This is a genomic window from Pseudomonas sp. PS01298 (genome assembly GCF_029959745.1).
Lineage (GTDB): Bacteria > Pseudomonadota > Gammaproteobacteria > Pseudomonadales > Pseudomonadaceae > Aquipseudomonas > Aquipseudomonas aylmerensis.
In genome coordinates this window covers 57,672-154,123 of record NZ_JASCPP010000004.1, presented here as the reverse complement: position 1 = coordinate 154,123, position 96,452 = coordinate 57,672, and the positions used below count along the sequence as shown (strand labels likewise).

Sequence of the window (96,452 nt, the reverse complement as noted above, 5' to 3'; positions counted from 1 at the left end):
GGCTTGCCTGCGATACAGGCACCTCGGTACATCCGGTAAACCCGGTGGATGCCATCGCAGGCAAGCCAGCTCCCACACTGGGACTCGGTTCGGTCTGGAGATCAGCGGATGAAATGGATCTTGCCGCTGTCGTCATTGCCGATGTAGATGCCATACACCCCGGCCTGGCGCTCTTCGATGTAACGCTCGAGGATCTGCCGGATGGCCGGGTAGTAGATGCTGTCCCAGGGGATGTCCTCGGGCGCGAAGAACTTGTAGTCGAGGGTCTCCGGCCCGAACTGGCCGGTGATCTCCAGCGCGATGGCGCGGAAGATGATGTACACCTCGCTGATCTTCGGCACGCTGAAGATCGAGTAGGGCGAGAGGATCTCCGCGCGTACGCCGCTTTCTTCCCAGACTTCACGCAGCGCGGCCTGTTCGGTGGTCTCGCCACCTTCCATGAAACCGGCGGGCAGCGTCCAGGTGCCGGGGCGCGGCGGGATTGCGCGTTGGCACAGCAGGTATTTGCCGTCCTGCTCGATGATGCAGCCGGCGATGATCTTCGGATTGATGTAGTGGATATAGCCGCAGCCACGGCACATCAGGCGCTCATGCGTATCGCCCGGTGGCCGCTGGTGACCGAGGTCACTGCCGCCACATTTCGGGCAAAAGCTTGGGCTGAACACGCTCAGTGACCTATGCGGGGTTCTTTGAGGGCGATGGGCAGGGTGATCTCGGGGACTTTGCCGGTCTCTTCCTGTTTGCGCTTGAGGTAATCCAGGGCCACAGCAGCCGCGGCGCGTACGTGGTCGACGCAGGCCTGGTGGGCAGCGAGCGGGTCGCCGCTCTTGATCGCCTGGACCATGCGTTCCATTTCCTGGTTGCTGGTGCCGCGACGGTTTTCCTGGGACACCGAGGTCGCGCGCAAGTAGCTGATGCGCGCCTGCAACTGGCGCAACTGCGTGGCGGCCACGTGGTTGCCAGAGCCTTCGAGCAACACGTCGTAGAAGCCCTGCACCGAATCGATCACCTGTTGCAGCTCGCCGTCCTTGAGGGCCTTGCGGTTTTCCTCGAGGGCTTTTTCCAGGGCCTTGATGTCCTTGGCCTTGGCGCGCAGGGTGAACAGCTGCACGATCAAGCCTTCGAGCACGCAGCGCAGTTCATAGATATCGACGGCATCCGCCAAGGTAATGATTGCAACCTGCGGGCCCTTGGCATCGGCGAATTCCACCAGGCCTTCGGACTCTAGATGACGCAAGGCTTCGCGCACCGAAGTGCGGCTGACGCCGAGGCGGTCGCACAGGTCGCGCTCTACCAGGCGGTCACCCGGCAACAGCTGGAAGTTCATGATGGCGCTGCGCAGTTTCTCCAACACGATTTCGCGCAGGGTGACCGGGTTGTGATTGACCTTGAAGCTGTCGTCGAGTGGCAGGCGTTTCATGGGGTCTGCTCTGAATGTAGCGGTTAACTGGAGGCCTCGGCATCGGCGTCGGCGAACGCTTCCCGGGCCAGTCGGAAACTGTCCACGGCGGCGGGAACCCCGCAATAAATACCGACCTGAAGCAGAATTTCGCGTATTTGTTCACGACTCAGCCCGTTACGCAAGGCGCCGCGCACATGCAGCTTGAGTTCGTGGGGCCGATTGAGGGCCGAAATCATTGCCAAGTTTATCATGCTGCGTTCTTTAAGCGACAAACCCTCACGGCCCCACACGTGGCCCCAGCAGTACTCGGTGACCATCTCCTGCAGCGGCCGGGTGAAATCATCGGCGTTGTCGATCGAACGCTGCACGTAGGCCTCGCCCAGCACTTGGGTGCGGATCTTCAGGCCCTGCTGGTATTTTTCAGTGCTCATCAATCAGCTCCTCAGGCCAGGGTGGGCAGCGGGCCCAGCTTGCCTTTGTGATAGATCATCGGCGTGACCGGCTGCGCGGGCAGGATCAGGTTCTTCACCGCGCCGACAATGATTGCGTGGTCACCGCCGTCGTATTCGCGCCACAACTCGCATTCGATGATTGCCGTGGCCTTGGCCAGCAGCGGGTTGCCCAGCTCGCTGAGGTGCCACTCGATGCCCTTGGCCTTCTCCTTGCCTTTGCCGGCGAAGGCATAGGCCTCGGCGGTCTGGTCGGCGGACAGCAGATGAATCGCGAAACGCTTGCTGTCGCGCAGGATCGGGTAGGTGTCCGACGCATAGTTGGGGCAGAACAGCACCAGGGCCGGGTCGATCGACAGCGCGCTGAACGCGCTGGCGGTGATGCCGACGATGCCGCCGTCCGGGTCGAGGGTGGTGACCACCGTGACGCCGGAAGGGAAGGAGCTCATGACGTCTTTGTAAATGCCGGGTTCGATCATGGTCGGGGTCTCTTAACGCATCACAAAAGGATCAGGCATCGGCGCCTGGGAGAGGTTGATCCACACCGTTTTCAGCTCGGTGTAGGCCAGCACCGAATCGATGCCGCTTTCGCGTCCGTAGCCGCTGTTCTTGAAACCGCCGATGGGCGCCATGGCCGAGACCGCGCGGTAGGTGTTGACCCAGATGATCCCCGAGCGCACATCCCGCGCCAGGCGATGGGCGCGGCCGAGGTCGCGGGTCCAGATGCCAGCGGCGAGGCCGAACTGCGAGTCGTTGGCGATCGCCAATGCCTCGGCTTCGTCCTTGAACCGGATGACCGAGGCCACCGGGCCGAAGACTTCTTCCTGCATGATCTTCATCGAGTTGCGGTCGCATTCGAACAGCGTCGGCTCATAGAACCAGCCTTCACCCAGATTCTGCGGACGCTTGCCACCGGTGCGCAGGCGCGCGCCCTCGGCGATGGCATCGGCCACCAGGCCTTCGACCACGGCCAGTTGCTGCGCGGTGGCCATGGGCCCCATTTCGCTGGCGTCGTCCTGCGGGTTACCGATGCGGATGCGTTGGGCGCGCGCCACCAGACGCTCGACGAACTCATCGTAGATTTCATCCTGCACCAGCAGGCGCGAACCCGACACGCAACTCTGCCCGGACGCCGCGTAGATGCCGGCAATCGCGCCATTGATGGCGCTGTCGAGGTCGGCGTCGGCAAAGATGATATTCGGTGACTTGCCGCCCAGTTCCAAAGACAGCTTGGCGAAGTTCTCCGCGCTGCTGCGCACCACATGCCGTGCCGTGGCCGCGCCGCCGGTAAAGGCAATCTTGCGCACCAGCGGGTGGCGGGTGAGGGCAGCGCCGGTGCTGGGGCCGTAGCCGGTGACCACGTTGACCACGCCCGGCGGAATCCCGGCTTCGAGGGCCAGGCGCGCGAGTTCGAGGATGGTCGCCGAGGCGTGCTCCGACGGCTTGATCACGATGGTATTGCCCGCCGCCAGGGCCGGTGCGAGCTTGATCGCGGTCAGGTACAGCGGGCTGTTCCAGGGGATGATTGCTGCGACCACGCCCATGGCTTCGTGCACGGTGTAGGCGAACAGGTCGGGCTTGTCGAGGGGCAGCGTGCCGCCCTCGAGTTTGTCGGCCAGGCCGGCGGTGTAGTGGAAGAACTCCGGCAGGTAGCTGACCTGGCCGCGCGTCTCGCGGATCAGCTTGCCGTTGTCGCGGCTTTCCAGCTGGGCCAGTTGCTCTTTGTTCTCGGCAATCAAATCGCCCAGGCGACGCAGCAACTTGCCGCGCGCGGTGGCGGTGAGGCCACGCCAGGCCGGGCTGTCGAAGGCAGTCTGCGCCGCTTGCACGGCGCGCTCTACATCCGCTTCGTCGGCGTCGGGCAGTTGCGCCCAAGGCTCGGCCAGGGCCGGGTTGAGGCTGTCGAAAGTCTTGCCGGACAGGGCATCGACCCATTCACCGCCGATGCACATCTGGAAGCGTGCGAGTGTCATGCAACGATCCCCTTGATTGGATTGTTTTGGGCGTACACCGTGTCGAGGAAGCCCAGCAGCAGCTGGTTGACCAGGCGTGGCGATTCTACCGGCATCATATGCCGTTGTTCGGCCAGCACCGCAACGGTGGCGCCGGGAATACGATCGGCCAGTTGCCGGGCCATTTCCGGGGTCGAGCCCGGGTCGAGTTCGCCGGTGGCGACCAGGGTCGGCACGCGCAACCCCTTGAGGTCGTCGGCGCGGTACATGTCCTGGGTCGCGAACAGTTCGTAGGTGGTCAGGTAGCCCTGGGGGTCGTTGCCCGCCAGGGTTTCACGCAGCGCGGCGATCTGCGCCGGGTTGGCCGCCTGGTATTCGCGGCTGAACCAGCGCGACAGCGCGGCCTCGGCATTGGCGTCCGGGCCATGCTCGGCGGCCTGGGCAGTGCGTGCGATCACGCCGGCGCGCTGTTCCGGGCTGCGGTTGAACACACTGTTGAGCACCACCAGGCCTTGCAGGCGCTGCGGGTAATGCAGGGCAAACGCCCGGGCGACCAGGCCGCCCATGGAAAAACCGATCACCGTGGCCTGAGGCAATTGCAGGTGGTCGAGCAGTTCCAGCAACTGGTCGGCATAACCCAGCAGCGGCGTGCCGGCGGCCGGGCGCGGGCTGGCGCCATGGCCGAGCATGTCATAGGTGATCACGCGGTAATTCGTGGCCAGGCCAACGACTTGCCCGCCCCACATTTCTTTGTTCAGGCCCACGCCGTGGATCAAAACCACAGGCTGGCCTTGGCCGGTCGCCAGATAACTGGTGCCAGCCGGGGTGCGTTCAGCGGTGAGCCGAATCATGGAGCGCTCCTGCATACCTTTTTATTAGGGTGTTAGCCGCCGGGATTACTGGGCCTTTTCGGCGGCCAGTTCTTCCAGGTCGATATAACGGTTGCCGATCCGTGGGTGCAGGCGGCCGCCATCGGCGCAGCCCAGCACCACGACGATTTCGTCGGCACGCGGGGCGTCTTCGATCTGCATTTCCAGGGTGATGTAGTGCGAGCGCAGGCCTTCGTCGTCCTTGTGCATCATCGGGATCTGGATCGAGGTGCCAGGGCCGCCGCGCTTGTTGGTGAAGCTCAGGTAGCTCTTGGCCTTGACCGCTTCACGGTAGTGATTGCCGAAGCGCAGGGTATGGATGATTGCGCTCGCGTGTTCGATCTCGCCATCGGCGCCCACGACGGCGGCCTTGCCGTACGCTTCGATCTTCTCGGCGCCGCCGATGATGCCCACCAGGCGCTCGACCATCAGTGCACCGAGGTCGGAGCAATTGGCGCGGATCTCCGGCTTGAGGTCTTCGACGAAACCGCGACCCAGCCACGGGTTTTTCAACACGACGGCCAGACCGACCATGGTCACCGGCGTGTCCGAGGCCTTGCCGCCTTCAATGAAGGTTTCTTCTACGTAACTGACGATCTTGCGGATTTCGAAACTCATGGGCTGCTCCGTCTGATGTGAGTGGATTTCGTATGATGGTATACCATAATACGTAAAGCACAAGTGCAAGCGATGAGTTCGTGTGGGGCGAGGCGATGGGGGGTGCGTCAGCACTTGCGATGTTAATAAATGTTAAATCGAAAAATAACTTCACATAATCCGTTCATTGGTGGATGATCGACTGCAATTCCAATGCGGCTCGCCGGTGTAGCGCGAGCCGCCGTTTACCCCTGGAGTACCCCATGAATAATAAGAATGTCGGTGTGATCGGTCTGGGCGCGATGGGGCTGGGCATTGCCCGTTCGCTGTTGCGCGCAGGCTTTAATGTGCATGCCTGTGATGTGCGCGACGCGGTGACCCAGCAGTTCGCCAGCGAAGGCGGGGTGGCGTGCGCGTCGCCGGCGCTGATGGCGGATGCCTGTGATGTGATCATCACCGTGGTGGTCAACGCCGAGCAGACCGAAACCGTCCTGTTCGGTGAAGGCGGCGCGGTGGCGGCGTTGCGCCCGGCGAGCCTGGTGATCGGCTGCGCCACCGTGGCCCCGACCTATGCCGTCGAGCTTGGCCAGCGCCTGGCGGACCAGGGCCTGCTGTACCTGGACGCGCCGATCTCCGGTGGCGCGGCCAAGGCGGCGGCCGGCGAAATGACCATGATGACCTCCGGCCCGCAAGCGGCCTACGCCAAGGCCGAAGCCGTGCTGGCTGGCATGGCGGGCAAGGTCTACCGCTTGGGCGATGTGCATGGCCTGGGCTCCAAGGTGAAAATCATCAACCAGTTGCTCGCCGGGGTGCACATTGCCGCCTCTGCCGAAGCCATGGCCCTGGGCCTGCGCGAAGGGGTGGATGCGGACGCCTTGTACGAGGTGATCACCCACAGCGCCGGCAATTCCTGGATGTTCGAAAACCGCGTGCCGCACATTCTCAAGGCCGATTACACGCCGCTGTCGGCGGTGGATATTTTCGTCAAGGACCTCGGCCTGGTGCTGGATACTGCCCGCGCGAGCAAATTCCCGCTGCCGCTCTCGGCGACCGCGCACCAGATGTTCATGCAGGCCTCCAGTGCCGGTTTTGGCCGTGAGGACGACTCGGCGGTGATCAAGATTTTCCCCGGCATCGATCTGCCGACTGCCAAGCCTGAGCCTGTGTGAGGAACGCCGCATGACTAACCCAACGGCACGCCCCTTGCTGGGCTGCATCGCTGACGACTTCACCGGCGCCACCGACCTCGCCAACATGCTCGTGCGTGGCGGCATGCGCACAGTGCAAAGCATCGGCATCCCCAGCCGCGAAGTCGCGGCCGGGCTGGATGCGGACGCGATTGTGATCGCGCTCAAGTCGCGCACGACACCGGTCGCCGAGGCGGTCGAGGAGTCCCTGGCCGCACTGGCCTGGCTGCGCGAGCAGGGGTGCGAGCAGATTTTCTTCAAGTACTGCTCGACCTTCGACTCTACCGCCGCCGGCAATATCGGCCAGGTCAGCGAAGCTTTGCTCAAGGCGCTGGGCAGTGATTTCACCTTGGCTTGCCCGGCGTTCCCGGAAAACGGCCGCACGATTTTTCGCGGGCATCTGTTTGTGCAGGACCAACTGCTCAACGAGTCGGGCATGCAGCATCACCCGCTGACGCCGATGGGCGACGCGAATCTGGTGCGCGTGCTGCAAAGCCAGACCCAACTGCCGGTCGGGCTGCTGCGTTATGACAGCATCGCTGCCGGCGTCGAGGCCACGCGCAACAAGATTGCCGAACTGCGCGCGCAAGGCGTGGGCATTGCCATCGCCGACGCGCTGTCGGACCAGGATCTCTACACCCTCGGCAGTGCCTGCGCCGACTTGCCATTGCTCACCGGCGGCTCGGGCCTGGCTTTGGGCTTGCCGGGCAATTTCCGTCGCGCCGGCAAACTGCGTGATCTCGACGCGGCGGCGTTGCCGAGCATCAGCGGCGGCGAGGTTGTGCTGGCTGGCAGTGCATCGTCGGCGACCCTCGGCCAGGTCGCCGCCTGGTGCGAAGCGGGGCGCCCGGCGCTGCGCATCGACCCGCTGGCCCTGGCCGCCGGTGAGCCGGTGGTGGCCCAGGCGCTGGCGTTTGCCCAGGGCAGTGCACACACCGTATTGATCTACGCCACCAGCACCCCGGACGAGGTCAAGGCGGTGCAACAGCAGCTCGGCGTCGAACGCGCCGGCGCGCTGGTGGAGAATGCCTTGGGGGCGATTGCGGCGGGATTGCGCGAGCAAGGCGTGCGACGCTTTGTGATTGCCGGCGGCGAAACCTCCGGCGCGGTGGTCAAGGCGCTCGGGGTCAACCTGTTGCAGATCGGGGCGCAGATTGATCCGGGCGTGCCGGCCACCGTCAGCAGTTCTGCCGAGCCGCTGGCACTCGCGCTGAAATCCGGCAACTTCGGTGGCCGCGACTTCTTCACCAAAGCCCTCGCGCAATTGGCCGGAGGTGCGCAATGAGCGGCACCGACGAGCAGGCCCTGCGCGAAGAAATCTGCGACGTCGGCCATAGCCTGTACCAGCGCGGCTACACCGTGGGCAGTGCCGGCAATATCAGCGCGCGCCTCGACGATGGCTGGCTGATCACGCCGACGGATGTGTGCCTCGGTCGCCTGGCGCCTGGCGCCATTGCCAAGGTCAACCTGAAGGGCGAGTGGGTGTCCGGGGACAAGCCGTCCAAGACCCTGGCCCTGCATCGCCAGGTCTACGACCGCAACCCGAGTGTCGGCGGCGTGGTGCATACCCACTCCACCCACCTGGTGGCGTTGACCCTGGCCGGGGTGTGGCGCGCGGACGATATCTTGCCGCCGCTCACGCCTTATCAAGTGATGAAAGTCGGGCACATTCCACTGATCGGCTACCAGCGCCCGGGTTCGCCCAAGGTCGCCGAGCAAGTCGCGCAACTGGCCAACCGCGTGCGCGGGGTGATGCTTGAACGCCTCGGTCCGGTGGTCTGGGAAAGCTCGGTGGCCAAGGCCAGCTACGCGCTGGAAGAGTTGGAAGAAACCGCACGGCTGTGGTTGATGAGCAACCCTCGGCCGGCGCCGCTGGATCAGGCGGCACTGGATGAATTGCGCGAGACGTTCGGCGCGCACTGGTAACCCGCAAGACACACCGCAAGTGCTGCCCGAGCGCCTGGTTTGACGCTCGACGGACCCGGCTTGCTTAAAAAAACAATAACAACAGGACTTACCCGCATGAGCCCATTGATTCTGATGTTAACCGCCGGCGCGGGCATCGCGCTGCTGCTGTTTTTGGTACTCAAATACAAATTCCAGCCGTTTGTGGCGCTGATGCTGGTCAGTATCGTGGTCGCGCTGGTGGCCGGGGTGAAGCCGGCTGACCTGGTCGCGACCATCGAAGGCGGCATGGGCAAGACCCTGGGGCATATCGCGATCATCATTGCCCTGGGCGCGATGATCGGGCGGATTATCGAGCTGTCCGGCGGTGCCGAGGCCCTGGCGAAGTCGCTGATCGAGCGTTTCGGCAATAGCCGCACGCCGCTGGCCTTGACCATCGCCGGGTTCATTATTGGGGTGCCGGTGTTCTTCGAGGTCGGGGTGATTATCCTGATGCCGCTGGCCTATGGCGTGGCCCGCCGCGCGCGCAAGCCGCTGCTGGTGTTCGCCCTGCCGATGTGTGCGGCGCTGCTGACCGTGCATGCCTTCCTGCCGCCCCATCCCGGTGCCGTGGCTGCCGCCAGCCAACTGGGTGCCGACCTGGGCCGCGTGCTGATGTTCGGCCTGCCGATCACCGCATTGCTGTGCTACATCGGCTACCGCGTGGCGGGGCGCATGACCCGCCGTTTCTACCCGATGACCGACGATATCCGCGCCGAAGTGTACGGCCCGCACGTGACCAATGAAGACTTGCGCGCCTGGACCAACGGCAACCCACAGGCGGTGCAACAGAGTGCCGTGGCCGAGTCGCACATGGGCCTGGAGGAATCCACCAGCGCCATCGCCGCCAAGCTGCCGGCGGCGCCTGCACCGGGTTTCGGCTTGATTGTCGGCCTGATTTTGCTGCCGATCGTGCTGATTCTGCTGGGTACCCTGGCGACCTCGTTGCTGCCGATCGAGTCGACCCTGCGTGGGGTCATGACCGTACTCGGCGCGCCGCTGGTGGCGCTGCTGATCGATACGTTGCTGTGCGCCTGGCTGCTCGGTTCGCGCCGGGGCTGGAGCCGCAGCCAGGTGTCCGACGTGATCGGCTCGGCCTTGCCGGGTGTGGCCATGGTGATCCTGATTGCCGGTGCCGGCGGCGTGTTCGGCAAGGTGCTGGTGGACACCGGCATCGGCGCGGTAGTCTCCGACATGCTGCGCACCACTGGCCTGCCGGTGCTGGCGCTGGGCTTCTTGTTGACCATGTTGCTGCGCGCGGTGCAGGGTTCGACCACCGTGGCCCTGGTGACCACGGCGGGGATCATCAGCCCGCTGATCGTGACGCTCAACCTCACCCCCAACCACATGGCGCTGCTGTGCCTGGCCATGGGCGGTGGCGGGCTGGCGATGTCGCATATCAACGACGCCGGCTACTGGATCTTCACCAAGCTTGCCGGGCTCAACGTCGCGGACGGTTTGCGCACGTGGACGGTGATCACCACGTTGCTCGGTACTTTGGGTTTCCTGATAACCCTGCTGATCTGGCCTTTTGTCTGAATCCTGGGAGCTTTTATGCCTCGTTTTGCTGCCAACCTGAGCATGCTGTATCCGCAACATGATTTCCTCGAGCGCTTCGCTGCGGCGAAGGCCGATGGTTTTGACGCGGTGGAGTATCTGTTTCCCTACGACTACAGCGCCGAGGCACTCAAGCAGCGCCTGAGCGACAACGGCCTGGAGCAGGCGCTGTTCAACGCGCCGCCAGGCGACTGGGCCGCCGGGGAGCGCGGTATCGCCACGCTGCCGGGGCGTGAGGCCGAGTTTCGCAGCGGCTTCGACCGGGCGCTGGACTATGCCGCGGTGCTGGGCAATTCCCGTGTGCATGTGATGGCCGGGCTGTTGCCGTCGGAGTCCTTGCGCGAGCGTCATCACGCCGTGTACCTGGAGAACCTGGCCTACGCCAGCGCGGCGGCGGCCAAGGTCGGCGTCACGGTGCTGCTGGAGCCGATCAACACCCGCGACATGCCGGGGTTTTTCCTCAATCGCCAGGACCAGGCGCACGCCATCTGCCGTGAAGTTGGCGCGAACAACCTCAAGGTGCAGTTCGACTGCTATCACTGCCAGATTGTCGAGGGTGATCTGGCCACCAAGTTGCGCCGCGACTTCGACGGCATCGGCCACATCCAGATTGCCGGCGTGCCGGACCGCCATGAGCCGGACCTGGGTGAGGTGAACTACGCGTATCTGTTCGAGCTGATGGATCAACTGGGGTATGACGGTTGGGTCGGCTGTGAGTACCGGCCACGGGGCGATACGTCGGCGGGGCTGCAGTGGTTGCGGGACTGGAAGGTGCGTTGAGCTGGGGGGCGGCAGGCGAGGGGTGTGGGGGAGGTAGATCTCTAGCGCCTATGCTGCCGTCTTCGCGGCCTCGCTGGGGCTCGACGGCTCCCACAAGGGGGGCGGCGGGGGCTTTGGGGGTTTTTGCTTGGTGATAGAGATCACTAGGTGGGCGCTGGGTTGCTGGCGAGGGGGGGCAGGTAGATCTCTGGTGCCCATGCTGCCGTCTTCGCGGCCTCGCTGGGGCTCGACGGCTCCCACACGGGGGGAGGGGTGGCCGTGGGGATTTTTGGTTGGCAATAGAGATCAACAGGTAGGCGCTGGGTTGCCGGCGAGGGGGTGGGTCAGGCGGGCGGCGGGTCGCTGGGTAGCATCAGTTCGATGCCACGCTTGCGGATGCCATCGGCGGCAGCCGGGGCGAGGGCGTCGTCGCTGATGATGATGTCGAACGGTTCCAGCCCGGTGATGCGGTACATGCTGAAGGTGCCGTATTTGGAACTGCTCGCCACCAGCACGACCTGGGACGCAGATTGCATCGCCACTTGCTTGACCTCGACCTTCAACGCCGAGGGCGTGGTGATGCCGCGGTGCAGGTCCCACGAGCTGGTCGACACAAACGCGATGTCCGTGACCACCTGGCGCAGGGTGGCCACCGCCAGGCCGCCGACCGAAGAATGGTTGTCATGGTCGAGTTGCCCGCCGGTGTGGATCACCGTCACCTGCGGCGCGTCCATCAAGGCCTGCACGATCCCGAAATCGTTGGTCACCACGGTCATCCCCGACAGCGCCTTGATGTAGGGCACGATCTCCAGCGTGCTGGTGCCGGCATCCAGGTACACCGTCATGTCCGCGTGCAGCAGCCGCGCGGCCAATCGCGCCATCGCCTGCTTCTGCGGCAATTCGACGACGGCCTTGGATTGATGGCTGGGCTCGCTGTGCAGCTGGCTGGCAATACGCACCCCACCGGTCACCGAATACGCGCGGCCGTCCTGTTCCAACAGGGCGATGTCGCGGCGCACGGTCATGTGCGAGCAGTCGAACATCTCCATCAACTGATGCACGCTGAGCACTTGATGCTTGCGCAACTGGCGCAGGATCAACTCACGCCGCTGCTCGGGAATCATCGGGGCGCTGCTGTCGGGGGCAGTGTCCTTGGGGTTGGGCATTGAGGCTCCGGATCGATCTGACTATGGGCGGGCAACTGCTGCACATAGTAGCGAATACGCGCGGCGTTCGCCTGCTCCCTGCAGGCGATTGCCGCGCATGGCCGGTCAGAACTTGAAGCGTCCCACCAGGCCCTTGAGCTGGCCGGAAATATCGGTCAGGCGACCCGAACCGGTCTGCGCCGAATGCGCAAAGCCTTCGACCAACTGCGCATCGGCGTGGATCTGCGCGATGTGCCGGTTGATCTCCTCCGCGACCTGGTGCTGTTCCTCGGCGGCGGTGGCGATCTGGGTGTTCTGGTCGCGGATCGAATCCACAGAGCCACGGATCTTGTCGAAGCTGTCGCGCGCCTGCTGGATGCGCTCCACGCTGGTGTGCGACACCAGCAGGCTGCCTTGCATCTGCTGGGTGACTTCCTGGGTGCGGCGGGCGAGGTTGCCCAACAGGCTGTCGATCTCGCCGGTGGAGTCGGCGGTGCGCCGTGCCAGGGCCCGCACTTCGTCGGCAACCACCGCGAAACCACGGCCCTGGTCACCGGCGCGCGCGGCTTCAATCGCGGCGTTGAGCGCCAGCAGGTTGGTCTGTTCGGCAATCGAGCGAATGGTGTCGAGGATGGTGTTGATGTTTTTGCTGTCCTGCTCCAGCTGCTGCATGGTCTGGGTCGAGCGCTGCAGGTCTTCGCTGAGCTTGAGCACGCTGCCGGTCGCTTCGCCGATATGCTGCTGGCCGTCGTGCACGTCGCGATAGCCTTCATCGGCGCTGGTGGCGGCGGCGCTGCAGGAGCGGGCGACTTCGTTGGCGGTGGCCACCATCTCGTTGAAGGCGGTGCTGACCAGTTCCACCGCTTCGCGTTGACGGCCGGCGGCCTGGTTCATGTTGTGCGCGACTTCGCTGGTGTCGGCGGCGGCGGTCTGCAGGTCGGAGGAGGCATTGCCGATACGCTGCACCAACTGCGCGATCATGCCCAGGAACTGGTTGAACCAGCCCGCCAGGGTGGCGGTTTCGTCCTTGCCCTGCACCGTGAGCTGGCGTGTCAGGTCGCCTTCGCCTTCGGCGATCTCCTGCAGGCCGTTGGCGACCCCGCGAATCGGGCGCACGATCACGCTGGCAAAGCTGGCGCCGACAATCGCGAAGACCACGGCGAGTGCTGCCGCAATCGCAGCGATCAACCACGTGAGGCTCGTCGCACCGGCCATCACTTCGTCGCGCTTGATCAGGCCAATGAAGCGCCAGCCCAGGTCCTTGGAGCTGACCACGTTGGCCATGTAGGCCACGCCATCGATGTCGACCTGGGTCACGCCGTCGCCGCGCTTGGCCAGTTCGGCGTAGTTGGCGCCGAGATCGGCGAGGGGCTTGAAGTTATGCTTGGCGTCGCTGGGGTCCACCAGCACGTTGCCGTTGGCTTCCACCAGCATCAGATAGCCGCTGTCGCCCAGCTTGATGTTGCGCACCAGTTCGGTGAGCTGCTTGAGCGACACGTCCAGGCCGACCACGCCGAGGATGTTGCCGGTGGCGTCGGCCACGGTGTGCACGGTGCCGATCAATACCACGTCGTCCGGCGCCCAGTAATACGCACCGGTGCGCACGGTTTTGCCCGGCGCGGCGATGGCCGCCTTGTACCAGGGGCGCACGCGCGGGTCGTAGTTGTTCAGTTTGGTGTCGTCCGGCCAGCTGGCGTAGCCGCCGTCGCTCAGGCCCAGGGACAGGTAGGCGGTGCTGGGATGGCTTTTGGCGAACTGGTCGAAAATATCCAGCAGGTCTTTGTTCGTGGGGGTGAGGGGGATTTGCGCGGCGTCGGCGCCGGCGTAGTTCTTGAGGTCCTTGGCCGCGACAACGCGCGGGTCCTTGGCCACATAATCGACGTTCTGGCTGATGCCATCGAAGAACTGCTGCATGCCATTGTCGATCTGGCGGATCTCGCGGCCGCTGCTGTCGAGGAAATTGGCCAGGGCCCCCTCGCGCACATTCAGCACCACCAGGACGGCCACCAGGATGACCGGCAGGCACGCGATGGCCGCAAAGGCCCAGGTCAGCTTCTGCTTGATATTCATGACTTCACCCGCGGGTATTTATAGTTTTGGCAAGGGGAAAACAGTAGCGTCGAGCGTCGCATGTGTTGTTATCGGGGAGGTGCTGCCCATGCGTACCCCCTGTATATCGACTGCGCGGGCACGCACTTGAGGCCGAAGTGGGCGGTCAACCGATCCGGTCGCCACCCAGCGCATCACGCTGCATGGACTGCAGGTTTTTCTCGATGGTTTCGCAGATGGTTTCCATCTGGATCTGGTGCTCGCTGGAGTTGAACGGGCTTTGCAGGTCGGTGCCGATGCGCTCGATGGCCAGCAGCATGAAGCCCACCACCGTGGAGGCCAGCGGCGTGAACCAGCCCAGGGATTCGACCAGGCCCACCGGCACGATCAGGCAGAACAGCGAGATAAACAGGCGCGGAAAATACACGTAGGGGTAGGGCAGGGGCGTGTTGGCGATCCGTTCCATGCCGCCCTGGGCGTTGGACAAGTCCACCAGGGTCGATTCCAGCCGCGCCAGGCGGATGCTGTCCAGGTGCCCGGTCTTGTATTCCCTGGCCAGCAGCGCCGCCGAGCCGGTCAGGATGTCATTGGCAAAATTGTTGGTGGCGCCGTTGCGCGCGAACTCTTCGGACGGGATAAACGCGCGCACTTCTTCAGGGCACGGCTCGCCCTTGAGGTGCGCGGCCAGGCAGTTCACGTAAGCCACATGGCGACGCAACAGCGTGGCCTTGACCGGGTTCACTTCGCCGTCGGGGTCATCGAGCAGGGTCAGCACCTGGCGGGCGAAACTGCGCGAATTGTTGACCATCGCCCCCCACAACGTGCGGGCTTCCCACCAGCGGTTGTAGGCGCTGCTGTTACGAAAACTGATCAGCACCACCAGCGCCGAACCCAGCAACGTCAGCGGCATCAGCGGCAGGTTGATCTTGGTGGTCAGGAACAGCATGAAGTCCACGGTGACGGCAACGTCCCACAGCAACAGCCAGAACAGGGCCCAGCCCACGTAGCCCATGGTCTTGATGATCAGGCGGTACTTTTTGATGATGGCGGCTTTCAAACGGGAACCTCGCGGCGGCGGTCGGCAACAGTGCCTTAGCTCGGACGCCGGCAGGGGGGTAAGGTTCGCGCGGGGACTGAAACGTTTAAGTCGGCTTGGGCTGATTCGGCCTGCCTGGCCGTGGTTTTCGAGCGTGCTATCGCCTTTTGGGTAAATGTCACAAGAGTTGTCCACCCCCTCCAGCGGTTGGAACAATTTTGGTAGGAACGCGGTCCGGTACTTCATTCAGGATAAATTGCGACCAAGGCAAAACGCCATTACTGGTATCTATTCTGTCGTGAGTTGTTGTGAGACCTGGTTGCAGAAAGTCTGCAATTGAAATCAGTGAATTCAGGTTGTTTGATCAGGGCTCTTTCTCATGTGCAGTCGTTCGTTGAAGTTGGCGCTGGATGATTCGGCGCGCGTGGTTGAAAGTCATGTCGAGTTTGAGGTGTGCATTCGCACGCATTACGCCTTGTTGCTCGAACCCTATTCAAAGCGACCGTTTTTTTACAAGACGGCGTTGAAGTTCAACCGCTTGATGGTGTCTTTTGCGCTACTGAGCGCCTATTTTTCGCAGGCGGTGCCGTTACTCTCCAAAGTCAAGGCGCTGTGCGTGGCGCGCGGGTTTTGTTCGCGCAATGGCTTGGAATCAATATTCCTGCTGTTCAGGGCGCTGGGGTTCATGAAGGTAGCGGGTCATCCGGACGACAGCCGTCTGCGGGTCTTCAGCCCGTCGTCCCAGGCATGCCGGGAGGTCAGGTCGATGCTCGCGTGCGTCGTTGAGCCATTGGCCATGCTGTACCCGCAAAACAGCCTGATTCAACAACTGGGCGAGTTGGATGACCGCGCGTTCCTGGCGGTTTATTTCAAGGGATTTGCGAGAATGTTCGAGGCTAACGTGACCCTCGATCAACTCCTGCCTGAATGTTATTGGCTGGTTAATCGGGATGCCGGGCACCTGTTGATGTTGGCTATCTATAACGACGCGTGTGCGCTGGACAAGACCGGGGCCGGTTTTCGCTCTTCTTCCTATCTTTCATTGGCCGAGCAATTGTCGGTGTCCAAGACGCATGTCATTCGTTTGGTTCGTGAAGGGGCGGACAGGGGCTACTTTAAGATTCATTCCAAGACCCAGCTTGAAGTGCTGCCGCCGTTTGTCGTGTTGGTCCGACGTTTTATGGCTTATTCATTCGCGATCAGCCTGCACAGCCTGCAATCGGACCAGGCTGCTGGCCTATAGGCAATTCATGCACAGGGAATGAAAGGATGCCGGCTAATTTGAAGCTGCGGCCACGGATGCAAAGGCTACTGTCACCGGCGATCTCACAGGCCGAAGTCATCGGCGTTATCGCCTGGCTGGGCGTGTTGATGGCTGACCCACTGGTGACGTTCGGCCTGGATAAACTGCTGATCACGCTGTGCCTGCTGGTGGTCTGCAGGCTTCACAGCGTGGTGTCCAATTTTTACTTGTGGCGACTGCTCGGCGTTGCCTACATGGTGTTGCTGAGCGTTGGCTTTGCCTATGTGATGCGCGCCAACCTTGAGCTGCAAGTATTTGCCTTGCCGCTGGCACTGACCCTGGTGCTCAGCAGCGCCATACTGTTTATCACGGCCCAGGACTTTCTGACGTGCGCAGCCTTGGTCTGGATCGTGATCTGGCCCACTGTGCCCGTGGGGTTGTACGCGGGCATCGAGATTTACCTGTTGATTTTTTGCCTGTCATCCGTGTCTGTTGGCTTCATCCTGAGCTACTCATACTTGAATAATCTGCGTTCGGTGCTGCTGGTCGAGAGTGAGTTTCGCGAACTCGCACACACCGATTACCTGACGTCTCTGTTGAACCGACGCGCCTTTATGGAGAGTTTCGCCAAAGTGCTGGCAGCCGGTGAGACCGGTTACTTCATGATGTTGGATATCGACAGTTTCAAGTTGAAGAATGACCAGTTCGGCCATGACGTGGGCGACCGGATCCTCTGCGCGATGGCCACCTGCCTGAAATCCACCCGTGGCAGCCACAGTTTTGGCAGGATTGGCGGCGAGGAGTTTGGCGTCTTGCTGGTCGGCGATGATCCTTATATCGCCACCGAATATGCCCTGCGCCTGCTGCAGGCCATTCGCGAAAGTGTCGCGCCGCCCCATGACTACACGTGCAGTGCGGGCATGACGCGCTTTACCGCCGGCGCCGATCTGTCGGCGGTGCTCAAGTGCGCCGACCACAATCTGTATGCCTCCAAACGCAATGGCAAAGACTGCGTGCACCTGGATGGCATGCCTGTTTGCCGCGCATCATGGCTGTCCAACCCCCAGGAGGTTCCATGAAAGTTGGCGTGATTTCCGATACCCACGGCCTGTTGCGCCCTGAAGCCGTGGCGGCGTTGCAGGGATGCGGGCAGATCATCCATGCCGGTGATATCGGCAGCCCCGAAATTCTCGCGCAACTGGCGCGCATCGCGCCGGTTCATGGGGTGCGCGGCAACAATGACCAGGACGCAGCGTGGGCGGCGCAGGTGCCCGACCATCTGGTTATCGACTTGCTGGGCTGGCAGACGCTGGTGGTGCATGACATCGCCGACGTCCCCGCGTTGCTCGAGGCCCACACGCGGCTGGTGATCACCGGCCACTCGCACAAGCCGTTGATCGAATGGCGTGACACAACGCTGTATGTGAATCCGGGCAGTGCCGGGCGACGGCGGTTCAAGTTGCCGGTGACGGTGGCGGTGCTGGAGATCGGGGCGGCGGCCATCGAGCCGCGGTTGATTGCCTTGCTGGAGTGACCGGTGCTTAACGCTGCGCGAGGATGCACTCAAGCAGGCCGGGGAAGCGGCTTTCCAGCACATCCCCGCGCAGTGAGTTCATGTGGGTGGTGCCGACGCTGCGGGTCTGCACCAGGCCTGCGTCGCGCAACACGCGAAAGTGATGGGACATGCTCGACTTCGGCCGCCCGCCGTCCAATTCACCGCAGGTAGCCTCCGGCACACTGGCCAGGCACCGCACGATTTCCAGGCGCACCGGATCACTCAGCGCGTAGAGCAGGCGCTCGAGTGTCAGGTCTTCAAGGGTGGGGTGTTTAAAGGCTCGCATGAAACGAAGCATAACAGGGGGGTATCATCGAATACCATAGTTCGATTACCATCGAACTATCGAATCACTCACTCGCTCCTGGAGTCCCCCATGTCCGCCTTGTTCGAACCCTACACCCTCAAAGACGTCACCCTGCGCAATCGCATCGCCATTCCGCCGATGTGCCAGTACATGGCCGAAGACGGCATCGTCAATGACTGGCACCACGTGCACCTGGCCAGCATGGCCCGTGGCGGTGCCGGCCTACTGGTAGTCGAAGCCACGGCAGTCGCGCCGGAAGGCCGCATCACCCCCGGCTGCGCCGGCCTGTGGAGCGACGCCCACGCCGAGGCTTTCGTGCCGATGGTCAAGGCCATCAAGGCCGCCGGTTCCGTGCCGGGCATCCAGATCGGCCACGCCGGCCGCAAGGCCAGCGCCAACCGCCCATGGGAAGGCGATGACCACATCCCGGCTTCCGATGCCCGCAGCTGGGAAACCATCGCGCCGTCGGCCATCGCGTTCGGTGCCAACCTGCCCCAAGTCCCACGCGCCATGACCCTGGACGACATCGCCCGGGTGCGCCAGGACTTCGTCGACGCCGCGCGCCGTGCCCGTGACGCCGGCTTTGAATGGATCGAACTGCACTTCGCCCACGGCTACCTGGGCCAGAGCTTCTTCTCCGAGCACTCCAACCAGCGTACCGACGCCTACGGTGGCAGCTTCGACAACCGCAGCCGTTTCCTCCTGGAAACCCTCGCGGCGGTGCGTGAAGTCTGGCCGGAAAACCTGCCGCTGACCGCGCGTTTCGGCGTGATCGAATACGACGGCCGTGACGAACAGACCCTCACCGAGTCCATCGAACTGGCCCGTCGTTTCAAGGCCGGTGGCCTGGACCTGCTGAGCGTCAGCGTGGGCTTCTCGACCCCTGACGCCAACATCCCGTGGGGGCCTGCGTTCATGGGCCCGATTGCCGAGCGCGTCCGCCGCGAAGCCGGTATCCCGGTGACCTCGGCCTGGGGCTTTGGCACCCCGCAACTGGCAGACGGCGCATTGCAGGCCGGCCAACTGGACCTGGTGTCGGTCGGCCGAGCACACCTGGCTGATCCCCATTGGGCCTACTTTGCCGCCAAGGAACTGGGCGTAGAGAAGTCGTCCTGGACCTTGCCTGCGCCTTACGCGCATTGGCTGGAACGCTATCGCTGAGGCGAACCGCCTAGCTGGCGACGGGCTCAATCAAGCCGGGCCCGTCGTTGCGTGTATTGCCCACCGCAGTGCCGACCTTGAACCATTCAAACACTTCGCTGGGTTCGCCCTGGAACAACAGCAACTGCTCGGCACGCGCTAGCGGCGTTGCCGGGTCGAGCCATTCACGCGCCAGTGCCGGATTGAGCACCACCGGCCGCCGGTCGTGAATATCGACCATGCCGCCGGCGCTGTCGGCGGTGATGATCACAAACCCGTCGTGCTCGCCCGCGCCTTCATCGGCGTCGGGCAGTTGGCCGATGGCGGCGCACAACACCGGCGCGCCGTCCCGGCGACGGATCAGGTAGGGCTGCTTTTTCGGGCCGCCTTCGTCCACCCATTCAAACCAGTTGTCTACCGGCACAATGGCGCGGTGCGGCCAGATCGCGCGGAAGAAAGCCCCCTGGGCGACTTTTTCCACGCGGGCATTGATGGGCGCCGCACGGTCCCTGGCCCAATGCGGGCGCCAGCCCCAGCGCACCCGATCGGCGTGCAGCACATCCTGCTCCAGGTGCAACAGCGCAACCGGCGTCGACGGCGCGACGTTGTAGCGCGCCTGGTCGCCTGCGTTATCGACCCAGGCATTGGGCATGCTCAAGGCCGCGACAAAGTCATGAATGCCCCGGTACTGCGTCAATCGTCCGCACATGGCTGAACCCTCCGGCTAAGCCTTGAGCGTAGACGCTGACGGTGTAACGGCCCAACGGGTGTCAGCCCTCGAACACCGGCCGCGAGGAGCGCTCGATTGCGGCCATGGCCTCGGCCTGGCTCATCAGCCCGGACGCTTCCAGGATCGACAGCAGTGAACGCCCCTGTGCCACCGATTGGCGTGCCAGCTGGCTGACACGGGCGTAGCCCAGCTGCGGCACCAAGGCGGTGGCGACGGCCATCGACGCGGTCAGGTGCTGCTCGTTGCGCGACGTATCGGCGGTGATCCCGTTGATGCACTTTTCGCGAAACCGCTGGATGCCCTGGGTCAGCAGCGCAATGCTGTCGAACACGCGGGACGCCACCAGCGGCTCATAGTGGTTGATCTCCAACTGGCCCGCCTGCACCGCCTGCGCCACCGCCGCATCGTTGCCGATCACTGCAAAGCTCAGTTGGATCATTGCCATCGGCAGTACCGGGTTGACCTTGCCGGGCATGATCGAGGAACCGGCCTGGGCTTCGGGCAGCTTCAATTCGCCGATCCCGCCCACCGGCCCGGACGACAGCAGAGTCAGGTCCGAAGCGATCTTGGCCAGGGATGCCGAGCACGTGCGCAGTTCGGCGGAGACTCGCGAAAACACATCCATGTTCTGCATGGCATCGAAGGTATTCTCCGGGGCCTGGTACTCAATGCCCGTGATCTGCACCAGATGCTGATAGACCGATGCGCGATACGCCGCCGGCGCGCCGAACCCGGTGCCAATGGCGGTGCCGCCCAGAGGCAGGGTCCGCAGTTTTTCGCGCACGCCCGCCAGCTCCGCACCGAGGCGATGGGTGAGGGCGGCATACCCGGAAAACAGCTGGCCCAGGCGCATCGGCTGGGCGTCCTGCAGGCAGGTGCGGCCCAGGTGCAGGACATCGGCAAATTGCTCGGCTTTCTGGTCGAAGCGGGCGGCCAACTGGGCCACTTCATCGATCAGCGGCCCGAGCATCGCGTGGGTGGCGATCTTCAGGGCCGCCGGGTAGACATCATTGGTCGATTGCGAGGCATTGACGTGGTCGTTGGGGTGCACCACCTCGTAAGAGCCCGCCGCGTGCCCCAGCAACTGCTGCGCGCGATTGGCGATGACTTCGTTGAAGTTCATGTTGGTGGAGGTGCCGCCGGAGCCTTCCAGCAGATCGACGATCAGCGAGTCATCGCAGCGGCCGGCGATCACTTCGCCACAGGCCTGCACAATCGCCTCGCACTGCGGCTGGGCGATAACGCCGCAGCCGCGATTGGCCAGGGCGGCTGCCCACTTGCACTGAGCGAAGGCGTCGCGAAACGCCGTGTAGTGGGCGATGGTCAACGGTGACACGCTGAGGTTATCGAACCCGCGTACCGAGTTGACCCCATACAACTTGCCGGCGGGAATGTGCACCTCACCGACGTAATCGGTTTCCAGTCGTGCAGCGGCAGCATCAAAAGTACTCACGAGCATCACCCTCTTCTATTTGAATTAACGCCTCCACCCCTGTGCCCAGGGCCTTGAGCCTGGGCAGGAAGGAATGGAGGATCACATTGCGCGCCGTTTCGCAGGCATCGGCGAAAAAGGCGCTGTATTCATCACGTCGCGCCACCAGGTACAGCGAGCGCTCCAGGTGCAGGTCCGGGGTGAGGTGCGCGGTCACTTTGTCCACCCACGAAGCGGCCTGCAGAAAACACATCGGGCTGGTGACCGCCCAGCCGATGCCCTCGGCGACCATCGAGGTCAACGCATCGGCGTTATCCAGTTCCAGGCGGTTGGGTACCCGCACATTCAGGCTGCGCAGGTGCCGCTCGATCTGCAGGCCCACCTGGGACATGCGGTTGAAGCGCACCACCGGCAGTACGTTGGCCAGCGCGCGCACATCCTCGATCGAGTTGATCTCGCTGCGCAGCTGGTTGGGCGTGATCACAAAGTACTTCTCTGAAAACAGCCGGTAGCGAATCACGTCGTTGGCGTCCATCAGCGGGTCGCTGGTGACGATCAGGTCGAGGTCGCGGCGCAGCAGGGACTCGCCTTGCTGCGGGCTGAGCCCGGTGCGAATCGACAGCTGCGCCACCTTGCCCAGCAATTGCCGGGTGAACACCGAACCGCAGGTGGCGGCGAAGGAGTCCACCAGGCCGATGCGCAGGTCCGGATTGACGCCGCGCCCGGCGTCGATCACCTGGGCCTTGAGGTGGGACAACTCCTCGCTCAACACCGAACCGCGATTGCGCAAGGCCACGCCGAACGCAGTCAGGGCCAGCGGGCGGGTGGTGCGGTCGACCAGCACCACGCCCAGTTCGTCTTCCAGCTGGCGCACCATCTGCGACACCCCGGACTGGGAAATGCCCATGCGCGTTGCAGCGCCCGACATGCTGCCTTCCTCGGCCACCGCGATGAACACCTGGACCGCATACATGTCGATAAGCCTGTTCGCTGACATCTTCATCCTCGCTCGCTGACGCGCTTCAACGGTTACTTCGGCGTACGCCCCACGGGTGTGGACAGCGCCGGCGATAACCCTGGGTCGGTATCGGGCGTGACGCCCGACAAGTCTTCCTTGCTGGTTTCCGGTGCAAACAAATGGCAGAACACGCCGCCGACGACCAGCACGCCGACGCACACTCCCAGCGCCGCGTGCACCCCGACTTGCTGCACCGCGACGGGCAGCAGGAAGGTCGCCACCGCCGAGCCGAAGCGGCTGGCGGCCACGGCCAGGCCGATCCCCGAGGCGCGCAGGTGGGTGGGGAACAATTCCGGCGGGTAGACAAATTCCAGGTTCACCGCGGCCGCCATCACGCAGGCAAAAAAGCCGAAGGCGAGGATGGTGCCCAGTGGGCCGAAGCCGGCGTAGGCAAGTACCGCCAGGCCGGCTGCGCTGAGGTAGAAAGTCCCGACCAGGAAGACCCGGCGCGACAGGCGGTCGATCACCAGCAGGCCGAGCAGGGCACCGACCAGCAACAGCACGTTGTAGACCAGGCCGCCGGCAAATTTGTCCTGCACATTCAGTGCTTCCAGCACCTTGGGGGCGAAGGTGCCCAGGGCGAAGAACGGAATCACCTGGCAGGTGTAGAACACGCAACCGACCAGGGTGTTCTTGCGCCAGCGTCGGCTGAACAACTCGCCCCAGCGGCTCTGTTGTCCGCGCGTGTTGGCCTGGGCAGCCGGAGCGGGCAGGTAGACGTGTGGCCCGAACTTGCTGCGCACAATCGCCAGGGCTTCCTCGCTGCGCCCACGCGCCATCAGCCAGATGGGCGATTCCGGCACGCCCAGGCGCAGCGGCAGGATCAGCAAGGCGGGGACACCACTGAGGGCAAGCATCAGGCGCCAGGCATCCGGGCCGATATCGCGGATCGCAAACCCGACCAGGTAGGCCGCCACATAACCCGCCGCCCAGGCCGCCGCCAGGACGCTGAGCAAGCGTCCACGGTAGCGGCGGGGGGCGAACTCGGTGACCAGGGACTTGCTCACGACATAGTCGAACCCCAGCACCAGGCCGAGCAACAGGCGCAGCGCGAGCAATTGCTCGGGAGACGTGACGAAGAACTGCGAAGCAGAAATCACCGCGAACAGCAGCATGTCCCAGGCGAAAATCGTGCGTCGGCCAAACCTGTCGGCGATCGGCCCGGCGCACAGGCTGCCCAGGAACAGCCCCGCCAGCGAGGCGGCGCCGAGCAAGCCCATCCAGAGCGCCGTCAACTGCAGCGGCCCCGCCGCCATGCTCACGGCGATGCCGATGATACCCAGCACGAACCCGTCACTGAACTGACCGCCTGTGCCGCTGAACACCGTTCGGATATGGAAGCGGCTCAGCGGAAGGTCTTCGAACGCTACTTGACCACTCATTCGTCTCTCCCCTTGCATTTTTATAGGTGTGGGATCCGGTGCCTGGGCATCGGTTGAGCAGGAGTCTAGGGCGGTCACTTCACGAAATCAGCAGACGCTTGATGAGTATCAAGATAGCTGATACTGGGCGCCGGGATTCTTGAAACTCTGGCCTGCGCGGCGTTGGCGGCGCGGTCGAGCGGGGAGCTTTTGGCCAGGTAAAAAGGGCGCAGATCGCTCGCGCCCTCGTTGGGGCGCGCGCGGTATCCGGAGAGGGGGGTTAAAGCGGGGTCAGCACATTCATGACCGTGTCCAGCGCCACACGGGTGTCATCCAGTTGCACCAGCGAGGCATGCCGCGCGCCAAGTGCGTCGCGGTTCTGGATCGCGGTGAGAATCGCCTTGTGCCGAGGCAGGCTCAGGCCCTGGATATCCGGGCGACGGTTGGTGATGTTGATCGACTCGCGCAGCGGCAGCGAGAGCATGTTGCACATGTAGGCAAGCAGGTCGTTGCGGGTGGCGTCGGCGATGGCGCGGTGGAAGTCCAGGTCAGCCTGCAGCAGCTGTTCGTGGGTCTGCGCGGTTTCCATGCCCCGGTAGGCTTTTTCGATGGTGGCGATGTCTTCAGCGGTGGCGGTGGTCGCGGCCATGGCGGCGATTTCCGGTTCGAGAATGCGCCGCACGCCCGCCAGGGTGTTGAAGAACTCACTGTGCGGCGTGGTCTGCATCAGCCAGGACAGCACGTCCGGGTCGAGCAGGTGCCATTTCAGCCGCGGCCGCACCACTGCGCCGACCCGTGGCTTGGAGTACACCAGGCCCTTGGCGCTGAGCACGCGGGTCGCCTCACGCAAGACCGACCGGCTGACCTTGTATTCCTCGCAAAGCGTGGCTTCCATGGGCAGCCGTTCTTCGGGCTTGAAGCGACCGGAAACGATGTGCATGCCCAAGTCCTGGACGATCTGGGCATGCATGCTCTTGCGCGGCTTGGACGGCTGGTGATCCATAACTGGGAAGATGCTCTGGCTAAATAGGCGGCATCATAGCATCCCAATTAGTGGGAATGCCGGGGGACTTCCGCACCTCGGCAGCCCACCAGGAAGTCAAAGTCGCAACCCTGGTCAGCCTGCAGCACATGGTCGATGTACAGCTGGCGATAGCCGCCGACGATGAGATTCTGCGGCGGCGCCAGGTCCGCCATGCGCGCCGCCAGCTCGGCATCGGGGATGTCCAGGTGCAGGCGGCCGTTGGCGCAGTCGAGTTCGATCCAGTCGCCTTCCTGCACCGTGGCCAGCGGCCCGCCGGCAGCGGCTTCCGGCGCAACGTGCAACACCACCGTGCCGTAGGCGGTGCCGCTCATGCGCGCATCGGAAATCCGCACCATGTCGGTCACGCCCTGGGCCAGCAGCTTGGCCGGCAGGCCCATGTTGCCGACCTCGGCCATGCCCGGATAACCCTTGGGCCCGCAGTTTTTCATGACCAGGATCGAGTTGGCATCCACCTCCAGCTCCGGGTCGTTGATGCGCGCCTTGTACATGTCGAAGTTCTCGAACACCACCGCGCGCCCCCTGTGCTGCATCAGCTTGAGGCTTGCCGCCGACGGCTTGAGCACTGCACCGAGGGGCGCCAGGTTGCCGCGCAGCACGCAGATGCCACCGTCCGCGCGGATCGGGTTGTCGAGGGTGCGGATCACTTCGTCCTGGCCGTAGATCGGCGAGTCCTTGGTGTTCTCACCGAGGGACTTGCCGTTGACGGTCAGCGCGTTCGGGTGCGGGATCAGGTTGGCTTCGCCCAGGCGGCGCAGCACCGCGGGCAGGCCGCCGGCGTAGTAGAACTCCTCCATCAGGAACCGCCCGGACGGCTGCAGGTCGACGATGGTCGGCACGCCCCGGCCCATGCGGGTCCAGTCATCCAGGTCAAGCTCGACGCCGATGCGCCCGGCGATGGCCTTGAGGTGGATCACCGCGTTGGTCGAGCCGCCGATGGCCGCGTTGACGCGAATGGCGTTTTCAAACGCTGCCTTGGTGAGGATCTTCGACAGCTTCAAGTCTTCGCGCACCATCTCCACCGCGCGCATGCCGGACATATGCGCCAGCACATAGCGGCGCGCATCCACCGCCGGAATCGCCGCGTTGTGCGGCAGCGACGTGCCCAGCGCCTCGGCCATGCAGGCCATGGTCGACGCGGTGCCCATGGTGTTGCAGGTGCCCGCCGACCGCGACATGCCGCCCTCGGCTGCGAGGAAATCATCCAGGGTAATGGTGCCGGCCTTGACCTGTTCGCTGAGCTGCCACACCACCGTGCCCGAGCCGATGTCCTGGCCCTTGTGCTTGCCGTTGAGCATCGGCCCGCCGGTGACCACGATGGCCGGCACGTCGCAGCTGGCGGCGCCCATCAGCAGGGCGGGGGTGGTCTTGTCGCAGCCGGTCAGCAGCACCACGCCGTCGATGGGGTTGCCGCGAATCGCCTCCTCCACGTCCATGCTCGCCAGGTTGCGGGTGAGCATGGCCGTGGGGCGCAGGTTCGATTCGCCGTTGGAGAACACCGGGAATTCCACCGGGAAGCCACCGGCCTCGATCACGCCGCGTTTGACGTGCTCGGCGATCTGGCGGAAGTGCGCGTTGCACGGCGTCAGCTCCGACCAGGTGTTGCAGATGCCAATGATCGGCTTGCCATGGAACTGATGGTCGGCGATGCCTTGGTTCTTCATCCAGCTGCGGTACATGAAGCCGTTTTTGTCGGCGGTACCAAACCACTGGGCAGAGCGTAGGCCGGGCTTTTTGTCAGGCATGATCGATTCTCTTATTGTATGACTATATGTTCTAAGCTGGCTTAAACATAAGCGCAAAGACTCGGCTTTGGAAGTGTTGTTTTGCAAATAGTCATACTATATAGTCGGTCCAACTGAGGTATGGCCCTGGCGGATTTTCGCGAGAGGCGTCCCCCGAGCTTCTATAAAAACAACAATCGGAGATCGACCCCCATGAGCCAGGAGCTGCGGCTTATTCGGCGCATCACGCTGAAACTGATTCCCTTCCTGATCCTGCTGTACCTGATCGCCTATGTGGACCGTTCCGCCGTGGGCTTCGCCAAGTTGCACATGGGCGCCGACGTCGGCATCGGTGACGCCGCCTATGGCCTGGGCGCGGGGTTGTTCTTCATTGGCTACTTCCTGTTCGAGATTCCCAGCAACCTGATGCTCGACCGCTTCGGTGCGCGGCGCTGGTTCGCACGGATCATGATCACCTGGGGCGCAATCACCATCGGCATGGCGTTCGTGCAAGGCCCGCACAGTTTCTATGTGATGCGTTTCCTGCTCGGCGCGGCGGAGGCGGGGTTCTTTCCGGGCGTGCTGTACTACATCACCCAGTGGTTCCCGGTGCGCCATCGCGGCAAGATCCTCGGGCTGTTCATCCTGTCCCAGCCGATTGCGATGATGATCACCGGCCCGGTGTCCGGCGGCCTGCTGGGCATGGACGGCATCCTCGGCCTGCACGGCTGGCAGTGGCTGTTCATAGTGATCGGCACCCCGGCGATCCTGCTCACCTGGCCGGTGTTGCGCTACTTGCCGGACGGCCCCCAGCAGGTCAAGTGGATGAGCGAGGACGAAAAAACCTGGCTCACCGGTGAACTGGCCAAGGACCTGCAAGCCTATGGCCAGACCCGCCATGGCAACCCGCTGCACGCGCTCAAGGACAAACGCGTGTTGCTGCTGGCGCTGTTCTACCTGCCGGTGACCCTGAGCATCTATGGCCTGGGCCTGTGGCTGCCGACCCTGATCAAGCAGTTCGGCGGCAGCGACCTGGTCACCGGTTTCATCTCGGCGGTGCCGTACATTTTCGGGATCATCGGCCTGCTGATCATCCCGCGCAGTTCCGACCGCCTGAACGACCGCTACGGCCACCTGGCGGTGCTCTACGTGCTCGGTGCCATCGGTTTGTTCTGCAGCGCCTGGCTGAGTGCGCCGGTGCTGCAAATGGCGGCGCTGAGCCTGGCGGCATTCGCGCTGTTTTCCTGCACGGCGGTGTTCTGGACCTTGCCGGGGCGCTTCTTCGCCGGCGCGAGTGCAGCGGCGGGGATCGCCTTGATCAACTCCGTGGGCAACCTCGGCGGCTACATCGGCCCATTCGTGATCGGCGCGCTCAAGGAGTACACCGGCAACCTGGCGTCGGGCCTGTATTTCTTGTCTGCGGTGATGGTGTTCGGGCTGGTCTTGACCGGCGTGGTCTACCGCGTGCTGGAGCGCAAGCATGCGCTGCCCGCCGACCAGTTTGCCGCCAGTGCGCGTGGCGCCACACGTACTTAATCGAGGAGAAGCTTCATGCGTTTAGTCCAGTTCGAGTTGCACAACGGTGAGCGCCGGGTCGGCGTGGTGGAAGGCGCCAACGTGCGCGAAGTGAATACCGCACGCAGCGTGCGTGAGGTGGCGCTGGCGGCCATCGACGCTGGCGTGGACCTCGCGCAACAGGTGGATAGCCTGGGCCTGGGTGAGCGTTACGACTACGCCACACTGCTGGCCGAGCTGAAGATTTTGCCGCCACTGGATCATCCCGATCCCGCGCACATGCTGATCAGCGGCACCGGCCTGACTCACCTGGGCAGCGCCGCCGCGCGCGACAAGATGCACCAGGCCGGCGACGAGAGCACCTTGACCGACACCATGCGCATCTTCAAATGGGGCGTGGAGGGCGGCAAGCCAGCGGCCGGCGAGGTGGGCGTGCAGCCGGAGTGGTTCTACAAGGGCGACGGCAGCATTGTCGTGCGCCCCGGCCAGGCGTTCCCGGTGCCGCCGTTTGCCGACGACGCCGGCGAAGAGCCGGAAATCGGCGGCCTCTACGTGATCGGCCCGGACCGCAAGCCTTATCGCCTGGGGTTTGCGGTGGGCAACGAGTTCTCCGACCACGTGATGGAGCGCAAGAACTACCTGTACCTGGCCCATTCCAAACTGCGCAGTTGCAGCTTCGGCCCCGAGCTGCGCGTGGGCGAGTTGCCCCAGCACCTGGCGGGCACCAGTCGCCTGCTGCGCGACGGCGAGGTGATCTGGCAGAACGAATTCCTCAGTGGCGAAGCGAATATGTGCCACAGCCTCGACAATCTTGAGTATCACCACTTCAAATACCGTCAATTCCTCACGCCAGGCGATGTGCACATTCATTTCTTCGGCACCGCCACGCTGTCATTCGCCGACGGTATACGTACCCAACCGGGCGATGTGTTCGAGATCAGCCAGGCCGAGTTCGGCGCGCCGCTGGTCAACAGTGTCGGCAGCGCCGACGCGGCATTCGAACCCGGCCACGTCATCAGTCTTTAAGGAGAATTTCATGACCCTGTTCCTCGGCCACAACTACATCGGCGGCCAGCGCAGCGCCCTCGGCAGCATCACGCTGCAAAGCCTGGATGCAACCACCGGCGAAGCCTTGCCGCAGGATTTCTACCAGGCCACGCCGCAGGAAGTCGACGCCGCCGCCAAGGCTGCAGCCGCCGCTTACCCGGCGTACCGTGGGTTGAGTGCCGCGCGCCGCGCGCAGTTCCTGGAAGCGGTGGCCGACGAGCTGGACGCGTTGGGCGATGACTTTGTGGCGCTGGTGTGCCGTGAAACGGCATTGCCCGCTGCGCGGATCAACGGCGAACGCGGGCGGACCAGCGGGCAGATGCGCCTGTTCGCCACCGTGCTGCGTCGCGGCGATTTCTACGGCGCGCGTATCGACAAGGCCTTGCCGCAGCGCCAGCCTTTGCCGCGCCCGGATTTGCGCCAGTACCGCATCGGCCTGGGCCCGGTGGCAGTGTTTGGCGCGAGCAATTTCCCCCTGGCGTTTTCCACCGCAGGCGGTGACACCGCCGCGGCTTTGGCGGCGGGATGCCCGGTGGTGTTCAAGGCCCACAGCGGGCATATGGCGACGGCCGAGCGCGTCGCCGATGCCATCCTCCGCGCGGCCGAGGCCACCGGGATGCCGGCGGGGGTGTTCAATATGATCTTCGGCGGCGGTGTCGGTGAAGCGCTGGTCAAGCACCCGGCAATCCAGGCGGTGGGCTTTACCGGCTCGCTCAAGGGCGGGCGCGCCTTGTGCGATATGGCGGCGGCGCGCCCGCAGCCGATCCCGGTGTTTGCCGAGATGTCGAGCATCAACCCGGTAATCGTGCTGCCGCAAGCGTTGCACGCCAGGGCAGACAGCATCGCCCGCGACCTGACCGCCTCGGTGGTGCAAGGCTGCGGCCAGTTCTGCACCAATCCGGGCCTGGTGATTGGCATTGCTTCGCCCGCGTTCACCGCGTTCACCCAGCAGGTCGCGCAGTTGATCGACGCTCAGCCAGCGCAAACCATGCTCAACGCCGGCACCTTGAGCAGCTACGGCAACGGCCTGGCCAAGCTCCTGGCGCACCCCGGCATCCAGCACCTGGCCGGCAGTGCCCAGGCGGGCAATCAGGCCCAGCCGCAGTTGTTCAAGGCTGATGTGCGCCTGCTGATTGACGGTGACGAAGTGCTGCAGGAAGAGGTCTTCGGCCCCACCACGGTGTTTGTCGAAGTCGCGGACCAGGCCCAACTCAGCGCCGCCCTGCAAGGCCTGCACGGCCAGCTCACCGCGACGATCATTGGCGAGCCGCACGACCTGCAACAGTTCGCCGAACTCACGCCGTTGCTGGAACAGAAGGTCGGCCGCATCCTGCTCAACGGCTACCCGACCGGCGTCGAAGTCTGCGATTCGATGGTGCACGGCGGCCCGTACCCGGCGACTTCGGACGCGCGGGGCACCTCGGTCGGCACCTTGGCCATCGAGCGTTTCCTGCGCCCGGTGTGCTTCCAGAATTACCCTGATAGCCTGCTGCCCGACGCGTTGAAAAACGCCAACCCGTTGCGTATCCAGCGCTTGGTGGATGGCACGCCATCACGCGAGTCGCTGTAAAACCCTGATCAGGAGGTTTCATGTCGTTGAGCGCAGTGACCGCGCACCGTGCGCAATTGGGCGAAGCGCCGTTCTGGGATGCACCAACCCAGGCGCTGTATTGGGTCAACATCGCCGGCAAACAGGCCCTGCGCCTGATGGGCGGGCAGTTGCAGGTGTGGCAGTTGCCCGAGCATGTCTCGGCCTTTATCCCGTGTGAACGCGGCGATGCGCTGGTGACCTTGAGCAGTGGGGTCTATCGCCTCGACCTGGCCACCGAGGCCCTGACCCTGCTGTGCGTGGCCGACCCGCAAGCTGGCAACCGTGGCAATGAAGCGCGCTGTGATGCCCAGGGCCGGCTCTGGCTGGGCACCATGCAGAACAATATCGGCGAGCAGGGTGAAGACCTGCCGATCACCCGTCGCTCCGGTGGCCTGTTTCGCATCGACGCCGATGGGCAGGTCACGCCGCTGCTGCACGGCCTGGGTATTCCCAACACCTTGCTGTGGAGCGACGACGGTCGCCAGGTGCATTTTGGCGACAGCATGGACGGCACCCTGTACCGGCACGCGATCCAGGCCGATGGCCAACTCGATCCGGGCCAGGTGTGGTTCGGCCCGCACGCGCGCGGTGGGCCGGATGGCTCGGCGATGGACGTCGAAGGCTATCTCTGGAACGCCCGCTGGGACGGCAGCTGCCTGCTGCGCCTGACGCCGGACGGGCAGGTGGACCGCGTCATCGAGCTGCCCGTCAGCCGCCCGACCAGTTGCGTGTTCGGTGGCCCCGACCTGACCACGCTGTACATCACCAGCGCCGCCAGCCCCTTGGATCATCCCCTCGATGGCGCGGTACTCGCCATCGAGGTCGACGTGCCAGGCAAGCCCTGTCACCGCTTTGCCGGTTAACCCCAGACATTCAAAAACAACAACAAGGAGTCACCGTATGAATCGTCGTCGTGGTTTGCGTTCCCTGTGCTGCGCCGCTGTGGCGGTCTCGGCCCTGAGCTTGAGCGGGCTGTTGCTGGCCGCTGAAGAGGTGAAGATCGGTTTTCTGGTCAAGCAGGCTGAAGAGCCGTGGTTCCAGACCGAATGGGCCTTCGCCGAAAAAGCCGGCAAGGAACATGGCTTCACCGTGATCAAGATCGCCGTGCCCGATGGCGAGAAGACCCTCTCGGCCATCGACAGCCTGGCGGCCAACGGCGCCAAGGGCTTTGTGATCTGCCCGCCGGACGTATCACTGGGCCCGGCCATCGTCGCCAAGGCCAAGGCCAATGGCCTGAAAGTGATTGCCGTGGATGACCGCTTTGTCGATGCCAAGGGCAACTTCATGGAGGACGTGCCGTACCTCGGCATGGCGGCCTTCGAAGTCGGCCAGAAGCAGGGTGCGGCCATGGCCGCCGAGGCGAAAAAACGCGGCTGGGACTGGAAGGACACCTATGCGGTGATCAACACCTTCAATGAACTCGACACCGGCAAGAAGCGCACCGACGGCTCGGTCAAGTCTCTTGAAGATGCCGGCATGCCCAAGGATCACATCCTGTTCACCGCCGCCAAGACCCTCGACGTCCCAGGCAGCATGGACGCCACCAACTCGGCCCTGGTCAAGCTGCCTGGCGGCGCGAAAAACCTGATCATCGGCGGCATGAACGACAACACCGTGCTTGGCGGCGTACGCGCCACCGAAAGCGCCGGCTTCAAGGCCGCCAACGTGATCGGCATCGGCATCAATGGCACCGACGCCATCGGCGAACTGAAGAAAGCCGAGAGCGGTTTCTTCGGCTCGATGCTGCCCAGCCCGCACATTGAGGGCTACAACACCGCGCTGATGATGTACGAGTGGGTGACCAAAGGCACCGAGCCGCCGAAGTACACCGCGATGGACGAGGTGACCCTGATCACCCGCGAGAACTTCAAGCAGGAGCTGGAAAAAATCGGCTTGTGGAACTGAGGCTGGGCGGCACCGTGTGACGATCAAAAATGGCAGCGGGCTGGCTTGCGAAGGCGTGGGTGACTGACACCACGCTTTCGCGAGCCGGCCCGCTCGCTGCGGTTAATCGGCGGAGAATTTGAACACGGTGTGCTGGGTGTAGGTTTGCCCCGGGTCCAGGCGCGTCGAGGCAAAGCCCGGCTGGTTCGGCGCATCGGGAAAGTGCTGGGTTTCCAGGGTGAAGCCGCTCCAGTGCGCGTAGGTCTTGCCCGCTTTGCCCTTCACCGTCCCATCCAGGAAGTTGCTGGTATAGAACTGCACGCCGGGCTCGGTGGTGTACAGCTGCAGACGCCGACCCGACGCCGGGTCATGCACGTCGGCCGCCAGCTGTTTGATGTCGCCCCGGGTATCCAGCGCCCAGTTGAAGTCAAACCCGCCTTGTTTTGGCTCGGCGAACTTGAGCTGCGGGTGATCGTCCTTGAGGTGCTGGCCGATCGGCGTGGGTTTCAGGAAGTCCATCGGCGTGCCTTTGACCGGTGCCAGTTCGCCGGTGGGGATCAAGGTGGCATTGACGGGCGTGTAGTGGCTGGCATGCAAGGTGGCGACGTGCTTGAGGATGTCACCGTTGCCGGCGCCCGCCAGGTTGAAGTAGCTGTGGTTGGTCAGGTTGAGCACCGTGGGTTTGTCGGTGGTGGCCTGGTAGTCGATGTGCAGCTCGTTGTTGTCGTTGAGGCGGTAGGTGACCTCGGTTTTCAGGTTGCCGGGGAAGCCCATTTCACCGTCCTTGGACAGGTAGCTCAGCTTCACCCCGACAGAGCCCTTGTCGTTGACCGGCTCGGCCTTCCACACGTGCTTGTCGAAACCCTGGGCACCACCGTGCAGCGAGTTGGGGCCATCGTTGAGCGGGACCTGGTAACGCGTGCCGTCGAGTTCAAAGGAGCCCCCGGCCAGGCGGTTGCCGAAGCGCCCGATGGTCGCGCCGAAAAACGCCGTGCCGGCCTGGTAGCCCTGGACGTTGTCGAAGCCGAGCACCACGTCTTCGACCTTGCCATGTTTGTCCGGCACTTTCAGCGACTGCAGCACGCCGCCGTAGGTGATCACCGTGGCCTGCATGCCGTGGCTGTTGCGCAGGATGTACTGTTCGACGGCGGTGCCGTCGTTGGTTTTGCCGAAGGGTTTGTGTTCGCTGCTGAGCCCTGCGGCCTGGGCGCCACCGCTGGCAACCAGCAGGGACATGGCCAGGCCCGAGAGCAGGTATCGAGGGTGCTTCATGGTCGAACTTCCTTTTGTTGTTTTGTCGGAATAGTTCTACTAATGTGCGATGTTTCGTGGTTGGGACAGCAGATTTATAGCCTTTAACCACGTATTTGCAAAATAAAATAAGACTAATTAGGCGAGGCAAGCGCGATATGAGTATCCAGCAGGCTGTTTATCCCGACCTCAGGGACAAGGTCGTACTGATCTCCGGAGGGGCTTCGGGGATCGGCGAGTCCATGGTGCGCGCCTTCGCTGCACAGGGCGCCCGGGTCGGGTTTGTCGACCGCGCCCAGAGCCAGGGCGAGCGCCTGGCGGCGCTGCTCGTTTCACAGGGGCACAACGTCGAATTCGGCCATTGCGATATCACTGACGAGATCGCATACAAGGCGGCCATCGCGCGTTTCGAGCACTCGCTGGGGCCAATCACCGTGCTGGTGAACAACGCGGCAAATGACGTGCGTCACACCCTGGAGGAGGTCGATTCGGCTACCTTCGACAAACTGATTTCCGTCAACCTCAAGCACGCCTTTTTCGCTGCCAAGGCCGTGGTGCCGATGATGAAAGTCGCAGGCTTCGGGTCGATCATCAACCTCGGTTCGGTCGGCTGGATGATGGCCTCGGCCGGCTACCCGGTGTACGCCGCCAGCAAGGCCGCCGCGCATGGCATGACCCGCGCCCTGGCGCGCGAGCTGGGGCCGAGCCGGATTCGCGTCAACACGTTGGTGCCCGGCTGGGTGATGACCGAAAAGCAGCTGGCGATGTGGGTGGACGATGCGGCCAGGGACCTGATCAGTCGCAGCCAGTGCCTGCCGGGCAGCGTGCTGCCGGAGCATATCGCCAACATGGCGTTGTTCCTGGCCTCGGACGCGTCGGCGATGTGCTCGGCGCAGAACTTCATCGTCGACGGCGGCTGGGTCTGATGCCAGGCCCCAGAGGGCTTACTCGATCGGGTATTGCTTGAAGGCGGGATGCTGTTCCAGCCGTTCGGCGTGACGTCGCACATGGGGAAAGGCCTCCGCCTTCACCACCGACGCCACGGTGAGCTGGCTGAAAGACCAGGCCACTGCTGCCGTCAGCGAGGCCTGGGTCAGTGCCTCACTGTCGTTGTCGGCCAAGTGCTTGTCGAGCAGCGAATAGGCGGCAAGCAATTGGCCGCTGATGCGCTCAAGCCACGGAGCATGCAACTTCTCGGCTGGCCGCAGGTTGTGTTCGTAGACGATCTGCACGCTTTTCTCGCAGGCCGCCAGCGCCAGGCCCAGCGCATGCAAGTCCCGGGCGAGTGCCGTGGGCTGCTCGGGCAGCAGCTTTTTCCCGGCCGGGGCCAGCGCTTCCAGGTAATCGAGGATCAGGTTGGAGTCCATCAACACCGTGCCGTCGTCCAGCACCAGCGTAGGGGCCTTGACCACCGGGTTGACCTGCGCAAACTCGTCGAAGGTGCGGAACACCGACAACGATTCATGCACGAAGTCGATTCCGTACAACTCCAGGGAAATGGCCACGCGGCGAACGTAGGGCGAGTCCAGCATGCCGATCAGTTTCATTGAGCCTCCATTGCTACCAGGGTGATGGACCGAAGAGATTAAGGGCAATCGCTTGCCCTGCGCAATTGCTGATACGCCTGCACCAACTGCTCCAGGCTGAACGCCAGGTTGCGCCCACTCGGGTTGGGCAACACCCACACCGACGCTCCGCCCAGCAACTGCGGCTGCAACCCCCAGGCAATTTCGCGCTGAGCGGACAAGGCGCTGTAGCCGGCCTTGCCGAGGAAGGCGACGACACGTGGTGCATACCGGCGGATTTTTTCTTCGAAGGCCGTCGCCGCATCGGTGAATTCATGCCGGGCCAGCTCGCCTGCGCTGGCGGTGGGGCGCTCGACCACGGTGGTCAGGCCGCAGCGGTAGTGCAGCAGCGTGGGGCCGTCTTCGGGGCGGATTTCGTGCGGGGTGAAACCGGCCAGGTGCAAGGTGCGCCAGAAGCGGTTGCTGCGGTTGGCAAAGTGCAGGCCGAGGGCGGCGGAGCCTTTGCCGGGGTTGATGCCGCAGAACACCACGTCCAGGTGGTCGGCGAGGATGTCTTCGAGCCGCTCGTTCATGCCGGGCTCCGCAAGCCTTGGCGGCTGGCGCCGGGCGGTTGCCCGGTGATGCGTTTATAGGCGCGGCTGAACGCCGCCTGGGAGGTGTAGCCGAGCCGCAACGCGACGGCTTCGATGGGCAAGCGCTCCAGGGTCAACCATTGGGCCGCCAGGCGCATGCGCAACTCGGTCACGTAGCGCAGCGGCGGGATGCCGAGGGTGGCCTGGAACCGATCGGCAAACACCGAGCGCGAGGTATGACAATGCGTCGCCAACTCGGCCACGCTCCAGTCACGCCCCGGTTGCTGGTGCAGGGCGAGCAGGGCGCCAGCCAGGCGCGGGTCACGCAACGCAGCCACCAGCCCCGAGGCATTGCCGCAGGCACATTCGACCCAGCCGCGCACGATCATCGCCGCCACCACATCGGCCAGGCGCGCGAGAATCCCCGCGTAACCGATACGCGCGCTGGAGACTTCGCGCTCCATCACCGCCAGGATCGGCATCAGGCCAGGGTAACGCTGGCCGCCGGCGTCGATCAGCATCAAGGCCGGCATCAGGCTGCCGAGGCCTTGCAGGCTGTCGAGTTCGAACGCCATGCAGGCGCTGAACAACAGGGTGCAGGAGGGCGTCTCGGGCGAGGCATTCACCGCGCAGACGCTATCGCCCAGCGGCGCGGCGTCGAAGTCGGTGATGTCCTGCACGCAAGCCTGCGGGCTGGAGACCAGCGCGTGCGCGCCACCGTGGGCGATAAACACGGCATTGCCCGCAGACAGCTCGTAGAGGCTGCCGTCTTCCAGGCGCAAGGTGGCGCACCCGGCGGCGAGAAAGTGGAAATACGCATGCCCGGGCTTGGCCGCAAAGCTTACCCCGAACACCGGCCCGGCCTGGATGCGCCGGTACTGCACGCCACTCAGGCGCATGCTGCGCAGCAGTTCATTGATCAGCTCGGAGGACACGTCAAAAGCGTTCTGGGCGGTCATGTTCGGGGTTTCGATCAAAAACTCAAGGGTTTGCATCATAGATCATCCTGAGGGCCACACCTAGACTGGCCGCCACGCTAATAGCCTGAGGATGTCTGTGATGAACGAATGTGTGTCCCATGCCCCTGTCGACAGCAGGGCCGAGCCGGCCACCCCGGCGTGGATGGCGGTGTTTTCCCTGGCGATGGGGGTGTTCGGCCTGTTGACCGCCGAATACCTGCCCGCCAGCCTGCTGACGCCGATGGCGCTGGACCTTGGCGTGTCCGAAGCGCTGGCCGGGCAGGCAGTGACGGTGACGGCGGTGGTGGCGTTGTTCGCCGGCCTGCTGGTGCCGGGCCTGACCCGTGGCATCGACCGACGCGTGGTGTTGCTGGGGTTTTCCACGCTGATGATCGCGTCCAATCTGCTGGTGGCGTGCTCGTCCAGCCTGTGGGTGCTACTGGTGATGCGCGTGCTGCTCGGCATTGCCCTCGGAGGTTTCTGGAGCATGGCCGCGGCCGTCGCGATGCGGCTGGTGCCGGCGGCGCTGTTAGCGCGTGCGCTGTCGATCATATTCAGTGGCATTGCGCTGGGCACCGTGGTTGCCGTGCCGCTGGGCAGCTACCTCGGCGGTCTCTACGGGTGGCGCAGTGCGTTTCTCGCCGCAGCGGCGGTGGGGGGAGTGACGCTGGCCTTCCAACTGTTGACGTTGCCGCGCCTGGCGCCGACTGGTACGGCGCGCCTGCGCACCGTGCTGGAGGTGCTGCTGCGTCCGGGGATCGCCATCGGCATGTTCGGCTGCGTGCTGGTACACACCGCACATTTTGCGCTCTTCACCTATATCCGGCCGTTCCTGGAAAGCACCACCGGGGTTGGCAGCGAAGGGCTGGCGCTGATGCTGCTCGGGTTCGGCGTGGCGAACTTTGCCGGCACGTTACTGGCCGGTTGGCTGCTGGTGCGCCATCCCCGTACCACCCTGGTGCTGATGCCCTTGCTGGTGGGCGTGGCCGCGCTGGCGCTGGTGCTGCTGCCGGCGTCACTGCCGGGGCAGGCGCTGCTGCTGGCGCTGTGGGGCATGGCGTTTGGTGGCGTGCCGGTGGCGTGGTCGAACTGGGTGGCCCGCGCCGTGCCGGATCAGGCCGAAAGCGCCGGCGGCATGGTGGTGGCATCGGTGCAATCGGCGATTGCCGCCGGGGCGGCAGGGGGAGGGGTGATGTTCAGTCTCAGCGGGATCAACGGGGTGTTTATCGCCGGCGGCGTGCTGATGGTGGTGGCGGCCGGGTTGATCGCGCTGCGGGTACAGGTACCGGGGCACGCCGGCGCCGCAGGTGTGGCGCTGCACGTCTAGGCCGAGGTCGTCAGTCGTCTGCCTGGGCCAGCAAGGCCTGGGCAAACGCGTCAGAGGCAATCAGGTCCAGGGTCTGGCGCAGCTGGGCCGCGGCTTCACGGCCGAAAGCGAGGTCAAAGCGCTCGGCCATTTTGTTCGAAATGCGCTTGGCGGCCGCATGGGTCTGCACGCCTTGCTCGGTCAGCAGCACGCGCCGCGTGCGGCGGTCGAGTTCGTCCACGCGCAACTCCACCAGCCCATCGCGCACCAGCGGCTTGAGTGTGTGGCCGAGTGCCGAGAGGTCCATCACCAGGGTTTGCGCCAGTTCGCCCATCTTCGGCGTGCCGGCCTTGGCGATATGGTTGAGCACCGCGTACTGGGTGGCTTTCAACCCGCAGGGCGCGTAGGCCTCGTCATAGATTTGGCCCAGGCGCCGCGAGGTGCGGCGCACGGCACCGTTTACGCAGGCGCTGGGGTTGTCTGTGCAAGGCTTGGCGGATTTCAAGGGCGGATACTCTCTGATACAAAACTCGACGCTGGCGATTATGCCTGCCAGACCTCTCAGGACAAGGCCTTTCAGACCGGAGATGCCCTTTAGATGAATACTGAGACAGCTTGAAACAAATTAGTTGCGTACGCCACTAAATTCGATATTGTGGCGTATGCCTCTTTGTGACTTGGATGTCGCTGCAAACTCCCCAGGATCCACATGGGGCGAGGCGGGAAAACGGCATGGCAACGCCTGCTGGCTCATCCAACCCCCTGTCCGGATCACCTTCTATGCTGAGCCTCGTGCGCATCGCATTGCGGCGCCCCTATACCTTCCTGGTATTGGCTATTTTCATCCTGATCATCGGCCCGCTCGCGGCCTGGCGCACGCCCACGGATATCTTCCCGGAGATCCGCATCCCGGTGATCGCGGTGATCTGGCAGTACACCGGCCTGCCGCCCGACCAGATGGCGGGGCGCATCACCTCGCCGTTCGAGCGGGTGCTGACCACCACCGTGAACGACATCCGCCATATCGAGGCGCAGTCGATGAACGGCTACGGGATCGTCAAGATCTTCTTCCAGCCGGGCGTCAACATCAGCACCGCCAACGCCCAGGTGACGTCGGTGTCCCAGGCGATCCTGCGCCAACTGCCGCCGAGTACCGTACCGCCGCTGGTGCTCAACTACAGCGCTTCTACCGTGCCCATCGTGCAACTGGCGCTGTCGGGCCCCGGCCTGAGCGAGCAGCGCCTCGGGGATATCGGCCTCAACCAGGTGCGCCTGATGCTCACCAGCGTGCCCGGTGCAGCCTTGCCATACCCGTTCGGCGGCAAGAGTCGCCAGGTGCAGATCGACCTCGATTCGGCGCGCATGCAAGCCCGTGGCCTGTCGGCGCAGGATGTCGCCACGGCGCTGGCCACGCAGAACCTGATCACCCCGGTGGGCACGCAGAAGATCGGCAGCTACGAGTTCAACCTGCAACTGAATAACGCCCCGTCGGATTTCCATGACCTGGAAAACCTGCCGATCAAGACCGCCGACGGCACCACGGTGTTGATCCGCGACGTGGCCACCGTGCGCGACGGCAACCCGCCGCAAACCAACATCGTGCACGTCAACGGCAACCGCTCGGTGCTGCTGCCGGTGCTCAAGACCGGTTCGGCGTCGACCCTGGGCGTGGTCGCCGGGATCAAGGAAAAACTCGCCGACAACAAGGCCGCCTTGCCGCCCAACCTGAATATCGACCTGATCGGCGACCAGTCGCTGTTCGTGCGCTCGGCCATCAGCGGCGTGGCGCGTGAAGGCCTGATTGCGGCGGCGTTGACCAGCCTGATGATCCTGCTGTTTCTCGGCAGCTGGCGCTCGACGGTGATCATCGCCACCTCGATTCCGCTGGCGATCCTGGCCTCGATCGCCACGCTCTCGGCCCTCGGCGAAACCCTGAATATCATGACCCTGGGTGGCCTGGCGCTGGCGGTGGGGATCCTGGTGGACGACGCCACGGTGACCATCGAGAACATCAACTGGCACCTGGAGCAGGGCAAGCCGGTGGAGACCGCGATTCTCGACGGCGCCGCGCAGATCGTCACCCCGGCGTTCGTGTCGCTGTTGTGTATCTGCATCGTGTTCGTGCCGATGTTCTTCCTCGACGGCGTGGCACGCTTCCTGTTTGTGCCGATGGCCGAAGCGGTGATCTTCGCCATGATTGCCTCGTTCATCCTGTCGCGAACCCTGGTGCCGACCCTCGCCAACTACCTGCTCAAGCCGCATGTGCATGGCGAAGCCGGGCCTGCGCCGTCACGCAATCCGCTGGTGAATTTCCAGCGCGGTTTCGAACGGCGTTTCGAAGCGTTTCGCGAGCGTTACCACGGTGTCCTCGACACCGCCTTGCACCATCGCCGCACGGTGGTGATCGGCCTGCTGGCGTTTGTCGCGGTGTCGTTCGCGCTGGTGCCGTTCCTTGGGCGCAACTTCTTCCCCGAGGTCGATTCCGGGCTGATCCTGCTGCATGTGCGGGCGCCGGTCGGCACGCGGGTGGAAAGCAATGCGCGCCTGATCGCCGATATCGAAAACGCGATCCGGCGCAAGATTCCCGCCTCCGAACTCAAGGCCCTGGTCGACAATATCGGCCTGTCCATCAGCGGCATCAACGTGGTGTACAACAACACCGGCACCGTGGGTTCCCAGGACAGCGATATCCAGATCAGCCTCAACGAAGACCACCGCCCGACCGCCGAATACATGCGCGAACTGCGCGAAACCCTGCCACGGGAATTCCCCAGCGCGGTGTTCTCGTTCCCGGCCTCGGACATCGTCGGGCAGATCCTCAACTTCGGCTCGTCGGCGCCTATCGACCTGCAGATCACCGGCAATAACCTTGCGGGCAACTTCACCTATGCGAGCGCCTTGCTGCGCGATATTCGCCGGGTGCCCGGTGTAGTGGATGCGCGCATTCAGCAGTCGCGGCAATTGCCGACTTTCAATATCGACGTCGACCGCACCCGCGCGCAGTTGGTCGGGCTGACCGAGCGCGATGTGACCAACAGCCTGGTGGTCAACCTCGCCGGTTCCAGCCAGGTGGCGCCGACATTCTGGTTGAACCCGGCCAACGGGATTTCCTATCCGATCGTCATGCAGACCCCGCAATACAGCCTCGACACCCTGGCAGCACTGCACAACCTGCCGTTGAGCGGCAGCGCCGGCGCGGCCACCGACCAGACCCTTGGCGGCCTGGCGAACATCCAGCGCAGCCACGGCAACTCGGTGTTCACCCAGTCGGATATCCAGCCGGTGGTCGAGGTGCTCACGGCGATCCAGGACCGTGACCTGGGGGGCGTCGCGGCGGATATCCAGAAGATCATCGCGGCCCACGCCGGTGAAGTGCCGACCGGCTCCAAAGTGATCCTGCAGGGCCAGGTGCAGACCATGAACGCGGCGTTCAGCGGCTTGCTGTTCGGGCTGCTCGGCGCGGTGGTGCTGATCTACCTGCTGATCGTGGTCAACTTCCAGTCCTGGGCCGATCCGTTTGTGATCATCACCGCGTTGCCGGCGGCGCTGGCGGGCATCGTGTGGATGCTGTTCGTGACGCACACGCCGCTGTCGGTGCCGGCGCTGACGGGGGCGATCATGTGCATGGGCGTGGCCACTGCCAACGCCATCCTGGTGGTGAGCTTCTGCCGTGAACGCCTGGCGGTGCACGGCGATGCAGTACAGGCCGCCTTGGAGGCCGGCTTCACCCGTCTGCGCCCGGTGCTGATGACCGCCATCTCGATGATCATCGGCATGGCGCCGATGGCCCTGGGCCTGGGCGAGGGCGGCGAGCAGAACGCGCCGCTGGGCCGTGCGGTGATCGGTGGCCTGGCGTTTGCCACCGTCGCCACGTTGATTCTGGTTCCGCTGATTTTCAGTCTGGTCCACGGGCGTCGCCAGCACGCCCGGGTTGCGACCACCGTTACCCAAGGGGTTTGACATGTCCGTTGCTCTTTCCAAACCAAAGTCTTCCCGTGGCCTGCTGTGGCTGATCGTGGGCGGGGTGGTCGTGGTGCTTATCGTTGTGGTCGGCATCGGCGTGCGCGCCAGTGAGTCGCGGGACCTCAAGACCTGGACCGACGCCCATGCCTTGCCCAGCGTGACCCTGATCAAACCGGTGGTCATCGCCCAGGGCCCGGTGCTCAATCTGCCGGGGCGCATGGAGGCATATTCGCGCGCGTCGATCTTTGCGCGGGTCAATGGCTACCTGAAATCCTGGAACGTCGACATCGGTACTCGCGTCAAGGCCGGGCAGGTGCTCGCTGAAATCGACACCCCCGAACTCGACCAGCAGTTGCTGCAGGCCCGCGCCACGCTGGCGTCGGCCCAGGCCGATGCGAACCTGGCCCAGACCACCGCCAAGCGCTGGCAGGCCATGCTGTCGACCGACTCGGTGTCGCGCCAGGACGTCGATGAGCGCACCGGTGACCTGACCGCCAAGCAGGCCAAGGTGGCGGCGGCCAAGGCGAACGTCGACCAATTGGTCGCGACCAAGGGCTTCCAGCGCCTGGTGGCACCCTTTGCCGGGGTGGTCACCGCGCGCAGCACGGATGTCGGCGCGTTGATCAGCGCCGGCGGCACGGCCGGCAAGGAGCTGTTCGCGGTGGCCGATGTCAGCCGCCTGCGCGTCTACGTGCAAGTGCCGCAGACCTTCTCACCGCAGATCCGCGAAGGCACCACTGCGCGCTTGAGCGTGCCGGAATACCGTGGCGAAACCTTCACCGGCAAGGTGATCGCCACCGCCGATGCGGTGAACGCGGCGTCCGGCAGCACCCTCGTGCAACTGCTGGTCGACAACCCCGGTGGACGGCTCTTGCCCGGCGGCTACACCAGCGTGCAGTTCGACCTGCCGGTGCAGGCCGACGTGGTGCGCGTGCCGTCCAGCGCGTTGGTGTTCGATGACAAGGGCATGCGCGTCGCGACCCTGGATGCGCAGGACCACGTGCGTTTCAAGACCGTGAGCATCGCCCGCGACTTTGGCGACAGCGTGGAAATCGCCAGTGGCCTGCAGGCCGCCGACCGCGTGATCGACACGCCGCCGGATGGCCTTGCCGATGACGATGCGGTGCAATTGGCCGCCGCGCCTGTCGAGGTCAAACCTCATGGCTAAGCCTACGTTGCTGGCCCTGGCCGCCTGCCTGGGCCTGGGCGCCTGTTCCCTCGCACCACCGCTCAAGGTGCCGCCCACGCCGGTGGCGGCGCAGTTCCGTACCCAAGGGCCATGGACCGTCGCCAGCCCCGACGACCAGGCCAACCGTGACGGCTGGTGGCGCCTCTACAACGACCCGCAGCTGGAGACGATGGAGCAACAGTTGTTGCGTAATAATCCGGACCTCAGCGCGGCGCTGGCGCACTATCAGCAAGCGCAGGGCTATGTGGCCCAGGCGCGCTCGGGGCTGTTCCCGACGGTGTCGGCGATTGGCAACGGCCAGCGCATTCGCCAGTCGGACACCAAGCCGCTGCGCTCGGCGACCTCGCCGGATATCTACAACTCCGCGACCCTGGGCCTGGAGGTCGACTACGAAGTCGACTTGTGGGGCCGCGTGCGCGACACCGTCGCCGCCGGCACCAGTGATTCCGAAGCGGCCAAGGCCGACCTCGCCTCGGTGCGCCTGAGCCTGCAGGCACAACTGGCCGACAGTTACCTGCGCCTGCGCGGCATCGACTGGCAGAACCAACTGCTGGCGCAGAGCCGCGACGCCTACGCCAAGGCCTTGAGCCTGACCGAAGGCCTGCACGGCGGCGGTATCGTCTCCGGGCTGGATGTGGCGCGGGCGCGCACGCAGCTGTCGACGGTCAAGTCGCAGTTGAGCCAGAGCCAGGTGCAGCGCGCGCTGCTCGAGCATTCGATCGCGGCGATGCTCGGCGAGTCGGCGTCGACCTATAGCGTGGCGGTGAATGTCGCGCCGATAGCCTTGCCGACGGTGCCGACCGGCGTGCCGTCCAGCCTGTTGCAACGGCGCCCGGATATCGCCGCTGCCGAGCGCCGGATCGCGGCCGCCAATGCGCGTATCGGCGTGGCCAAGGCCGCGTGGTTTCCGCAGATCACCCTGAGCGCGCAGGGCGGTTATCAAAGTGATGAGTTTGCCCGCCTGCTGAGTGCGCCGAACCTGTTCTGGGCGATTGGCCCGTCGCTGGTGGGCACGCTGTTCGACGGCGGCGCGCGCCAGGCCCAGGTGGACATCGCCAAGGCTGCCACCGATGAAGCGGCGGCCAAATACCGCGGCGTGGTGTTGGCGGCGTTCGAGCAGGTCGAAGACAACCTGTCGCAGCTCGCCGGCCTGGGCGCGGCCCTGGAGGATCAACGTGATGCTGCCGCTGCGGCGCAATACGCCGAGGACCTGTCCACCTCGCGTTACCGCCAGGGCGCGGTGGCCTATCTGGACGTGGTGACCGCCCAGGTGGCGGCGCTGGACGCCAAGCGCAGTGTATTGCAACTGCAAACCCAGCAATTGAGCGCTAATGTGGGCCTGATCAAGGCCCTGGGCGGCGGATGGAACGTGGCCCAGCTGGCGACATCGAACAGTACTGAAACCAAGGAGAAGTAAGCATGACCGACTACGTACCCCCGAAGGTCTGGACCTGGGACACCGAAAGTGGCGGCACCTTCGCCAGTATCAACCGGCCCATCGCCGGCGCGACGCACGAAAAGGTCTTGCCGGTGGGCAAGCACCCGCTGCAGCTGTACTCCCTGGCCACGCCCAACGGGCAGAAGGTCACCATCCTGCTGGAAGAGCTGCTGGCCCTGGGGCACACGGGCGCGGAATACGACGCCTGGCTGATCAAGATCGGCGACGGCGACCAGTTCGGCAGCGGCTTTGTCGCGGTCAACCCGAACTCGAAGATTCCGGCCTTGATGGATCACAGCGGTGCGCAGCCGATCCGCGTGTTCGAGTCCGGCGCGATCCTGCAGTACCTGGCGGAGAAGTTCGGGGCATTCTTCCCGACAGAGCCCGCCGCGCGTGCCGAGTGCCTGTCGTGGCTGTTCTGGCAGATGGGCAGCGCGCCGTACCTGGGCGGTGGTTTCGGGCATTTCTATGCCTATGCGCCGAGCAAGATGGAATACGCGATCAACCGCTTTGCCATGGAAACCAAGCGGCAGCTGGATGTGCTGGACCAGCGCCTGGCGGTGAGCGAGTACATTGCCGGGGATGAATACACCATCGCCGACATTGCGATCTGGCCCTGGTATGGCGGGTTGGTCAAAGGCCGCTTGTACGGGGAATCGGCGGAGTTCTTGTCGGTGCACGAGTACAAGCACGTACTGCGCTGGGCCGAGGCGATCGAAGCGCGACCTGCCGTGCAGCGCGGGCGGCGGGTGAACCGAGTTTCAGGGGCGCCCGAAGAGCAACTGGCAGAGCGGCACGATGCGAGTGATCTGGACTGACAGCCGGTGAACGTGTGGCCGGCCTAATTCCTTTGCCTGACACAATTCCACTGTGGGAGCGGGCTTGCCCGCGAAGGCGGTGGGTCAGTCAACCATGACGTGGCTGATCGACCGCTTTCGCAGGCAAGCCAGCTCCCACACTTATTTGTGGTTGGGCTGAATTCTGTGGCTGGCTCAGTTCCCACAGTTTGTGGAGGGCTGGCCTATTTCCTGTGTCTGGCACAGTTCCACTGTGGGAGCGGGCTTGCCCGCGAAGGCGGTGGGTCAGTCAACCATGATGCAGCTGACCCACCGCCTTCGCAGGCAAGCCAGCTCCCACACTTATTTGTGGCGGGATTGGATTCTGTGCCTGGCTCAGATCCCACAGTGTGTGGAGGGGCTGACCTGATTCCTGTGCCTGACACAGTTCCACTGTGGGAGCGGGCTTGCCCGCGAAGGCGGTGGGTCAGTCAACCATGATGCAGCTGATCCACCGCCTCCGCGTGTGGATCTTCATGTACCCACCTATTTGTAGCGCTGTTCGAACACCGCCACCTGTTCGGGCTTGATCAATTCGAACGGCACCCACACTTCCGATTCAATCGGTTCACCCTTGATCATCCGGATCGCCGATTGCACCGCTTGGGTGGCCTGGGCCTTGGGGTCCTGGAACACTGAGGCAGTGAGCAACCCGCGCTTGATCGCGGCCAAGCCATCGGGCAAGCCGTCGATGCCGACGATCGCAATCTCGCCCTTGGCCTTGCCCGCCTGCTGCAACGCCATGGCGGCGCCGATCGCCATTTCATCGTTATTCGCCACGATTGCGTCGAACGGCGTGCCCGCCAGCAGCCAGTTGCTGGTCAGGTCCATGCCTTTGCTGCGTTGCCATTCGGCGCTCTGCTGCTCGACGATGTTGATACCGGGAAAGTCCTTGAGTACCTGCTTGACGCCTTCGGTGCGGTCATGGGTGGCGTTCTGCGCGAGGTCGCCCATGATGATCGCCACATTGCCCTTGCCGCCGAGTTTTTCCGCCAGGTAGCGCATCTGCAGTTGCCCGGCCTCGATATCGTTGGAGGCCACGGTGACCACGCCCTTGGGCAGCGTGCGTTCGTCCGGGTGACGGTTGACGTACACCAGCGGGATTTTGCTGGCGACGGCGGCGCGGGTCATGTTGGCGGTGGCCGAGGTGTCGACCGGCAGCACGATCACCGCATCGACTTTCTGGTTGAGGAAGCCTTCGACCTGGTTGAGTTGGCGCACTACATCACCCTGGGCGTCCTCGAACTGGATCTGCACGTCCTGTTGTTTGGCGGCGGCTTCCAGGCCGGTGCGCACGTAGGTCATGAAGTTATCGTCGACCCGCGCGATGCTCACGCCGATGCGGTACGCGGCGAAGCTCCATTGGCTGAACAGCAGTAGAAATGCGGCAACGATCAATGAATAGCGATGCATGAGAATGTTCCTTTATTGTTATAGGGTGAACGCTTGACGGAACCGCTCCAGGGCCAGCTCGCTGTCGCCGCTGGCCCAGCCTTCGAGGCCGACCACGCCGGTGTAACCCATGGCGTGCAAGGCCCTGGCGATGGCCGGGTAGTGGATCTCGCCGGTGCCCGGCTCCTGGCGCCCGGGCACGTCGGCTACCTGGATTTCACCGATGGCGCTGCCGGCACGCTGGATCAGTTCGATCAGGTTGCCTTCGCCGATCTGCGCGTGGTAAAGGTCCAGGTTCATCTTCAAGTGCGGGCTGCCCACGGCTTCGATCAGCGCCAGGGTCTCGTCGGCGCGGGCGAACGGCACACCGGGGTGGTCGACCTCGGTGTTGAGGTTTTCCAGCAGGAACACACGACCGGCGTCTTCGCCCAGGCGTGCGATTTTTTCCAGGGTCTTGCACGCGCTCATCCACATGCGCCCGGTGGTCTGGTTGACGGGTCGCACCGGCAGGCCGCCTTCACCCAATCCGGTACCGTGCAGGTTGAGGCTCGGGCAGTTCAGCTGCGCGGCCACGCCCAGGGACTCGCGTGCGCTGTCGAGCAATGACCGGATGCCGTCGGGGTCGGTGAGGGTGCCGCTGATATAGCCGGTCATGGAGGTGAAGTCAGCGCCGGTGGCCGCCAGTGCGGCGATATCCTTGTCGGTCCAGCTCCAGATTTCGGCGCTGAAACCCAGTGCATGAATGCGCTGTACGCGTTCGACAAACGGCAGGTCGAGAAACACCATCTCCGCGCTGATCGCCAGTTTGAACGGGATCATCGGCGGGCTCCCTGCACGGCCACGGCCTTGCCGGTTTCAAACGACTCGATGCAGGCGCGGGCAATTGCCAGGGCTGCGCGCGCGTCTTCGCCGCTGGCCAGGGGCTGGGCACCGGTGCGCAGGCAGTCGACAAAATGGTTGAGCTCGGCGATGTAGGCGTCGCGCAACAGGTCAGTGTCCATGCGCTGCGTGTCGGCCTGGATGCCCTCGGCGAGGTAGCGCACCAGGTCCGACTCGTTGAGGCTGCCCATGCTCAGCATGCCCGCGCTGCCGAACACTTCGCCGCGCACGTCGTAGCCATACACCGCCTGGAAGTTGGCTTCGGCGGTGGCAATCGCACCGTTGTCAAAGCGGATCGCAACCACGGCGGTGTCGAGGAACCCTTTGCTTTTGTATTCCGGGGCGATCAGCGCGTCGGCCATCACATACACCTGCAGCGCTTCGGCGCCGGGGTTGAGGTAGCGCAGGGTGTCGAAGTCGTGGATCAGGGTTTCCAGGAAGATCACCCACTGCGGCGAGTTGGCCGGGTTGTTCAGCGCCGGGTCGCGGGTCAACGAGCGCAACAGCTGCGGCGTGCCGATACGCCCGGCCGCCACGTCGAGGTGCGCGGTGCGAAAGCTCTTGGCGAATCGTCGGTTGAACCCGACCTGTAGCGGAACCTGCGCATCGGCAGCGGCAGCGATGGCGCGGTCGGCTTCATCGAGGGTGATGGCCATGGGTTTTTCACAGAAGATGCCCTTGCCGGCGCGCGCGGCGCGGATCACCAGTTCGGCATGGCTGCGGGCCGGGGCGGCGATGAGCACGCCGTCAATGTCCGGGTCGTCGAGCAACTGCTGCGGGTCGGTGTAGACCTTCTCCACGCCCAGTTCCGCCGCCAGCCTTGCGGCTTGGCCTGGGGTCGGGTCGGCAATGGCGGCCAGGCAGGTGCCGGGGATATGCCGGGCGGCGGTAAGGCCGTGAAAGCTGCCCATGCGACCGGCACCGATCAAACCCAGGCGGATGTTCTGTGTACTCATGAAGTGACCCCTTTTTTATTGTTGGCCCCAGGACGGTCCTGGCAGGCACAGGGGCGGGAGCAAAGCCTGTGCCAATTCACAAGTCATTGATGTGTAAGGATTAATTAATATAAATAAACAAAATGTGTTCATTTAAATGACATGTCTATACTGACATGTCAAAAATCTACACATGGATAATCCGATGAGCATGGCGTTCCGCGTGCAAGACCTCGACTACCTCACGGCCCTGGGCCCGGCGGCACTCAACGACGGCCCGGTGGCCGCGCTGGAGCACGCGTGGCAGGCTTGCCGGAGTGGCCAGGTCGAACGCCCGGCGGCGGTCCGCCAGGTGATTTGGGATTCATGGCGGCGCAGCGTCGAGGCCGGGATCGACCCGGCAGACAACGCCTACCGCTTTGCCAGCGCCGATACGCTTGCCGCCACCCTGGCCAGCCATCGCGTGCTGATCGCCGCAGCAGCGCAAGTCATGCATGGGCTGCTGGCCTACAACCCGCGCGGCCATATCAACCTCACCGATGCCGATGGCATCACCCTGTATTTCTGTGGGCTGGATATCACCCCCGTTGGCAGTCGCCTGCTCGAGTCGGTCCAGGGCACCAACTGCACCGGCCTGGCGCTGGCCGAGGACCACCTGGTGTACGTGCTGGCCGAGGAAAACTTCGCCAGTGGCCTGCGCCAGCGCCGCATGCACTGCGCCGCGGCGCCGATCAAAAACGCCCAGGGCCAGACGCTGGCCATGCTGACCCTGACCGCCGAACCCGGCTGGTTTCACTTTCATACCCTGGGCACGGTGCAGGCGGCGGCCGAGGCAGTGTCGCGACAAATGGCCCTGCAAGGGTTGTTGGAAGAACAGCAAACAGTGCTCGAAGTGCTCAACGAAGGCTTGGTGGTGCTGGATGAGCGCGGCTGCATCAAGGCCCTCAACCGTTATGCCCGGCAGTTGTTCGGCGTGGGGCTGGAACTGCTTGGCCAGCCGTTCCAGCGCCTGGGCCGCAGTGAATTGAGCGACGCGCTGGGTGAGGCGGTTCGCGATCTCGACTGCACCTTTCACCTGCACAACCGCAGTCAGCTCGCGTGCCTGGTCTCGGTGTGCCCGCTGGAGCAGGGCGGGGTGATCGTGTCCCTGCGTGAAAACCGGCGCATCCGCGAGATCACCCGGCGCATCGTCGGCACCCAGGCGAGCTACACCTTCGACACCATCCAGGGTACCTCGCGGGCCATCCAGGACGCGCTGCACCTGGGGCGCATCGCCAGTCGCAGTGAGTCCACCACGCTGATCCTCGGCGAAAGCGGCACCGGCAAGGAGCTGTTCGCCCAGGCCATCCACAATGCCAGCGACCGCGCCAATGGCCCGTTTGTGGCGGTCAATTGCGGCGCGATCCCACGGGACCTGGTGCAAAGCGAACTGTTTGGCCACGTCGAAGGGGCCTTCACCGGCTCGGCCCGTGGCGGCTCGGCGGGCAAGTTCGAATTGGCGGATGGCGGCACGATTTTTCTCGACGAAATCGGCGACATGTCCTTCGACGCGCAGGTCAGCCTGCTGCGAGTGTTGCAGGAGGGCGAAATCACCCGCGTCGGTGCAAAGAACTCGCGGCAGGTGGACGTGCGCATCATCGCCGCCACCCACCGCAACCTCAGCCAGGCGGTGGCCGAGGGTGCATTCCGTGAAGACCTCTACTACCGCCTCAACGTGCTGAACCTGACCGTGCCGCCCCTGCGCATGCGCCGTGAAGATATCCCGTTGCTGGCGCGGCACTTTCTTGCGCGCTGTGCGCGTTCGCTGCGTAAAACGGTGCAGGGCTTTTCCCCCGAAGCGCTGGAAATGCTCTCGGCCTACGCCTGGCCGGGCAATGTGCGTGAGCTGGAAAACAGCGTCGAGCGCGCCACCAACCTGGCGACGGGCGAACTGATCCAGGCGGCCGATCTACCCCTGGAAACCAGACCGCGCGCCACGCTGCGCCACTACGAACCCCAGCCCGCCCAGGACCTGAGCAGCCACGAAATGCAAGCCATCGTCGCCGCACTCACCACCACCCGCGGCAACATCCGCCTGGCCGCGCGGCAACTGAACGTGTCGCGGGGTGGGCTGTACAACAAGATGAGCCGGTTTGGCCTGAGTGCCGCAGATTTTCGCAGCCCCCTGTAGGCGTGGGCAGGTAAGGATCGATGGCGCGGTCTTGCGGGGCAGCGCCCCCCAAGATGCTCCGAACACAGAGCCACCCTAAACGCAGACGGGCCACCGATTCCAGCAGCGGCGAGGATTGTCCCAGATGGCCTTGCTGGCCCCTTACAAACCATGAAAAAACGCTCCTCACCGATCGTTCCCGCGCTCTGCGTGGGAATGCCTCAACGGACGCTCCGCGTCCCCCAAGCACCAGCCCTCAAGCCCCCATGTTCTCCGACGTCACGATCTGCGGCGCTATATGCACCCGATGCCGCAGCGGATCAAACCCTTCGCCACTTTGCAATTGCACCAGCAACTGCACCAGTGCGTGCGCTGTCTGCCGGGGCTGTGAGTCCATCACCACATCGATCAAGCCCTGGCTCAGTGCCTGGCGGGACAGCGCGGTGGACTCCTGCAGGATGCTGCACAGCGTCGGGCGCTTGGGCAGTTGCGCCAGGGCGTTGATCACGCCGTCGCCGCCACCGCCGACCACGCACAGGCCGCGCAGGTCGGTGTGGCGGGTGAGCAGGTCGAGGGTGGCTTCTTCGGTGATGTCGCAGTTGTCGAGGTTGATCAGCGGCTCAAGTGGCTTGAGGCCCGGCGCGTGTTCGGCGAGGTAGCTGTGCAGGCCTTCGACCCGCGCCTGGTGACCGAGGAAACGGTGGCCACCCAACAGGATCCCGACGCTGCCTTTGCGTGCGCCGCAGGTGCGGGCGAGCAGCCAACCCATGGTGCGTCCGACCACGTGATTGTCCTGGCCGACATAGGGCTCGACGCCGTGTTCATGGATATCCGAAAGCAACGCGACCACCGGCACGCCGGCCGCGCGGATTTGCGCCAGGCAGGCGTTGATCAGCGGATGGGCAAAGCTGACCACTGCGAGCGCATCGCATTGCACGGCGAGTTGCTCGATCTGCGCGACGATGGCGCTGGGTGTGCGGTCGTTGATGTAGTCGAACTGACAGGTCAGGTTGGCCGTGGCGTGGTGCTGCGCGGCGTCGCTGATCGAGTGTGCGAGGTTGGCGTAGAACGCCTGCGCGGTGCCAAGCAGCAGGATGCCGAAGCGGTAGGTGGGACGGCGTTCGCGAATGCGTTGGCCGATCAGTCGCGCGGCGAAATAGCCCACGGCTTCGGCGGCCTGGAACACCTGTTCGGCAGTGTCCGGGTTGACCGGCGCGCGGGCATTCAGGACCCGGTCGACGGTGGCCACACTGAGGCCCGCCTGGGCGGCCACGGTGGCGATGGTTGGGCGTTTATTGTTGTTCATGACAGGCCCCTTGAGCGTCTTGATAGAAAACTATCAAGCCCCGCTGGGCCTGGATGATAGCTTGATAGGGAATGGATTCAAGGCCTTGAGGGTGATTTACCCAGGCTCTATGGTTTCTTTCGCAAGGCACCTGAACACCCACGCTTGCGGAGAACAATAACAATGCCTGGACACACCGCTCATCCCACCCGTCGTGACTACAGCCTGACCGGCCCTGAGGCTGCCCGCGCGGCGGAAAAAGGCCTGGTCTCGGCCAGTTGGTACCAATCGCCGATTTCGCGTAAACGCATGAAAGAATTGATGCAGCGCCGCGACGGCCCGGCCTTGCTCGATACTGCTCTCTGGATCTCGGCGCTGCTGGTCACCGGCTTTGGCGGCTACTGGTTCTGGGGCTCATGGGCCTGCGTACCGTTCTTCATGGCCTACGGCGTGCTCTACGGCACGGCGTCCAACCCGCGCTGGCATGAAACCGGCCACGGCACCGCGTTCAAGACTCGCTGGATGAACGACGCGCTGTACCAGGTGGCGAGCTTCATGTGCATCTTCGAACCCCATGTGTGGCGCTGGAGCCATGCCCGGCATCACACCGACACCATCGTTGTCGGCCGCGACCCGGAGATCGTCGAGCCGCGCCCGCCCAGCCTGTGGATGATGTTTCTCAGCCTGTTCAACCTGCCGCTGGCCTGGAAAACCTTCAGTGGCGTGGCCCGCCATGCCATCGGCCAGATGAGTGCGCAGGAGCAGGACTTCATCCCCGAATCCGAGTGGCCCAAGGTGTTTCGCGCCGCGCGTATCTGGGTCGGCATTTATGCGCTGGTCATTGGCACTGCGCTGTACCTGCACAGCTGGCTGCCGCTGATGCTGGTGGGCCTGCCGAGCCTCTATGGGGCCTGGCTTGGCTACCTGTTCGGCCTCACCCAGCACGTAGGCCTGGCCGAAGATGTGCTGGACCACCGCAGCAACTGCCGCACCATCTACATGAACCGGGTGCTGTGCTTTATCTACATGGACATGAACTACCACCTCGAACACCACATGTACCCAATGGTGCCGTACCACGCCCTGGCGCAGCTGCATGAAGAGATTCGCGGCGACTGCCCGCCACCGTACGCGAATATCCTCGAGGCGTACAAAGAGATCCTGCCGACGATCTGGAAGCAGCGCAGCGATCCCACGTACTTCGTGCAACGCCCGATTGGCCAGCGTACCGAGGCCGCCGCCACGACCGCCGTGCATGCAGAAGCCACTGCAGGCTGAGCCCCTTTAAAAAACAAGAGATAATCGCCATGAACGATCAATGGATCGACGTCTGCGCCGTGGGCGAAATAGACGAAGAAGACGTGATGCGCTTCGACCACGGGCCACATACCTATGCGGTGTATCGCTCGGCCGAGAATGAATTTTTCGCCACCGCCGGCCTGTGCACCCACGAAAAAATCCACCTCGCCGACGGCCTGGTGATGGACCACGTGATCGAGTGCCCCAAGCACAACGGGCGTTTCGATTACCGCTCCGGCAAGGCCCTTGGCGCGCCGGTCTGCGTCAATCTCAAGACTTATCCGGTGCGGGTCGAAGCGGGGCGGGTGTTGCTCGCCGTCACGGCCGCAGGATGAACGACGCCCTGATCATCGTCGGCGCCGGCCATGCCGGTGGCCGTGCGGCGCTGACCCTGCGCGAAGAAGGCTACACCGGGCGCCTGATCCTGATCGGCGATGAAGCGCATTTGCCCTACGAGCGCCCGCCGCTGTCCAAGGGCTTGTTGCAGGGCAGCATCGACCTGGCGGGGTGCAGCCTGTGCGACGAGGCGCGGCTGGCCGAGTTGGACATTGAACACATCGCCGGCAACCCGGTGCGTCAATTGGACCCCGCGCAACAGCGCCTGCAATTGGCCGACGGCCAGTGGCTGGCCTATGCCGGGTTGCTGCTGGCCACCGGGGGCAGGGCACGCCGCCTGCCCCAGGCCCAGGCGAATGTGTTGTACCTGCGCACCCACGATGAAGCGCTGGCCTTGAAAGCCGCGTTGCGCCCTGGCGCTCGGCTGGTGGTGGTCGGAGGTGGCTTTATCGGCCTCGAAGTGGTGGCAACGGCGCGCAGCCTCGGGTGCGACGTCACCTTGCTGGAGGCCGGTCCACGCCTGGCCGGGCGCGTGCTGCCGCCGGTCATCTCTGAAGCCTTGCTGGACGTGCACCGCCTTCACGGCGTGGAGGTGCGCTTGAATGTGGCCCTGGAGTCCATCGACGCTGACGCGGTGGTGCTGGTCGATGGGCAACGGTTGCCCTGCGACCTGGTGGTGGTCGGTATCGGCATGCAGCCCAATATCGAATTGGCTGCAGCGGCGGGCTTGGACGTCGGGCAGGGCATTCGTGTCGACGCACACTTGCGCACCAGCGCGCCGAATGTCTACGCGGCCGGCGATGTCTGCGAGTTTCGCCTGGACGGCGAGTATCAGCGCCAGGAAACCTGGCGCAATGCCGAGGCCCAGGGCCGGCACGCCGCGCTGAACCTGCTGGGACGCGAGCTGGCGTTCGAGTCGCTTCCCGGTTTCTGGTCCGACCAGTACGACTGGGGCTTGCAGACGGTCGGCGTGAGCACCGCGCTGACCGTCAGCCGACCCTTGCCCACGGGCGGCCTGCTGCTGTTCTACCTGGATGCCGAGCACCACCTGCAAGGCGCCTGCGGCTGGGCGCCGGGCAACAGCGTGGCCAAGGACATCAAGCTCTGCGAACGGCTGATCAGTGCACGCATCCCACTCAACCCCACCAGCCTGGCCGACCCCGGCCTGTCGCTTAAACAATTGCTGCGAGGCTGATATGCGCCAATTTCTGGTATTTCAATCGCTGTGGGCCATGCAAACCGAGCCCGGTCCCCTGGAAGCACAGCTGGAGCGCATCGCCGCCGCCGGTTTCGATGGCGTCACCGACCATTACTGGAAAGCCGCGGATGTCGCGCGCCTGCACGCCGCCGCCAGCGCCTGCGGCTTGCAGATCGAAGGTCAGTTGTTCCCGCAAACGGTGGATGATCTGGCGGCGGCGCTGGATGTCATCAGCCGTCATGGCTGCCATCACCTGACCCTGCAAGCCGATGTGCGGCCGCGCAGCCAGGCCGAGGCCGCCAGGCTGGTCGAAGGCTGGCAGCGCCTCGCCGAGCAGGTGGACTTTCCGGTGCTGCTGGAAACCCACCGTTATCGCCTCACCAATGACCTGTTGTTCACGCTCGACCTGCTGGCGCAGATGCCCGACCTGAAGCTGCTGGCGGACCTGTCGCACTACGTGGTCGGCCGCGAGTTGCCCGAGCCCGGGGCCGTCGAGGATGATCAACAGATACGCACGATCCTGCGTCACAGCTGGGGCTTTCATGGCCGCGTGGCGAGCAGCGAGCAGGTGCAGGTCTCGCTTGAGTTTCCCCAGCATCAAGCGTGGGTCGAGCGGTTTACCGGCTGGTGGCGCTACGGCATCGAGGACTGGCTGGCGCGCCCCGACACCCCGCAGAGCCTGTCTTTCACCTGCGAACTCGGCCCGCCGCCCTATGCGATCACCGGCGCCGACGGTTGCGAGATCAGTGATCGCTGGGCCGAAGCGCTCAAGCTCAAGTCGTTGATTCGCGATGTGTGGCAGGAGTGTCAGAAATGATCTGCTAATCTGCGCGGGTTCACTCTCGCCCTTAGCCTGGATTTGCCCCATGCCGACTTCCTCCGTTCAGCCGCCTCTTGAGCCGCAGTCCGTCTGCCACCCGATCACCAGCAGCGCGATCTTCATGGTCGCCACCGTCACCCCAGGCGGTGAAGACCACGTGCGCGCCTGGTGCGCGGACATCGCCGGGCTGGTGCGTTCGGTGGGCAAGCGGGTGCCGGCGGGCAACTTGACGTGTGTCTGCGGGTTTGGTGCGGATGCCTGGGATCGATTGTTCGGCGCACCACGCCCGGCGGCGCTGCACCCGTTCCGGGAGTTCGGTGTGGAAGGGCGCATGGCGGTGTCGACGCCCGGCGATATCCTGCTGCATATCCGCGCCGAGCAGATGGACCTGTGCTTTGAACTCGCCACCCACGTGATGGCTGCGCTGGGCGACAGTGTCAAGGTGGTGGATGAAGTCCAGGGGTTCCGCTACTTCGACATGCGCAGCATCATCGGGTTTGTCGACGGCACGGAAAACCCGGTAGGCCGCAAGGCCGTGGGGTTCACCATCGTCGGCGCCGAAGACCCGGAATTCGAGGGCGGCAGCTATGTGCTGGTGCAGAAGTACCTGCACAACATGACGGCCTGGAACGGTCTGACAGTCGAAGCCCAGGAGAAGGTGATCGGGCGCACCAAACTCTCGGATATCGAGTTGGATGAGGAGACCAAGCCGAGCAACTCCCACAGCGCATTGACGGTCATCACCGACAAGAACGGCGAGGAAGTGAAAATCCTGCGTGACAACATGCCCTTCGGCCGCCCGGGTGCCGGCGAGTTCGGCACCTACTTCATTGGCTACGCGCGCTCGCCGGAGCCTCTGGAGTTGATGCTGGAGAACATGTTCGTCGGTCGCCCGGTGGGCAACTATGACCGTTTGCTGGACTTCAGCACGGCGGTCACCGGCGGCCTGTTCTTCGTGCCCTCGGCCGACCTGCTGGAAGAGCTGGCCGACCGAACGATCGGGCAATAGCACGACCCAGGAAGTACGCATCCCAACTGTAGGCGCCGGCAAGCCGGCTACTACAGAAGCGGTTTTAGCTCAGCAAGCCGGTACTGACTGCGACGATCAGGAACACCCCGAGCAACGTGCGGTAAATCACAAACGGCCAGGTGGAGAACCGTTCCAAAAACTTCATCAGGCCCCAGATCGCAAAGAATGCCGAGACGCTGGCCACCACCAGGCCAAAGAGCAGGTGCGGCCAGGCGTGTACGGGCATGTCGGCGTGCAGCAGCACCCACAGCTCTTTCAAACCCGCGAGGGCGATGGCGGGCAGGCCGAGCAGGAACGAAAAGCGCGCGGCTTCCTCGCGTTTGAAGTTGAGGAACAATGCGGCCGTCAGCGTCGAACCGGAGCGCGACACGCCGGGGATCAGCGCGCCGATCTGCGCAATGCCGACGATCAGTGCATCGCGCAGGCGCATCTGGCTCATGTCGCGGGTATGCCGGGCACGCACTTCGGCCACCGCCAGCAGCACGGCCATCACCACGCAGGAAATGCCGATCACCATCAGCCCGCGCAACGGCGAGTTGCAGGCGTTCAACGTCGAGGACAGGGCCAGGCCGGCAATGCCGATCGGAATGGTCGCCAGCACAATCGCCACCGCCAGCTTGAACCACTGATTGTCATAGTCGCCCTGGCGCACCGCACCGATGCTGCCGGTGACCACCTGGCGCACATCACGCCAGAAATAACTGACCACCGCCGCCAGCGCCGCCAGCTGCATCGCCGCCGAAAACGCCGAGCCGGGGTCCTGCCAGCCGAGCAGGGCGGGCACCACCCGCATGTGGGCGGTGGACGACACCGGCAGCAGCTCGGTAATGCCCTGGATCACGCCCAGGATGAAGATCTGCAGGTAATCCAGGGAGGCAAAGCCTACATCCAGGCCGGCGGAACAGACGTTTGTCAAAATGCATGTCCTTGGAGAAAAAGGGGAGGGCTGGCGGAGTTTATTCCAAATGTTTCAAAGTTTTAGGCCGCGCCAGACAAATCCGCATTCGGTTCAGCAAGCAGAAAGGTTAGACAATGTATTGGCCTGGCGAGAGGATTTGTGAACAATGGCGCCCTGCGTTTTTTCACCGAGACCCCCATGCCTGAAACCACCGTTGAACTGATCCAGACCGGGCCCGAAGACGCCGAGCTGATCCGCAATCTCTACCAGTACTACGCCTACGAGTCGTCGGACTGGGAGCAGGAAGACGTCGAGGCCGATGGCCGCTTCTACATCCACGACGAACACCTGACCCGTTACTGGCAGGATCCGCAGTGGAGCGCCAACCTGCTGCTGGTCGATGGCTATATCGCCGGCTTCCTGCTGATCGAAGGCAGTGAATTGCCGGGCCTCGACGCCCTGGAACTGGCCGACCTGTTTATCCTCAAGCGCTATCGCCGCAAAGGCATTGGCCGCGCCATCGCCACGCAGGTGTTGTGCAGTGGTCACGCCAATTGGCTGGTGCGCTTCTATGACCAGGACGAAGTGTCCCAGGCGTTCTGGCGCACGGTGCTGGATAACCTGCCACGCCCGGTGCAGACCCTCGAGCTGGACGATGACCCGCAACTGGTGAGCTACCTGATTACCCGCGCGGCGCTGCACTGAACACAGGATTGAACTCAAGGCGGCCAAGCCGCTCCTAGCCTCGTCGGCCACCCTGGCCCTGAATTTCACAAGGATGCGAAATGCCTATGTCTGCTTCGATCAAGTACCTGGCGGCGGCTGCCGCACTGCTGATGCTCGGCGGTTGCGTGACCCTCTCGGGTGACTACAACGTCACGGCCGTCGACGTCTCCGGCGCGCCGATCCCGATGGTCATCACCAGCCACGGCAGTGCTATCTACTCGTCGCGCAACATGTTCTGCCAGAACTTCCCGAAAGCCACGGTGACCATCCGTGACCTCAATACCGGCGAAGAGCTCAAGAGCGAAAGTCCTTACCACTGCCGCTAGGGCAGGCGCGGGTTTGCCCCAAAAGAGGCTTCGGCCTCTTTTTTGTTGCCTGGAGAAAAACACCGCTTAGTCTTTAATGTTTTTATATGCATAAAAAAACATTTACAAGCCGAGCTTGTACTGTGAATATGTCCCGGCGAATTTAAAAAAACAAAAAACATCCGCGGCACTGACCTCAGGCCAGGCCATAACAACAACGACCTAATACAGGCTTGAAGCCGGCTCCTGCCCCAGGCCGGTCTCTTCAGCGAAGGAGAACATCTCCCGTGAATCGCTTACTCAATGGCACGCTGTGCGTCACCCTCGCACTCGGCGCCGGCCTTGCGCAGGCCCAGACCACCTTGCGCGTCGGCTTGAATGCCGACATCCGCAGCACCGAGCCGGGCGTCAACCGTGACGAAAACACCGACACGGTGATGCTGCACATCGTCGAAGGCCTGGTGGCCCACCGTGAAGACGCCTCCGTCGGCCCGTTGCTGGCCCGTGAGGTGCAACGCTCCGCTGACGGCATGACCTACACCTTCAAGCTGCGCGACGGCGTGCACTTCCAGAATGGCGCGACCTTGACCGCCGCCGACGTGAAGTGGACCTGGGAGCGCTACCTCGATCCGAAAACCCAGTGGCGCTGCCTGGCCGAATTCGATGGCCGTGGCGGGGCGAAAATCACCGCCATCGACGCGCCGGACCCGCTGACCGTGGTGTTCCACCTCGACCAGCCCAGCGGCCTGTTCCTGGCTTCCATGGCGCGCCCCGATTGCGGCGGCAGCGGCATCCTGCACCGCGATTCGCTGGCGGCGGACGGCAGCTGGAAGGCGCCGATCGGCACCGGCCCGTTCAGCCTCGATGAATGGAAACCCGGCCAATACGTGGTGCTCTCGCGCTTCAAGGACTACAGCCCGCGCGACGAGGCCGGCCCGGATGGCTTTACCGGCAAGAAGACCGCATTGGTCGACGCCGTACGCTTCATGGTGATCCCCGACCCGTCATCGGCCAAGGCCGCGTTGATGTCCAACAACATCGACCTGCTGCCCAATGTCAGCGCCAGCGATGCCCAGGAGTTGAAAACCACGTCGGGTGTGCAGATCTCGTTCAGCCCGATCATGGCGATCTGCGGCTTGCTGTTCCAGACCAACGACCCACTGCTCAAGGATGTGCGCATCCGCCAGGCCATCGCCCATTCCCTGGACTACGGGCAAATGGTCAACGCCCTGTCCAACGGCACCTCGGAGCCGAACAACTCGGCCATCCCCCAGACCAGCCCGTTCTACAGCGCCACCGCCAGGCAGGGTTATCGCTATGACCCGCAGGAAGCCCAGCGCCTGCTCAGCGAGGCCGGCTACCACGGCCAGCCGATCAAGATGATCGTCAACAAACGCTATTCGCAGATGTTCGACATGGGCCTGCTCAGCCAGGCGATGGCGGTGGCCAGCGGCCTGAATATCCAGATGGAAACCCTGGAGTGGGGCACGCAGCTGGAGCGCTACCAGAGCGGCAACTACCAGATGATGGCGTTTTCTTATTCGTCGCGCCTCGACCCGGCCACCAGCTTCGATTCACTGATGGGCGACAAGAGCAAGGAGCCGCGCAAGGTCTGGGACAACCCCCAGGCGCAGGCGGTGCTGCGCGAAGCGGTGCGCGAGAGTGACACGGCTAGGCGCCAGGCGCTGTTCGACCAGTTGCACACGATGATGATCCACGACACGCCGATGGTGATCATCTACAACGGCACGGTCGCCGCAGCGCTGCGGGACAGCGTCAAGGGCTTCCATTCATGGCCGGTGTCGTCGCCACGGTTGTGGGGCGTCAGCCTCGCTGCCCATTAACGAGGCCTGAGCATGTTGCGTTTTATCCTGCAAAAACTCGGGATGGCGATCCCGACGCTGTTGCTGATTTCGGTGATGGTCTTCGCCTTGATTCGCCTGATCCCGGGCGACCCGGCGCTGCTGATGCTCGGCGATATGGCCGACCCCCAGAGCCTGGCCGAGATGCGCCACACCCTGGGCCTGGATCACTCGTTGGTGACGCAGTTCCTGATCTGGTTCAAGGCGGTGTTGAGCTTTGACCTGGGCTTTTCCATCAGCACCAAGCAGGCGGTGTTGCCGCTGATCCTGGACCGCTTCAGCGTCAGCGCGACCATCGTGCTGGTGGCGGTGTTGTTCGCCACGCTGATCGCGGTGCCTATCGGCCTGATAGCCGCCTGGAAACAGAACACTGCACTCGACCTCGGCCTGGTGTCGGTGGCGACCTTGCTGCTGTCGATCCCCAGCTTCTGGCTCGGCCTGCTGTTGCTGCATGCCTTTGGCATCCAGCTCGGCTGGCTGCCGGTGGTGGGGTACGTCAGTTTCGCCCAGGCGCCGTGGCAGGCGATCAGCTACATGGTGCTGCCGGTGGTGACCCTGACGCTGGTGGAAGTCGGCGCGATCACCCGCATGGCGCGGGCCAGCACCATTGAGGTGCTGCGCCTGGAGTACATCGCCCATGCCCGCGCCAAGGGCTTGTCGGAGCGCGCGGTGCTGTGGAAACACGCATTGCCCAACGCCTTCGCCCCGACCTGGACCCTGGTGGGGCTGATCCTCGGCAACCTGCTGGGCGGCATCGCGGTGCTGGAAACCGTGTTCACCCTGCCAGGCATCGGCCGCTTGATGGTGGATGCGATTTTCGCCCGCGACTACCCGGTGCTGCAGGGCTGCCTGTTGCTGATCACCTTTATCTACGTGCTGGTCAACCTGTGTGTGGATCTGCTCTATCCGCTGTTCGATCCAAGGGTGAAGTTATGAGTTCGAGTATTGCCGTGCCCGTGCAGGCCAGGCGTCGACGCGTGTGGGCGCCGGCCAATGCCCTGATCGGCGGCGGGCTGCTGGTGGCGTTGATTGCGCTGGCATTGATGGGCCTGGTGTGGTCACCGTTCGATCCGCTGAAAATCGACCTGATGTCGCGCTTCCAGGCGCCCTCGGCCACGCACTGGCTGGGCACCGACGAGTTCGGTCGCGACGTGTTCAGCCGCCTGTTGATCGGCGCGCGCACCAGCCTGTGGGTGAGCCTGCTGACGGTCAGCGTGGCCGTGCTGGCCGGCACCCTGATCGGCATGCTCGCCGGTTACCTGCGCGGCTGGACCGACCGTGTGCTGATGATGTTCAACGATGCCTTGCTGGCGTTTCCGGGCATTCTCATGGCCCTGGGCATCATGGCGATCATCGGTGCGAGCAAATACGGGATCGTGCTCGCCTTGGGCATCGCCTACACGCCGTCGGTGGTGCGCGTGGTGCGCGGCACCGTGCTGTCACTGCGCGAGCAGGAGTACATCGAAGCTTCGCGGGTGATCGGCAACTCCGAGCTGTACACCATGCTGCGGCACATCGCGCCGAACTGCCTGGCGCCGTTGTGTGTACTGGCCACCAGCATGTTCGGCTGGGCGCTGCTGTCGGAAAGCGCCTTGAGCTTCCTCGGCCTGGGCGTGCCGCCACCGGCAGCGACCTGGGGCAACATGCTCGCGAGCAGCCGGCCGTATATCGCCTCGGCGCCGTGGCTGGGCGTGTTCCCTGGGCTGTTTATCTGCCTGACCCTGCTGGCGATCAACCTGTTTGGCGATGCTCTGCGCGATCGTCTCGACCCCCGGATGAGGAAGTGAAGATGTCCGCCAATCCTGTTTTGCTGAACGTCGAACACTTGCAGATCCGAGTGGGCGAACACGGCCCGCTGGCAGTCGACGACCTGAGTTTCAGCATCGCGCCCGGTGAAATCGTCGCGTTGGTGGGCGAGTCCGGCAGCGGCAAGACCATGGCCGCGCGCGCCGCCATCGGCCTGCTGCCGTTGCCCATGCAAGTCTGCGGCGGGCGCCTGGATTTCCAGGGCCGTGACCTGGCCAGCGTCAGCCCCGAGGAGCTGCGCGCGATTCGGGGCGCGAGCATCGGCATGGTGTTCCAGGAGCCGATGGTGTCGCTCAATCCGGCGCTGAAGATCGGCCAGCAGATGAGCGAAGCGCTGAGGCTGCACACCGACCTCGACCCGCCGCAGATCCGCGAGCGTTGCCTGACCATGCTGCGGCGCATCGGCATCAAGGCTGCCGAGCGCTGCCTGGAATCCTATCCGCACCAGTTTTCCGGCGGCATGCGCCAACGCATCATGCTGGCCTCGGTGATGCTGCTGCGTCCGGCGCTGTTGATTGCCGACGAGCCCACCACCGCGCTGGACTGCCTGGCGCAGCTGGACGTGATCGAGCTGATGCTGGAACTGACCCGCGAGCAGGGCACGGCCATTCTGTTTATCAGCCATGACCTGTCCCTGGTCGCCCGTTATGCGCACAAGGTGGTGGTAATGCGTCACGGCCAGGCGGTGGAGCAGGGCACGATTGAAGATATCCTGCTGGCGCCCAAGGCCGAGTACACCCGCCAGTTGCTGGAGGCGTTGCCGCGGCGCGGCGTGCTGGCGCCATTGCCGGCCAGCAACGGGCCGTTGGTGGAAGTGGACCAGGTGTGCATCGAGCACCCGGGGCCAACCTCGTTCTGGGGCAAGCGCCAGCACACCCGTGTGGTGCACTCTGCGAGCCTGGTGATTGCCCCCGGCGAAACCCTGGCGCTGGTGGGCGGCAGCGGCTCGGGCAAGACCACCCTCGGGCGCTCGCTGGTCGGCCTGATCAAACCTTGCGCCGGTGCGATCCGCTTCAAGGGCGTGGACATCCTCAAGGCCGCCAACCGCACGCACCGCCTGCAATGCCAGATGATCTTCCAGGACCCGTATTCGTCCCTGAACCCACGGATGAAAATCGGCGACATCCTCGCCGAACCGCTGCGTCACGAACCCGGCCTGAACGCCGCCCAGCGACGTGAGCGGGTGACGCAGACCCTCCAGGACATCGGCCTGGGCGAGCAGTTTGTCGAGCGTTTCCCCCATCAGCTTTCCGGCGGCCAGCGCCAGCGCGTCGCCATCGGCCGCGCCCTGGTGCGCCACCCGCAACTGGTGATCGCCGACGAGCCGATTTCGGCGCTGGACATGACTATCCAGAAGCAGATTCTCGAGCTGTTCGAACGCCTGCAGGCGCAGTACGGCTTTGCCTGCCTGTTCATTTCCCATGACCTCGCGGCGGTGGAGCGTATCGCCCATCGGGTGGCAGTGATGCACCAGGGCACTGTGGTGGAAGTCGGGGCGCGCGAACAGATCTTCGACCATCCGCAGCACCCGTACACCCGGCAATTGCTGGCCGCCGCCAGCCCGCTGGAGAAACTGCCGGACGGCGGCTACCGAATACGACCGGCGATTTAACCCCCTGATTTCACCCGGCGTGCAGGCCTTCAAACCCTGCGCGATGGGGAATGTCGTGCCCAGAAAAACAATAAGACCTACTCACCGATAACGACTGCCAGGAGCCAAGAACATGCATAACAACAACCTCAACCTGATCCTGAAGGGCGTCGGCCTCATGAGCGGGGGCCTGCTGTGCGTCCCGGCCCAGGCGGACTTCATCAAGGACAGCAGGGCTGATCTGGAACTGAAGAACTACTACTTCAACCGTGATTATCGCGAGGACGCCGGGCAATCCAAGCGCGAGGAATGGGCCCAGGGTTTTATCCTCAACCTGAAGTCGGGCTTCACCGAAGGCACCGTGGGCTTTGGGGTGGACGTGGTCGGCATGCTCGGCCTGAAACTCGATTCCAGCCCGGACCGCTCGGGCTCCGGCCTGTTGTCGCGGGACAACGACGCGACGCCGGGCAAACCGAGTTATGCCAAGCGTGCCCACGATGAATATTCCAAGTATGGCGTGACCGGCAAGGTGCGTTTTGCCCAGAGCGAACTGCGCAGCGGCTACCTGTTGCCGGACCTGCCGACCTTGCAACCGAACACCAGCCGGCTGTTCCCGCAGACGTTTCGTGGCACCCAGGTGACCTCGACGGACATCGCCGGGCTGGCGTTGATCGGTGGGCAGATCGACCAGACCAAACAGCGCGAATCCACCGACTACGAAGACATGGCGCTGACCAGCCAGAGCGGCGCCTACAAAAGTTCCGGCAAGAGTGACCGCTTCCGCTTTGCCGGTGGCGACTACAAGCTCACGCCGGGCATGACCCTCAGCTATCACTTTGCGCAACTGGAGGACATCTACCAGCAGCATTTCGTCGGGGTGAAAAACAGTTTCGCCCTGGGCGGCGGCACCCTCAAGACCGACATCCGCTATTTCGATGCGGACAAGTCCGGTGCGGGCCTTGCAGGCAAGGTCGACAACCGCGCGCTGAGTACGCGGGCGATGTTCAGCTACAAGGGCCACAGCGTTGGCGGGGGGTATCAGGAGCAGTATGGCGAGACGCCGTTTACCTATGTGGACGGGACCAATACCTACCTGTTTTCCGAGTACCAGTTGAGCAACTTCTCGCAGACCAACGAGCGCGTCTGGCATGCGCGGTATGACTTCGACTTTGCCGCGTTGGGCGTGCCGGGGCTGACGTTTTCGACGCGTTGGGCCAAGGGCGACCAGGCCGAGGTGAAGGGATTTGTGGGGGAGGGGCGTGAGTGGGAGCGCGATATTGACCTGGGCTATGTGTTTCAGTCCGGGGCGCTCAAAGGGGTGTCGTTGCGCTGGCGCAATGGGTTGAGCAAGGCTAACTATCTCCGGGATATGAACGAGAACCGGGTGATTGTTGGCTATACCGTGGCGCTCTGGTGATGCGAGTGGGGGCGACTCGGTCTGAATGTGGGAGCCGGCTTGCCTGCGATGGCGGTATGTCGGCGTACCGCTCCATTCCTGCGCCTGGGTTTGCGGTCTGGGACCGTGCGCCTAGGCGAAACAGGGATGCCCACCGGGGCAACCCGTCATCCCTTGTTCCGCGCCACCCGCAACTTGCTGGCCACATCCAGGTGTCGATGCAGCAGCGTCGACGCCCACTCGTTATCGCCTTGCTCCAGCGCATCGAGGATTGCCAGGTGTTCCTGGCACGAGACTTTCACGCGTTCCACGTTGTTCACCGTGTGGAACTCGGTCAGCCGGCGCAAGCGGTTCTGTTGCTGGATCGCCTGCAGGATGTAGCCGTTGCCGGAAGCGGCTGCGAGCAGTTCGTGGAATTCGGCGTTGCATTCGATAAAGCGCTGCCCGTCGACCTTGCCTTCGAGCAGTTCCATCTGGCGCTCGCGGCAGCGGCGGAAGTGTTCCGGGTGGATCTTGAAGGTCGGTTCCAGCAGCCCGGCCGGCTCCAGCAGCATGCGGAAGCGGTAGCTCTCGAAGCGCGTCTGCGGGCTGTTCAGCGTCGGCAGGAATTGCCAGCCATGCCCGTGCTTGCGCTGCATCATGCCTTCATCCGAGAGCCGCAGCAGGCAGCGGCGCAACACACTTTTGCCAACGCCGTAGCGGCGCAGCAAATCACTTTCGGAAATCTGGTCGGGCAGCACCTGGTTCAGCCGGTCGTCGATCAGCCGCGTGTACAGCTGGTCCTCTTCGTTGTGCAACTCACTGAATTGCTGCGCCAGGCCATCGGTTGCCTGCAGCGGGACGCGATAGCCCTGCTGCGGCAACGGCTCGATGGCCTGCTGTTCGGCCAGGTAGGAAAGCGCACTGCGGATCGGCGAGCGCGATACGCCCAGGCGCTGCGCCAGTTCCACTTCCTTGAGGTGCATACCGGGTTGCAGGTCGCCGCTGGCGATGGCGGCAAGGATCTGCCCGGCGACTTTGGTCTGCAGCGAAGTGAGTGGGGCCATGGTGCGAAGTCTTTCCTGTGAAAGGGGAGGCAAGGATACCCGGAAAAGCTGAATTATAGGCGGCTCAAATACATCAGCACCGCGTCGATCAAATCTTTATCTGCATTATTTGAAATATAAAAACATCCAGAGGACCCATCATGACTTACATCCCGCTGCCCCGGGCCCTGCCCACCGAACGCGGCGTCGACCCGGCCGGCATTCTCGATTTCCTCCGGGCCGTGGCCGAGGCCGGCCTGGAGCTGCACAGTTTCATGCTGTATCGCCAGGGCGCAGTGGTGGCCGAGGCCTTCTGGCGGCCTTATTCGGCGCATCGCCCCCACGTGCAGCATTCGGCAACCAAGAGCTGGACCGCCACCGCCGTCGGCCTGTTGATCGATGACGGGCGCCTGAGCCTAGACGCCAAGGTCGTGAGCTTCTTCCCCGAGCTGTGCCCGCAACCTGTCAGTGCGAACCTTGCGGCGATGACGGTCGAGGATCTGCTGACCATGCGCACCGGCCACACCCGCGGTATTTCCGGCGGTGACTGGCGCAACCTGCAAAGCAGCTGGGTCGAGGCGTTTCTGAAGGAGCCGGTGGACGAGCCGCCGGGCCAGTCGTTCATCTACAGCAGTGCCTCGAGTTTCATGCTCTCGGCCATCGTCACCCAGGTCACCGGGCAGACCCTGCACGCGTTGTTGCAGGCGCGCGTCCTCGATCACCTGGGCCTCGACCGCCTGGAGTGGGACTTGGCGCCAGGCGGTTTCAACGCCGGTGGCAACGGCTTGAGCTGCACCAGCGAAGACTTGCTGAAGTTTGGCGTGCTGCACCTCAACCGTGGCCAATGGCAGGGCCGCCAGTTGCTCTCGCCACAGTGGGTCGACGACGCCACGCGCAACCAGGTGCAGGATGTGTGGATGGGCGAATTCGACGGCAAGCAGTACCTGCCGCGCGACAAGAACAAGGCCAACGAAGCCCAGCGCGAAGGCTATGGCTACCAGTGGTGGATGACCGAGCACGGTGGCTACTACGCCTCAGGCGTGTTCGGCCAGCAGTGCATCGTGCTGCCGGCACAGGACACGGTCATCGTGTTCACCTGCGGCCTGCGCCTGGGTGAAAAGCGCTTGCACCAGGCGCTGTGGCAACACCTGTTCCCGGCGCTGGGCCGCGCGAGTGCGGATGCCCAGGGCAGCCAGGCGCAATTGGACGCGCTGATTGACGAGCTGCGCCTGCCGACGTTGCAAGGCCTGAAAAGCTCGCCCGCCAGTACCTCCCTGCAAGGCCGTTTCAGCATCGAGCCCAATGAAGACGGCGTGCGCGAACTGGCCTTTGATTTCCATGCCGATCACTGCGACTTCACCCTCGTCGACCACCGTGGCACCCATCACCTGCGCGCGGGTTTCCAGCAGCCGCTGGAGTCGATCACCAGCCTCACCGGCAATTACCTGCACCACCAATACCAGCCGGAGCAGACCCCGGTGGTCGCCCAGGCCTGCTGGACTGCCGAGGGCGAGTTGCGCATGGACTGGCGCTTTGTCGAAACCGCCTTCGGCGACCACGTCAGTTGCCGCTTGCATCACGGCCGCCTGCACTTCGCGCGCGGCGTCAATACCAATGCCGGCGCCTTGCAGCGCCCGACCCTGATCGGCACGCGCATCGCGTCTTAAGGAGTACACCCATGACCTCTTCCTTGTGGGCGCCATTTACCGCCATGCGCCCGTTCAACCGCGCGCCGATGCTGTTTGATCGCGCCGCCGGCATGCACTACACCACCACTGATGGGCGCCAGGTGCTCGACGCCATGGCCGGGCTCTGGTGCGTCAACGCGGGTCACGGCCAGGCGCGGATTGTCGAGGCGATTCGCGAAGCGGCGGGGCGCCTGGACTTTGTGTCCTCGTTCAAGATGAGCCATCCCGCCGCACTGACCCTGGCCGATCGGCTGGTGGCCAGCGCCCCGGACGGCCTGGATAAAGTGTTCTTTACCAACTCCGGCTCGGAAGCGGTGGACACCGCGCTGAAGATTGCCCGTGCCTATCATCAGGCGCGTGGCGATTGCCGCCGCACCAAACTGATCGGCCGCGCCAAGGGTTACCACGGCATGGGCTTTGGCGGGCTGTCGGTGTCGGGCATTGGCCGGCAGAAACGCGACTTCGGGCCGCTGCTCGGCGACGTCGCGCACCTGCCGCTGCCCTATGATGCCGGCTCGCGTTTCAGCCTCGGTCAACCGGAGCAAGGCGTGCAGTATGCGGACGCCTTGCTGCACCTGCTGGAGATTCACGACCCGGCCACGGTGGCGGCGGTGATTGTCGAGCCGGTGACCGGTTCCGGCGGGGTGTATGCGCCGCCACTCGGCTACCTGCAACGCCTGCGCGAGCTGTGTGATCGGCATGGCGTGCTGCTGATTTTCGACGAGGTGATCACCGGTTTCGGCCGTGTCGGCCACAGCTTCGCTGCCCAGGCGTTTGGCGTGACCCCGGACCTGATGACCCTGGCCAAGGGCCTCACCAACGGTGCGGTGCCGATGGGCGGCGTGCTGGTCAGTGGCGCCGTGTATGAGGCCTTCATGCAAGGCCCGGAACAGGCGATTGAATTGATGCACGGCTACACCTATTCCGCCCATCCGCTGGCCTGCGCCGCAGGTCTCGCGACCCTTGAAGTGCATCAAGAGTTGGGCATCAACGCCCATGTCCAGCAGATCGCCCCGTTGTGGCAAACCACTGCGCTGGCCCTGCGCGAACAGCCGCTGGTGCTTGATGTGCGTGCGATTGGCCTGCTGTGCGCCGTCGAACTCAAGCCCCGCGACGGGGCGCCGGGGGCACGTGCGGCCGAGGTGGCCCAGCGCTGTTTCGATGCAGGCGTGCTGGTGCGCGCGTCCGGAGAAAATATCGTGTTGTCGCCGCCGCTGATCCTCAACCAGGAACAACTTGCGCTGATCTTCCACACCCTGGCGCAGGCCCTTGAGGCGACGCGATGAACCACCGGGATTTCTATATCGACGGGCAGTGGGTCAAGCCCTTGGGCACCGAGACCCTGGCAGTGATCGACCCGTCCACCGAGTGCGCGGTCGCGACCATCAGCCTGGGCACGCTTGGCGACCTCGACCGGGCAGTGGCTGCCGCCCGGCGCGCCTTCGATCACTACAGCCAGTGGACGCGGGAGCAGCGCCTGGCGTTGCTGGCGGCGATCATCGAGGGCTATCGCGAACACAGCGAGGCCCTGGCGCAGTGCGTGCACCAGGAGATGGGCGCGCCCTTGTCACTGGCGCGCAGTGCCCACGTGCCGGCCGGGCTGGGCCACTTGCAGCGGGCCTATGCGGTGCTCGAAGACTACGCGTTCGACCGCGCCCACGGCAGCACGCTGATCAGTCGCGAGCCGATCGGCGTGTGCGGCCTGATCACGCCCTGGAACTGGCCGCTCAACCAGCTCACCTGCAAGCTCGCCCCGGCCTTGGCGGCGGGCTGCACGATGGTGCTCAAACCCAGTGAAAAGGCGCCGCTGTCGGCCATGCTGCTGGCCGATATCCTGCACCGCGCCGGGGTGCCCAAGGGCGTGTTCAACCTGGTCAACGGTGACGGGCCGACGGTCGGCGACGGCATGGCGCGGCATGCCGGTATCGACATGCTGTCCTTCACCGGCTCCACCGGCGCAGGCATTGCGGTGGCCAAGGCGGCGGCGGACACGGTCAAGCGCGTGTCGCAGGAACTGGGCGGCAAGTCGGCCAACCTGATCCTGGCCGATGCCGACCTGGAGGCGGCGGTGCGCCATGGCGTCAGCAGCTGTTTTCGCAACAGCGGGCAGTCATGCAATGCGCCGACGCGAATGTTGGTGCCACGGGCGTTGCAGGCGAGGGCGGTGGCGATTGCACAGGCAGTCGCCGCGCAGGTCTGTTTCGACGACAGCCACCCGGCCACGGCCATGGGACCCTTGGCCAATCAGGCGCAGTTCGAGCGGGTGCAGGCGTTGCTCGCGGCCGTGGACAGCCCGCCCGTCTGCGGCGGCGTGGGCCGCCCGCATGGGGTGAAGACGGGTTTCTACGCCAGGCCCACGATCTTCGCCGATGTCGATCCAGACACGCCGATTGCCCGCGAGGAAGTGTTCGGCCCGGTGCTGGTGATCATCCCCTACGACAGCGAAGACCAGGCGATTGCCATTGCCAATGACAGCCCTTACGGGCTCTCGGGCTATGTCACCGCCGGCAGCCTGGAACGTGCACGTGCCGTGGCCCGGCGCCTGCGCACCGGCATGGTCCATCTCAACGGCAGCAAGGCCGACAACGGCGCACCGTTCGGCGGCTACAAGCAGTCGGGCAATGGCCGCGAATGGGGCGTGTTCGGGCTGGAGGACTATCTGGAAGTGAAGTCGCTGTTCGGCTACCAGCCTAGCCCGGATTGAACAACGCCTGTTGCATCGCCTGCGGCGGCTGGCCGAAGGCGCGCAGGAAGGCCTGGCGCATGCGCTCGCGGTCGCCGAAGCCGGTTTCGCGGGCGACGACTTCCACCGGGTGGCGGCTGGTCTCCATCATTGCCCGCGCGGCTTCCACGCGCAGCGACTCGATGGCCTTGGCCGGCGTCTGCCCGGTTTCCTCGCGAAACACGCGGCTGAACTGGCGCGGGCTGAGCCGGGCGACCTCGGCCAGGGCTTCCACCGACAGGTCGTGGGTGAGGTTTTCGCGGGCGTAGGCCAGGGCCAGTTGCACACGGTCGGACTTGGGGTCCAGTTCCAGCAAGGCCGACAGCTGCGACTGCTCGCTGCCCCGGCGCTGGGCAATCACCAGCTTGCGTGCGATGCGCCGCGCAAGGTCGCTGCCCAGGTCGTTCTCGACCATCGCCAGCGCGAGGTCGACCCCGGCACTCATGCCGGCGCCGGTCCAGATCTGGCCGTCGACCACGAACAGCTTGTCTTCTTCCAGGTGGATAGCCGGGTAACGCTTGCGAAAGGCCGGTGCGTGAATCCAGTGGGTGGTGGTGCGCTTGCCCTCCAGCAGGCCGGCTTCGGCCAGTACAAAGATGCCCATGCACAACGAGGCGATTCGCCGTGATTGCGCAGAGGCGGCCTTGACCAGTTCCAGCAGGCTCAGCTCCGGCAGGCGAAACTCCATGTAGCCGCTGACAATCAGCGTGTCATAGCCTTCGGCGCGCACTTGGGTGGTGTTCACCGAGAAGCCCTGGGACGCCATCACCGCACCGCCATTCTCCGACACCAGGTGAAACTCATAAGCCGGTTCGCCGCGCAGCAGGTTCGCGCACTCGAACACCGACCCGACGCTGAGACTCAGGCATTCGAAGTTCGGGTAAACCATCAGCGCAACGCTGTGCATCGCATCTCTCCAGGAGCGTGGGAGAGGCGATTGTCGGCGGCTGCCGGGAAAACGGCAACCGCCTTTGCGGCGTGTCCGGAATCCTTGCGGATATGACATTGTGAGCGCCTGGCCCCATCCCTAACATTCACCCAACGACGAGACGACTGGTCTAATCGGACGGGATGAAGACATGAGCAACGAAACCAGAAGTGCACGGCAGATCATTCTTGACAGTGCACGACCGATTGTCGGCGCCAAGGGATTTTCTGCGGTCGGCCTGAACGAAATACTGCAAGCCGCCGAAGTGCCTAAAGGCTCGTTCTATCACTACTTCACGTCCAAGGACGCGTTTGGCGTGGTCCTGCTCGACACCTACTTCGACCAGTACGTGCAGGGCATGGAACAGCTGTTCAACCAGTCGGGTTTGTCCCAGCACGCCAAATTGATGCGCTACTGGCAGTGCTGGATCGACAACCAGACGGGCTGCACCGATGCCGGCAAATGCCTTGCCGTCAAACTCGGTGCGGAGGTGTCAGACCTATCAGAGCCCATGCGCCTGGCATTGCAGCGGGGCACCTCACGCACCATCGATTTACTCGCCGTGGCCATGCAGCGCGGCGTGCAGGACGGCTCGCTGTTGCTCGAACACAGCCCGCAGGTCCTGGCCCGGCAGTTGTACGCGTTATGGCTGGGCGCCAGCGTCATGAGCAAGATCACCCGCACACCTGCGCCTTTTGACGAGGCGTTGTTGCTGACCCGACAGCTGTTGGGTCGCCCTGAAAACCCTGACATTCACATCGATCGAGGCACTGGAAAATGAAAGTATTAATGGTACTGACCTCTCACGACCAGCTTGGCGACACCGGCCGCAAGACCGGCTTCTGGCTCGAAGAATTTGCTGCACCGTATTACGTGTTCAAGGACGCCGGTGCCGAACTGGTGCTGGCTTCCCCGGCCGGCGGCCAGCCGCCGCTCGACCCGGTGAGTGATCAGCCGGATGCGCAAACCGAGCAGACCCGCCGCTTCGCCGCCGACCCGGCTGCACAGCAGGCGCTGGCTACTACCGTCAAGCTGGACACGGTCAACGCGGACGACTTCGACACGGTGTTCTACCCAGGTGGGCACGGCCCGCTGTGGGACCTGGCGGAATCGCCGACCTCCATCGCGCTGATCGAGGCGTTCGAACGTGCCGGCAAGCCCATCGGCTTTGTCTGCCATGCACCGGGGGCCTTGCGTCACGTCAAGGCGGTGAATGGCGAGCCGCTGGTCAAGGGCCGTCGCGTCACCGGCTTCTCCAACTCGGAAGAAGCGGCGGTGGGCCTCACTGATGTGGTGCCGTTCCTGATCGAAGATGATTTCAAGAAACTCGGCGGCCATTATGAGAAGGGCGCTGATTGGGCTTCTTTTGTCCTCGAAGATGGTTTGTTGATCACCGGGCAGAACCCTGCCAGTTCCAGCGATGTGGCCAAGGCCCTGCTGAAACTCACCGCCTGAGCTAATTAACTGCAGTTACTCCTTGGCGACGCGCAAGCGTCGCCAACGCTTTTGTTCGTCCTGAATTTGGAAAATTTCACATGACCCAGCCTGTTTTAAGTACGCCGGTCACCCTCGGCCACCACACATTGAACAACCGGGTCGTACTGCCGCCCCTGACCCGCCAGCGCAGTGCGCAACCTGGCGATATCGCCACCGCGCTGATGGCCGAGTACTACCGCCAGCGTGCCGGTGCCGGTTTCATGGTTAGCGAGGGCACGCAGATCGAGCCCCGTGGCCAGGGCTACGCGTGGACGCCGGGGATTTATTCGGCGGCGCAGATTGATGGCTGGCGCACGGTCACCGATGCCGTGCACGCCGACGGCGGGGTGATCTTTGCCCAGCTGTGGCACGTCGGCCGTGTGTCGCACAACGCGTTGCAGCCTGAGGGCGCGGCACCGGTCGCACCCTCGGCGATTGCCGCGCTGCAGGCCAAGGCCTTTATCGAAACCGGGCCTGGCGTCGGCGAGCTGAAGCAACCGCCGGTGCCGCGCGCCTTGACCACGCTTGAGGTCAAGGCATTGGTCGCGCAGTACGCCCAGGCTGCCCGCAATGCGCTGGACGCCGGCTTTGACGGGGTGGAAATCCACTCGGCGAATGGTTACCTGGTCAACCAGTTCATCTCGGCGCATGCCAACCAGCGTGAAGACGAATACGGTGGCTCGCTGGATAACCGCCTGCGGTTCCTGCGCGAGATTGTTGAAGCGGTGTGCCAAGTGGTCGGCCCGGAACGCCTGGGCGTGCGATTTTCGCCGTTGTTCAGTGGCACCGACCAGGACCGCGTGTACATCGGCCTGGTCGAGGAAGATCCGCATCACACCTATATCGAGGCGATCAAGGTGCTGGAGGCGTCGGGTATTGCTTACCTGTCCATCGCCGAAGCCGACTGGGACAACGCGCCCGACCTGCCCGACAGCTTCCGTCAGGCTGTGCGCGAGACGTTCAGCGGGCGGATCATTTACGCCGGGCGCTACACCGCCGAACGCGGCGCGCGCCTGGTCGAGGCGGGGCTGGCGGACTTGATTGCGTTCGGGCGGCCGTTCATTGCCAACCCGGACCTGCCGCAGCGGATCTTCAAGGGCTGGCCGTTGAATCCGCTGCGCGAAGAGGGGATGTACGGTGGGGGAGAAGCAGGTTATATCGACTACCCCACCTACCTCGGGTAATCACGCCGCCAATCCGGGAGGGGTTGCCCGCTGATTACGCCACCCGCAACACGATCTTGCCGATGTGGTCCCCACCTTCCATGCGCGCATGGGCCTGGGCCGCGTCGGTGTATTCGTAGACTTTGTCGATGATCGGCAGGCAGCGCCCGGCGGCCAGTACCGGCCACACGTGCTCACGCAACTGCGCGGCAATCGCGGCCTTTTCGTCCTTGGTCCGCGAGCGCAGCAGTGAGCCGGTGATGATCGCGCGCTTGGCCATGATGGTCAGCAGGTCGACGTCATTGCCCTTGCCGCCACCGAGGAAGCCCAGCATCACCAGGCGACCCTCCATGGCCAGGGCCTTGAGGTTATTGCTCAGGTACGAGCCGCCCATGATATCCAGCACCACGTTGACGCCCTTGTCGGCGGTTTTTTCGGTGATGACCTGGGCAAAATCCTGCTCGCGGTAATTGATCGGCTCGCCGCCCAGCTTGGCAATGGCGGCGCACTTGTCAGCACTGCCGGCCGTGGCAAACGCCTGGAGGCCAAACTCGCGGCAGAGCATCAGCGCGGTGGTGCCGATGCCGCTGGTGCCACCGTGGATCAGCGCACGCTGGCCTTTGTGGGCGCCGCCCAGGCCGAACAGGTTGGCCCATACGGTGAAGAACGTTTCCGGCACGGCGGCGGCTTGAATCCAGTCCATGCCTTGCGGAATCGGCAGCGCCTGGGTGGCCGGCACGCTGCAAAACTGTGCGTAGCCGCCGCCATTGGTCAGGGCGCAGACCTTGTCGCCCACGGCGTATTCGCTGACACCGTCACCCAGCGCCACCACTTCACCGGCGATTTCCAGGCCGGGGATCGGGCTCATGCCGGGTTTCATCGGGTACTTGCCGGCGCGTTGCAACGCATCCGGGCGATTGACGCCGGCGGCATGCACGCGGACCAGGATCTCGCCGGGGCCTGCCACCGGCACATCGGCCCGGCGCGGTTGCAGCACTTCAGGGCCGCCGGGGGCGGTGATTTCGATCAGGGTCATTTCTTTGGGAAGTGTCATTTGAGCCTACCTGCAGCGATGAACGTATGGGTTGGGACCGTGGCGAGGGGGCGGCGGTTCAGCACGATCGTGCCCGGCGACCGCGCGAGATTCGAGCGCGTAAAAAAAAGGCCGGGCAAGCCCGGCCGATAAAGGCAGACATTAACTCAGCGTTTCAAGAACGCCAACAGGTCTTCGTTCAACTGCTGGGCGTGGGTCACCGCGAACCCGTGGGGCGCGTCCTTGTACACCTTCAGTTCGGCGCCCTTGATCAACTCCGCCGCCACTTTGCCGGTGGTCTCGAACGGCACGATCTGGTCGCCATCGCCATGGATCACCAGGGTGGGTACGTCGATCTTGGCCATGTCCGAGCGGAAGTCGGTTTCGGCGAACGCGGTGACGCAATCCACCGTGGCCTTGAGCGAGGCCAGCAGGGCGATTTGCAGGGTCTGGGTCTGCACGCCTTGGGAGACGACCTGGCCCTTGTTGATGCCATAGAACGGTGCGTTGAAATCGCTGATGAACTGCGCGCGATCCTTCAGCAGCTCGGTCTTGAACCCTGCGAACACATCGAGCGGGACACCCTGCGGATAGTCGGGCTTCTGGCCGAACAGCGGGGTGACGGCGCCCAGCAGCACCAGGCCGGCCACCCGTGCACTGCCGTGGCGGGCGATGTAGCGGGCCACATCACCGCCGCCCATGGAGAAGCCCACCAGGGTCACGTCCTTGAGGTCCAGGTGTTCGATCAACTGGGCGATGTCGTCGGCGAAGGTGTCGTAGTCGTTGCCGGTCCAGGGTTGGTCCGAGCGACCAAAGCCACGACGGTCAAAGGCGATGGTGCGATAACCGCGGCTGCTGAGGTACTCCATCTGGTATTCCCACATGTCGGCGTCCAGTGGCCAACCGTGGCTGAACAACACCGGTTTACCGCTGCCCCAGTCCTTGAAATAGATCTGGGTACCGTCTTTTGCAACAAATGTGCTCATGCAAAAACTCCTGGTTGAGGGGGCTGAAAGACTCTAGCGCACTATTGCGTGAAACCGGACGAAGGGCTTGTACCGGTGTGCTCGGTTGAACGGTTCAGCGTCTATGCTGGTCCACTGACCTCTACCGTCAGATCACACAGGTGAACGAAATGGCCAAGACTTACAGCTACGCCGCCCAGAACGCCAAGGATGCCCTCAAGCCCTTCACCTTCGAGCGCCGCGCGCCGGGGGCCGAGGACGTCCAGATCGACATTCTGTATTGCGGCGTCTGCCACTCCGACCTGCACACCGCACGCAATGAGTGGAACAACACCCTGTATCCCTCGGTGCCCGGCCACGAAATCGTCGGCCGTGTGACAGCGGTGGGCGCCAACGTGAAAAAATTCAAGGTCGGCGACCTCGCCGGCGTCGGCTGCATGGTCGACAGCTGCCAGCACTGTGCGTCCTGCGCCGAGGGCGAGGAGCAATACTGCGAGAACGGGTTTACCGGCACCTACAACGGCCCGGTGTTCGGCGGTGAAAACACCTTTGGCGGTTATTCGGACAGCATCGTGGTCAAGGAGAAGTTCGTGCTGCGCATCTCCCACGATGATTCGAACCTGGCAGCGGTGGCGCCGCTGCTGTGCGCGGGCATCACCACCTACTCGCCGCTGCACCACTGGAAAGTCGGCCCCGGCAAGAAAGTCGGCGTGGTCGGCCTGGGTGGCCTGGGGCATATGGCGGTGAAGATCGCCCATGCGATGGGCGCACACGTCACACTGTTCACCACCTCACCCAACAAGCGCGAAGACGGCCTGCGCCTGGGGGCCGATCAGGTGGTGGTGTCGAAGAACGCGGATGAAATGGCCAAGGTCGCCAACAGCCTGGACTTCATCCTCAACACCGTCGCTGCACCGCATAACCTGGATGTGTTTCTCAACCTGCTCAAGCGTGACGGCACCATGACCCTGGTCGGCGCGCCCGACAGTCCGCACCCGTCGCCGGCGGTATTCGGCCTGATCTTCAAGCGCCGCAGCCTGGCTGGCTCGTTGATCGGCGGGATCCAGGAGACCCAGGACATGCTCGACTTCTGCGCCAAGCACGGGATTGTCTCGGACATCGAGATGATCGATATCCAGGGGATCAACGAGGCGTATGAGCGGATGCTCAAGGGCGATGTGAAGTATCGATTCGTGATCGATATGGACAGCCTGAAGAAAGCAAGCCACGCGGCCTGAGGCCCGTCCCTGCAGGCGCCGGCAAGCCGGCTCCTGCAGTTTTGTTCAGGCTGAGAGGTGTTCGTACAGGATTGTCGCACCCACCAGCATCAGCACCACGCCGCCGACGATCTCGGCACGTTTGCCCACCACGGTGCCCAGCACCCGGCCCAGCATCATGCCGATGGTCACCATGGTCATGGTCGCGAGGCCGATCGCGGCGGAGGCCACCAGGATATTCACGTCGACAAACGCCAGGCCCACGCCCACCGCCAGCGCGTCGATGCTGGTCGCAAATGCCGTGACCGCCAGGATCATGAACGAATGCTGGGTCGGTTTTTCGGCCTCGTCATCGTCGGCCTTGAGCCCGTTGTAGATCATGTGCAGGCCCAGCACCGCGAGCAGGGTGAAGGCGATCCAGTGGTCCCAGTTCTCCACCCAGCGCGTCGCAGCATGGCCGATGGCCCAGCCGATCATCGGGGTGATGGCTTCGATCACGCCGAAGATCAGGCCGGCGCGCAGGGCTTGGGTCAGGCGTGGCTTGTGCAGGCTGGAGCCTTTGCCGATGGCCGCCGCGAAGGCGTCCGTGGACATGGCAAGGGCGAGAAGAATCAGGGAAATGGGGTTCACGGTCAGGCTTCCAGTCGGGCTATATGAGACAACGACACACCCACACGCCCGACTTTAGGCATGGATGTGTCGCTGGTCTCACCAACCGAAAAGACGGTGTTCGCACCACGGCAGGTTGCCGAATATGTTGATACGAACGCTTCCGACAGGATCAGAAGCAGGTTACTCCCCAACGAGGTGGGCGATCTTAGGCGAGCGTAGATGAAAAATTTGTCAAAAGGCCTTATTGCAGTTCGCGGATGATCCGGCAGAACACCGGGTCATCCAGGTAAGCCACGTTCAGGCGCGTCCACGGCACTGTGTTCTTTGGTTGCGTGGAAAAGATCGCCCCCGGCGCGAGCATCACGCCCTGGGCCAGGCACAGGCGGGTGAGGGCGTTGGCATCCTCGACAGTCGGGAAGCGGGCCCACAGGTACAGGCTCTGCTCGGGCCGGCAGAACACCTCGGCGCCGAGTTCGTCGAGCAGCGCCAGGCCTCGGGCGGTGGCGTGGCGCAGGCGATCCTGCAGGCGCGAAAGGTGGCGCAGGAAGTGCCCTTCGCCGAGGATTACGTCGATGGTGCGCTCGCTGTACTCGGCGCCGCTGTTGTGCAGGATCATCTTGATGTCCGCCAGTTCCTCGACGCGCTGCTTGCTGCCAGCGATAAAGCCCACGCGCAGGGCTGCCGACACCGATTTGGAAAAGCTGCCGACGTACAAGGTGCGGTTGAGCTGGTCGAGGGCCGACAGCTTGATCGCCGAACTGGGCTTGAAGTCGGCCATCGCATCGTTTTCCACCAGCAGCAGGTCGTAGGTCTCGGCGATGCGCAGCAACTGGTGCGCCTTGGCCGGGGACAGGTCCGAGCCGGTGGGGTTGTGGCCGATCGACTGCAGGAAAAACAGGCGCGGGCGATGGGCCTTGATCAACTGCTCCAGCGCCTGCAGGTTCGGCCCGTCGGGGTCGCGCGGCACGCCGAACATGCGCGCGCCCTGCAACTGCAGTTTGCCGAACAGCGGGTAGTAGCCGGGATCTTCGACCAGCACCGGGTCGCCGGGGTTGAGGTAGCGCCGGATGATCAAGTCCATCGCATGGTTGGCACCCAAGGTGGTCACCAGTTGGCGCGGCGACACCGGCAGCGCGTAGTCCGCCAGCTTTTGCACCAGGCGTGCGCGCAGCCCGGCGTTGCCCAGGCGTGTGCCGTAGCGAAACAGCGTGGTCACCCCGGCGCGCACCACCTGGCGGTGGAACTTGTCCAGGCGCATGTCCATCAGCCATTCCACCGGCGGAAAGCCTTCGCCCAGGTGCGAGTGGCCCGGGTCGCGCACAAACTGCTGGCGCATCATCCAGATGGTGTCGAGGGCGCGGTTGTAGGGTTGGCTCTCTTCGTCTTCGCTGGTGTGGGCCACGCGCTTGATCACGAAAAAGCCCTGGCCATGGCGCGCCTCCACCAGCCCGTCGGCGGCCAGGTGCTCGTAGGCGGTGATCACGGTGTTCTTGGAATGCCCATGCAGGCGCATGTATTCACGCAGCGATGGCAGCTTCTCGCCGGCCTTGAGGGCGCCGTCGGTGATTTGCTGGGCGATGGCGCTGGCCACCTGTTGCGCGAGGGTCGGGCGCGACATGCTGCAATTCCTTGTGGGTTCTTGTTATGGGTACAGTGGCTGAACTGTCCGGCAAAACTGTACCTTCTTTCAAGGCTACAGATGGGGCAATTTGGCGGCATCCAATAACAAATGACTCCTTGAGGAGCCCCTGAATGCCCATCGATTCCCGCTTGCCCAACTTCCGCAGCCTGTCCCCGCGCCAGCGTCTCGAACACCTGCAACCCTTGCTCGGCTTGAGCAATGACGATGTGGCGCTGCTGCGTGACGCCGGTGCGCTGCCCCTGGAAATCGCCGACGGCATGATCGAAAACGTCATCGGCAAATTCGAATTACCGTATGCCGTGGCCAGCAATTTCCGCATCAACGGTCGCGACGTGGTGATCCCGCTGGTGGTGGAAGAGCCGTCGGTGGTGGCTGCCGCTTCGTTCATGGCCAAGCTGACGCGCCCGGCCGGCGGTTTCCAGACTTCCAGCAGCGCGCCACTGATGCGCGCGCAGGTGCAGATCATCGGCATCAGCGACCCGTTCAATGCACGGCTGAGCCTGCTGCGCAACAAAGATGAAATCATCGCCCTGGCCAACAGCAAGGACCAGTTGCTCAACACCCTGGGCGGCGGCTGCCGCGATATCGAGGTGCACACCTTCGCCGACAGCCCGCGCGGGCCGATGCTGGTGGCGCACCTGATCGTCGACGTGCGCGACGCCATGGGCGCCAACACGGTCAACACCATGGCCGAGGCCGTGGCGCCGCTGATGGAGCGTCTTACCGGCGGCAAGGTGCGCCTGCGCATCCTGTCGAACCTGGCCGATTTGCGTTTGTGCCGTGCCCAGTTGCGCATTGCCCCGCAGCACCTGGCCACCGCCGAGTACAGCGGTGAAGAGGTGGTCGAAGGGGTGATCGACGCCTACACCTTCGCCGCCATCGACCCGTACCGCGCCGCCACCCATAACAAGGGCATCATGAACGGCATCGACCCGCTGGTGGTCGCCACCGGCAATGACTGGCGCGCGGTAGAGGCGGGGGCGCACGCGTATGCCTGCCGCAGCGGGCACTATGGTTCGCTGACCACGTGGGAGAAAGACCGCGAGGGCCACCTGGTCGGCACCCTGGAGATGCCCATGCCGCTCGGCCTGGTCGGCGGCGCCACCAAGACCCACCCACTGGCGCAGTTGTCCCTGCGCATCCTTGGGGTGAAAAGCGCCCAGGAACTCGGTGAAATCGCCGTGGCGGTCGGCCTGGCGCAGAACCTCGGCGCGTTGCGCGCGCTTGCCACCGAAGGCATCCAGCGCGGGCACATGGCATTGCATGCGCGCAATGTGGCGCTGTCCGCTGGTGCCCGTGGGGACGAAGTGCAGTGGCTGGTCGAGCGCATGGTCGCCACCCATGACGTGCGCGCCGACAGTGCCCGGGCGCTGTTGCTCGACAAGCGCGGGCAGTGAGCATGAACAGCGTTCGGCTGGTGGAAGTGGGCGCGCGCGACGGCTTGCAGAATGAAGCGCGCAGCCTGTCGGTGGACACCCGCATCGCGCTGGTGGAACGCCTCGCCGATGCTGGCTTGCGCACCATTGAGGCGGGGGCCTTCGTGTCGCCGCGCTGGGTGCCGCAGATGGCCGATTCCGCTGCCGTGCTGCGTGGCCTGGGCGAGCGCCATGGCGTGACCTACACCGCGCTGGTGCCCAACCTGCAAGGCCTGGACATGGCCCTGGCCGCCGGTTGCCGCGAGGTGGCAGTGTTTGCGGCGGCGTCCGAAGCGTTTTCGCAGAAGAACATCAACTGTTCGATTGCCCAGAGCCTGGAGCGCTTCGAACCGGTGTTGGCCAAGGCCCTGGAAGCCGGCGTGGCTGTGCGTGGCTACGTATCCTGTGTGCTCGGCTGCCCGTTCAGCGGCGCAGTGCCGGTGCCGCAGGTGGTCGCGGTGACCCAGGCGCTGTACGCCATGGGCTGCTACGAAGTCAGCCTCGGCGACACTATCGGCACCGGCACGCCGGGCGCGACCACGCGGTTGATCCAGGCCTGTGCCGACGTGGTGCCGCTGAGTGCCATGGCCGGGCATTTCCATGACACCTACGGCATGGCCGTGGCCAATGTGCAGGCGGCGTGGCAGGCCGGGGTGCGGGTGTTCGACAGCTCGGTCTCGGGGCTGGGCGGCTGCCCTTATTCTCCGGGGGCCACCGGCAACGTCGCGACCGAGGAACTGGTGTATCTATTTGAGGGGCAGGGCATCGCCACCGGCGTCGACCTTGCAAAACTGCTGGAGGTAGCCGTCTTTATTGATAACCGGCTGCAACGCACCGGCGAATCGCGGGTGGCCAAGGCGCTGCGTGCACGTCCCCAATAACAATAAGTGGAGAACCCATGAACCCTCTTACCGACACCCTGGCCGGCTTCGGCCCGCTCAAGGGCGTGACTATCCTCGATCTCACCCGTGTAGTGGCGGGGCCGTACTGCGCCATGCTGCTGGCGGACATGGGCGCCACGGTGATCAAGATCGAGCACCCCACCGACCCCGACCTGACCCGTGAATTCCCGCCCATGAGCCGCAGCAGCCACGCGCCGGTCAGCGGTTTCTTCGCCCAGTTCAACCGCAACAAACAGGCGGTGTGCCTGGACCTCAAGCACGCGGACGGCAAGGCGACTTTCCTCGACATGGTGCGCAAGGCCGATATCGTCATCGAGAACTTCCGCCCCGGTACCATGGACAAGCTGGGCCTGGGCTACAAGGTGCTCAAGGCGGTCAACCCGGCGCTGGTGTTCACCGCCATCAGCGGCTTCGGCCAGCATGGGCCGAACTCGTCGCGCCCGGCGTTCGACAGCAGCGCCCAGGCCGCCGGCGGGCTGTGGTCGATGAATGGCACCGTGGAAGAGCCGATGCGCGTCGGCACCGTGCTGGGGGATTTGTCCGCTGCCCTGTATGCCGCGATTGGCACCCTCGGTGCCTTGCGTGAAGCCGAGCGCAGCGGCCAGGGGCAACTGGTGGACGTGTCCCAGCAGGACTCGATTATCTCGCTGACCGAAAACGCCCTGGTCACCTACACCGAGACCGGCGCAGTGGTCGGCCCGACCGGCAACGGCCATCCTTTCGTCAAACCCTACGGGCGCTATGCGTGCAAGGACGGCTTTGTGTTTTTCGGCGCCTACACGGACAAGTTCTGGCGCGAGGCCTGCCATGCCTTCGGTGATGCGGCGTTGGCCAGCGATCCGGAAATCGACACCATGGCCAAGCGTTTCGAGCAGGCCACTTACCTGCGGCGGGTCAAGCCCATCGTCGAAGGCTGGTGCGCGGCGCACACCAAGGCCGAGCTGGAAGCCCTGACCGGCGACCGCTTCCCGTTGTCGCCGATCAAGAGCATGGATGAAGTGGTCGCCGACCCGCATGTGCGCGAGCGTGACATGGTGGTCAGCGTCGAATGCCAGGGCACGCATTTCGAGGTGTTCGGCAACCCGGTGAAGCTCTCCGGCGGCACCTTGGAGAAGGGCGCCAGCGCGCCGGGTGTCGGCCAGCATAACCAGCAGGTCTACCGCGATTGGCTGGGGCTGGACGCAGCGCAGTACGAGGACCTGGTCCGGCGAGGTGTGATTTGAGCCTGCTTACCGCCGAAATCACAGGCTGCATCGGCCAGGCATTGGCACCGGTGCGTTTTCAAGTCAACCGCCAGGATATCCGTAAATACGCGGTCGCCACCGGGCAGCGCCAGGCGCGGTTCCTCGCCGGTGATGAAGCACCGCTGATGTTTTTGTTCAGCGTGCTGATGCCGGTGCTGCCCCTCGACCACCTGCGCGAAGACGGCCATTGCCCGGACAGCCCGTTGCTGCCCGAGCTGCCGCTCAAGCGCATCCTCGCCGGCGGCAGCCGCTATGAGGTGCATCGGCGCATTTACCCCGGCGATGTGCTGGTGTGCCGCCAGACCCTGGTGGACATCCACGAAAAACAGGGCGCCGAAGGGCCGCTGATTTTCCTGGTGTTCGAAAACCGTTTCGAGAACGAGGCGGGCGAGCCGCTGGTGACCGAATACCTGACCCGGATAGCGAGATAATCATGCCCACCCTCGACATCGGCCAGGCCTTGCCGTCACGGCAATACACGCCGGGCACCGTGCAACTGTTCCTGTACAACGCGGCGATCTGGAATGCCCACCGCATTCACTATGACCTGCTGTACGCGCAGCACCAGGAAGGCCATCCGGCGCTGCTGGTCGATGGCCCGTTGCAGGGCGATTGGCTGACGCAGTTGCTCTACGACTGGATGGAGTACAGCGACGAACTGCTGGCCTTCGAGTACAGCAATCGGCGCGCCGCCTACGTCGGTGACGTGTTGACCGCCCACGGTGAAATCGAGGCCGTGGAGGGCGAACGCATCACGCTGGCGTTGCAGATCGTCAATCAACAGGGCCAGGCCACCACCGTGGGGCGCGCCACGCTGCGCCGACCCTGAACGCTTCACCCCCCTATAAAAACAACAAGCCCGAAAGGGCCGGAGGGCACCATGCAGCAACGTTTACCGCCGAAAAGGCAAAACCTCTACGAGGTCTGGGGCGACACCATTGATGGTCGTGACCTGGCGATGTCCATCGGCATTGGCGCGGTGGTCAGCCTGGGCGCCTACTTCGCCGCGCAGCAAGTGCTGCACCACCTGGTGGAATCGGCGCAGATGGCGCGAGCCTACGCCATGCTGATCGGCATTCTCGGCTGCCTGGCCGGTGGCGCCATCAGTGCCAGGCTGTTTGCACCCAAGCGCGACGTGCAGGAAAACGTCGCCGACCAGAGCTTTCGCGAACAAGTGGTGGCTGACCTGCTCAAGGAATACGGCAGCCTCGGGCGCCTTGAGGACTTGTCCGCCGAGGTAATCGCCGAACTGCGCGAGCTGGAGTTGTATGAGCTGTTCCGGGAAGCCCAGGCCCGCGAAGAAAACGTGTCGGTCGCCCAGGCTCCGGCACTGACTCCCAGCCTCAGCGGAGGGCGCGGGTAATGGAAGTCTTGTTGCATGAAATCATGATGGCCTTCGCCCTCGGGCTGCTCGGCGCGGTGGTGTTCGCGGCCATCGGCCTGGTCTCCGGCACGGATGAGACCACCACGCTCGCACCGCTGACCATGCTGGTGGTGCTGCTGGGCGCGCCGCCGGCCGGGGTGTTGACGTTCTTCCTGGCCGGCGCCGTGGCCAAGCACATGACGCATGCCGTGCCGACCGCGCTGCTGGGGATTCCCGGCGACACCTCGGCCACGGCCCTGCTGGCGGATGCCAATTACCTGCGCAAACTCGGCGTGCCGCATATTGCCCTGCGCAAGATGATCTCCGGTGGCGCGGTGGCGGCGTTGATCGCAGTGCCGTTGTCGGTGCTGTTTGCGGTGCTGCTGGCGCCGTTCGGTGCGGTGATTAAGCAGTTCGCGCCGTGGGTGTTCCTGTGCGCGGCGTTCACCATTGCCTATTTCTCTGCCGGGCGTTGGGCCGCCGTGCTGGCGCTGGTGCCGTTTGTGGTGGTGATCGTCGCGTTGCAGGCACTGACCGGGCAATACGGGGTCAAGCTGTCGGTGAGTTACTTCCTCGGCATCGCCGTGGCGCCGTTGATTGCCTCGCTGTTCTCGCTGTTGGCACCCAGTGAGCGCCAGCGCATGCGTCGGGACCACTACCGGGTGTTTTCCCTGGCCCCGGACGTGAAGGGCTGGAGCGGCTACTTTCCCAACCCGTTCAAGGTCATCAACCCGCGCCAGGTGCGCGTCACGGCCATGGCTGCCAGCGTTTCCAGCGCCACCTTCGTGTTCAGCCCGGTGGCGATGACGGTGATCATGGGCGAAGTGATCGGCGCGCGGATCAAACAGGCCTATGACCGCCTGACCACGGTGATCACCGCGCGCAACGGCGTGACCGAGTCGACCTACATTGCCGAAACGCTGATCCCGCTGATGGCCTTCGGGCTGCCGCTGAGCCCGGTGGCCGCCGGCCCGGCCGCGCCGCTGTTCAACGCGCCGCCGCGCTTCTTCGTCGACAACGCCACCGGCGAGATCAACAACCTGCACAACCTGCTCAACACCTGGGAATTCCTCGGCTACGGCATGCTCGCGGTGATCGTGGCGATCCTGGTCGCGTACCCGTTCACGATGAACTTTGCCCACGGCGCCGCCGCCTTTGTGGTGCGCAAGATCAGCCATGAAGCGGTGATCGCGACCTTTATTGGTCTGGTGCTGGTGATCGGTATCTGGGAAGGCGGGCTGCTGGGGTTGATGGTGATTGTCACCGTGGGTCTGCTCGGCGGCTTCCTCGCACGCTTCCTGGGTTTCAACATCGGTGTGCAGTTCATGGGCTATTACACCGCCGTGCTGACGGTGCCGGCGATCATTGCGTTGACCGGCAACTAAACCGCTCCACCTCACCTTATCTCTCAAGCCAGCAGATACCCGTGATCTGCGACGGGAGGCGTTCGCCTCCCGAAAAGGAATAATAACAATGAAGATCCTTTTACGTGCCAACCCTGTGGTGCTCACCTGCCTGGTCTTCACGGCCGGCAGCAGCTATGCCGACGGCTTTATCGACGACAGCAAGGCCTCGCTGAACCTGCGCAATTTTTACCTCAACCGCAACTTCGTCAATGGCGCCTACCCGCAGGCCAAGGCCGAGGAGTGGACCCAGAGCTTTATCCTCGACGCACGCTCGGGCTACACCGCCGGCGTGGTCGGCTTGGGTGTCGACGTGCTGGGCCTGTACTCGGTGAAGCTCGACGGCGGCAAGGGCACGGCCAATACCCAGCTGTTGCCGGTGCACGATGACGGGCGTCCGGCGGATGATTTCGGACGGCTCGGCGTGGCGCTCAAGGCCAAGCTGTCGAACACCGAACTCAAGGCCGGTGAGTGGGCGCCGGCCTTGCCGGTGCTGCGGTCCGACGATGGCCGCTCGCTGACCCAGACCTTCCGTGGCGCGCAGCTGACGTCCAGGGAGATCAGCGGCCTGAGCCTGTACGGCGGCCAGTTTCGCGCCAACAGCCCGCGCAACGACGCGAGCATGGACGACATGTTCATGGCCGGGCGTCCCGATGCCACCTCCGACCGCTTTAACTTCGGCGGTGCCGAATACCAGTTCAACGACAAGAAAACCCAGCTCGGCGTGTGGTACTCGGAACTGGCGGATATCTACCAGCAGCGCTACTTCAACCTGACCCACAGCCAACCGGTGGGTAGCTGGGTACTGGGCGCCAACCTCGGCTATTTCTCCGGTGAAGAAAACGCCAAGGCCCTGGCCGGCAACCTGGACAACCGCGCGATGTCGGCGATGCTCTCGGCGCGTACTGGCGCGCACACCTTTTACCTGGGCGCCCAGCGCATGTCCGGCGACAACGGCTGGATGCGCGTCAACGGCACGGCCGGCACCAGCCTGGCCAACGACAGCTACAACTCCAGCTACGACGCGGCCAAGGAGCGCTCGTGGCAGGTACGCTACGACTATGATTTCGCCGCCCAGGGCCTGCCGGGCCTGACCTTGATGACCCGCTATATCCGTGGCGACAACGCGCATGTCGGCGCGATCACCGATGGCAAGGAGTGGGGGCGCGAGTCCGAACTGGCCTATGTGGTGCAGAGCGGGCCGGCTCGCAACCTCAACGTGCGCTGGCGCAATTCGACCCTGCGCCGGGACTTCAGCACCAATGAGTTCGATGAGAACCGGTTGATCATCAGCTATCCGCTGTCGTTGCTCTAAGCCACTGATCGGCAGGCACGCCGCCCGGCGTGCCTGCAGATACCTGCCCAAGACAATCCGAGCCCGGTGCTAACTGTCTGCGCGCGCCGGATCGACGCGGATATCGAGGAAGACGAAGCGCTTTTTCGGGTCCGCAGCAGCCATCTCCAGTTGCTCATCGATCAGTTCGCGCGCCTTGTCTACCGACAGTTCATGCTCGTTGCCCAGGGCGTCGGCGCAGCGCAAGGGCACGTGGCAGATCTGTGCGATGTCACACGCCGCATAGCCGTCGACACGCTTCGCGCCGGGTGCCGGGGCCGCGAGGGCACTCCAGGCGGCTTGGGTATCGACATATTCCTGCAGCACGCGAAATCGGTGCTGGCGCTGTTGCAGGCGCTGGAATCCATGGAGCACGGTGGGCAGATACTCATCGTTGAACGCTGTGGTCAGGTCCGGTCGGCCGGGGAACTGCCAGCGGCCATCGAAACGGATCCGGTCGCGCTCGTCCAGCGGTCGCCCGCGTCGGTTTGGCACCAGCTCGGCCAATAGCGTACCGGTGCAACTGGCGAGGATGTCGTTGCGCGGCCACTGCTCCCACTCGACGCTGAAATGGCCCAAGCCCTGGCGCGCAAAGTCGCGAATGGCGGTGGCCAGAAAGAACGCGGCCTGACGGTGATGCAGCACATTCCAAGGCTGTACCCCTAAATGCGCATAGACATCGCCGTAGGGTCCGTGCGCTTGGTAGAACACCAGCAAGGGCACCTCCCGTGCCCCCGGCGACGTTTCGTGGAAGCAGTCGAAGGGGGTGTCGATGTCGTCGGCAATCACGATATGGAAGTGCGCGCTGCGGTAGCGTTCGGCGATCGTTGCCAGCAGCCCCATGACATCGCCCGAGGTGCGCCAGGGTGAGCTGTCGTAATAATCGCCCGTGCGCTCGTCGGCGCCGTCCAGCCAGCTCGGCGGCACATTGAATTGCTCGGCGATGGTCGCGCAATTGGCCGGTGTCAGCCAGGGTTGCAGGGCATCGGGAGTGGTCAGGCGGGGCGGCGCGACCCAGGGGTCAATGTCGAGCAGCTCATTGAACGCCGGTCCTCGCACCCCGTGAGCCCGGATCACCTGCAGGACGCGGTCGGCATTTTTGTTGAAACTGCCCAGCAGGCTCAGCGCGCGGTGGCCCATTTCTTTTTCGAGTCGCTGTATGGCTTTGTCTATGTGCGCCTGACTGTTGTGCCTGGCCATTTCAAACAACCCCTCCAGATCGAGAATATCGGTCTTGGGGTCGAAGCAGATGCCGGCAGCATGAGCGTGTTGAGCGATCGAAGCCGCCCGGTAGTTTTTCTGCCGGCCACAGACCATCACGAGGTAGAGCTTTTGAAGCGTGGCGGGCAGGGACGGGACGTGGTCGAGGGTGTCTTTGACTTTGCGCGGAGTGCGCGTCACGGTGACTTGCACCCCCACAGTGCCATCGTCGGATAACAGGTCTATGCCAGGGTGGTTGGGGTAGTCCTTATTCAGATCGATGAAGCCGCCCATGCCGCACAAGTGCGACATCAGCTCAGCGATCACCGATTCGGCCAGCCGGACGGTGTCCAGGAGGTGGGCATTTTTTTTCATCTCGACGTAGTGCTTGAACACCACCAGCATCAGGGCCAGTTGATCAAGTTGTGCATTGCGAGAAACCAGTGTGTCGTTCATGGCGGGCCGTGCTGCTGCAAGTGGAACGTGGAGTGTGCCAGCAGTGGTGGCTCAGGGCCATGATCTCGGGTATTGTCCCGCCTTCGTCTGGCGGCCACGGGCACTGCGCGGGGTGCGCCAGGAAAGAGATGGACGGTATTGGCCGGTGCCCGGAGAGGACGGCCCGATAGGAGATCAGATGATTGGCGAGACGTTTACAGCTTCCTGGCCGGATTATTTCGACGTCAATGTCGACATTGCCTGGACACCTCCCGCGCCCCACGACCTGCTGTTTTCCAACGGCATCCCGGAAAATGACTACGCCTATTTCTATGCCATCGTCGCGAGGGTCGACCGAGAATGGTGGCCTTACTACATCGGGATGACCTACAAGCAAACCGCCGCCGTGCGTCATCGGCAGGCCGACCACGTGCAGCGCCTGGCCAGGCTGCGCGCCAACCATCCAGGCGTCACGTTCAGCCTGTGCCTGGGTGTGCCGACGTTTCTAGTGGGCCAGGATGACCCGCAAACCATCGAAGATATCGAAGGCATGCTGATCTATGCGAATTGGCACGAGGACATGGTGAATATTCGCGGGATCGAGAAGTTTCGCTCGCACCAGCAGATCTACGTGCACAACTCAGGGTGGACCGACCACCTGTACAAGGAAGTTTCCTGCGGCGTGTTCTATCGAAGGTGATCCCTCACGGTCGCTGCGGCTTCACCGACGTACCGAAGGTGTTGCCCATGCGCACGCTGGTCGCCGCCGGAGTGGCCAGGCCGACCTTGTTCGGCTGGCGCCGCTCTACCGGGATGTTCTGCGCCTCGCGATTCTTCTGCGCGGCCTTGGTTGCATTCGTCTCGCTGCCCATCTGCTGGCTCAGGCACCCGTAGTCCGGCGCCTTGTAGCCATCCACCGCGACTTCGGCGCAGCCACCTGGGGCATTGTCGGCCTGGGCGAGCAAGGGCAGGGCGGCGCACAGCAACAGGCTGGCGAGGGTCGGTAAATGCTTCATCAGTGCCTCCTGGCGGGCCCGGGATGTGGGCCGTTGTGCCTGGCAAGTCTAGTGCAGCGGGCCTCTCGTCACCGTGATGTTTTTTTTGCTATCACCGTAACATCAGGTTCATAAACTGGCCTCAGGATGACGGTTTTCTAGGGCGCGTCGGCCGTGCAGCGATGCAGAGCAGGGGGTGAACAGGGAGCCTGGAGGCGCGCCGGATGCGTCCTGGTCTTGCTGTTGCTGCTGGCGGGTGGCGGCGCGGCGCGGGCCGAGACACCGCCGCTGGCGCTGAACCTGCCGGCACAAGACCTCGAGCACGCCCTGCAAGCCTACAGCCGCGCCACGGGCATGGCGGTGCTGGTCGACCGCGAGTTGACCCGGGGCCGGCGTTCCATCGGCGTGCGCGGGCGCTTCACGGCGCCTGAGGCGCTGGCGATGTTGCTGACAGGGAGCGGGCTGATGGCGCGTTACGCACGCAGCGATGCGTTTACCTTGCAGGTGCCGCAGGTCAGCCAGCCGCCGGCAGCGCGTGGCGCGGCGGCCCGTCAGGCGGCGCGGATCAACAGCAGTTATGCCACCGCCGTGCAGCAGGCCATCGAAGCCAGCCTGTGCCGGTCGCCGGTGACCCGTCCCGGCAGTTTTCGCGCGCTGGTGCAGGTCTGGGTCAATCCTGACGGGGTCATCGAACACAGCCGGCTGGTCAGCTCCACCGGCGATGAACAACGCGATGAAGCACTGGTCCGCAGCCTGGGCACGGCGCGGGTGGAACGCCCGGCGCCAAGCTCGCTGCGCCAGCCGGTGACTTTACTTTTGATGCCCGACACAACAGGAATGCGCATGGAATGCACAGCAGTCAAAGGAGCCTCGGGCGGATGAAAAATACCGGGCACAGCACGATGGTCAGCTTGTTCCTGGCCTCCTACGAAGACTTCAAGGTGCGTTTGCGCAAGCGCCTGGGGTCGGAAGACCTGGCCAATGACGTCCTGCACGAAACCTATCTGCGGGTCGACCGCATGGACGTGCCGCCGAACCTGCAACAACCCAACGCCTACCTCTACCGCATGGCCTTGAACATCGCCGCCGACCGCCGCCAGGCCGATGCGCGCCTGCTCACCGGCAGTGAAGTGGAAGAGCTGCTGCAAAGCGCCGACGAAGCCCAGGACCCCTCGCGCGTGGTCGGCGGCCAGAAAGAAATCCAGTCCCTGGTCAAGGCGCTCTACGAGCTGCCGGCGCGCCGCCGCAAGATCCTCATCGCCGCGCGCCTGGAAGAGGCGCCGCACCTGGAAATCTCCCAGCGTTTCGGCATTTCCACGCGCATGGTCGAAAAGGAAATCAAGGCCGCTCTCGGCCACTGCGCCAAGCGCCTCGAAAGAAAAGTGATCCAGCGGTTCGGTCCCGGGGCCGGAAAACCGTCTTAGTGTCGAGTCCCTGATAAATCCGTGAGTATGTGCGCGCTTGAATATTTTTAGCCTCTCCACCGCCCGGGAAACCGCCGCCAGCCCCCTGCACGATGAAGCCCGCGACTGGCTGGTCCTGCTGACCTCGGGTCGTGCCACCGTGGCCGACGCCAAGGCGCTCAAGGCGTGGTGCGCGCAAAGCCCCGAGCACGCCCAGGCGTTCGAGCAGGCCAAGGTGGTATGGCAGCAACTAGCCCCGGCCGCCGCGCAAGTGGCGCAGCCGCGTCATTTCGGCCGGCGCGCTTTCCTCGGCGGTGCGATAGCCGCATCGGCAGCCGTGGTCATGGTGCATGTCGGCTCGCCCGGCGGCTTCGCTGGCCTGACGGCGGACTACCGCACCGAGGTCGGCGAGCAGCGACAAGTGCTGTTGAGCGACGGCATCAGCCTGGAACTCAACACCCAGACGCGCATCAGCCGAGTGGGGCAGGGCATCGAACTGCTCGAAGGCGAAGTCGAAGTGCTCGCCCATGCCGCGCAGCCGCTCCAGGTCCTGGCCGGCGCAGGCGCGGTGAGTGCGGCACAGGCACGCTTCAACCTGCGCAATACCGACCAGACCGTCTGCGTGACCTGTATCGAAGGTTGGCTCTCGGTGGACGTCGCCGGCCGCAGCGTGCGCCTGGAAGGTGGACGGCAACTCACCTACAGCGCCGCCGGCATGGGCGAACCCGTGGTGGTGGATACCCAGGCGGTGGTGGCCTGGCGCGAACAGGTGCTGGTGTTCAACAACGCCACACTGGCGACGGTGGTGGACGAGATCAACCGCTACCGCCCCGGCATGCTGGTGCTGCTCAACAAGCAACTCGGCCAACGCCGCGTGCAGGCACGGTTCAGCCTGCAGCAGTTGGCGGGGGTGGCGTTGTTGATTCGGGATGCGTATGGGGCCAAGTGCACTGAGTTGCCGGGTGGGGTGGTGTTGTTGAGTTAATCACCTCAACGGCCCCACCACCTGCCGATAACGCTCCGCACCTTGGGGCGTCTCCCGGACCAGACTGATCTCCATCCCCAACGGATCCTCACGCCGATTCCCGCTCAGCTGCCGCCAGCCCTTATCCGCCTCCCACACGCGCACCTGCAGATCACTGACCCCTGTCAGCACCACCACCGCATCCTTCGCCGCCGGCAACGGATAGCGATCCCGTGCAGGCGCCGCAGCGCGATACAAACGGTCACCCTTGAGCCACCAACGTACCCGTTGCAGGCCATCCCCGGCGACGGGGGCGCTGCGAATGATGTCCAGCCGAAAGCCTTTGCTGTCGGAACTGCGCACTGTCACGGCCGCCAGTCCATCAACCTTTTCTTCGTTGTTCCTGGAGGGATCCGGGGCGTTCAGTTCGACGCTGGCGCGCAGGCTGATGTCGCGTTGCATCTGGTTCAGAGCGCGCAGCAGCACTTCGGTCTGTTCGCTGCTGGCCTGCAGGTGCTGGTCGGCGCGGGTGACGCTGTCCAGCCCGCGCCAGGCGATGACGCTGACCAGCGCCATGAGCATGATCGCGACCATTACTTCGATCAGGGTGAAGCCCTGTTGGGAGGTGTTCATGGCTGGCTCACCACGCGCATCAAGCCTTGGGCGTCGCGTTGCAGGCTGAGGCTGTGTTGGCCGTCGGACAGCACCACGCGCAGCGCTGGGCTGATCCATTCGGCATCGAGTACCAGGCGCTGGCGCGGTTCGACGGTGATTTGCATCGGTGTGCTTTCCCATAGGCGCGGGCGCAGTGGGTCGTCGCCCTGGAAGGTTTCGATGCCGTTGCCGTCGTCGCTGCGGCGGTTGAAGCGAAAGCCCTCGGCATCCCCGCGCCAGGTGATCGGGCGGCCGTCCGTGCGGGCTTCGGCCTGGGCGATTTGCAGCAGTTGGCTGAGGCGCTCGGCGTCCTTGCGCAGCAGGTGCAGTGGGTCGGGCTTGATGGTCAGGCTGATGGCGGCGCTGGCAATGCCGATGATCACCAATACCACCATCAACTCGATCAGGGTGAAGCCGTGTTGTTTCATCGCAGGGCACCTGGAGAACTGGAGAGGAGCTGAAATAAAAACGTGCGAATTGAGCTGTAGGCTGGTGCCACGGACAAACAGGAGGTCCTACTCATGGCATTTGCCCTTCGTTTTTCACCGGCCCACGGGGTGCAGGCACTGGCGGTGCTGGCGGCGTTGGCCGGTGTGGCGGTCTGGACGCCGCTGCTGCTCACGTCGGCCGAATCCCACACACCGGCGGCCACGCCCCAGGCCCTCGCGGCGCGCAGTGATAACCCGGCGCTGCAATGGTTCTCGACTGCGCCGACGGCAGTGCAGGTCAAGGTCTCGGGTGTGCTGGCCGGGGCACGCGGTGCCGTGGCGATCCTCAGCCTCAACGACGGCCCGCCCCGCAGCTTTTTGTTGGGTGAACGCCTCAGCCCCGGCGTGCGCCTGACGGCCATTGAAGGCGACGGGGTGGAGATCGAGCGCGGCGGCGAGAAGCTGCGCGTGAAGCTCGACAAGTTGCCGGACGGGCCTGCGCTGCCGCTGCTCACTCGACCCTGACCTGTGTGTCCAGGCGCGCCAGCGGCGGCGCTTCGCGGCGGGCGTCGAGCACCTGCACATGCACGTGAAACAGTGCGCCATCGGCGCTGATGGTTTGTTCGCAGCGCAGCTGCAAGCGGCCCTGGTCGCAGTCGAAGGTCTTTTTGCCGCTGCGCAAGTGGCCTTCCAGGCGCAACTCGGCCAGGCGGCTCTGCGCTGCCAATAAGGCGATGGACTTGTCGCGCAGCAGGCCATTGCTCTGGGTCATCAACCCGGCCACGCGCACGGCTGCGGCCATGGCCACGGCGATGATCGCCAGCGCCACCAGCACCTCGATCAGGGTAAAGCCTTGCGCCTTGCGACGGCTGTCCATGGGGGTCTCGAAAGCCTGGAAACAGGCCCGCAGACTAGCGCCGGGAGTTGACCGATTGGCGACCGAAACTCCCGAGGATTTTCAATACGACTGACATGTGTTCTTGCAACACTGCGCCACGAAATGCACTCAAGCCAAGGAATGTCGAGATGGATATCGCGCGCCTAACATCCCCATTGCCAGGGCCTCGCGGCCAGCGTGGCTTCACCTTGATCGAGATCATGGTGGTGGTGGTCATCCTCGGGATCCTGGCGGCGATGGTGGTGCCCAAGGTCCTGGATCGCCCGGACCAGGCGCGGGCCACGGCGGCGAAACAGGACATCGGCGGCTTGATGCAAGCCCTCAAGCTGTATCGGCTGGACCACGGCACCTACCCGAGCATGAACCAGGGCCTGAAGGTGCTGGTGGAGCGCCCGGCGGATGCGAAGAACAGCAACTGGCGCGCCTACCTCGAGCGCCTGCCCAACGACCCGTGGGGCAACCCTTATCACTACCTCAATCCGGGCGCCAATGGTGAGGTCGATGTGTTCTCGCTGGGGGCCGACGGCCAACCGGATGGCGACGGCGTGAATGCCGATATCGGCTCCTGGCAGTTGTAAGGCGCGCCATGAAACGGTATTCGCCCACAGCGGCGAAGCAGCGCGGCATGGCGATTATCAGCGCCTTGCTGATCGCGGCGGTGGTGGCCGTGCTCGCCGGCGCAATGCTCACGCGTCAGAGTGTGTTCACTCGCAGCCTGGAAACCGAGCAATTGCGCGTACAGGGCCAGTGGCTGTTGCAGGGCGGCCTGGAGCGCAGCCGGCAGATGCTCTGGGAGGCGCGCCAGAAGGAGGTGCTGACGCGCCTCGACCAGCCGTGGGCGCAGGCCCAGGGCGGCGCGTTCGAGGGGCAGATCGAGGATGAGCAGGGCAAGTTCAACCTGCGCAACCTGGTCAACCGCCAGCAGCCGGATGCCGAACAATTGCAGTCCTTCGAGCGCCTGTGCCGCCTGATCGGGGTCGACCCGGCCGTGAGTCGGCGCATCAGCCAGCGGGTCATCGCCTCCTACGAGCAGAACGGTGTGCCGGCCAAATACCCGATGCTGCGCAACCTCGACGACTTGAGCGGCATTGACGGCCTGGACCCGGCGCTGTTGCGGCGCCTGCGCACCTATATCAGCGTGCTTCCGAGCAATACCTGGGTCAACGGCAACACCGCCAGCGCCGAAGTGCTCAGCGCGGTGGTGCCGCAGCTCAGCCTGGCCCAGGCGCGGGGGTTGCTGGCCGAACGTGACAGCGGCCGCTGGTTTATCAACCGCGGGGATTTCGTCAACCGCTTGCACTTGCCCCAGGTGGCGGTGGATTCGGTGCAGGTGGGCATTACCAGCGAGTGGTTTCGCCTGCACGGGCAGGCACGGCGCGAGCAGCGTCGGGTGACCCTCGACGCGCTGCTGCATCGGCCCGAAGACCGCCCGCCACGGGTGATCTGGTCGCGGGTGGGGGTATGAAACGCTTGCGTATTGGCCTGCCGCCGCTCGATGGGTTGAGCGTGGACAGCCAGGTGACGTTTGCCTGGCTGGAGCGCGGCGTGGTGGTGGATGAAGGGCACGCCAGCCTGGCGCAATTGGGCAAGACCCGCCAGGCGCTGGATTGCTTCCTGCATCCGCGCGACAGCCTGCTCACCAGCCTTGAGTTGCCGCCGTTGCCCGCGGCGAAAACCGCTGCGGCGGTGGCCTGTGCCGCCCAGGCGCTGATCCTCGGTCCGGTGGAGCAGATGCAGGTGGCCCACGGCCCGCGTGAAAGCGATGGGCGCGTGCAGGTCGGCTGGGTGTCGAAGGCCGGCCTGGAGCGGCTCGCCGCGGTCGTCGCACAGACCCCGCTCAAGCTGCGCGGGCTGTACCCGGC

94 protein-coding genes (1 of these 94 only partly in view) are annotated in these 96,452 nt (G+C 64.2%); 56 read left to right on the top strand and 38 right to left on the bottom strand.

Going from position 1 to position 96,452, the window contains the following annotated elements:
- Positions 1-101: 101 nt before the first annotated feature.
- From QMX97_RS03575 to QMX97_RS03545, 7 genes are read right to left on the bottom strand one after another with little or no spacing between them, the layout of a single operon-like run.
- Complete coding sequence (locus tag QMX97_RS03575) at positions 102-665, bottom strand: NUDIX hydrolase (RefSeq protein WP_065905743.1); 564 nt, start codon at positions 663-665, stop codon at positions 102-104.
- Positions 666-667: 2 nt separating this feature from the next.
- Positions 668-1,420, bottom strand: a complete 753-nt coding sequence (locus tag QMX97_RS03570) for a GntR family transcriptional regulator (protein ID WP_065905745.1) — start codon at positions 1,418-1,420, stop codon at positions 668-670.
- Positions 1,421-1,443: 23 nt separating this feature from the next.
- Positions 1,444-1,833, bottom strand: a complete 390-nt coding sequence (locus QMX97_RS03565; protein ID WP_065905747.1) for a carboxymuconolactone decarboxylase family protein — start codon at positions 1,831-1,833, stop codon at positions 1,444-1,446.
- Positions 1,834-1,844: 11 nt separating this feature from the next.
- Positions 1,845-2,330 carry a flavin reductase family protein gene (locus QMX97_RS03560; protein ID WP_065905749.1) on the bottom strand — a complete coding sequence of 162 codons (486 nt, stop codon included), beginning with the start codon at positions 2,328-2,330 and terminating at the stop codon, positions 1,845-1,847.
- Between the two features lie 12 nt (positions 2,331-2,342).
- A complete protein-coding gene (locus tag QMX97_RS03555; RefSeq protein ID WP_106804429.1) occupies positions 2,343-3,824 on the bottom strand; it encodes an aldehyde dehydrogenase in 1,482 nt (493 codons plus the stop codon).
- On the bottom strand, positions 3,821-4,654 hold the full coding sequence (locus QMX97_RS03550; protein ID WP_065905753.1) for an alpha/beta fold hydrolase: 834 nt from the start codon (positions 4,652-4,654) through the stop codon (positions 3,821-3,823). Before QMX97_RS03550 ends, QMX97_RS03555 begins: the two co-directional genes overlap by 4 nt.
- 45 nt (positions 4,655-4,699) lie before the next feature.
- Positions 4,700-5,290: an amino acid synthesis family protein gene (locus QMX97_RS03545; protein ID WP_065905755.1), complete on the bottom strand. Its 591-nt coding sequence runs from the start codon at positions 5,288-5,290 to the stop codon at positions 4,700-4,702.
- 173 nt (positions 5,291-5,463) lie between these two features.
- Here QMX97_RS03545 and ltnD point away from each other — a divergent pair, with 173 nt between their 5' ends.
- The 5 genes from ltnD to otnI all read left to right on the top strand — a co-directional run bounded on the left by ltnD (position 5,464) and on the right by otnI (position 10,737).
- Positions 5,464-6,438 carry an L-threonate dehydrogenase gene (gene ltnD / locus QMX97_RS03540; RefSeq protein ID WP_342389437.1) on the top strand — a complete coding sequence of 325 codons (975 nt, stop codon included), beginning with the start codon at positions 5,464-5,466 and terminating at the stop codon, positions 6,436-6,438.
- 10 nt (positions 6,439-6,448) lie between these two features.
- Positions 6,449-7,741, top strand: coding sequence for a 3-oxo-tetronate kinase (gene otnK, locus QMX97_RS03535; RefSeq protein ID WP_282396034.1), 1,293 nt, complete (start codon positions 6,449-6,451; stop codon positions 7,739-7,741).
- Positions 7,738-8,382, top strand: a complete 645-nt coding sequence (locus tag QMX97_RS03530; RefSeq protein ID WP_065905772.1) for an aldolase — start codon at positions 7,738-7,740, stop codon at positions 8,380-8,382. The genes otnK and QMX97_RS03530 overlap by 4 nt, the downstream gene beginning before the upstream one ends.
- Before the next feature lie 96 nt (positions 8,383-8,478).
- Positions 8,479-9,939 carry an SLC13 family permease gene (locus QMX97_RS03525; protein WP_201144003.1) on the top strand — a complete coding sequence of 487 codons (1,461 nt, stop codon included), beginning with the start codon at positions 8,479-8,481 and terminating at the stop codon, positions 9,937-9,939.
- A 15-nt stretch (positions 9,940-9,954) separates the two neighbouring features.
- Positions 9,955-10,737: a 2-oxo-tetronate isomerase gene (otnI, locus tag QMX97_RS03520; RefSeq protein WP_282396032.1), complete on the top strand. Its 783-nt coding sequence runs from the start codon at positions 9,955-9,957 to the stop codon at positions 10,735-10,737.
- Between the two features lie 323 nt (positions 10,738-11,060).
- On the opposite strand, the gene QMX97_RS03515 is transcribed toward otnI, so the two are convergent.
- The 3 genes from QMX97_RS03515 to QMX97_RS03505 form a co-directional block, all read right to left on the bottom strand.
- Entirely contained in the window at positions 11,061-11,882 is an 822-nt protein-coding gene (locus QMX97_RS03515; protein ID WP_065905775.1) for a DeoR/GlpR family DNA-binding transcription regulator, read from the bottom strand.
- A gap of 105 nt (positions 11,883-11,987) precedes the next feature.
- A complete protein-coding gene (locus QMX97_RS03510) occupies positions 11,988-13,931 on the bottom strand; it encodes a methyl-accepting chemotaxis protein (RefSeq protein ID WP_120448178.1) in 1,944 nt (647 codons plus the stop codon).
- 145 nt (positions 13,932-14,076) lie between these two features.
- A complete protein-coding gene (locus tag QMX97_RS03505; RefSeq protein ID WP_065905778.1) occupies positions 14,077-14,967 on the bottom strand; it encodes a bestrophin family ion channel in 891 nt (296 codons plus the stop codon).
- 358 nt (positions 14,968-15,325) lie between these two features.
- Between QMX97_RS03505 and QMX97_RS03500 the strand changes: the two genes are divergently transcribed.
- The 3 genes from QMX97_RS03500 to QMX97_RS03490 are packed head-to-tail and all read left to right on the top strand — an operon-like array spanning position 15,326 to position 17,723.
- Positions 15,326-16,189, top strand: coding sequence for a hypothetical protein (locus QMX97_RS03500; protein ID WP_282396027.1), 864 nt, complete (start codon positions 15,326-15,328; stop codon positions 16,187-16,189).
- 26 nt (positions 16,190-16,215) lie between these two features.
- Positions 16,216-17,268 carry a GGDEF domain-containing protein gene (locus tag QMX97_RS03495; RefSeq protein ID WP_106804416.1) on the top strand — a complete coding sequence of 351 codons (1,053 nt, stop codon included), beginning with the start codon at positions 16,216-16,218 and terminating at the stop codon, positions 17,266-17,268.
- On the top strand, positions 17,265-17,723 hold the full coding sequence (locus tag QMX97_RS03490) for a metallophosphoesterase family protein (RefSeq protein ID WP_282396025.1): 459 nt from the start codon (positions 17,265-17,267) through the stop codon (positions 17,721-17,723). The genes QMX97_RS03495 and QMX97_RS03490 overlap by 4 nt, the downstream gene beginning before the upstream one ends.
- 7 nt (positions 17,724-17,730) lie before the next feature.
- Here QMX97_RS03490 and QMX97_RS03485 read toward each other — a convergent pair whose 3' ends face one another.
- On the bottom strand, positions 17,731-18,042 hold the full coding sequence (locus QMX97_RS03485; protein ID WP_120448182.1) for a helix-turn-helix domain-containing protein: 312 nt from the start codon (positions 18,040-18,042) through the stop codon (positions 17,731-17,733).
- A 78-nt stretch (positions 18,043-18,120) separates the two neighbouring features.
- On the opposite strand from QMX97_RS03485, the gene QMX97_RS03480 reads away from it, so the two are divergent.
- Complete coding sequence (locus QMX97_RS03480) at positions 18,121-19,212, top strand: NADH:flavin oxidoreductase/NADH oxidase (protein ID WP_201144010.1); 1,092 nt, start codon at positions 18,121-18,123, stop codon at positions 19,210-19,212.
- Positions 19,213-19,222: 10 nt separating this feature from the next.
- Here QMX97_RS03480 and QMX97_RS03475 read toward each other — a convergent pair whose 3' ends face one another.
- The 6 genes from QMX97_RS03475 to QMX97_RS03450 all read right to left on the bottom strand — a co-directional run bounded on the left by QMX97_RS03475 (position 19,223) and on the right by QMX97_RS03450 (position 26,519).
- Positions 19,223-19,900: an SOS response-associated peptidase family protein gene (locus tag QMX97_RS03475; RefSeq protein ID WP_282396022.1), complete on the bottom strand. Its 678-nt coding sequence runs from the start codon at positions 19,898-19,900 to the stop codon at positions 19,223-19,225.
- A 61-nt stretch (positions 19,901-19,961) separates the two neighbouring features.
- Complete coding sequence (locus QMX97_RS03470) at positions 19,962-21,380, bottom strand: aspartate ammonia-lyase (RefSeq protein ID WP_282396020.1); 1,419 nt, start codon at positions 21,378-21,380, stop codon at positions 19,962-19,964.
- Positions 21,361-22,350 (bottom strand): LysR family transcriptional regulator, encoded by a 990-nt coding sequence (locus QMX97_RS03465; protein ID WP_106804412.1) that lies wholly within the window; start codon positions 22,348-22,350, stop codon positions 21,361-21,363. Before QMX97_RS03465 ends, QMX97_RS03470 begins: the two co-directional genes overlap by 20 nt.
- Positions 22,351-22,382: 32 nt before the next feature.
- Positions 22,383-23,753 (bottom strand): MFS transporter, encoded by a 1,371-nt coding sequence (locus tag QMX97_RS03460; RefSeq protein WP_106804411.1) that lies wholly within the window; start codon positions 23,751-23,753, stop codon positions 22,383-22,385.
- Between the two features lie 259 nt (positions 23,754-24,012).
- Positions 24,013-24,735, bottom strand: a complete 723-nt coding sequence (locus tag QMX97_RS03455) for a FadR/GntR family transcriptional regulator (RefSeq protein ID WP_065905797.1) — start codon at positions 24,733-24,735, stop codon at positions 24,013-24,015.
- Positions 24,736-24,782: 47 nt separating this feature from the next.
- Positions 24,783-26,519 carry an IlvD/Edd family dehydratase gene (locus tag QMX97_RS03450; RefSeq protein WP_282396017.1) on the bottom strand — a complete coding sequence of 579 codons (1,737 nt, stop codon included), beginning with the start codon at positions 26,517-26,519 and terminating at the stop codon, positions 24,783-24,785.
- Between the two features lie 192 nt (positions 26,520-26,711).
- Here QMX97_RS03450 and QMX97_RS03445 point away from each other — a divergent pair, with 192 nt between their 5' ends.
- Genes QMX97_RS03445 through QMX97_RS03425 form a run of 5 tightly spaced genes read left to right on the top strand, consistent with a single transcriptional unit; the run spans position 26,712 to position 32,556 of the window.
- Positions 26,712-28,034, top strand: a complete 1,323-nt coding sequence (locus QMX97_RS03445) for an MFS transporter (RefSeq protein WP_065905801.1) — start codon at positions 26,712-26,714, stop codon at positions 28,032-28,034.
- A 15-nt stretch (positions 28,035-28,049) separates the two neighbouring features.
- Positions 28,050-29,039: an AraD1 family protein gene (araD1, locus tag QMX97_RS03440; RefSeq protein WP_282396015.1), complete on the top strand. Its 990-nt coding sequence runs from the start codon at positions 28,050-28,052 to the stop codon at positions 29,037-29,039.
- A 10-nt stretch (positions 29,040-29,049) separates the two neighbouring features.
- Positions 29,050-30,630 carry an aldehyde dehydrogenase (NADP(+)) gene (locus QMX97_RS03435; protein ID WP_106804407.1) on the top strand — a complete coding sequence of 527 codons (1,581 nt, stop codon included), beginning with the start codon at positions 29,050-29,052 and terminating at the stop codon, positions 30,628-30,630.
- A 20-nt stretch (positions 30,631-30,650) separates the two neighbouring features.
- Positions 30,651-31,514 carry an SMP-30/gluconolactonase/LRE family protein gene (locus tag QMX97_RS03430; protein ID WP_282396014.1) on the top strand — a complete coding sequence of 288 codons (864 nt, stop codon included), beginning with the start codon at positions 30,651-30,653 and terminating at the stop codon, positions 31,512-31,514.
- Positions 31,515-31,551: 37 nt separating this feature from the next.
- A complete protein-coding gene (locus QMX97_RS03425; protein ID WP_065905809.1) occupies positions 31,552-32,556 on the top strand; it encodes a substrate-binding domain-containing protein in 1,005 nt (334 codons plus the stop codon).
- A gap of 102 nt (positions 32,557-32,658) precedes the next feature.
- Here QMX97_RS03425 and QMX97_RS03420 read toward each other — a convergent pair whose 3' ends face one another.
- The gene (locus QMX97_RS03420; protein WP_282396012.1) at positions 32,659-33,807 is read right to left on the bottom strand and encodes an aldose epimerase family protein; all 1,149 of its coding nucleotides are present in this window, start codon (positions 33,805-33,807) and stop codon (positions 32,659-32,661) included.
- A 137-nt stretch (positions 33,808-33,944) separates the two neighbouring features.
- Between QMX97_RS03420 and QMX97_RS03415 the strand changes: the two genes are divergently transcribed.
- Positions 33,945-34,712 (top strand): SDR family oxidoreductase, encoded by a 768-nt coding sequence (locus QMX97_RS03415; protein WP_282396010.1) that lies wholly within the window; start codon positions 33,945-33,947, stop codon positions 34,710-34,712.
- Between the two features lie 18 nt (positions 34,713-34,730).
- On the opposite strand, the gene QMX97_RS03410 is transcribed toward QMX97_RS03415, so the two are convergent.
- From QMX97_RS03410 to QMX97_RS03400, 3 genes are read right to left on the bottom strand one after another with little or no spacing between them, the layout of a single operon-like run.
- On the bottom strand, positions 34,731-35,333 hold the full coding sequence (locus QMX97_RS03410) for a glutathione S-transferase family protein (RefSeq protein WP_065905816.1): 603 nt from the start codon (positions 35,331-35,333) through the stop codon (positions 34,731-34,733).
- Positions 35,334-35,371: 38 nt separating this feature from the next.
- Complete coding sequence (mug, locus tag QMX97_RS03405; protein WP_282396009.1) at positions 35,372-35,884, bottom strand: G/U mismatch-specific DNA glycosylase; 513 nt, start codon at positions 35,882-35,884, stop codon at positions 35,372-35,374.
- Entirely contained in the window at positions 35,881-36,879 is a 999-nt protein-coding gene (locus QMX97_RS03400; protein ID WP_282396036.1) for an AraC family transcriptional regulator, read from the bottom strand. Before QMX97_RS03400 ends, mug begins: the two co-directional genes overlap by 4 nt.
- A 64-nt stretch (positions 36,880-36,943) precedes the next feature.
- Here QMX97_RS03400 and QMX97_RS03395 point away from each other — a divergent pair, with 64 nt between their 5' ends.
- Complete coding sequence (locus QMX97_RS03395) at positions 36,944-38,170, top strand: MFS transporter (protein WP_201144022.1); 1,227 nt, start codon at positions 36,944-36,946, stop codon at positions 38,168-38,170.
- Positions 38,171-38,180: 10 nt separating this feature from the next.
- Here the strand turns inward: QMX97_RS03395 and QMX97_RS03390 are convergent, their stop codons facing one another.
- On the bottom strand, positions 38,181-38,654 hold the full coding sequence (locus QMX97_RS03390) for a MarR family winged helix-turn-helix transcriptional regulator (RefSeq protein WP_207200648.1): 474 nt from the start codon (positions 38,652-38,654) through the stop codon (positions 38,181-38,183).
- Positions 38,655-38,929: 275 nt separating this feature from the next.
- Here QMX97_RS03390 and QMX97_RS03385 point away from each other — a divergent pair, with 275 nt between their 5' ends.
- The 4 genes from QMX97_RS03385 to yghU are packed head-to-tail and all read left to right on the top strand — an operon-like array spanning position 38,930 to position 45,557.
- On the top strand, positions 38,930-42,109 hold the full coding sequence (locus QMX97_RS03385; protein WP_282396008.1) for an efflux RND transporter permease subunit: 3,180 nt from the start codon (positions 38,930-38,932) through the stop codon (positions 42,107-42,109).
- Between the two features lies 1 nt (position 42,110).
- Positions 42,111-43,280, top strand: coding sequence for an efflux RND transporter periplasmic adaptor subunit (locus QMX97_RS03380; RefSeq protein WP_282396007.1), 1,170 nt, complete (start codon positions 42,111-42,113; stop codon positions 43,278-43,280).
- Positions 43,273-44,718, top strand: coding sequence for an efflux transporter outer membrane subunit (locus QMX97_RS03375; RefSeq protein ID WP_083221434.1), 1,446 nt, complete (start codon positions 43,273-43,275; stop codon positions 44,716-44,718). The genes QMX97_RS03380 and QMX97_RS03375 overlap by 8 nt, the downstream gene beginning before the upstream one ends.
- A gap of 2 nt (positions 44,719-44,720) precedes the next feature.
- Complete coding sequence (yghU, locus tag QMX97_RS03370; RefSeq protein WP_120448197.1) at positions 44,721-45,557, top strand: glutathione-dependent disulfide-bond oxidoreductase; 837 nt, start codon at positions 44,721-44,723, stop codon at positions 45,555-45,557.
- Between the two features lie 504 nt (positions 45,558-46,061).
- Here yghU and QMX97_RS03365 read toward each other — a convergent pair.
- The 3 genes from QMX97_RS03365 to QMX97_RS03355 are packed head-to-tail and all read right to left on the bottom strand — an operon-like array spanning position 46,062 to position 48,802.
- Positions 46,062-46,988, bottom strand: a complete 927-nt coding sequence (locus QMX97_RS03365; protein WP_065905828.1) for a sugar ABC transporter substrate-binding protein — start codon at positions 46,986-46,988, stop codon at positions 46,062-46,064.
- Positions 46,989-47,006: 18 nt separating this feature from the next.
- Entirely contained in the window at positions 47,007-47,786 is a 780-nt protein-coding gene (locus QMX97_RS03360) for a TIM barrel protein (RefSeq protein WP_282396004.1), read from the bottom strand.
- Entirely contained in the window at positions 47,783-48,802 is a 1,020-nt protein-coding gene (locus QMX97_RS03355; RefSeq protein ID WP_282396002.1) for a Gfo/Idh/MocA family oxidoreductase, read from the bottom strand. Before QMX97_RS03355 ends, QMX97_RS03360 begins: the two co-directional genes overlap by 4 nt.
- A 184-nt stretch (positions 48,803-48,986) precedes the next feature.
- Between QMX97_RS03355 and QMX97_RS03350 the strand changes: the two genes are divergently transcribed.
- A complete protein-coding gene (locus QMX97_RS03350; protein WP_282396001.1) occupies positions 48,987-50,951 on the top strand; it encodes a sigma 54-interacting transcriptional regulator in 1,965 nt (654 codons plus the stop codon).
- A gap of 235 nt (positions 50,952-51,186) precedes the next feature.
- Here QMX97_RS03350 and QMX97_RS03345 read toward each other — a convergent pair whose 3' ends face one another.
- Positions 51,187-52,236, bottom strand: a complete 1,050-nt coding sequence (locus QMX97_RS03345; protein ID WP_065905835.1) for a LacI family DNA-binding transcriptional regulator — start codon at positions 52,234-52,236, stop codon at positions 51,187-51,189.
- 162 nt (positions 52,237-52,398) lie between these two features.
- Here QMX97_RS03345 and QMX97_RS03340 point away from each other — a divergent pair, with 162 nt between their 5' ends.
- The 5 genes from QMX97_RS03340 to QMX97_RS03320 are packed head-to-tail and all read left to right on the top strand — an operon-like array spanning position 52,399 to position 56,877.
- Entirely contained in the window at positions 52,399-53,493 is a 1,095-nt protein-coding gene (locus QMX97_RS03340; protein WP_282396000.1) for a fatty acid desaturase family protein, read from the top strand.
- A 29-nt stretch (positions 53,494-53,522) separates the two neighbouring features.
- Positions 53,523-53,849, top strand: coding sequence for a MocE family 2Fe-2S type ferredoxin (locus tag QMX97_RS03335; protein ID WP_065905839.1), 327 nt, complete (start codon positions 53,523-53,525; stop codon positions 53,847-53,849).
- Positions 53,846-55,045, top strand: a complete 1,200-nt coding sequence (locus QMX97_RS03330; RefSeq protein ID WP_282395999.1) for an FAD-dependent oxidoreductase — start codon at positions 53,846-53,848, stop codon at positions 55,043-55,045. The genes QMX97_RS03335 and QMX97_RS03330 overlap by 4 nt, the downstream gene beginning before the upstream one ends.
- Position 55,046: 1 nt before the next feature.
- Complete coding sequence (locus tag QMX97_RS03325; RefSeq protein WP_282395998.1) at positions 55,047-55,865, top strand: sugar phosphate isomerase/epimerase; 819 nt, start codon at positions 55,047-55,049, stop codon at positions 55,863-55,865.
- 49 nt (positions 55,866-55,914) lie between these two features.
- The gene (locus QMX97_RS03320) at positions 55,915-56,877 is read left to right on the top strand and encodes a Dyp-type peroxidase (RefSeq protein ID WP_262135044.1); all 963 of its coding nucleotides are present in this window, start codon (positions 55,915-55,917) and stop codon (positions 56,875-56,877) included.
- A 64-nt stretch (positions 56,878-56,941) separates the two neighbouring features.
- Here the strand turns inward: QMX97_RS03320 and QMX97_RS03315 are convergent, their stop codons facing one another.
- Positions 56,942-57,814 carry an undecaprenyl-diphosphate phosphatase gene (locus tag QMX97_RS03315; RefSeq protein ID WP_282395997.1) on the bottom strand — a complete coding sequence of 291 codons (873 nt, stop codon included), beginning with the start codon at positions 57,812-57,814 and terminating at the stop codon, positions 56,942-56,944.
- Positions 57,815-57,994: 180 nt separating this feature from the next.
- Between QMX97_RS03315 and QMX97_RS03310 the strand changes: the two genes are divergently transcribed.
- From QMX97_RS03310 to QMX97_RS03280, 7 genes are all read left to right on the top strand, one after another.
- Positions 57,995-58,501 carry a GNAT family N-acetyltransferase gene (locus tag QMX97_RS03310; protein WP_065906117.1) on the top strand — a complete coding sequence of 169 codons (507 nt, stop codon included), beginning with the start codon at positions 57,995-57,997 and terminating at the stop codon, positions 58,499-58,501.
- 80 nt (positions 58,502-58,581) lie between these two features.
- Entirely contained in the window at positions 58,582-58,848 is a 267-nt protein-coding gene (locus QMX97_RS03305; protein WP_226940003.1) for a hypothetical protein, read from the top strand.
- Positions 58,849-59,114: 266 nt separating this feature from the next.
- Positions 59,115-60,671: an ABC transporter substrate-binding protein gene (locus tag QMX97_RS03300; RefSeq protein ID WP_282395995.1), complete on the top strand. Its 1,557-nt coding sequence runs from the start codon at positions 59,115-59,117 to the stop codon at positions 60,669-60,671.
- Between the two features lie 12 nt (positions 60,672-60,683).
- On the top strand, positions 60,684-61,625 hold the full coding sequence (locus tag QMX97_RS03295) for an ABC transporter permease (RefSeq protein ID WP_065905853.1): 942 nt from the start codon (positions 60,684-60,686) through the stop codon (positions 61,623-61,625).
- Positions 61,622-62,476, top strand: coding sequence for an ABC transporter permease (locus QMX97_RS03290; RefSeq protein ID WP_282395994.1), 855 nt, complete (start codon positions 61,622-61,624; stop codon positions 62,474-62,476). The genes QMX97_RS03295 and QMX97_RS03290 overlap by 4 nt, the downstream gene beginning before the upstream one ends.
- A gap of 2 nt (positions 62,477-62,478) precedes the next feature.
- Positions 62,479-64,107 (top strand): ABC transporter ATP-binding protein, encoded by a 1,629-nt coding sequence (locus QMX97_RS03285; RefSeq protein ID WP_201144030.1) that lies wholly within the window; start codon positions 62,479-62,481, stop codon positions 64,105-64,107.
- A gap of 112 nt (positions 64,108-64,219) precedes the next feature.
- Positions 64,220-65,503, top strand: a complete 1,284-nt coding sequence (locus QMX97_RS03280; protein WP_282395993.1) for an OprD family porin — start codon at positions 64,220-64,222, stop codon at positions 65,501-65,503.
- Between the two features lie 146 nt (positions 65,504-65,649).
- On the opposite strand, the gene QMX97_RS03275 is transcribed toward QMX97_RS03280, so the two are convergent.
- The gene (locus QMX97_RS03275; RefSeq protein ID WP_282395992.1) at positions 65,650-66,528 is read right to left on the bottom strand and encodes a GntR family transcriptional regulator; all 879 of its coding nucleotides are present in this window, start codon (positions 66,526-66,528) and stop codon (positions 65,650-65,652) included.
- A 140-nt stretch (positions 66,529-66,668) separates the two neighbouring features.
- Between QMX97_RS03275 and QMX97_RS03270 the strand changes: the two genes are divergently transcribed.
- The 3 genes from QMX97_RS03270 to QMX97_RS03260 are packed head-to-tail and all read left to right on the top strand — an operon-like array spanning position 66,669 to position 70,899.
- Positions 66,669-68,174, top strand: a complete 1,506-nt coding sequence (locus QMX97_RS03270; RefSeq protein WP_282395991.1) for a serine hydrolase — start codon at positions 66,669-66,671, stop codon at positions 68,172-68,174.
- 11 nt (positions 68,175-68,185) lie between these two features.
- The gene (locus tag QMX97_RS03265; RefSeq protein WP_282395990.1) at positions 68,186-69,481 is read left to right on the top strand and encodes an aminotransferase class III-fold pyridoxal phosphate-dependent enzyme; all 1,296 of its coding nucleotides are present in this window, start codon (positions 68,186-68,188) and stop codon (positions 69,479-69,481) included.
- On the top strand, positions 69,478-70,899 hold the full coding sequence (locus QMX97_RS03260) for an aldehyde dehydrogenase family protein (protein WP_201144033.1): 1,422 nt from the start codon (positions 69,478-69,480) through the stop codon (positions 70,897-70,899). The genes QMX97_RS03265 and QMX97_RS03260 overlap by 4 nt, the downstream gene beginning before the upstream one ends.
- Here the strand turns inward: QMX97_RS03260 and QMX97_RS03255 are convergent.
- Entirely contained in the window at positions 70,886-71,824 is a 939-nt protein-coding gene (locus tag QMX97_RS03255; protein ID WP_065905870.1) for a GlxA family transcriptional regulator, read from the bottom strand. The genes QMX97_RS03260 and QMX97_RS03255 overlap by 14 nt on opposite strands.
- Before the next feature lie 172 nt (positions 71,825-71,996).
- Between QMX97_RS03255 and QMX97_RS03250 the strand changes: the two genes are divergently transcribed.
- The 3 genes from QMX97_RS03250 (at position 71,997) to QMX97_RS03240 (ending at position 74,505) form a co-directional block, all read left to right on the top strand.
- On the top strand, positions 71,997-72,626 hold the full coding sequence (locus QMX97_RS03250) for a TetR/AcrR family transcriptional regulator (protein WP_201144034.1): 630 nt from the start codon (positions 71,997-71,999) through the stop codon (positions 72,624-72,626).
- Positions 72,623-73,300 (top strand): type 1 glutamine amidotransferase domain-containing protein, encoded by a 678-nt coding sequence (locus QMX97_RS03245; RefSeq protein ID WP_065905875.1) that lies wholly within the window; start codon positions 72,623-72,625, stop codon positions 73,298-73,300. Before QMX97_RS03250 ends, QMX97_RS03245 begins: the two co-directional genes overlap by 4 nt.
- 80 nt (positions 73,301-73,380) lie before the next feature.
- Positions 73,381-74,505, top strand: a complete 1,125-nt coding sequence (locus tag QMX97_RS03240) for an alkene reductase (RefSeq protein ID WP_282395987.1) — start codon at positions 73,381-73,383, stop codon at positions 74,503-74,505.
- A 34-nt stretch (positions 74,506-74,539) separates the two neighbouring features.
- Here QMX97_RS03240 and QMX97_RS03235 read toward each other — a convergent pair whose 3' ends face one another.
- Positions 74,540-75,538 (bottom strand): NAD(P)H-quinone oxidoreductase, encoded by a 999-nt coding sequence (locus QMX97_RS03235; RefSeq protein ID WP_282395986.1) that lies wholly within the window; start codon positions 75,536-75,538, stop codon positions 74,540-74,542.
- Between the two features lie 146 nt (positions 75,539-75,684).
- Positions 75,685-76,503, bottom strand: coding sequence for an alpha/beta hydrolase (locus QMX97_RS03230; RefSeq protein WP_282395984.1), 819 nt, complete (start codon positions 76,501-76,503; stop codon positions 75,685-75,687).
- Between the two features lie 149 nt (positions 76,504-76,652).
- On the opposite strand from QMX97_RS03230, the gene QMX97_RS03225 reads away from it, so the two are divergent.
- A complete protein-coding gene (locus QMX97_RS03225; RefSeq protein WP_065905886.1) occupies positions 76,653-77,720 on the top strand; it encodes an NAD(P)-dependent alcohol dehydrogenase in 1,068 nt (355 codons plus the stop codon).
- Between the two features lie 45 nt (positions 77,721-77,765).
- On the opposite strand, the gene mntP is transcribed toward QMX97_RS03225, so the two are convergent.
- Entirely contained in the window at positions 77,766-78,329 is a 564-nt protein-coding gene (gene mntP / locus QMX97_RS03220) for a manganese efflux pump MntP (protein WP_120448210.1), read from the bottom strand.
- A gap of 223 nt (positions 78,330-78,552) precedes the next feature.
- Complete coding sequence (locus QMX97_RS03215; RefSeq protein ID WP_282395982.1) at positions 78,553-79,929, bottom strand: PLP-dependent aminotransferase family protein; 1,377 nt, start codon at positions 79,927-79,929, stop codon at positions 78,553-78,555.
- A gap of 134 nt (positions 79,930-80,063) precedes the next feature.
- Here QMX97_RS03215 and QMX97_RS03210 point away from each other — a divergent pair, with 134 nt between their 5' ends.
- The 8 genes from QMX97_RS03210 (at position 80,064) to QMX97_RS03175 (ending at position 87,595) form a co-directional block, all read left to right on the top strand.
- The gene (locus QMX97_RS03210; protein WP_282395981.1) at positions 80,064-81,350 is read left to right on the top strand and encodes a hydroxymethylglutaryl-CoA reductase, degradative; all 1,287 of its coding nucleotides are present in this window, start codon (positions 80,064-80,066) and stop codon (positions 81,348-81,350) included.
- Positions 81,347-82,249 (top strand): hydroxymethylglutaryl-CoA lyase, encoded by a 903-nt coding sequence (locus tag QMX97_RS03205; RefSeq protein WP_282395980.1) that lies wholly within the window; start codon positions 81,347-81,349, stop codon positions 82,247-82,249. The genes QMX97_RS03210 and QMX97_RS03205 overlap by 4 nt, the downstream gene beginning before the upstream one ends.
- A gap of 17 nt (positions 82,250-82,266) precedes the next feature.
- Positions 82,267-83,493: a CoA transferase gene (locus tag QMX97_RS03200; RefSeq protein ID WP_282395979.1), complete on the top strand. Its 1,227-nt coding sequence runs from the start codon at positions 82,267-82,269 to the stop codon at positions 83,491-83,493.
- A complete protein-coding gene (locus tag QMX97_RS03195) occupies positions 83,490-83,945 on the top strand; it encodes a MaoC family dehydratase N-terminal domain-containing protein (protein ID WP_106804375.1) in 456 nt (151 codons plus the stop codon). Before QMX97_RS03200 ends, QMX97_RS03195 begins: the two co-directional genes overlap by 4 nt.
- A 2-nt stretch (positions 83,946-83,947) precedes the next feature.
- Positions 83,948-84,343, top strand: coding sequence for a hypothetical protein (locus QMX97_RS03190; protein ID WP_282395978.1), 396 nt, complete (start codon positions 83,948-83,950; stop codon positions 84,341-84,343).
- Between the two features lie 51 nt (positions 84,344-84,394).
- Positions 84,395-84,877, top strand: coding sequence for a hypothetical protein (locus tag QMX97_RS03185; RefSeq protein ID WP_065905900.1), 483 nt, complete (start codon positions 84,395-84,397; stop codon positions 84,875-84,877).
- Positions 84,877-86,262: a tripartite tricarboxylate transporter permease gene (locus QMX97_RS03180; protein WP_282395974.1), complete on the top strand. Its 1,386-nt coding sequence runs from the start codon at positions 84,877-84,879 to the stop codon at positions 86,260-86,262. The genes QMX97_RS03185 and QMX97_RS03180 overlap by 1 nt, the downstream gene beginning before the upstream one ends.
- Before the next feature lie 88 nt (positions 86,263-86,350).
- Positions 86,351-87,595 carry an OprD family porin gene (locus QMX97_RS03175; RefSeq protein WP_120448215.1) on the top strand — a complete coding sequence of 415 codons (1,245 nt, stop codon included), beginning with the start codon at positions 86,351-86,353 and terminating at the stop codon, positions 87,593-87,595.
- Between the two features lie 69 nt (positions 87,596-87,664).
- Here the strand turns inward: QMX97_RS03175 and QMX97_RS03170 are convergent, their stop codons facing one another.
- Positions 87,665-89,269, bottom strand: a complete 1,605-nt coding sequence (locus QMX97_RS03170; RefSeq protein WP_282395973.1) for an SMEK domain-containing protein — start codon at positions 89,267-89,269, stop codon at positions 87,665-87,667.
- 178 nt (positions 89,270-89,447) lie between these two features.
- Here QMX97_RS03170 and QMX97_RS03165 point away from each other — a divergent pair, with 178 nt between their 5' ends.
- Positions 89,448-89,948, top strand: a complete 501-nt coding sequence (locus QMX97_RS03165) for a hypothetical protein (RefSeq protein WP_213552536.1) — start codon at positions 89,448-89,450, stop codon at positions 89,946-89,948.
- A 4-nt stretch (positions 89,949-89,952) separates the two neighbouring features.
- Here QMX97_RS03165 and QMX97_RS03160 read toward each other — a convergent pair whose 3' ends face one another.
- Positions 89,953-90,264 (bottom strand): hypothetical protein, encoded by a 312-nt coding sequence (locus QMX97_RS03160; RefSeq protein ID WP_106804370.1) that lies wholly within the window; start codon positions 90,262-90,264, stop codon positions 89,953-89,955.
- 216 nt (positions 90,265-90,480) lie between these two features.
- Here QMX97_RS03160 and QMX97_RS03155 point away from each other — a divergent pair, with 216 nt between their 5' ends.
- From QMX97_RS03155 to QMX97_RS03145, 3 genes are read left to right on the top strand one after another with little or no spacing between them, the layout of a single operon-like run.
- A complete protein-coding gene (locus tag QMX97_RS03155) occupies positions 90,481-91,125 on the top strand; it encodes a secretin and TonB N-terminal domain-containing protein (RefSeq protein ID WP_065905909.1) in 645 nt (214 codons plus the stop codon).
- Positions 91,122-91,667: an RNA polymerase sigma factor gene (locus QMX97_RS03150; RefSeq protein ID WP_016980117.1), complete on the top strand. Its 546-nt coding sequence runs from the start codon at positions 91,122-91,124 to the stop codon at positions 91,665-91,667. The genes QMX97_RS03155 and QMX97_RS03150 overlap by 4 nt, the downstream gene beginning before the upstream one ends.
- A 37-nt stretch (positions 91,668-91,704) precedes the next feature.
- A complete protein-coding gene (locus tag QMX97_RS03145) occupies positions 91,705-92,631 on the top strand; it encodes a FecR domain-containing protein (protein WP_065905911.1) in 927 nt (308 codons plus the stop codon).
- On the opposite strand, the gene QMX97_RS03140 is transcribed toward QMX97_RS03145, so the two are convergent.
- Both QMX97_RS03140 and QMX97_RS03135 read right to left on the bottom strand, forming a co-directional pair.
- On the bottom strand, positions 92,632-93,243 hold the full coding sequence (locus tag QMX97_RS03140; RefSeq protein ID WP_282395963.1) for a type II secretion system protein GspJ: 612 nt from the start codon (positions 93,241-93,243) through the stop codon (positions 92,632-92,634).
- Positions 93,240-93,692: a GspH/FimT family pseudopilin gene (locus tag QMX97_RS03135; RefSeq protein WP_282395961.1), complete on the bottom strand. Its 453-nt coding sequence runs from the start codon at positions 93,690-93,692 to the stop codon at positions 93,240-93,242. Before QMX97_RS03135 ends, QMX97_RS03140 begins: the two co-directional genes overlap by 4 nt.
- Before the next feature lie 93 nt (positions 93,693-93,785).
- Between QMX97_RS03135 and QMX97_RS03130 the strand changes: the two genes are divergently transcribed.
- A complete protein-coding gene (locus tag QMX97_RS03130) occupies positions 93,786-94,217 on the top strand; it encodes a type II secretion system protein N (protein ID WP_282395960.1) in 432 nt (143 codons plus the stop codon).
- Here the strand turns inward: QMX97_RS03130 and gspI are convergent.
- Positions 94,204-94,569 (bottom strand): type II secretion system minor pseudopilin GspI, encoded by a 366-nt coding sequence (gspI, locus tag QMX97_RS03125; RefSeq protein ID WP_106804366.1) that lies wholly within the window; start codon positions 94,567-94,569, stop codon positions 94,204-94,206. The genes QMX97_RS03130 and gspI overlap by 14 nt on opposite strands.
- Positions 94,570-94,718: 149 nt before the next feature.
- Here gspI and gspG point away from each other — a divergent pair, with 149 nt between their 5' ends.
- The 3 genes in view from gspG to gspL are tightly spaced (at most 8 nt apart) and all read left to right on the top strand, a layout consistent with a single transcriptional unit that may run on beyond the window.
- On the top strand, positions 94,719-95,168 hold the full coding sequence (gene gspG, locus QMX97_RS03120; RefSeq protein WP_065905919.1) for a type II secretion system major pseudopilin GspG: 450 nt from the start codon (positions 94,719-94,721) through the stop codon (positions 95,166-95,168).
- An 8-nt stretch (positions 95,169-95,176) separates the two neighbouring features.
- The gene (gene gspK, locus QMX97_RS03115; RefSeq protein ID WP_282395957.1) at positions 95,177-96,055 is read left to right on the top strand and encodes a type II secretion system minor pseudopilin GspK; all 879 of its coding nucleotides are present in this window, start codon (positions 95,177-95,179) and stop codon (positions 96,053-96,055) included.
- Positions 96,052-96,452, top strand: the 5' end (the start) of a protein-coding gene (gspL, locus tag QMX97_RS03110; RefSeq protein ID WP_282395956.1) for a type II secretion system protein GspL. The gene runs 670 nt beyond the window's last position; the window shows 401 of its 1,071 coding nt (coding positions 1-401); its start codon is at positions 96,052-96,054; its stop codon lies off the right edge, out of view. Before gspK ends, gspL begins: the two co-directional genes overlap by 4 nt.

Coding starts and splice junctions, on each gene's coding strand:
- QMX97_RS03190 (WP_282395978.1), top strand. CDS start 83,948: ATGCCCACCCTCGACATCGGCCAGGCCTTGCCGTCACGGCAATACACG.
- gspK (WP_282395957.1), top strand. CDS start 95,177: ATGAAACGGTATTCGCCCACAGCGGCGAAGCAGCGCGGCATGGCGATT.
- QMX97_RS03425 (WP_065905809.1), top strand. CDS start 31,552: ATGAATCGTCGTCGTGGTTTGCGTTCCCTGTGCTGCGCCGCTGTGGCG.
- otnK (WP_282396034.1), top strand. CDS start 6,449: ATGACTAACCCAACGGCACGCCCCTTGCTGGGCTGCATCGCTGACGAC.
- yghU (WP_120448197.1), top strand. CDS start 44,721: ATGACCGACTACGTACCCCCGAAGGTCTGGACCTGGGACACCGAAAGT.
- QMX97_RS03415 (WP_282396010.1), top strand. CDS start 33,945: ATGAGTATCCAGCAGGCTGTTTATCCCGACCTCAGGGACAAGGTCGTA.
- araD1 (WP_282396015.1), top strand. CDS start 28,050: ATGCGTTTAGTCCAGTTCGAGTTGCACAACGGTGAGCGCCGGGTCGGC.
- QMX97_RS03525 (WP_201144003.1), top strand. CDS start 8,479: ATGAGCCCATTGATTCTGATGTTAACCGCCGGCGCGGGCATCGCGCTG.
- QMX97_RS03235 (WP_282395986.1), bottom strand. CDS start 75,538: ATGACACTTCCCAAAGAAATGACCCTGATCGAAATCACCGCCCCCGGC.
- QMX97_RS03285 (WP_201144030.1), top strand. CDS start 62,479: ATGTCCGCCAATCCTGTTTTGCTGAACGTCGAACACTTGCAGATCCGA.
- QMX97_RS03340 (WP_282396000.1), top strand. CDS start 52,399: ATGCCTGGACACACCGCTCATCCCACCCGTCGTGACTACAGCCTGACC.
- QMX97_RS03325 (WP_282395998.1), top strand. CDS start 55,047: ATGCGCCAATTTCTGGTATTTCAATCGCTGTGGGCCATGCAAACCGAG.
- QMX97_RS03345 (WP_065905835.1), bottom strand. CDS start 52,236: ATGAACAACAATAAACGCCCAACCATCGCCACCGTGGCCGCCCAGGCG.
- QMX97_RS03265 (WP_282395990.1), top strand. CDS start 68,186: ATGACCTCTTCCTTGTGGGCGCCATTTACCGCCATGCGCCCGTTCAAC.
- QMX97_RS03355 (WP_282396002.1), bottom strand. CDS start 48,802: ATGAGTACACAGAACATCCGCCTGGGTTTGATCGGTGCCGGTCGCATG.
- QMX97_RS03455 (WP_065905797.1), bottom strand. CDS start 24,735: ATGGATCACCAGCCGTCCAAGCCGCGCAAGAGCATGCATGCCCAGATC.
- otnI (WP_282396032.1), top strand. CDS start 9,955: ATGCCTCGTTTTGCTGCCAACCTGAGCATGCTGTATCCGCAACATGAT.
- QMX97_RS03350 (WP_282396001.1), top strand. CDS start 48,987: ATGAGCATGGCGTTCCGCGTGCAAGACCTCGACTACCTCACGGCCCTG.
- QMX97_RS03185 (WP_065905900.1), top strand. CDS start 84,395: ATGCAGCAACGTTTACCGCCGAAAAGGCAAAACCTCTACGAGGTCTGG.
- QMX97_RS03565 (WP_065905747.1), bottom strand. CDS start 1,833: ATGAGCACTGAAAAATACCAGCAGGGCCTGAAGATCCGCACCCAAGTG.
- QMX97_RS03275 (WP_282395992.1), bottom strand. CDS start 66,528: ATGGCCCCACTCACTTCGCTGCAGACCAAAGTCGCCGGGCAGATCCTT.
- QMX97_RS03140 (WP_282395963.1), bottom strand. CDS start 93,243: ATGAACACCTCCCAACAGGGCTTCACCCTGATCGAAGTAATGGTCGCG.
- QMX97_RS03170 (WP_282395973.1), bottom strand. CDS start 89,269: ATGAACGACACACTGGTTTCTCGCAATGCACAACTTGATCAACTGGCC.
- QMX97_RS03495 (WP_106804416.1), top strand. CDS start 16,216: ATGCCGGCTAATTTGAAGCTGCGGCCACGGATGCAAAGGCTACTGTCA.
- gspG (WP_065905919.1), top strand. CDS start 94,719: ATGGATATCGCGCGCCTAACATCCCCATTGCCAGGGCCTCGCGGCCAG.
- QMX97_RS03230 (WP_282395984.1), bottom strand. CDS start 76,503: ATGAGCACATTTGTTGCAAAAGACGGTACCCAGATCTATTTCAAGGAC.
- QMX97_RS03410 (WP_065905816.1), bottom strand. CDS start 35,333: ATGAAACTGATCGGCATGCTGGACTCGCCCTACGTTCGCCGCGTGGCC.
- QMX97_RS03490 (WP_282396025.1), top strand. CDS start 17,265: ATGAAAGTTGGCGTGATTTCCGATACCCACGGCCTGTTGCGCCCTGAA.
- QMX97_RS03245 (WP_065905875.1), top strand. CDS start 72,623: ATGAAAGTATTAATGGTACTGACCTCTCACGACCAGCTTGGCGACACC.
- QMX97_RS03180 (WP_282395974.1), top strand. CDS start 84,877: ATGGAAGTCTTGTTGCATGAAATCATGATGGCCTTCGCCCTCGGGCTG.
- QMX97_RS03430 (WP_282396014.1), top strand. CDS start 30,651: ATGTCGTTGAGCGCAGTGACCGCGCACCGTGCGCAATTGGGCGAAGCG.
- QMX97_RS03200 (WP_282395979.1), top strand. CDS start 82,267: ATGAACCCTCTTACCGACACCCTGGCCGGCTTCGGCCCGCTCAAGGGC.
- QMX97_RS03515 (WP_065905775.1), bottom strand. CDS start 11,882: ATGCCCAACCCCAAGGACACTGCCCCCGACAGCAGCGCCCCGATGATT.
- QMX97_RS03475 (WP_282396022.1), bottom strand. CDS start 19,900: ATGTGCGGACGATTGACGCAGTACCGGGGCATTCATGACTTTGTCGCG.
- QMX97_RS03395 (WP_201144022.1), top strand. CDS start 36,944: ATGAACGAATGTGTGTCCCATGCCCCTGTCGACAGCAGGGCCGAGCCG.
- QMX97_RS03385 (WP_282396008.1), top strand. CDS start 38,930: ATGCTGAGCCTCGTGCGCATCGCATTGCGGCGCCCCTATACCTTCCTG.
- QMX97_RS03210 (WP_282395981.1), top strand. CDS start 80,064: ATGCCCATCGATTCCCGCTTGCCCAACTTCCGCAGCCTGTCCCCGCGC.
- QMX97_RS03485 (WP_120448182.1), bottom strand. CDS start 18,042: ATGCTTCGTTTCATGCGAGCCTTTAAACACCCCACCCTTGAAGACCTG.
- QMX97_RS03335 (WP_065905839.1), top strand. CDS start 53,523: ATGAACGATCAATGGATCGACGTCTGCGCCGTGGGCGAAATAGACGAA.
- QMX97_RS03555 (WP_106804429.1), bottom strand. CDS start 3,824: ATGACACTCGCACGCTTCCAGATGTGCATCGGCGGTGAATGGGTCGAT.
- QMX97_RS03465 (WP_106804412.1), bottom strand. CDS start 22,350: ATGTCAGCGAACAGGCTTATCGACATGTATGCGGTCCAGGTGTTCATC.
- QMX97_RS03150 (WP_016980117.1), top strand. CDS start 91,122: ATGAAAAATACCGGGCACAGCACGATGGTCAGCTTGTTCCTGGCCTCC.
- QMX97_RS03450 (WP_282396017.1), bottom strand. CDS start 26,519: ATGCCTGACAAAAAGCCCGGCCTACGCTCTGCCCAGTGGTTTGGTACC.
- QMX97_RS03530 (WP_065905772.1), top strand. CDS start 7,738: ATGAGCGGCACCGACGAGCAGGCCCTGCGCGAAGAAATCTGCGACGTC.
- QMX97_RS03470 (WP_282396020.1), bottom strand. CDS start 21,380: ATGCTCGTGAGTACTTTTGATGCTGCCGCTGCACGACTGGAAACCGAT.
- QMX97_RS03550 (WP_065905753.1), bottom strand. CDS start 4,654: ATGATTCGGCTCACCGCTGAACGCACCCCGGCTGGCACCAGTTATCTG.
- QMX97_RS03290 (WP_282395994.1), top strand. CDS start 61,622: ATGAGTTCGAGTATTGCCGTGCCCGTGCAGGCCAGGCGTCGACGCGTG.
- QMX97_RS03560 (WP_065905749.1), bottom strand. CDS start 2,330: ATGATCGAACCCGGCATTTACAAAGACGTCATGAGCTCCTTCCCTTCC.
- QMX97_RS03280 (WP_282395993.1), top strand. CDS start 64,220: ATGCATAACAACAACCTCAACCTGATCCTGAAGGGCGTCGGCCTCATG.
- QMX97_RS03445 (WP_065905801.1), top strand. CDS start 26,712: ATGAGCCAGGAGCTGCGGCTTATTCGGCGCATCACGCTGAAACTGATT.
- QMX97_RS03250 (WP_201144034.1), top strand. CDS start 71,997: ATGAGCAACGAAACCAGAAGTGCACGGCAGATCATTCTTGACAGTGCA.
- QMX97_RS03375 (WP_083221434.1), top strand. CDS start 43,273: ATGGCTAAGCCTACGTTGCTGGCCCTGGCCGCCTGCCTGGGCCTGGGC.
- QMX97_RS03330 (WP_282395999.1), top strand. CDS start 53,846: ATGAACGACGCCCTGATCATCGTCGGCGCCGGCCATGCCGGTGGCCGT.
- QMX97_RS03380 (WP_282396007.1), top strand. CDS start 42,111: ATGTCCGTTGCTCTTTCCAAACCAAAGTCTTCCCGTGGCCTGCTGTGG.
- QMX97_RS03160 (WP_106804370.1), bottom strand. CDS start 90,264: ATGAAGCATTTACCGACCCTCGCCAGCCTGTTGCTGTGCGCCGCCCTG.
- QMX97_RS03135 (WP_282395961.1), bottom strand. CDS start 93,692: ATGAAACAACACGGCTTCACCCTGATCGAGTTGATGGTGGTATTGGTG.
- mug (WP_282396009.1), bottom strand. CDS start 35,884: ATGAACGAGCGGCTCGAAGACATCCTCGCCGACCACCTGGACGTGGTG.
- QMX97_RS03215 (WP_282395982.1), bottom strand. CDS start 79,929: ATGTCGCGCCCGACCCTCGCGCAACAGGTGGCCAGCGCCATCGCCCAG.
- QMX97_RS03130 (WP_282395960.1), top strand. CDS start 93,786: ATGGCATTTGCCCTTCGTTTTTCACCGGCCCACGGGGTGCAGGCACTG.
- QMX97_RS03175 (WP_120448215.1), top strand. CDS start 86,351: ATGAAGATCCTTTTACGTGCCAACCCTGTGGTGCTCACCTGCCTGGTC.
- QMX97_RS03570 (WP_065905745.1), bottom strand. CDS start 1,420: ATGAAACGCCTGCCACTCGACGACAGCTTCAAGGTCAATCACAACCCG.
- QMX97_RS03295 (WP_065905853.1), top strand. CDS start 60,684: ATGTTGCGTTTTATCCTGCAAAAACTCGGGATGGCGATCCCGACGCTG.
- QMX97_RS03225 (WP_065905886.1), top strand. CDS start 76,653: ATGGCCAAGACTTACAGCTACGCCGCCCAGAACGCCAAGGATGCCCTC.
- QMX97_RS03420 (WP_282396012.1), bottom strand. CDS start 33,807: ATGAAGCACCCTCGATACCTGCTCTCGGGCCTGGCCATGTCCCTGCTG.
- QMX97_RS03400 (WP_282396036.1), bottom strand. CDS start 36,879: ATGCAAACCCTTGAGTTTTTGATCGAAACCCCGAACATGACCGCCCAG.
- QMX97_RS03500 (WP_282396027.1), top strand. CDS start 15,326: ATGTGCAGTCGTTCGTTGAAGTTGGCGCTGGATGATTCGGCGCGCGTG.
- QMX97_RS03240 (WP_282395987.1), top strand. CDS start 73,381: ATGACCCAGCCTGTTTTAAGTACGCCGGTCACCCTCGGCCACCACACA.
- QMX97_RS03255 (WP_065905870.1), bottom strand. CDS start 71,824: ATGCACAGCGTTGCGCTGATGGTTTACCCGAACTTCGAATGCCTGAGT.
- QMX97_RS03480 (WP_201144010.1), top strand. CDS start 18,121: ATGTCCGCCTTGTTCGAACCCTACACCCTCAAAGACGTCACCCTGCGC.
- QMX97_RS03305 (WP_226940003.1), top strand. CDS start 58,582: ATGCCTATGTCTGCTTCGATCAAGTACCTGGCGGCGGCTGCCGCACTG.
- QMX97_RS03510 (WP_120448178.1), bottom strand. CDS start 13,931: ATGAATATCAAGCAGAAGCTGACCTGGGCCTTTGCGGCCATCGCGTGC.
- gspI (WP_106804366.1), bottom strand. CDS start 94,569: ATGGACAGCCGTCGCAAGGCGCAAGGCTTTACCCTGATCGAGGTGCTG.
- QMX97_RS03270 (WP_282395991.1), top strand. CDS start 66,669: ATGACTTACATCCCGCTGCCCCGGGCCCTGCCCACCGAACGCGGCGTC.
- QMX97_RS03435 (WP_106804407.1), top strand. CDS start 29,050: ATGACCCTGTTCCTCGGCCACAACTACATCGGCGGCCAGCGCAGCGCC.
- QMX97_RS03365 (WP_065905828.1), bottom strand. CDS start 46,988: ATGCATCGCTATTCATTGATCGTTGCCGCATTTCTACTGCTGTTCAGC.
- QMX97_RS03360 (WP_282396004.1), bottom strand. CDS start 47,786: ATGATCCCGTTCAAACTGGCGATCAGCGCGGAGATGGTGTTTCTCGAC.
- QMX97_RS03260 (WP_201144033.1), top strand. CDS start 69,478: ATGAACCACCGGGATTTCTATATCGACGGGCAGTGGGTCAAGCCCTTG.
- QMX97_RS03165 (WP_213552536.1), top strand. CDS start 89,448: ATGATTGGCGAGACGTTTACAGCTTCCTGGCCGGATTATTTCGACGTC.
- QMX97_RS03545 (WP_065905755.1), bottom strand. CDS start 5,290: ATGAGTTTCGAAATCCGCAAGATCGTCAGTTACGTAGAAGAAACCTTC.
- QMX97_RS03460 (WP_106804411.1), bottom strand. CDS start 23,753: ATGAGTGGTCAAGTAGCGTTCGAAGACCTTCCGCTGAGCCGCTTCCAT.
- QMX97_RS03310 (WP_065906117.1), top strand. CDS start 57,995: ATGCCTGAAACCACCGTTGAACTGATCCAGACCGGGCCCGAAGACGCC.
- QMX97_RS03320 (WP_262135044.1), top strand. CDS start 55,915: ATGCCGACTTCCTCCGTTCAGCCGCCTCTTGAGCCGCAGTCCGTCTGC.
- ltnD (WP_342389437.1), top strand. CDS start 5,464: ATGATCGACTGCAATTCCAATGCGGCTCGCCGGTGTAGCGCGAGCCGC.